This window comes from Pseudomonas sp. JDS28PS106, from assembly GCF_036706555.1.
Classification (GTDB): domain Bacteria; phylum Pseudomonadota; class Gammaproteobacteria; order Pseudomonadales; family Pseudomonadaceae; genus Aquipseudomonas.
This window is the reverse complement of record NZ_JBAJGT010000008.1, coordinates 115344-226987: the sequence shown is the minus strand read 5'-3', so window position 1 is coordinate 226987 and position 111644 is coordinate 115344. Positions and strand designations below refer to the sequence as shown.

115 protein-coding genes, 6 tRNA genes and 3 pseudogenes (2 of these 124 cut by a window edge) are annotated in these 111644 nt (G+C 60.2%); 66 read left to right on the top strand and 58 right to left on the bottom strand.

Going from position 1 to position 111644, the window contains the following annotated elements; all coding sequences use genetic code 11:
• Both TRP66_RS15525 and TRP66_RS15520 read right to left on the bottom strand, forming a co-directional pair.
• On the bottom strand, window positions 1-198 hold the beginning of the coding sequence (locus TRP66_RS15525; RefSeq protein WP_333404247.1) for a TIGR00730 family Rossman fold protein. It extends 927 nt beyond the left edge of the window; only the first 198 of its 1125 coding nucleotides appear in the window; the start codon lies at window positions 196-198; its stop codon lies off the left edge, out of view.
• Between the two features lie 151 nt (window positions 199-349).
• A complete protein-coding gene (locus TRP66_RS15520; RefSeq protein WP_333404245.1) occupies window positions 350-766 on the bottom strand; it encodes a quorum-sensing-regulated virulence factor family protein in 417 nt (138 codons plus the stop codon).
• Between the two features lie 212 nt (window positions 767-978).
• On the opposite strand from TRP66_RS15520, the gene TRP66_RS15515 reads away from it, so the two are divergent.
• The 3 genes from TRP66_RS15515 to TRP66_RS15505 all read left to right on the top strand — a co-directional run bounded on the left by TRP66_RS15515 (window position 979) and on the right by TRP66_RS15505 (window position 2968).
• Window positions 979-1689 (top strand): tRNA-uridine aminocarboxypropyltransferase, encoded by a 711-nt coding sequence (locus TRP66_RS15515; protein WP_333404243.1) that lies wholly within the window; start codon window positions 979-981, stop codon window positions 1687-1689.
• Between the two features lie 195 nt (window positions 1690-1884).
• On the top strand, window positions 1885-2532 hold the full coding sequence (gene erdR / locus TRP66_RS15510; protein WP_333404241.1) for a response regulator transcription factor ErdR: 648 nt from the start codon (window positions 1885-1887) through the stop codon (window positions 2530-2532).
• 70 nt (window positions 2533-2602) lie between these two features.
• The gene (locus tag TRP66_RS15505) at window positions 2603-2968 is read left to right on the top strand and encodes a diacylglycerol kinase (RefSeq protein WP_333404239.1); all 366 of its coding nucleotides are present in this window, start codon (window positions 2603-2605) and stop codon (window positions 2966-2968) included.
• On the opposite strand, the gene TRP66_RS15500 is transcribed toward TRP66_RS15505, so the two are convergent.
• Window positions 2969-3895: a LysR family transcriptional regulator gene (locus TRP66_RS15500; protein ID WP_333404237.1), complete on the bottom strand. Its 927-nt coding sequence runs from the start codon at window positions 3893-3895 to the stop codon at window positions 2969-2971.
• 122 nt (window positions 3896-4017) lie between these two features.
• Here TRP66_RS15500 and fpr point away from each other — a divergent pair, with 122 nt between their 5' ends.
• On the top strand, window positions 4018-4797 hold the full coding sequence (gene fpr, locus TRP66_RS15495) for a ferredoxin-NADP reductase (RefSeq protein ID WP_333404235.1): 780 nt from the start codon (window positions 4018-4020) through the stop codon (window positions 4795-4797).
• Window positions 4798-4867: 70 nt separating this feature from the next.
• Here fpr and tsaA read toward each other — a convergent pair whose 3' ends face one another.
• The 5 genes from tsaA to rimO all read right to left on the bottom strand — a co-directional run bounded on the left by tsaA (window position 4868) and on the right by rimO (window position 8829).
• Window positions 4868-5569 carry a tRNA (N6-threonylcarbamoyladenosine(37)-N6)-methyltransferase TrmO gene (tsaA, locus tag TRP66_RS15490; protein ID WP_333404233.1) on the bottom strand — a complete coding sequence of 234 codons (702 nt, stop codon included), beginning with the start codon at window positions 5567-5569 and terminating at the stop codon, window positions 4868-4870.
• Between the two features lie 12 nt (window positions 5570-5581).
• Window positions 5582-6043, bottom strand: coding sequence for a DUF1456 family protein (locus TRP66_RS15485; RefSeq protein ID WP_333404231.1), 462 nt, complete (start codon window positions 6041-6043; stop codon window positions 5582-5584).
• Window positions 6044-6107: 64 nt separating this feature from the next.
• Window positions 6108-6818 (bottom strand): rRNA pseudouridine synthase, encoded by a 711-nt coding sequence (locus TRP66_RS15480; protein WP_333404228.1) that lies wholly within the window; start codon window positions 6816-6818, stop codon window positions 6108-6110.
• Window positions 6819-6936: 118 nt separating this feature from the next.
• Complete coding sequence (locus TRP66_RS15475; protein ID WP_333404226.1) at window positions 6937-7380, bottom strand: GNAT family N-acetyltransferase; 444 nt, start codon at window positions 7378-7380, stop codon at window positions 6937-6939.
• Between the two features lie 105 nt (window positions 7381-7485).
• Entirely contained in the window at window positions 7486-8829 is a 1344-nt protein-coding gene (gene rimO, locus TRP66_RS15470; protein WP_333404224.1) for a 30S ribosomal protein S12 methylthiotransferase RimO, read from the bottom strand.
• A gap of 442 nt (window positions 8830-9271) precedes the next feature.
• Here rimO and TRP66_RS15465 point away from each other — a divergent pair, with 442 nt between their 5' ends.
• Window positions 9272-11167: a potassium transporter Kup gene (locus TRP66_RS15465; RefSeq protein WP_333404222.1), complete on the top strand. Its 1896-nt coding sequence runs from the start codon at window positions 9272-9274 to the stop codon at window positions 11165-11167.
• Window positions 11168-11242: 75 nt separating this feature from the next.
• Here the strand turns inward: TRP66_RS15465 and TRP66_RS15460 are convergent, their stop codons facing one another.
• The 4 genes from TRP66_RS15460 to TRP66_RS15445 form a co-directional block, all read right to left on the bottom strand.
• Window positions 11243-12574, bottom strand: coding sequence for a virulence factor family protein (locus TRP66_RS15460; RefSeq protein ID WP_333404220.1), 1332 nt, complete (start codon window positions 12572-12574; stop codon window positions 11243-11245).
• Complete coding sequence (gene mprF, locus TRP66_RS15455) at window positions 12574-15216, bottom strand: bifunctional lysylphosphatidylglycerol flippase/synthetase MprF (protein ID WP_333404218.1); 2643 nt, start codon at window positions 15214-15216, stop codon at window positions 12574-12576. Before mprF ends, TRP66_RS15460 begins: the two co-directional genes overlap by 1 nt.
• A 336-nt stretch (window positions 15217-15552) precedes the next feature.
• Window positions 15553-15629 (bottom strand) — tRNA-Met (locus TRP66_RS15450).
• A 212-nt stretch (window positions 15630-15841) separates the two neighbouring features.
• A tRNA-Met gene (locus TRP66_RS15445) sits at window positions 15842-15918 on the bottom strand.
• 255 nt (window positions 15919-16173) lie between these two features.
• Here TRP66_RS15445 and dinB point away from each other — a divergent pair.
• Window positions 16174-17232 (top strand): DNA polymerase IV, encoded by a 1059-nt coding sequence (gene dinB / locus TRP66_RS15440; RefSeq protein ID WP_333404216.1) that lies wholly within the window; start codon window positions 16174-16176, stop codon window positions 17230-17232.
• 172 nt (window positions 17233-17404) lie between these two features.
• On the opposite strand, the gene TRP66_RS15435 is transcribed toward dinB, so the two are convergent.
• From TRP66_RS15435 to TRP66_RS15425, 3 genes are all read right to left on the bottom strand, one after another.
• Entirely contained in the window at window positions 17405-18355 is a 951-nt protein-coding gene (locus TRP66_RS15435; protein WP_333404214.1) for a hypothetical protein, read from the bottom strand.
• Between the two features lie 63 nt (window positions 18356-18418).
• The gene (locus tag TRP66_RS15430) at window positions 18419-20134 is read right to left on the bottom strand and encodes a proline--tRNA ligase (RefSeq protein WP_333404212.1); all 1716 of its coding nucleotides are present in this window, start codon (window positions 20132-20134) and stop codon (window positions 18419-18421) included.
• A gap of 170 nt (window positions 20135-20304) precedes the next feature.
• The gene (locus tag TRP66_RS15425) at window positions 20305-21630 is read right to left on the bottom strand and encodes an OprD family porin (protein WP_333404210.1); all 1326 of its coding nucleotides are present in this window, start codon (window positions 21628-21630) and stop codon (window positions 20305-20307) included.
• Between the two features lie 835 nt (window positions 21631-22465).
• On the opposite strand from TRP66_RS15425, the gene TRP66_RS15420 reads away from it, so the two are divergent.
• The gene (locus TRP66_RS15420) at window positions 22466-22888 is read left to right on the top strand and encodes an HIT domain-containing protein (protein ID WP_333404208.1); all 423 of its coding nucleotides are present in this window, start codon (window positions 22466-22468) and stop codon (window positions 22886-22888) included.
• Between the two features lie 5 nt (window positions 22889-22893).
• Window positions 22894-23100 carry a SlyX family protein gene (locus TRP66_RS15415; RefSeq protein ID WP_333404206.1) on the top strand — a complete coding sequence of 69 codons (207 nt, stop codon included), beginning with the start codon at window positions 22894-22896 and terminating at the stop codon, window positions 23098-23100.
• Window positions 23101-23158: 58 nt separating this feature from the next.
• On the opposite strand, the gene TRP66_RS23630 is transcribed toward TRP66_RS15415, so the two are convergent.
• Both TRP66_RS23630 and TRP66_RS23625 read right to left on the bottom strand, forming a co-directional pair.
• Window positions 23159-23356, bottom strand: a complete 198-nt coding sequence (locus TRP66_RS23630; RefSeq protein WP_238591726.1) for a cold shock domain-containing protein — start codon at window positions 23354-23356, stop codon at window positions 23159-23161.
• Between the two features lie 132 nt (window positions 23357-23488).
• Window positions 23489-23764, bottom strand: a pseudogene (locus tag TRP66_RS23625) (cold shock domain-containing protein membrane protein); the annotation flags it as partial.
• A 381-nt stretch (window positions 23765-24145) separates the two neighbouring features.
• Between TRP66_RS23625 and TRP66_RS15405 the strand changes: the two are divergent.
• The 18 genes from TRP66_RS15405 (at window position 24146) to nadA (ending at window position 39303) form a co-directional block, all read left to right on the top strand.
• Window positions 24146-24619 (top strand): Dps family protein, encoded by a 474-nt coding sequence (locus TRP66_RS15405; RefSeq protein ID WP_333404202.1) that lies wholly within the window; start codon window positions 24146-24148, stop codon window positions 24617-24619.
• 294 nt (window positions 24620-24913) lie between these two features.
• Window positions 24914-25255, top strand: coding sequence for a ribbon-helix-helix domain-containing protein (locus tag TRP66_RS15400; protein WP_333404200.1), 342 nt, complete (start codon window positions 24914-24916; stop codon window positions 25253-25255).
• A gap of 425 nt (window positions 25256-25680) precedes the next feature.
• Complete coding sequence (gene aspS, locus TRP66_RS15395) at window positions 25681-27456, top strand: aspartate--tRNA ligase (RefSeq protein WP_333404198.1); 1776 nt, start codon at window positions 25681-25683, stop codon at window positions 27454-27456.
• A gap of 121 nt (window positions 27457-27577) precedes the next feature.
• Window positions 27578-28324, top strand: coding sequence for a YebC/PmpR family DNA-binding transcriptional regulator (locus TRP66_RS15390; protein WP_333404196.1), 747 nt, complete (start codon window positions 27578-27580; stop codon window positions 28322-28324).
• Window positions 28325-28451: 127 nt separating this feature from the next.
• Window positions 28452-28976 carry a crossover junction endodeoxyribonuclease RuvC gene (gene ruvC / locus TRP66_RS15385; RefSeq protein WP_333404193.1) on the top strand — a complete coding sequence of 175 codons (525 nt, stop codon included), beginning with the start codon at window positions 28452-28454 and terminating at the stop codon, window positions 28974-28976.
• 105 nt (window positions 28977-29081) lie between these two features.
• Window positions 29082-29690 carry a Holliday junction branch migration protein RuvA gene (ruvA, locus tag TRP66_RS15380; RefSeq protein ID WP_333404191.1) on the top strand — a complete coding sequence of 203 codons (609 nt, stop codon included), beginning with the start codon at window positions 29082-29084 and terminating at the stop codon, window positions 29688-29690.
• Complete coding sequence (ruvB, locus tag TRP66_RS15375; protein WP_333404189.1) at window positions 29691-30752, top strand: Holliday junction branch migration DNA helicase RuvB; 1062 nt, start codon at window positions 29691-29693, stop codon at window positions 30750-30752.
• 131 nt (window positions 30753-30883) lie between these two features.
• On the top strand, window positions 30884-31351 hold the full coding sequence (gene ybgC, locus TRP66_RS15370) for a tol-pal system-associated acyl-CoA thioesterase (RefSeq protein ID WP_333404187.1): 468 nt from the start codon (window positions 30884-30886) through the stop codon (window positions 31349-31351).
• Window positions 31341-32036 carry a protein TolQ gene (gene tolQ / locus TRP66_RS15365; RefSeq protein ID WP_333404185.1) on the top strand — a complete coding sequence of 232 codons (696 nt, stop codon included), beginning with the start codon at window positions 31341-31343 and terminating at the stop codon, window positions 32034-32036. Before ybgC ends, tolQ begins: the two co-directional genes overlap by 11 nt.
• Window positions 32037-32050: 14 nt before the next feature.
• Entirely contained in the window at window positions 32051-32515 is a 465-nt protein-coding gene (gene tolR / locus TRP66_RS15360; RefSeq protein WP_333404183.1) for a protein TolR, read from the top strand.
• Complete coding sequence (gene tolA, locus TRP66_RS15355; RefSeq protein WP_333404181.1) at window positions 32515-33618, top strand: cell envelope integrity protein TolA; 1104 nt, start codon at window positions 32515-32517, stop codon at window positions 33616-33618. Before tolR ends, tolA begins: the two co-directional genes overlap by 1 nt.
• 47 nt (window positions 33619-33665) lie before the next feature.
• Window positions 33666-34916 carry a Tol-Pal system beta propeller repeat protein TolB gene (tolB, locus tag TRP66_RS15350; RefSeq protein WP_333404179.1) on the top strand — a complete coding sequence of 417 codons (1251 nt, stop codon included), beginning with the start codon at window positions 33666-33668 and terminating at the stop codon, window positions 34914-34916.
• Window positions 34917-34967: 51 nt separating this feature from the next.
• On the top strand, window positions 34968-35465 hold the full coding sequence (pal, locus tag TRP66_RS15345) for a peptidoglycan-associated lipoprotein Pal (protein ID WP_025994450.1): 498 nt from the start codon (window positions 34968-34970) through the stop codon (window positions 35463-35465).
• Between the two features lie 6 nt (window positions 35466-35471).
• Window positions 35472-36287 (top strand): tol-pal system protein YbgF, encoded by an 816-nt coding sequence (gene ybgF / locus TRP66_RS15340; RefSeq protein ID WP_333404173.1) that lies wholly within the window; start codon window positions 35472-35474, stop codon window positions 36285-36287.
• Between the two features lie 173 nt (window positions 36288-36460).
• On the top strand, window positions 36461-37108 hold the full coding sequence (queE, locus tag TRP66_RS15335; RefSeq protein ID WP_333404171.1) for a 7-carboxy-7-deazaguanine synthase QueE: 648 nt from the start codon (window positions 36461-36463) through the stop codon (window positions 37106-37108).
• Between the two features lie 16 nt (window positions 37109-37124).
• Window positions 37125-37799, top strand: coding sequence for a 7-cyano-7-deazaguanine synthase QueC (gene queC, locus TRP66_RS15330; RefSeq protein ID WP_333404169.1), 675 nt, complete (start codon window positions 37125-37127; stop codon window positions 37797-37799).
• Window positions 37800-37862: 63 nt separating this feature from the next.
• A tRNA-Lys gene (locus TRP66_RS15325) sits at window positions 37863-37938 on the top strand.
• 306 nt (window positions 37939-38244) lie between these two features.
• Complete coding sequence (gene nadA, locus TRP66_RS15320; RefSeq protein WP_333404167.1) at window positions 38245-39303, top strand: quinolinate synthase NadA; 1059 nt, start codon at window positions 38245-38247, stop codon at window positions 39301-39303.
• Window positions 39304-39471: 168 nt separating this feature from the next.
• On the opposite strand, the gene TRP66_RS15315 is transcribed toward nadA, so the two are convergent.
• The gene (locus tag TRP66_RS15315) at window positions 39472-40905 is read right to left on the bottom strand and encodes a M48 family metalloprotease (protein ID WP_333404165.1); all 1434 of its coding nucleotides are present in this window, start codon (window positions 40903-40905) and stop codon (window positions 39472-39474) included.
• 159 nt (window positions 40906-41064) lie between these two features.
• Between TRP66_RS15315 and TRP66_RS15310 the strand changes: the two genes are divergently transcribed.
• Entirely contained in the window at window positions 41065-41316 is a 252-nt protein-coding gene (locus TRP66_RS15310; protein ID WP_333404163.1) for a sulfurtransferase TusA family protein, read from the top strand.
• Window positions 41317-41347: 31 nt separating this feature from the next.
• Window positions 41348-42418, top strand: a complete 1071-nt coding sequence (locus TRP66_RS15305) for an AI-2E family transporter (protein ID WP_333404161.1) — start codon at window positions 41348-41350, stop codon at window positions 42416-42418.
• Between the two features lie 54 nt (window positions 42419-42472).
• Here TRP66_RS15305 and TRP66_RS15300 read toward each other — a convergent pair whose 3' ends face one another.
• Together TRP66_RS15300 and TRP66_RS15295 are read right to left on the bottom strand one after the other, a co-directional pair.
• A complete protein-coding gene (locus TRP66_RS15300; RefSeq protein ID WP_333404159.1) occupies window positions 42473-42943 on the bottom strand; it encodes a peroxiredoxin in 471 nt (156 codons plus the stop codon).
• Between the two features lie 10 nt (window positions 42944-42953).
• A complete protein-coding gene (locus tag TRP66_RS15295; protein ID WP_333404157.1) occupies window positions 42954-43517 on the bottom strand; it encodes a glycine cleavage system protein R in 564 nt (187 codons plus the stop codon).
• A 325-nt stretch (window positions 43518-43842) separates the two neighbouring features.
• Between TRP66_RS15295 and dapA the strand changes: the two genes are divergently transcribed.
• From dapA to hepT, 7 genes and pseudogenes are all read left to right on the top strand, one after another.
• Complete coding sequence (gene dapA, locus TRP66_RS15290) at window positions 43843-44721, top strand: 4-hydroxy-tetrahydrodipicolinate synthase (RefSeq protein ID WP_333404155.1); 879 nt, start codon at window positions 43843-43845, stop codon at window positions 44719-44721.
• Window positions 44722-44739: 18 nt separating this feature from the next.
• On the top strand, window positions 44740-45858 hold the full coding sequence (gene bamC, locus TRP66_RS15285) for an outer membrane protein assembly factor BamC (RefSeq protein ID WP_333404153.1): 1119 nt from the start codon (window positions 44740-44742) through the stop codon (window positions 45856-45858).
• On the top strand, window positions 45859-46617 hold the full coding sequence (locus TRP66_RS15280; RefSeq protein ID WP_333404151.1) for an MBL fold metallo-hydrolase: 759 nt from the start codon (window positions 45859-45861) through the stop codon (window positions 46615-46617). It begins immediately after the preceding gene.
• Window positions 46618-46645: 28 nt separating this feature from the next.
• On the top strand, window positions 46646-47356 hold the full coding sequence (gene purC / locus TRP66_RS15275; protein WP_333404149.1) for a phosphoribosylaminoimidazolesuccinocarboxamide synthase: 711 nt from the start codon (window positions 46646-46648) through the stop codon (window positions 47354-47356).
• Between the two features lie 91 nt (window positions 47357-47447).
• Window positions 47448-47537 (top strand) — tRNA-Ser (locus TRP66_RS15270).
• A gap of 130 nt (window positions 47538-47667) precedes the next feature.
• A complete protein-coding gene (mntA, locus tag TRP66_RS15265) occupies window positions 47668-48057 on the top strand; it encodes a type VII toxin-antitoxin system MntA family adenylyltransferase antitoxin (RefSeq protein ID WP_333404147.1) in 390 nt (129 codons plus the stop codon).
• Window positions 48050-48470: pseudogene (hepT, locus tag TRP66_RS15260) on the top strand (type VII toxin-antitoxin system HepT family RNase toxin). Before mntA ends, hepT begins: the two are co-directional and overlap by 8 nt.
• A 90-nt stretch (window positions 48471-48560) precedes the next feature.
• On the opposite strand, the gene TRP66_RS15255 reads toward hepT, so the two are convergent.
• The 3 genes from TRP66_RS15255 to TRP66_RS15245 all read right to left on the bottom strand — a co-directional run bounded on the left by TRP66_RS15255 (window position 48561) and on the right by TRP66_RS15245 (window position 50305).
• Window positions 48561-48992 (bottom strand): hypothetical protein, encoded by a 432-nt coding sequence (locus tag TRP66_RS15255; protein ID WP_333404145.1) that lies wholly within the window; start codon window positions 48990-48992, stop codon window positions 48561-48563.
• Between the two features lie 291 nt (window positions 48993-49283).
• Window positions 49284-49565 carry a hypothetical protein gene (locus tag TRP66_RS15250; protein ID WP_333404143.1) on the bottom strand — a complete coding sequence of 94 codons (282 nt, stop codon included), beginning with the start codon at window positions 49563-49565 and terminating at the stop codon, window positions 49284-49286.
• Window positions 49566-49660: 95 nt separating this feature from the next.
• On the bottom strand, window positions 49661-50305 hold the full coding sequence (locus TRP66_RS15245) for an HAD-IA family hydrolase (protein WP_333404141.1): 645 nt from the start codon (window positions 50303-50305) through the stop codon (window positions 49661-49663).
• Window positions 50306-50590: 285 nt separating this feature from the next.
• Here TRP66_RS15245 and TRP66_RS15240 point away from each other — a divergent pair, with 285 nt between their 5' ends.
• The 4 genes from TRP66_RS15240 to TRP66_RS15225 all read left to right on the top strand — a co-directional run bounded on the left by TRP66_RS15240 (window position 50591) and on the right by TRP66_RS15225 (window position 54918).
• On the top strand, window positions 50591-52282 hold the full coding sequence (locus TRP66_RS15240) for an NAD-dependent malic enzyme (protein WP_333404139.1): 1692 nt from the start codon (window positions 50591-50593) through the stop codon (window positions 52280-52282).
• A 183-nt stretch (window positions 52283-52465) separates the two neighbouring features.
• Window positions 52466-53599: a ribonuclease D gene (gene rnd, locus TRP66_RS15235; RefSeq protein ID WP_333404137.1), complete on the top strand. Its 1134-nt coding sequence runs from the start codon at window positions 52466-52468 to the stop codon at window positions 53597-53599.
• Complete coding sequence (locus TRP66_RS15230) at window positions 53596-53889, top strand: YcgL domain-containing protein (RefSeq protein WP_333404135.1); 294 nt, start codon at window positions 53596-53598, stop codon at window positions 53887-53889. Before rnd ends, TRP66_RS15230 begins: the two co-directional genes overlap by 4 nt.
• 96 nt (window positions 53890-53985) lie before the next feature.
• Window positions 53986-54918, top strand: a complete 933-nt coding sequence (locus tag TRP66_RS15225) for a D-2-hydroxyacid dehydrogenase (RefSeq protein WP_333404133.1) — start codon at window positions 53986-53988, stop codon at window positions 54916-54918.
• A 120-nt stretch (window positions 54919-55038) separates the two neighbouring features.
• Here TRP66_RS15225 and TRP66_RS15220 read toward each other — a convergent pair whose 3' ends face one another.
• Window positions 55039-55632, bottom strand: a complete 594-nt coding sequence (locus TRP66_RS15220; protein WP_333404131.1) for a nitroreductase family protein — start codon at window positions 55630-55632, stop codon at window positions 55039-55041.
• A 207-nt stretch (window positions 55633-55839) separates the two neighbouring features.
• Here TRP66_RS15220 and TRP66_RS15215 point away from each other — a divergent pair, with 207 nt between their 5' ends.
• Window positions 55840-56289, top strand: a complete 450-nt coding sequence (locus tag TRP66_RS15215) for a YcgN family cysteine cluster protein (RefSeq protein WP_333404129.1) — start codon at window positions 55840-55842, stop codon at window positions 56287-56289.
• Window positions 56290-56294: 5 nt separating this feature from the next.
• On the opposite strand, the gene TRP66_RS15210 is transcribed toward TRP66_RS15215, so the two are convergent.
• The 5 genes from TRP66_RS15210 to TRP66_RS15190 all read right to left on the bottom strand — a co-directional run bounded on the left by TRP66_RS15210 (window position 56295) and on the right by TRP66_RS15190 (window position 60449).
• Window positions 56295-56675: a YgaP family membrane protein gene (locus TRP66_RS15210; RefSeq protein WP_333404127.1), complete on the bottom strand. Its 381-nt coding sequence runs from the start codon at window positions 56673-56675 to the stop codon at window positions 56295-56297.
• Window positions 56676-56752: 77 nt separating this feature from the next.
• On the bottom strand, window positions 56753-57253 hold the full coding sequence (locus TRP66_RS15205; protein WP_333404126.1) for an RNA methyltransferase: 501 nt from the start codon (window positions 57251-57253) through the stop codon (window positions 56753-56755).
• A gap of 136 nt (window positions 57254-57389) precedes the next feature.
• Complete coding sequence (locus TRP66_RS15200) at window positions 57390-57764, bottom strand: YajD family HNH nuclease (protein ID WP_333404124.1); 375 nt, start codon at window positions 57762-57764, stop codon at window positions 57390-57392.
• Between the two features lie 66 nt (window positions 57765-57830).
• The gene (locus TRP66_RS15195) at window positions 57831-58307 is read right to left on the bottom strand and encodes a cyclic nucleotide-binding domain-containing protein (protein WP_333404122.1); all 477 of its coding nucleotides are present in this window, start codon (window positions 58305-58307) and stop codon (window positions 57831-57833) included.
• An 81-nt stretch (window positions 58308-58388) separates the two neighbouring features.
• The gene (locus TRP66_RS15190; protein WP_333404120.1) at window positions 58389-60449 is read right to left on the bottom strand and encodes a S9 family peptidase; all 2061 of its coding nucleotides are present in this window, start codon (window positions 60447-60449) and stop codon (window positions 58389-58391) included.
• Window positions 60450-60582: 133 nt separating this feature from the next.
• Between TRP66_RS15190 and TRP66_RS15185 the strand changes: the two genes are divergently transcribed.
• The 3 genes from TRP66_RS15185 to TRP66_RS15175 all read left to right on the top strand — a co-directional run bounded on the left by TRP66_RS15185 (window position 60583) and on the right by TRP66_RS15175 (window position 62484).
• Window positions 60583-61059 carry an MFS transporter gene (locus TRP66_RS15185; protein WP_333404286.1) on the top strand — a complete coding sequence of 159 codons (477 nt, stop codon included), beginning with the start codon at window positions 60583-60585 and terminating at the stop codon, window positions 61057-61059.
• Window positions 61060-61130: 71 nt separating this feature from the next.
• Window positions 61131-61913 (top strand): class II glutamine amidotransferase, encoded by a 783-nt coding sequence (locus TRP66_RS15180; RefSeq protein ID WP_333404118.1) that lies wholly within the window; start codon window positions 61131-61133, stop codon window positions 61911-61913.
• A 46-nt stretch (window positions 61914-61959) separates the two neighbouring features.
• Complete coding sequence (locus TRP66_RS15175) at window positions 61960-62484, top strand: DUF2937 family protein (protein ID WP_333404116.1); 525 nt, start codon at window positions 61960-61962, stop codon at window positions 62482-62484.
• A gap of 21 nt (window positions 62485-62505) precedes the next feature.
• On the opposite strand, the gene TRP66_RS15170 is transcribed toward TRP66_RS15175, so the two are convergent.
• Window positions 62506-63222 (bottom strand): WbqC family protein, encoded by a 717-nt coding sequence (locus TRP66_RS15170; RefSeq protein WP_333404114.1) that lies wholly within the window; start codon window positions 63220-63222, stop codon window positions 62506-62508.
• A 301-nt stretch (window positions 63223-63523) separates the two neighbouring features.
• Between TRP66_RS15170 and TRP66_RS15165 the strand changes: the two genes are divergently transcribed.
• A complete protein-coding gene (locus tag TRP66_RS15165) occupies window positions 63524-64111 on the top strand; it encodes a hypothetical protein (protein ID WP_333404111.1) in 588 nt (195 codons plus the stop codon).
• A gap of 49 nt (window positions 64112-64160) precedes the next feature.
• On the opposite strand, the gene TRP66_RS15160 is transcribed toward TRP66_RS15165, so the two are convergent.
• The 3 genes from TRP66_RS15160 to TRP66_RS15150 all read right to left on the bottom strand — a co-directional run bounded on the left by TRP66_RS15160 (window position 64161) and on the right by TRP66_RS15150 (window position 67300).
• The gene (locus TRP66_RS15160) at window positions 64161-65024 is read right to left on the bottom strand and encodes a hypothetical protein (protein ID WP_333404109.1); all 864 of its coding nucleotides are present in this window, start codon (window positions 65022-65024) and stop codon (window positions 64161-64163) included.
• Between the two features lie 220 nt (window positions 65025-65244).
• Window positions 65245-66423, bottom strand: coding sequence for a vWA domain-containing protein (locus TRP66_RS15155; protein ID WP_333404107.1), 1179 nt, complete (start codon window positions 66421-66423; stop codon window positions 65245-65247).
• 31 nt (window positions 66424-66454) lie between these two features.
• A complete protein-coding gene (locus TRP66_RS15150) occupies window positions 66455-67300 on the bottom strand; it encodes an AAA family ATPase (protein WP_333404105.1) in 846 nt (281 codons plus the stop codon).
• Between the two features lie 106 nt (window positions 67301-67406).
• Here TRP66_RS15150 and TRP66_RS15145 point away from each other — a divergent pair, with 106 nt between their 5' ends.
• Window positions 67407-67607 (top strand): hypothetical protein, encoded by a 201-nt coding sequence (locus TRP66_RS15145; RefSeq protein ID WP_333404103.1) that lies wholly within the window; start codon window positions 67407-67409, stop codon window positions 67605-67607.
• Between the two features lie 33 nt (window positions 67608-67640).
• On the opposite strand, the gene TRP66_RS15140 is transcribed toward TRP66_RS15145, so the two are convergent.
• Window positions 67641-68711 (bottom strand): DUF748 domain-containing protein, encoded by a 1071-nt coding sequence (locus TRP66_RS15140; RefSeq protein ID WP_333404101.1) that lies wholly within the window; start codon window positions 68709-68711, stop codon window positions 67641-67643.
• Between the two features lie 125 nt (window positions 68712-68836).
• Between TRP66_RS15140 and cysK the strand changes: the two genes are divergently transcribed.
• Both cysK and TRP66_RS15130 read left to right on the top strand, forming a co-directional pair.
• A complete protein-coding gene (gene cysK / locus TRP66_RS15135; RefSeq protein ID WP_333404099.1) occupies window positions 68837-69811 on the top strand; it encodes a cysteine synthase A in 975 nt (324 codons plus the stop codon).
• A 162-nt stretch (window positions 69812-69973) separates the two neighbouring features.
• Window positions 69974-70912, top strand: coding sequence for an aspartyl/asparaginyl beta-hydroxylase domain-containing protein (locus TRP66_RS15130; protein ID WP_333404097.1), 939 nt, complete (start codon window positions 69974-69976; stop codon window positions 70910-70912).
• A gap of 27 nt (window positions 70913-70939) precedes the next feature.
• On the opposite strand, the gene TRP66_RS15125 is transcribed toward TRP66_RS15130, so the two are convergent.
• Window positions 70940-74413, bottom strand: coding sequence for a hybrid sensor histidine kinase/response regulator (locus TRP66_RS15125; protein WP_333404095.1), 3474 nt, complete (start codon window positions 74411-74413; stop codon window positions 70940-70942).
• A 327-nt stretch (window positions 74414-74740) separates the two neighbouring features.
• On the opposite strand from TRP66_RS15125, the gene TRP66_RS15120 reads away from it, so the two are divergent.
• Together TRP66_RS15120 and TRP66_RS15115 are read left to right on the top strand one after the other, a co-directional pair.
• The gene (locus tag TRP66_RS15120) at window positions 74741-76615 is read left to right on the top strand and encodes an MFS transporter (protein ID WP_333404093.1); all 1875 of its coding nucleotides are present in this window, start codon (window positions 74741-74743) and stop codon (window positions 76613-76615) included.
• 262 nt (window positions 76616-76877) lie between these two features.
• Complete coding sequence (locus TRP66_RS15115; RefSeq protein ID WP_333404091.1) at window positions 76878-77168, top strand: hypothetical protein; 291 nt, start codon at window positions 76878-76880, stop codon at window positions 77166-77168.
• Window positions 77169-77188: 20 nt separating this feature from the next.
• Here the strand turns inward: TRP66_RS15115 and TRP66_RS15110 are convergent, their stop codons facing one another.
• Together TRP66_RS15110 and rdgC are read right to left on the bottom strand one after the other, a co-directional pair.
• The gene (locus TRP66_RS15110; RefSeq protein ID WP_333404089.1) at window positions 77189-78154 is read right to left on the bottom strand and encodes a bile acid:sodium symporter family protein; all 966 of its coding nucleotides are present in this window, start codon (window positions 78152-78154) and stop codon (window positions 77189-77191) included.
• Window positions 78155-78260: 106 nt separating this feature from the next.
• Entirely contained in the window at window positions 78261-79181 is a 921-nt protein-coding gene (gene rdgC, locus TRP66_RS15105) for a recombination-associated protein RdgC (protein ID WP_333404088.1), read from the bottom strand.
• Window positions 79182-79342: 161 nt separating this feature from the next.
• Here rdgC and TRP66_RS15100 point away from each other — a divergent pair.
• The 7 genes and pseudogenes from TRP66_RS15100 (at window position 79343) to TRP66_RS15070 (ending at window position 83264) form a co-directional block, all read left to right on the top strand.
• Window positions 79343-79418 (top strand) — tRNA-Val (locus tag TRP66_RS15100).
• Between the two features lie 21 nt (window positions 79419-79439).
• Window positions 79440-79516: transfer RNA gene (locus TRP66_RS15095), tRNA-Asp, on the top strand.
• Window positions 79517-79696: 180 nt separating this feature from the next.
• Window positions 79697-80627: pseudogene (locus TRP66_RS15090) on the top strand (AEC family transporter).
• 175 nt (window positions 80628-80802) lie between these two features.
• Window positions 80803-81558: an FKBP-type peptidyl-prolyl cis-trans isomerase gene (locus TRP66_RS15085; protein ID WP_333404086.1), complete on the top strand. Its 756-nt coding sequence runs from the start codon at window positions 80803-80805 to the stop codon at window positions 81556-81558.
• Window positions 81559-81948: 390 nt separating this feature from the next.
• Window positions 81949-82398, top strand: coding sequence for a YkvA family protein (locus TRP66_RS15080; protein ID WP_333404084.1), 450 nt, complete (start codon window positions 81949-81951; stop codon window positions 82396-82398).
• A gap of 132 nt (window positions 82399-82530) precedes the next feature.
• Window positions 82531-82872 carry a helix-turn-helix domain-containing protein gene (locus TRP66_RS15075; RefSeq protein WP_333404082.1) on the top strand — a complete coding sequence of 114 codons (342 nt, stop codon included), beginning with the start codon at window positions 82531-82533 and terminating at the stop codon, window positions 82870-82872.
• A complete protein-coding gene (locus TRP66_RS15070; RefSeq protein WP_333404080.1) occupies window positions 82869-83264 on the top strand; it encodes a hypothetical protein in 396 nt (131 codons plus the stop codon). The genes TRP66_RS15075 and TRP66_RS15070 overlap by 4 nt, the downstream gene beginning before the upstream one ends.
• A 4-nt stretch (window positions 83265-83268) precedes the next feature.
• On the opposite strand, the gene TRP66_RS15065 is transcribed toward TRP66_RS15070, so the two are convergent.
• From TRP66_RS15065 to TRP66_RS15035, 7 genes are all read right to left on the bottom strand, one after another.
• A complete protein-coding gene (locus TRP66_RS15065; protein WP_333404077.1) occupies window positions 83269-85041 on the bottom strand; it encodes a bifunctional diguanylate cyclase/phosphodiesterase in 1773 nt (590 codons plus the stop codon).
• A 117-nt stretch (window positions 85042-85158) separates the two neighbouring features.
• Window positions 85159-87240, bottom strand: a complete 2082-nt coding sequence (locus TRP66_RS15060) for a carboxy terminal-processing peptidase (RefSeq protein ID WP_333404075.1) — start codon at window positions 87238-87240, stop codon at window positions 85159-85161.
• Between the two features lie 342 nt (window positions 87241-87582).
• Entirely contained in the window at window positions 87583-88236 is a 654-nt protein-coding gene (locus TRP66_RS15055) for an HAD family hydrolase (RefSeq protein WP_333404073.1), read from the bottom strand.
• A 28-nt stretch (window positions 88237-88264) separates the two neighbouring features.
• Complete coding sequence (locus tag TRP66_RS15050) at window positions 88265-89254, bottom strand: ABC transporter ATP-binding protein (RefSeq protein ID WP_333404072.1); 990 nt, start codon at window positions 89252-89254, stop codon at window positions 88265-88267.
• On the bottom strand, window positions 89251-90054 hold the full coding sequence (locus tag TRP66_RS15045) for an ABC transporter permease (RefSeq protein WP_333404070.1): 804 nt from the start codon (window positions 90052-90054) through the stop codon (window positions 89251-89253). Before TRP66_RS15045 ends, TRP66_RS15050 begins: the two co-directional genes overlap by 4 nt.
• Complete coding sequence (locus TRP66_RS15040) at window positions 90041-90883, bottom strand: ABC transporter permease (RefSeq protein ID WP_333404068.1); 843 nt, start codon at window positions 90881-90883, stop codon at window positions 90041-90043. The genes TRP66_RS15045 and TRP66_RS15040 overlap by 14 nt, the downstream gene beginning before the upstream one ends.
• 143 nt (window positions 90884-91026) lie before the next feature.
• Window positions 91027-92094 (bottom strand): ABC transporter substrate-binding protein, encoded by a 1068-nt coding sequence (locus TRP66_RS15035; protein ID WP_333404066.1) that lies wholly within the window; start codon window positions 92092-92094, stop codon window positions 91027-91029.
• 350 nt (window positions 92095-92444) lie between these two features.
• On the opposite strand from TRP66_RS15035, the gene TRP66_RS15030 reads away from it, so the two are divergent.
• Window positions 92445-93167: a UTRA domain-containing protein gene (locus TRP66_RS15030; protein WP_333404064.1), complete on the top strand. Its 723-nt coding sequence runs from the start codon at window positions 92445-92447 to the stop codon at window positions 93165-93167.
• A gap of 69 nt (window positions 93168-93236) precedes the next feature.
• On the opposite strand, the gene TRP66_RS15025 is transcribed toward TRP66_RS15030, so the two are convergent.
• The 6 genes from TRP66_RS15025 to minC form a co-directional block, all read right to left on the bottom strand.
• Window positions 93237-93578, bottom strand: coding sequence for a hypothetical protein (locus TRP66_RS15025; RefSeq protein ID WP_333404062.1), 342 nt, complete (start codon window positions 93576-93578; stop codon window positions 93237-93239).
• A gap of 274 nt (window positions 93579-93852) precedes the next feature.
• Window positions 93853-95142 (bottom strand): M18 family aminopeptidase, encoded by a 1290-nt coding sequence (locus TRP66_RS15020; RefSeq protein WP_333404060.1) that lies wholly within the window; start codon window positions 95140-95142, stop codon window positions 93853-93855.
• A 125-nt stretch (window positions 95143-95267) separates the two neighbouring features.
• Window positions 95268-95903: an RluA family pseudouridine synthase gene (locus tag TRP66_RS15015; RefSeq protein WP_333404058.1), complete on the bottom strand. Its 636-nt coding sequence runs from the start codon at window positions 95901-95903 to the stop codon at window positions 95268-95270.
• Window positions 95904-95992: 89 nt separating this feature from the next.
• Window positions 95993-96247, bottom strand: coding sequence for a cell division topological specificity factor MinE (gene minE / locus TRP66_RS15010; RefSeq protein WP_333404056.1), 255 nt, complete (start codon window positions 96245-96247; stop codon window positions 95993-95995).
• Window positions 96247-97059 (bottom strand): septum site-determining protein MinD, encoded by an 813-nt coding sequence (minD, locus tag TRP66_RS15005; RefSeq protein ID WP_333404054.1) that lies wholly within the window; start codon window positions 97057-97059, stop codon window positions 96247-96249. Before minD ends, minE begins: the two co-directional genes overlap by 1 nt.
• 224 nt (window positions 97060-97283) lie before the next feature.
• Window positions 97284-98024, bottom strand: coding sequence for a septum site-determining protein MinC (minC, locus tag TRP66_RS15000; RefSeq protein WP_333404052.1), 741 nt, complete (start codon window positions 98022-98024; stop codon window positions 97284-97286).
• Window positions 98025-98145: 121 nt separating this feature from the next.
• Here minC and TRP66_RS14995 point away from each other — a divergent pair, with 121 nt between their 5' ends.
• Window positions 98146-99075 (top strand): lipid A biosynthesis lauroyl acyltransferase, encoded by a 930-nt coding sequence (locus TRP66_RS14995; protein ID WP_333404050.1) that lies wholly within the window; start codon window positions 98146-98148, stop codon window positions 99073-99075.
• A gap of 225 nt (window positions 99076-99300) precedes the next feature.
• Here TRP66_RS14995 and TRP66_RS14990 read toward each other — a convergent pair whose 3' ends face one another.
• A complete protein-coding gene (locus TRP66_RS14990; protein ID WP_333404048.1) occupies window positions 99301-100155 on the bottom strand; it encodes a pirin family protein in 855 nt (284 codons plus the stop codon).
• A 296-nt stretch (window positions 100156-100451) separates the two neighbouring features.
• Between TRP66_RS14990 and TRP66_RS14985 the strand changes: the two genes are divergently transcribed.
• Complete coding sequence (locus TRP66_RS14985) at window positions 100452-100841, top strand: DUF805 domain-containing protein (RefSeq protein WP_333404046.1); 390 nt, start codon at window positions 100452-100454, stop codon at window positions 100839-100841.
• A 90-nt stretch (window positions 100842-100931) separates the two neighbouring features.
• On the opposite strand, the gene TRP66_RS14980 is transcribed toward TRP66_RS14985, so the two are convergent.
• The 3 genes from TRP66_RS14980 to TRP66_RS14970 form a co-directional block, all read right to left on the bottom strand.
• The gene (locus TRP66_RS14980; protein WP_333404044.1) at window positions 100932-101738 is read right to left on the bottom strand and encodes an MlaA family lipoprotein; all 807 of its coding nucleotides are present in this window, start codon (window positions 101736-101738) and stop codon (window positions 100932-100934) included.
• A complete protein-coding gene (locus TRP66_RS14975; RefSeq protein WP_333404042.1) occupies window positions 101731-103029 on the bottom strand; it encodes a serine/threonine protein kinase in 1299 nt (432 codons plus the stop codon). The genes TRP66_RS14980 and TRP66_RS14975 overlap by 8 nt, the downstream gene beginning before the upstream one ends.
• Before the next feature lie 356 nt (window positions 103030-103385).
• The gene (locus tag TRP66_RS14970; protein ID WP_333404040.1) at window positions 103386-103751 is read right to left on the bottom strand and encodes a hypothetical protein; all 366 of its coding nucleotides are present in this window, start codon (window positions 103749-103751) and stop codon (window positions 103386-103388) included.
• A gap of 276 nt (window positions 103752-104027) precedes the next feature.
• Here TRP66_RS14970 and TRP66_RS14965 point away from each other — a divergent pair, with 276 nt between their 5' ends.
• From TRP66_RS14965 to TRP66_RS14955, 3 genes are all read left to right on the top strand, one after another.
• Entirely contained in the window at window positions 104028-104882 is an 855-nt protein-coding gene (locus tag TRP66_RS14965) for a glycine betaine ABC transporter substrate-binding protein (RefSeq protein WP_333404038.1), read from the top strand.
• Between the two features lie 209 nt (window positions 104883-105091).
• Window positions 105092-105403, top strand: a complete 312-nt coding sequence (locus TRP66_RS14960; protein WP_333404036.1) for a DUF485 domain-containing protein — start codon at window positions 105092-105094, stop codon at window positions 105401-105403.
• Window positions 105400-107058: a cation acetate symporter gene (locus TRP66_RS14955; protein WP_333404034.1), complete on the top strand. Its 1659-nt coding sequence runs from the start codon at window positions 105400-105402 to the stop codon at window positions 107056-107058. The genes TRP66_RS14960 and TRP66_RS14955 overlap by 4 nt, the downstream gene beginning before the upstream one ends.
• A 61-nt stretch (window positions 107059-107119) precedes the next feature.
• Here TRP66_RS14955 and TRP66_RS14950 read toward each other — a convergent pair whose 3' ends face one another.
• The gene (locus TRP66_RS14950; RefSeq protein ID WP_333404032.1) at window positions 107120-107278 is read right to left on the bottom strand and encodes a DUF3309 family protein; all 159 of its coding nucleotides are present in this window, start codon (window positions 107276-107278) and stop codon (window positions 107120-107122) included.
• 312 nt (window positions 107279-107590) lie between these two features.
• Here TRP66_RS14950 and TRP66_RS14945 point away from each other — a divergent pair, with 312 nt between their 5' ends.
• From TRP66_RS14945 to csrA, 4 genes are all read left to right on the top strand, one after another.
• Entirely contained in the window at window positions 107591-108001 is a 411-nt protein-coding gene (locus TRP66_RS14945) for a DUF2784 domain-containing protein (RefSeq protein WP_333404030.1), read from the top strand.
• A 70-nt stretch (window positions 108002-108071) separates the two neighbouring features.
• Complete coding sequence (locus TRP66_RS14940; protein ID WP_333404028.1) at window positions 108072-108881, top strand: SDR family oxidoreductase; 810 nt, start codon at window positions 108072-108074, stop codon at window positions 108879-108881.
• A gap of 83 nt (window positions 108882-108964) precedes the next feature.
• Entirely contained in the window at window positions 108965-109297 is a 333-nt protein-coding gene (locus tag TRP66_RS14935) for a YnfA family protein (RefSeq protein WP_333404026.1), read from the top strand.
• A gap of 136 nt (window positions 109298-109433) precedes the next feature.
• A complete protein-coding gene (gene csrA / locus TRP66_RS14930) occupies window positions 109434-109631 on the top strand; it encodes a carbon storage regulator CsrA (protein ID WP_333404024.1) in 198 nt (65 codons plus the stop codon).
• A 3-nt stretch (window positions 109632-109634) separates the two neighbouring features.
• Here the strand turns inward: csrA and TRP66_RS14925 are convergent, their stop codons facing one another.
• The 3 genes from TRP66_RS14925 to ngg form a co-directional block, all read right to left on the bottom strand.
• The gene (locus tag TRP66_RS14925; protein ID WP_333404022.1) at window positions 109635-109862 is read right to left on the bottom strand and encodes a YheU family protein; all 228 of its coding nucleotides are present in this window, start codon (window positions 109860-109862) and stop codon (window positions 109635-109637) included.
• Window positions 109863-110099: 237 nt separating this feature from the next.
• Entirely contained in the window at window positions 110100-111299 is a 1200-nt protein-coding gene (locus tag TRP66_RS14920; protein ID WP_333404020.1) for an osmoprotectant NAGGN system M42 family peptidase, read from the bottom strand.
• A 113-nt stretch (window positions 111300-111412) separates the two neighbouring features.
• Window positions 111413-111644: the final stretch of an N-acetylglutaminylglutamine synthetase gene (gene ngg / locus TRP66_RS14915; RefSeq protein ID WP_333404018.1), read on the bottom strand. It continues 1517 nt past the right edge of the window; 232 of the gene's 1749 nt are visible here — the last part of the coding sequence; its start codon lies off the right edge, out of view — the gene reads right to left on this strand; the stop codon is at window positions 111413-111415.

Sequence of the window (111644 nt, the reverse complement as noted above, 5' to 3'; positions counted from 1 at the left end):
CTGCAGGGTGATCTTGGCGTTCCAGCGATTGCGGTCGTCCTGGGCCATGCGCAGCACGGTCAGGATCATGTCACGATACAGCGGAAGGTTCGGGCTGCCGGGCGCCACGAGATTGATGTGCTCTTCAATCTGGCTGGTCAGGTTCAGACCATTGCTTTGAAAGTGTCGAGACAGAACATCATTCGGCTGATAAGGCATTGGAAATAGCTCCTCCTGAGACAGTGCGATACGGACGATGATGGTCCGGTTTGTCGCAAAAGGCTACCCGGGCCGTCCCATGGAACGTGCTGAGCAAGGGAGGAAGAGCGCGAAGCGCGCCCGAGCAAGGCGCGCAGCGGGAGGGGGGCTGTTACTTCTTCGGACGGGCAGTGCAGTCCGACGCCTGGAAGGTCTGAGTGGCGATAGGGCGATTGGTCTTGTATTCGCTGAACTGGTACTTCAGGACTGCGCCCTTGGTCATCAGCTGGCGGAACCCGTTGTTGCGGCAGACGCTGGCACCAAGCTGGTTGCGCATCAGATCGGGGTTGGCACGCATCTGCTGGGCCTGGCCCTCACGGACGCTCAAGTGATTGATCAGCTCCTTGCCATTGACGGTGAAGCCCTGATCCAGAATGTCTTCGTTGATCGCCCGAGGGGTGCCGACGCTGCTTTCCTTCGCAACTTTCTCCAGCATCTTGCTGAGCTCGAACTCCTGCTTCGACGCTGCTTGTGCGGACAACGGGGCCGCGAGCAAAAGTGTAAGGGTAGGGACGATAAGGCGCAGCATCAAACTCTCCTGATTTAGTGGCTGGCGTTTGGACCAGCTACTTGAACATGCGTTCCGGCGGTCGGCGGATCGCCAGGCCTGCCGGCGTGCCAGTATAAGGCAGTAATGGCGGCGAAGCAGGTTAAACCGGCGCGTGTCTGATAAACTGCGCGCACTTTTTCCGCCTGGGTTTTCATGGTGTCGACGCACTCTTTCAACTGGCCGGTGATGCCATGAGCCACGCTGTTTCGCGTCTGCGGGACGAGCGTCTGGCGCGCAGCACCCGGCCTTTCATTGCCCGTGGTTCGCGCGCGCCGCGGTGCCCGGATTGCCGGGTGATATTCAGCTATTGTCTATGTGCCTGGCGGCCCAGCGTCGAAGCCGGCTCCGGCATGTGCCTGCTGATGTACGACACCGAACCCTTGAAACCCACCAACACCGGTTGGCTGATTGCCGACGTGATAGAGGACACGCATGCGTTCGGCTGGTCACGTATCGAGGTTGATGAACAACTGCTCCAATTGCTCGAAGATCCGCAGTGGCAGCCTTACATCGTGTTTCCGGGTGAGTTCGTGGCACCGGAGCGGGTCGTGACCAGCGTCAGCCCGGTCGAAGGCAAGCGGCCCCTGTTTATCCTGCTCGACGCAACCTGGACCGAGGCGCGCAAGATGTTTCGCAAGAGCCCGTATCTCGAACGCTTTCCCGTGCTGAGCCTGGAGCCGGAACAGATCTCGCGCTATCGCTTGCGTCGTTCCAGACGGGACGATCATTTCTGTACGGCCGAAGTCGCCGCGTTGTGCCTGGAGCTGGCCGGCGACCAGGAAGCCAGCAGTGTGCTGGATGCCTATCTGGATGTTTTCAGCGCGCATTATCTGGGTGCCAAGTTCCAGAATCCGGTCGATCCGGACGACGCGGCGCATAGCCTGCTCAAGGCGTATCTGTAGAAGAAGCGGGCGATCGAATACCGGCGGCGCCGGGGCGTTCCAGGCTTGACCGTCCGGGTCATGCTGGGCATCCTTGGCGCCGCTTGAACGCCGACGGCCACGGACGTGCCCTGTCGAAGCAGTGAATTCCGGGCATCCCGATGCCCTGCCGAGCTGTCGCTCACCCGACGCTCACTTTGAAAACAGGATCAAAAGATGACCTACGACATCCTGATCGCCGATGATCATCCGCTGTTTCGCAGCGCGCTGCATCAGGCGTTGAGCATCGGCCTGGGGCCTGATGCGCGACTGGTCGAGGCAGAAAGCATCGCGCAACTCGAATCGCGCCTTGAAGAGAAGGCTGACTGGGACCTGGTTCTGCTGGACCTGAACATGCCCGGCGCCTACGGTTTTTCAGGCCTGGTCCTGTTGCGCGGGCAGTATCCGCAGATTCCGGTGGTCATGATCTCCGCGCAGGAAGAGGCGTCCATCGTGGTCCGTTCCCGTGAGTTCGGGGCCAGTGGCTTCATTCCCAAGTCCAGCGGGCTGGAAGACATTCAGCAGGCGGTGCGCGCGGTTCTCGACGGCGACGTCTGGTGGCCGCCGCAGGTCAACGAGGTGGTCAGCGTGTCTGCCGAGGCCAAGGCGGCGAGCGAAGGACTCGCGAGCCTCACACCCCAGCAGTTTCGCGTGCTTACGATGGTCTGCGAAGGGTTGCTCAACAAGCAGATCGCCTACGAGCTGAGCGTGTCGGAGGCGACCATCAAGGCCCACGTGACAGCGATCTTCCGCAAGCTGGGCGTGCGCACCCGGACGCAGGCAGCGTTGTTGCTGCAGCAGCTGGAGTCCATCACGGCGAGCTGATACAGGTGTTCACGCTTTTTTGACCTGTCGTGCCGTAGCTTTCCTCATCTTTTTTACGCAGCAGCTTTCTATGTCGCCCTTCAAAGGCCAGACCGGCCTGAAACGTATCTTCAACGCAGCGGGTTACTCGCTCGATGGCCTGACCGCCGCGTTCAAGGGAGAGGCGGCTTTCCGCCAGCTGGTGCTGCTCAACGCAGTGCTGATCCCCCTGTCTTTCTTCGTGAGCGTCAGCCGGGGCGAGCAGGCGCTGCTGATCGCGGTCTGCCTGCTGGCGCTGATCGTCGAATTGCTGAACTCGGCGGTTGAAGCAGCGATCGATCGTATCTCGCTGGACCTGCACCCGCTGTCCAAGAACGCCAAGGACATGGGCAGTGCGGCGCAGCTGGTAGCGCTGACCATGATCGCATCGGTCTGGGGTGTAATCCTGCTCGGCTGATCAATAGAGGGTGGGCAGCACGATTTCGTCGCTGCGACGCACACCCGCGGTGAATGCCCGGCAAAGTTCCAGAAACTCGCGCATCGCCGAGGTCTGGTATTTCTGTTTATGCCAGATGAAATAGAACTGGCGCGACAGGTCCAGCTCAGGTGTTTCCAGCGCGACCAGGCTGCCGCGCCGGAATGCATCCCGCAGCGCCAGACGTGAAATGCAGCCGATGCCCAATCCAGACTCGACGGCACGCTTGATTGCCTCGGTGTGCTCAAGCTCCAGACGCACGTTCAGACCGTTTCGGTGGTGTCGCAGCGCCTGATCGAAGGTGAGTCGGGTGCCGGAGCCTTGTTCCCGCAAAATCCAGGCTTCACGAGTCAGCTCTTCAAGGCTGACCCGTGCCTGTTTGGCCAAGGGATGCTGGGGCGCGCAAAACACCACCAGCTCGTCCTCGACCCATGACTGAACCTCTATGTCCGGGTGGCTGCAATCGCCTTCGATCAGGCCCAGGTCAATCTCGTAATGCGCCACTTGCTGGACGATGTGCGCGGTATTCTGAACGTGCAGTTTGACCTGGCTTTCCGGATGACGCTGCATGAAACTGCCGATCAACAGCGTCGCCAGGTAATTGCCGATGGTCAAGGTAGCGCCCACCGCAAGAGAGCCGAAGCCGGACTTGCCGTTAAGCAGGTCCTCGATTTCCTTGGCCTGATCCAGCAGGGCAACGGCCTGGGGCAACAGCTGACGTCCCGTGGCGTTGAGACTGAGCCGCTTGCCTGCACGGTCGAACAGCTGAGTGCTGGACTGGCGCTCCAGTTCGGTGATCGATGTACTGGCGGCCGACTGGGACAGCGAAAGCAGCACGGCGGCGCGTGAGACGCTTTCCTGCTGGGCCACGGCGACGAAGACCTGAAGCTGACGAAGAGTGAATCTCATATCTATATAACCGATTACCCATATCTTGATAATTCATTTAACAGATATTGTCTCTGCCACTAGAATGTCGCGCAATAGCGCAACCCCCCTGTGCGCATGAAATCTCAGGAGTTTCCACGTACATGAGCAACATGAATCACGAGCGTGTCCTCAGCGTCCATCACTGGAACGACACTCTCTTCAGTTTCAAGTGCACCCGCGACCCGGGTCTGCGTTTCGAGAACGGTCAGTTCGTCATGATCGGTCTGCAGCAGCCTAACGGTCGCCCGCTCATGCGTGCGTACTCGATCGCCAGCCCGAACTGGGAAGAGCACCTGGAATTCTTCAGCATCAAGGTGCCGGACGGCCCGCTGACCTCCCAGCTGCAGCACCTCAAGGAAGGCGATGAAATCATCATCAGCAAAAAGCCTACCGGCACGCTGGTCCTCGACGACCTCAAGCCCGGCAAACACCTTTACCTGCTGAGCACCGGTACTGGCCTGGCGCCGTTCATGAGCGTCATTCAGGACCCTGAAACCTACGAGCGTTTCGAAAAGGTCATCCTGTGCCACGGCGTGCGCTACGTGAACGAAGTCGCCTACCGCGAGTTCATCACCGAGCACCTGCCGCAGAACGAATTCTTCGGCGAAGCGCTGCGTGACAAGCTGATCTACTACCCGACCGTTACCCGCGAGCCGTTCGAGAACCAGGGGCGTCTGACCGACCTGATGCGCAGCGGTAAGCTGTTCCGTGACATCGGTCTGCCGCCGATCAATCCGGAAGACGACCGCGCGATGCTGTGCGGCAGCCCGAGCATGCTGGACGAAACCAGCGAAGTGCTGAACAGCTTTGGTCTGACTGTCTCGCCGCGCATGCGTGAGCCGGGCGACTACCTGATCGAGCGTGCTTTCGTCGAGAAGTAAGCGTCGATGTAAAAAAGCCCGCCTCGCCGTGATCCGGCCAGGCGGGCTTTTTGTTGTCCGCCTTTTGCCGCTACAGGTTCGCGGCCCGGACCACTTCCAGCACAGTAATCGAGCCGGGGGAGGGGTAGTGCCAGCGCACATCCAGATCCCAGAATCGGGCGCCATAGCGCCGTTCAGGCGTCGGCACCTGATAAGCCGGGCGTGGGTCCTGCGCCAGACATTGTTCGACCAGTTCCACCAGCGGTTCCCCTAGCCGCAAAGCATGCTCACGCGCCTGGACGAGCGCCTGATCATGCCACTGCACCGGAATCAACACCGGCGCCGCGCTCGCCATCCCGTTGGACGCATCGCTGACCTGATCGGCATAGGGCACGTAGGGTTTGATGTCCAGTACCGGGGTACCATCGAGCAGATCGATGCCGGACAGCCACAGCCTGCCCGGCTCTACCTTGTCTAGCCTGACCACCGATTGCCCGATACCGTTGGGCCGATGCGTGGCCCGGGTCGCGAACACGCCGGTAGATTGGTTGCCGCCCAGGCGGGGCGGGCGGACTTTCAAACGCGGTTTGTCCTCCAGCGCCAGATGGAACAGAAACAGCAGCCACACGTGACTGACCTGTTCCAGTCCCTGAACCGCGTCGCCCTGATCAAACGGCGATACCAGTTCGAGCACGCCACGTGCGGCAGGCGCCAGCTGCGGTTGGCGCGGGATCGCGAATTTTTCCTTGAAGCAGGAGCGCACGTACCCGACCGGAGAAACCTGATAGCTCATGGATGCGCCCGGTCAGCCGCGCAAGCGCTGGGTCAGACCCTTGAGAAAGTTGCGCAGCAACTGGTCGCCGCATTCCCGGTAATTGTTATGGCCGACCTTGCGGAACAGCGCGCTCAGCTCCGGTTTGGACACCGGGAAATCCACCGACTTGAGGATGGCGTGCATGTCGTCTTCCTTGAGCTCGAAGGCCACCCGCAGCTTCTTGAGCACGACATTGTTGGTCACCGGCAGCTCGACCGGTTGCGGCGGGCGACTTTCATCCTTGCCACGCTTGAAGAACACCAGGCCATCGAGAAGATGCGCCATGACGTTATCGCCGCAGACCAGGTAGCCTTCCTCGTCTTCCTTTTTAGTGAAGGCGATTACGTCCGCTTTGGTGATTTCCAGTCCGCCCAATCCGGTGATCTCGACGATCTTGTTGTCGCTGATATCGAGCATGTAGCGCACGCTGCGCAGTACATCGTTGTTGGTCATGTCACGTAAATCCTGATAAACGCTGAGACGGCGCGCGTTGGACGTTGCGCGCCGATAAAGAGGGTTAGAACTTTTCCGCGGTCTTCATGTAACGCCACTGGCCTTCAGGCAACTTGCCCATCGAGACGCCACCCACGCGGATGCGGCGCACAGCAACAATCTTGAGGCCGACCGCTTCGCACAACTGGGCGATGACACCGGGCTGAGGATTTTTCATGGCAAAGCGCAGACGGTTCTCGTTCTGCCAGCTGGCTTTGACCGCCGGCAACTCCTTGCCTTTGTACATCAGGCCATGGTTGAGCCGGTTCAGGCCGTGGGCGACCATCTCGCCGGTCACTTCCACGACATACTCCTGCTCGATCTTGCTGCGATCGTCCGTCAGCTTGCGGATGATGCGCCAGTCCTGGCTGAACACCATCAGGCCGCTGGCGTTGGCCTGGAGCGAGGAGGCTGTGTCAAGGCGCAAGAAATGACCACGCAACGGACGTTTGCCGAAACGGTGCTCCTCGGACAGGCTGTCCGGTGTGATCATTTTCAGCGCGGTCTCGGGCGTGGCACCGGCCGGCGTGTGAAAAATGATGGTCACCGGCTCCGGCGCGACGGCTTTTGCGTCGGCATTGAGCTGAACCTTCTGGTCGGTGATCTTGAACTGGGGCTCGTCGATCACCTCACCATTCACGGTCACCCAGCCGCCTTCGATGTAGAGCTCGGCTTCGCGGCGCGAGCAGCCGGTCAACTCGATGAGACGTTTGGAAAGGCGAATGGGGTCTGTCATGACAAGGAGCCGTTATTACTGAAGGGAAAGGCGATAGTGTAACCGCCCCCGCCGGGTTAATCGCGGCATCATTGCAAATGCTGTACTCGCAGGCACTGCAGCGCGCGTGCCGGCTGCCTCATCCAGGCTGTCTGCGGCGCATTCTCAGCATCGGATACGGCTGACCCAGCCCGTCGACCTCCGACCGGCTGATGACCTTGAAGCCTTGCTTGAGGTAGAAGCCCAGCGCCTGGGGATTCTGCTCGTTGACGTCCAGTTCGCTGATCCCGTAATGCTCCACGGCGTGGTTCAGCAACTGCTTGCCCAGCCCCTGCCCTCGATAATCGGGGTCGATGAACAGCATGTCGAGTCGATTACGGCTGACGCCGGCAAAACCTGTTATCTCCAGATTGGCGTTGCGAGTACAGAACAGCGTGACGGTCTCCAGATACTGCATCAGCAGCAAGCCTTTGAGTGTCGAGATGTAGGCGTCGGGCAGAAAGTCGTGCGTGGCGCGTACCGAGCGCTCCCAGACCCGTGCCAGTTCGGGAAAGTCGCCTTTGTCCGGGCTGTGAATGTCCATTGTGCGTAGGCTCTTGCATAACCAATACCCCGACAGTCTAAGCCCAAAGAAAAAGCCCCGCCGGTTTACCCGGCGAGGCTCTGTCTGAAACGCATCGCAGTTCGATCAGATGGGTTCGGCCCACAGATCGTATTCATCGGCGTCGGTGACGCGGCACATGATCTTGTCGCCCGGTTTGACCGGGCTGTCGTCTTCAAGACCGATATACACGTTGCCGTCGATTTCCGGCGCATCGAAGAAGCAGCGGCCCACGGCGCCGCGCTCGTCGACTTCATCGATCAGCACTTCGATTTCCCGGCCGATCTTCAGTTGCAAACGCGCGGCGCTGATTGCCTGCTGATGCGCCATGAAGCGATCCCAGCGATCCTGCTTGACGTCGTCCGGGACGATTTCGGCATCCAGCAGATTGGCGGGTGCGCCTTCCACCGGCGAATACTGGAAGCAGCCGACGCGGTCGAGCTGGGCTTCGGTCAGCCAGTCGAGCAGGTACTGGAAGTCTTCCTCGGTTTCACCCGGGAAGCCGACGATGAAGGTCGAACGGATGATCAGGTCCGGGCATTGTTCACGCCAGTTCTTGATCCGCGCCAGGGTCTTGTCTTCGAACGCCGGACGCTTCATCAGCTTGAGTACGCGCGGGCTGGCGTGCTGGAAGGGGATGTCCAGATACGGCAGGATCTTGCCCGCCGCCATCAGTGGAATCAGCTCGTCGACGTGCGGATACGGGTAGACGTAGTGCAGACGCACCCAGACGCCCAGCGTGCTGAGCGCCTGGCACAGCTCGGTCATGCGGGTCTTGACCGGCTGGCCGTCCCAGAAACCGGTGCGGTACTTGACGTCGACGCCGTAGGCGCTGGTGTCCTGGGAAATCACCAGCAGCTCCTTCACTCCGGACTTAACCAGGCGCTTGGCCTCGTCCAGCACGTCGCCCACCGGACGACTGACCAGCTTGCCGCGCATCGACGGAATGATGCAGAAGCTGCAACTATGGTTGCAGCCTTCGGAGATTTTCAGATACGCGTAATGACGCGGCGTCAGCTTGATGCCCTGCGGCGGCACCAGATCAATGAGCGGATTGTGGTCCACCTTCGGTGGCACCACTTCGTGCACGGCATTCACCACCTGCTCGTACTGCTGCGGACCGGTGACGGACAGCACGCTAGGATGCACGTTGCGAATCACATTCTCGTCCACGCCCATGCAGCCGGTCACGATTACCTTGCCGTTTTCCGCGAGGGCCTCACCGATCACCTCAAGCGACTCGGCCTTGGCGGTGTCAATGAAACCACAGGTATTCACGACAACGACATCGGCGTCCTCGTAGGTCGGCACGACTTGATAACCTTCCATGCGCAGCTGAGTCAGGATGCGCTCGGAATCGACCAAAGCCTTCGGACATCCGAGACTGACAAATCCGACCTTGGGTGCGGACGGCGTGGTGACGGTGGACATGGCAAACCTCGGCGTAAAGGGCAGCCCGGCAACAACTCGCGCAGGCACCAACTGGGCGCTCGGGGCGCCTCTGATCAAAAAGTGCGCAATTCTAGCGGCGAGCGAGGGCGATGACCAGTGGTTGGTGGAGATTTACGACGGGTGTTGAACATGTTTTAAGAGCTTTACGCATACGCGGCGACATGAGGCGCAGTCTTGTTTGGACTGTACGCGTTGGCAGGAGCTTGGGTTATCGCCAGCAAGCTGGCTCCTACACCTCACACCCATTCGTAGGAGCCAGCGTGCTGGCGATGGCAGTCACTCGCCAACTGCGACCAAGATTTACCCGCAAGCCTGCGCTATGCTTCGCGCCGCCGGACCAGGGCTTGTCAATGCAAGTCTGGTCTGAATTTGTTACGCGGTATGAAGCTCAAAGCCTCAAGTCGGACTTCGGGAGTATCCAATGGGTCAAGCAGGCAGTCATGCCGAAAGCGGAGGCGCGGCCAGGCCGCTGGCCTTGCTGGTCGCCGCGGTGGGCGTGGTATACGGGGATATCGGCACCAGTCCGCTATATACGCTGAAGGAAGTCTTCCAGGGCGGTTACGGGGTTCAGGTTACTCATGACGCCATACTGGGTGTGTTGTCGCTGATCTTCTGGTCGCTGGTCTGGGTCGTGTCCTTCAAATACATGGTGTTCATTCTGCGCGCCGACAATCAGGGCGAAGGCGGGATCATGGCGCTGACCACCCTGGCGCGGCGCGCCACGGCACGCTTTCCCCGATTGCAGATGGTCATGGTGGTCTTCGGCCTGTTCGGCGCCGCGCTGTTCTACGGCGACAGCATGATCACGCCGGCGGTGTCCGTGCTGTCGGCCATGGAGGGCTTGGAGCTGGCGTTCGATGGTCTGGAGCATCTGATTGTGCCGATGGCGCTGGTGGTGCTGGTGGGACTTTTCCTGATCCAGAAGCACGGCACGGCGCGCATCGGCGTGCTGTTCGGGCCGGTCATGGTTATCTGGTTCGTGGTGCTCGGAGCCTTGGGCATCTACGGCATCATGCACACCCCCGAGGTATTGCACGCGGTCAACCCGGTCTGGGCGGTGCGCTTCTTCATCCTTCATCCGGGCATCGGCGTCGCCATTCTCGGTGCGGTGGTCCTGGCGCTGACCGGCGCCGAAGCGCTGTATGCCGACATGGGGCATTTCGGCCGCAAGCCGATTTCCCGCGCCTGGTTCATCCTGGTGTTGCCGGCGCTGCTGCTCAACTATTTCGGCCAGGGCGCGCTGGTGCTGGAGCATCCCGAGGCGGTGCGCAATCCGTTCTATCTGTTGGCGCCGGGCTGGGCGCTTCTGCCGTTGATCGGGCTGTCGACGCTGGCGACCATCATTGCTTCCCAGGCGGTGATTTCCGGTGCGTTCTCCATGACGCTCCAGGCTATCCAGCTTGGGTACATCCCGCGCATGTACATTCAGCACACCTCGAGCGACGCGCAAGGACAGATCTACATCGGGGCGGTGAACTGGGCACTGATGGCGGGCGTGATCCTGCTGGTGCTGGGCTTCGAGTCGTCCGGCGCGCTGGCTTCGGCGTACGGCGTGGCGGTGACCGGAACCATGTTGTGCACCACGATTCTGGTGTCGTCGGTCATGCTGCTGCTCTGGAAATGGCCGCCGCTGCTGGCGATTCCGCTGTTGCTGGGGTTGCTACTGGTTGATGGACTGTTCTTCGCCGCCAACGTGCCGAAAGTGGTGCAGGGCGGAGCCTTTCCGGTTCTGGCGGGCGCGGTCCTGTTCATTCTGATGACGACCTGGAAACGCGGCAAACAGCTGCTGGTCGAGCGGATCGATGAAGGCGGCCTGCCGCTACCGATCTTCATTGGCAGCATCCGCGTCCAGCCGCCGCATCGGGTGCAGGGCACGGCGGTCTTTCTGACTGCGCGCTCGGATGCCGTTCCCCATGCCTTGTTGCATAACATGCTGCACAACCAGGTCTTGCACGAGCAGGTCGTGCTGCTGACCGTGGTCTACGAAGACCGGCCACGGGTGCCAGTCGGCGAGCGGTTCGAGATCGAGTCCCATGGCGAAGGTTTCTATCGGGTCATCCTGCACTTTGGCTTCATCGACGAGCCGGACGTGCCTGCTGCGCTGAAGGACTGTCACCTTGCTGAACTGGATTTCAGCCCGATGCGCACCACTTATTTTCTGAGCCGCGAGACGGTGATTCCGTCGAATATGGAAGGCATGGCTCGCTGGCGGCGTGTGCTGTTCGCCTTCATGCTCAAGAACGCCAACGGCAATCTCAAGTTCTTCCGTCTGCCGTTCAATCGGGTCATCGAGCTGGGGACTCAGGTCGAAATGTAAGCCGGGTCCGTTTAGCGCCCATGAAAAATCCCGGTCACCTTTCGGTGCCGGGATTTTTCGTATCAGCGCGCGGGCTTATTCAGTAGCGGCTTTGGCCTGACGCTTGTCGATCGCATCGATCAGGCGCTTGGCGAGGGCAGGGTAGTCCTCGTCGAAATGATGACCGCCTGGAAGCTGAACCACTTCGCCCACGGCCGTGGAATCGGTACAGCCGCTGGTCTTCGCCTCTTCGATGCCGTAGACGCAGAACACCTTGGCCGGTGGCAGCTTGGCCATTTCCGGTCCGGTGGTGGCTTCCTCGCCCGCCTTGCCTAGCCAGCCGTCGACATGAATCTCGAAGCTGCCCGAACGGGCAAACGCCAGAAGAATGATGCCGTCGACACGGTTCTGGTCTTCGGCTGCCATGCGGTTGTAGACCGCGGGCATCACGTCGGCACCGAACGAGTAGCCCGCCAGGATGAAGCGCTTGGCACCCCATTTCTGCCGGTAGTGGTTCATGACATCGGTCAGGTCCACGGCGGTCTGCTCCGGCGTCTTGTGCTCCCAGTAGTAGCGCAGCACGTCGACGCCAACCACCGGGTAGCCCATCTTCGCCATGTCGCCGGCCACCACTTTATCCAGATCGCGCCAGCCGCCGTCACCGGAAAGGAACAGGGTGACGGTGTCGGATGGCTTGCTGGACGGCACTTCCACGACCGGCACGCCCAGCCCGCCGCCATCGTTCTCGCCCAGCAGCATGTGCCGCAGCTCGGTGTTCAGCACCTGCGGCAGCGGGATGTCGTAATCGCTGATGCTGGTTTCGGCATTGGTCTGGTCGCGCACAAAGGCCGCGCTCGGATCATCCGGTGCATCGTTCCACGCCGCCAGCCAGTGTCCGTGTGGCGCGTTCTGCGGTAATGGCACATCGCAGATCCGCGGTGGTGTTTCACCTTCTTCGAGCACCGGAGGCGGATTGGAGACATGCTCCAGCGCAAAGCCGACCGAAATCGCCTGGGCCTTGTCGTCTTTCTGTCCCGCCAGCCAGCGCCACGCCAGCGTCGCCCCCGGACCGATGCCGGCAACCAGCGATGCCGGGCCGTCGAGGGTTTCCAGAGCGGACTGGAAAATCTTCTGTTGGCGGACACAGTCGTCCTTCGGCAGCACCACTTGAACGATGCGGGCCGAGGCGTCCTTGCTGATCGCCAGCAATTGCTTGTCGCTAAGCATCTCGTCGGCGGTCACTGCCAGAGCGACGCGCGTCTTGGCCCGCGAGGCCGGCGTTACGCTGATCAGCTCCACCCCGTCCTCCACGGTCGAGCGCTCCAGGCTGGCGGGCGGCGCCGGACGGCTCCACCACCAGATACCCAGAGCGACCAGCAGCACGATTGCCAGTGCGATCAGCACATAGCGCCAGGAACGTCGAATCATCAGCGTTTCACCAATCCAGTCAGGCCGCCCGCGATCAGGGCGGCGGTGTCAGCCAGTGCGACGAGCGGATCGAGTCCGGCCGGCACGGCCATGTAACGGGGTTCCCAGTCAGGCTGGAACTTGTCCTTGAAGCGGCGCAGCCCCTGGAAGTTGTAGAGCTGCTCGCCACGCCGGAACACCATCGAGCCCAGACGCTGGGTCAGCGGCGCGCCGCGACGGGGTTGCAGGCCGGAGAGCGGGACCATGCCCAGACTGAAACGCGCGTAACCTTGCTGTTTGTAGTGCAGGATGAGCCCGACCATCATGAACTCCATGGTCAGCTTCGGCGCATCCGGATGCGCGCGCATCAGGTCCAGGCTCGCCAGTTCATGGCTCGCGGTTTCCAGCAGGTTGGCGAATGCCACGGGCTTACCCTGGAAGTGAACGATGGCGATCCGGAAATATTGCAGGTATTCCGGGCTGAAGCGCCCCAGCGAGAAGCCTTTCTCGCGGACATTCTTGCCCGTCAGCCAGGCGTCGGAAATCACCCTCAGCTCATCGAGCGGCGCCTGACCCGTTTCATAGATCTCCAGCGACAGACCATCGCGCCCACCACGGTTCCAGGTGTAGCGCAGGTCCTTCATCTCCTTGCCCTTGGCTTCGATATCGAAGCGTCGCAGGTCGACCCGGGCTTCTTCGCCCAGCTTGATCGCGGTCAGGCCAATGTCCATGTAATAGGGCAGGTTTTCCGCGCGCACCTGATAGAACACCGGACGAGCATGGTGGACGTCGCACAGGTCACGGAACTGCCAGATCAGCTCGGCGCGCTGCTGGGTCGGCCCGATAGGGTCGTAGAGCGCCACCAGACTGCGGCCCCGGTGGGAATACATCAGAAACGCATTGCCATCCGGATGAAACAGGATGGCTTTATCGCCGGTCAGCGCGAGTCCGCCATCCGGCTGGCTCGACGATTTGAGAATCTGCGCGGCTTTCTTCAGGTCTTCGCTGTCCGGCAGTTTGATCACCGGCCGTGCCGTGCGCAGCAGCCAGGTCAGCGACACCACGACCAGCAACACGGCGCTGCCCAGCGCTGAACGCAGGCCGCGCGGTGCATCCGCGTCCAGCGTGAACTGCCACCACAGCTGGTGGCTGTAGGGAACGTCCTGGTAGGCGAACAGCAGCAGCCAGATCGACGCGCCCACCACGCAGGCGCTGGCGATCAGATACAGCGGCGAAAAGGGCAGTTCCAGCAGGCGGCTAGGGCGATAGAAGGAGCGGCGGAAGGTCGCCAGCAACGCCGCGGTCAGTAGCAGCAGGCTGGCTTCCTCCCAGTCGAAGCCCTTGAGCATCGAGAAGACGGCGCCCGCCAGCAATAGAATCACGGTCAGCATCCAGGCCGCCGACAGACGACGACGCAGGCCTTGGGCCAGCAGCAGGCACAGCACGCCCACCAGGCTGGCACCGAAGTGCGAGGCATCGATCAGGCGATGGGGAATCATGAAACCAACGCTTTCAAGCCGGGTATCGATCTCAGGGGTGGAGCCAGAGAACAGCAGCACCACCCCCGACAAAAAAACCAGCAGTGCCAGAATCGGTGCCGCAAGGCCCGACGCCACCCGCATGGCTTGCCTGGTGGGCAGCAGGCGTTGAGCTTCGGTGAACAGCAGTGTCAGGCAAGCCAGCAGCAGCGGCAGGATCACGTAGATCAGGCGATAGAGAAGCAGGGCGGCCGCCAATGGTGCGGCGCCCAGCTCGTTGGCGAAAGCCGCCAGCAGAATCGCTTCGAACACGCCGACCCCGCCTGGCACATGGCTGAGGACCCCGGCGGCCAGCGCCAGCAGGTAAATCAGCATGAAGGCGCCGAGCGGTGGCGCCTGTGGCAACAGCAGGTAAAGCACCAGTGCGGCGGCGGCGACGTCCAGCGCCGTGATCACCAGCTGAACCAGACTCAGGCGCAGATCCGGCAGGCGCAAGGTGCGGCGCCCGGCGCGGACCAGGATGTTGTGGGGAATGTCCTGTTCCGGCATACGACGGCGATACACGGCGATTGCCAGCAATGCGCTGGCGATCAGCACGGCGATGGCAATTGCCGCGAGCAGATTGACCGGTAGTTTGAGTGCCAGGGACGCGCCGGGCAGGTTGCTGAGTGTTGCCAGCGCGGCCAGAGGTGGCAGCGCGCACCCCAGCGACAGGCTGGCGAAAACGGTCATGCGGGCGATTTCCATCGCGCCCACGCCATGGCGTGAGTACAGTCGATAGCGGACTGAGCCGCCGGACAGCATCGAAAGGCCCACGGCGTTACCGATGGCGAAGGAGGTGAAGCCGCCGAGAATCAGGGTGCGGGTCGGCAGGTTTACGTTGGCGTAGCGGCTGGCGGACAGCTCGTAACCCATCAGGATCACGTAGCCGATCACCGCGGCCAGCAACGCACCGCCCAGCGACGGCAGCGGAACCGCGAACAGGGCATCGCGCAAGGCATAGAAATCCATTTCGATCAGCATGTGCCGACAGGCGACCAGCGCCATGCCGAACAGCACCAGCATGATCGCCAGCCCGATCGGCTGTCGATACTTGCTCAGCACATCGAGCCAGCGCAGGCCCGCACCCGGGATCGGCGGGTTCGCAGCTTCTGCTTGATTGGAATCAGACGGGTTATCGCGCATCAATCACTCCTTGGATCGTGCGCGACAGGATGGAGGTATACAGCCAAGTTACCAATCCCTACGCAATAAATATTTCGAGATGTTAGCGTGTGTACGTCTAACGAGCGAATAGCCAGCTGAGCAAGCGAGCACTGTCGAGCCATGATTCAGCTGCGATTCAGTTTAGTAATCATCCTATCGGCAGAGCAGGAGAAAACTGTCGCGGCCAAGTGTTAGGCGCGATGATGAGCCAGGAGTTTCCGGCGGGGAAGGCGGGGTGGCGAAGCGTATGGGCAGCGAGAGGGATTTCGGCACAAACAAAAAAGGCCACTTTTTCAAGTGGCCTTTTTTGATGTTTGGTTGCGGGAGCCGGATTTGAACCGACGACCTTCGGGTTATGAGCCCGACGAGCTACCAGGCTGCTCCATCCCGCGTCTGTGAGGCGGCATTCTACAGAGCAATGCAACCCTGTCAACCATTAATAACAAAAAGCCGACAAATCTGTCGGGCCAGGCTGTCGGTCCATGCAAGTGACGGATAGCAAAGCCAAAGCTGTTTTCGGTGAGCACACAGGCCGTGAGCTCCAGGACGCAAAAAGCGACGCGCACAAAAAAGGCCACTCTTTCGAGTAGCCTCTTTTGATGTTTGGTTGCGGGAGCCGGATTTGAACCGACGACCTTCGGGTTATGAGCCCGACGAGCTACCAGGCTGCTCCATCCCGCGTCTGTGAGGCGGCATTCTACAGAAAGAATCGTGGCTGTCAACGTTTAACCGAATAAAAACGCTTTTTCTTCAATTGGTTAGCCTGAGTGCTCGACCGTCGTGGGGTTTACAGCATTTCCGGGCCGTCTGTATCGGGCTGTAGGGTATTTCCGCGTATGGCTATTTTCTGAGGATTTGTCCTGCTGGGTACGTGCCAGTCGGCCGGGTCGATGCGATACTGCGCGACCACCGTTTGCAAATCGCTCCAGGTCTTCGATGCAGCGCAAGATCATCCATATCGACTGTGACTGCTTTTACGCAGCCATCGAGATGCGGGACAACCCGAGCCTGGCCGGTCATCCGCTGGCAGTGGGCGGATCGGCCGATCGACGTGGCGTGGTTGCCACCTGCAATTATGAGGCGCGAGCGTATGGCGTACGTTCGGCAATGTCGTCTCATCATGCGTTGAAACTGTGCCCGGATCTGACCTTCGTCAAACCCCGCATGGATGCCTATAAGGAGGCGTCCAAGGAAATCCACGCGATTTTCCGGGATTACACCGATCTGATCGAGCCGTTATCTCTGGACGAGGCCTACCTGGACGTCTCGCAGGCCAGTCATTTCGCCGGCAGCGCAACCCGCATCGCGCAGGACATCCGACGCCGGGTGTCGAAACAGCTGCATATCACGGTGTCCGCCGGCGTCGCTCCGAACAAATTTCTCGCCAAGATCGCCAGCGACTGGAAAAAGCCCAACGGACTGTTCGTCATTACGCCCGATCAGGTCGAAGAATTCGTCGCTTTGCTGCCCGTCAGCAAGCTGCACGGCGTGGGCAAGGTCACCGCCGACAAGTTGAAGCGTATGGGTATCGAAACCTGCACGGATCTGCGCAGCCGAAACCGGTTAGCCCTGGTGCGCGAATTCGGCAGCTTCGGTGAGCGACTGTGGAATCTGGCTCATGGTATCGACGACCGCCCCGTGCACAACGACAGTCGGCGTCAGTCGGTTAGTGTGGAAAACACCTACGACAAGGATCTACCCGATCTGGCGAGCTGCCTGGCAAAACTGCCGGAGCTGATGGAAACCCTGGAAGCCCGGATAGCACGCATGGCCGGGCAATACCGGGCGGGCAAGCCCTTCGTCAAAGTGAAGTTTCACGATTTCACTCAGACGACTCTTGAACAGGCGGGTGCCGGGCGCGACCTCGCCAGTTACGAGCAATTGATGGCGCAGGCTTTTGCACGCGGCGACAAGCCGGTCCGCCTGCTGGGGATCGGCGTGCGCCTGCATGACTTGCGTGCGGCGCATGAGCAGCTGGAGCTGTTCGAGCGCTAGGCAAGGCCTCTGAGAGGGTGTTTACAAAATGGCTGCACTCGGCAATACGGCGTTGAAATCGGTCTCAAAATGCTCATTTACTCGATGTAAACTCCGCTTTTTCGTCCGATTTCGCCTTGTCTTGCCTTCGTTCGCCTATTTTGTAAACACCCTCTGACGACGAGACCCTGGATCATTGCGGGGAGGGCGCCACGAGGCGACCTGCGTCTCTGGCGAGCGCCTTGAGAAAATCGCGCTGCAGCTGCGGGTCGTTACGGGTGAGCTCGACGAGACTTTGCTCCAGTTCGCTGGCCTGTTCTTCCAGGCCCAGCTCCGACAGGCGCTTGACCCGATATACCCACTGGCCGACTTCGTCATCTTCCAGATCGTCGTAGATCAAGGCGTGGGCTTCGAGCAGCTTGCCACGCAACGAACGACTCACCGGCAGGCTGGCATCGGCCCGGGCATTGTCCTGCTCGTCTTCGACATTGATGTAGAGGCGCGTCACACGGCTCAGATCCTGCTCGGCGAACGGGCTGTCGAGCAGATTGACGCGCAGGACGCCATTGCGATCGGTGCTCAACTCGTGGGTTTCATCCCCGGCCCTGACCAGAACCGGCCGCTCGTTCCAGGGCAGTGTAGTGTTTTCGATCCGCTTGTCGGTCTGGACTTCGTCGATACCCGCAAGGTTTTGCTGAGCGCGGCCGTTCGAGGGTGCGTTCATGAACGGATTCAGGCCGGCAATGCCATAGCTGATCCAGTCATGGGTAACGTTGTCCGACAGATGCCCGAGGGCGAGGACATTCACGACGTTGGCGCCGATGCCGGCGACCACGGCGACCGCGCCCAGAGGAATTTCATAAACCTCGCGCCAGGGCTGATAGGGCGTGTAGCGGTCGTAATGACGGGTGACTTCGAAGTCGGTGACCTCAAAGGATTTGTATTCATGGATCCGCACGCGGCGTTGCGGAAGCTCCAGTGTCTTGGGCTCGCCAAGATCGATCTGCAATGTGTGTTCAAGCAGCTTTCGCTCGATGCGCTCCTCATGCTCGCTGCGTTGAGGCAAGTGATTGGCACAACCGCTGACCATGAAAGCGCCGCACAGGACGGCGCTGCCGAGGATTAAGGTGCTTGGTCTGAACATGGGATCTCTTGATGCGGATAAGGCTGGAAGAGCTGTGCACCCCGAGGCGGGGCGCACACTGGCTCAGCGTTTCACGCGGCTCTTGATGAACGACAGCACGTCGGCCACCGCAACGGCCTGAGGCTGCGACTCGGTACGGCTCTTGTATTCCAGATTGCCTTCGGCAAGGCCGCGGTCGCTGACGACGATGCGATGCGGAATACCGATCAGCTCCATGTCGGCGAACTTGATGCCCGGGCTGGTCTTCTTGTCGCGGTCGTCCAGCAACACTTCGAAGCCTGCTGCAGTCAGCTCGGCATACAGATTGTCGGTCGCTTCGCGCACCGCGTCGGTTTCGTAGCGCAGGGGCACCAGCGCGATCTGGAAAGGCGCAAGTGTATCGTTCCAGATGATGCCGTTCTCGTCGCTGTTCTGCTCGATGGCCGCGGCCACGACACGGGATACGCCGATACCGTAGCAACCCATGGCGAGGTTGACCGGCTTGCCGTTTTCGCCGAGTACCTGACACTTCATCGCGTCGCTGTACTTGGTGCCCAGCTGGAAGATATGACCGACTTCGATGCCGCGCTTGATTTCCAGCGTGCCCTTGCCATCCGGGCTAGGATCGCCGGCAACCACGTTGCGCAGATCCGCAACCATCGGAATCGGCAGGTCACGCTCCCAGTTGACGCCGAAGTAATGCTTGTCGTCGACGTTGGCGCCGACGCTGAAATCGCTCATCAGCTCGACGGAGCGGTCGATGATGCACGGGATCGGCAGGTTGATCGGACCCAGCGAGCCGGCACCGGCGCCGATGGCGTCGCGCAGTTCGGCGTCGGAAGCCATGACCAGCGGGCTGGCGACCTGCTCCAGCTTGGCAGCCTTGATTTCGTTCAGCTCATGATCGCCACGCACGATCAGTGCGATCAGCTTGCCTTCTTCGGCGGCGTGCACGATCAGGGTCTTGACGGTCTTCTCGATCGGCAGGTTGTAGCCTTCGACCAGTTGCGCAATGGTCTTGGCATCCGGGGTATCGACCAGACGAAGTTCTTCGGTCGGAGCCGGACGGGATTTCTCGCGCGGAACGGCCTCGGCCTTTTCGATGTTGGCGGCGTAATCGGAACCATCGCTGAACACGATGTCGTCTTCGCCGGAGTCGGCCAGTACGTGGAACTCATGTGAGCCGGCGCCACCGATGGAGCCGTTGTCGGCTTCGACGGGGCGGAATTTCAGGCCCAGGCGGGTGAAGACGTTGCTGTACGCCTGATGCATGCGGTCGTAGGTTTCCTGCAACGAAGCATGATCGGCGTGGAAGGAGTAGGCGTCCTTCATGACGAACTCGCGGCCGCGCATCAGACCGAAGCGTGGACGGATCTCGTCACGGAATTTTGTCTGGATCTGGTACATGTTGATCGGCAGCTGTTTGTAGCTGTTCAGCTCGTTACGTGCCAGATCGGTGATAACTTCCTCATGGGTCGGACCCAGGCAGAAGTCACGCTGGTGACGGTCGACCAGACGCATCAGCTCAGGACCGTACTGTTCCCAGCGACCGGATTCCTGCCACAGCTCGGCGGGCTGAATGCCCGGCATCAGAATTTCCAGCGCGCCCGCGGCGTCCATCTCCTGGCGCACGATGGCTTCTACCTTGCGCAGCACGCGCAGGCCCATCGGCAGCCAGGTGTAGAGGCCCGAAGCCAGCTTGCGGATCATGCCGGCGCGCAGCATCAGCTGATGGCTGACCACTACCGCATCGGAAGGAGTTTCTTTCTGTGTGGCGAGCAAAAATTGACTGGTGCGCATGGTTGGCCGTTGTCGGTTCTGAGACTGGAAATGACCCGGCATTGTACGGTGGTGTTCCGGTCGCGTACAGGGCGCAGGGCTGCGGTAGAACGTATGCAGGCGCTGCAATACCTGCAAGAAAAAGCCCGGCGCAAGGCCGGGCTTTTCGATACTGCGAGTCGCAGTGACGATTACAGGATCGAGATCGGGTAATCGACAATCAGACGGAACTCGTTGACATCGCCTTCGCGCTGGTCGGCGTTGGCGCGGTGCCAGGCCTGACGGATGCGGAAGGAAAGATCTTTAGCCGGGCCATTTTGCAACACGTACTTGGCTTCAAGGTTGGTTTCGAAGTGCTTCCCATCCTCTCCATACGCGCCAGCATAGCGGCTGCCGGTTGGGGTGTTGGTGCCGTCGATGTCAGTACCTTTGATGTAACGGGTCATGAAGCTCAGGCCCGGAACGCCGTAGGGCGCCATGTTCAGGTCGTAGCGAACCTGCCAGGACTTTTCGCCCGGACCGTTGAAGTCGGAGTACTGGATCGAGTTGTTCAGGAAGATCGAATCGCCGCCACGGTTGTTGTCGCCGATACCAATGTAGTCAAACGGAGTATCGCCGTGCACCTTCTGGTACGCCAGAGTTACAGTATGAGCCGCCGCGAACGAGTAGGCGACCGAGCCGGACCAAGTGGTGTTGCTGATCGAACCGGCGTCGGCGCTGCCTTCATCCATGGTGCGATAGATGTTGGCATCGAACGCCAGCGACTGGTCGTCGCTCAGCGGCAAGACGTAGTTCACGTTCCCATAGTACTGGTTCCAGATGTCTTCCAGCTTGGCGGCGTAGAACGCGACGCCCAGGCTGTCGTTGATGGCGTATTTGCCGCCGACGAAGTCAGCACTGTTGGCTTCGACGCCCGCGTAGTTGGCGAAGATGCCACCGCTGTGTGAGGTATCGTTTTGACTGGTACCGGAATAGAAGTGGCCGGCTTCGAGATCCAGACCGGCGATTTCACTGCTTTGCAAGCTCAGGCCGCTGGCAGTCTGAGGCAGGAGGCGCGAGCCGCCGACTGCAAAGACCGGAGCGGTGGGTTGCATGTCGCCGATTTTCAGTTCGGTTTTCGAGATGCGAAATTTCGCGGCAGCACCTGCTTTTGCAAGCGTATCTTCGTTTTCGCCCGTGGTGCGGTTGTACGCAAGGTTAGTAGAGCCTGAGTACCTGTCCGGCCCCCAGAGTTTCAGGCCAAAGTATCCAAATGCTTCGACACCTACCCCGACTGTGCCCTGGGTGTAGCCCGAGCTGAAGTTGCCCCACAGACCCTGAGTCCAGTCACGCAGGTCGGCGCTCCCGCCTTTGTTATCGCGGTTGAAATAGTAGTTGCGCACTTTCAGATCGAAAGCGCTGCCTTCCACGAAACCCTTGGCCTCGGCCTGATCGCTGACGAACGGCGCCGCCGTTGCCAGTTGGGCGCTTGCGGCCGTAACGGCCAATGCGATTGCGCTCCACTTCATCACTCTCATCGTGATTGCTCCTTTGGTTTTCGAGTTCTGCCGTCCCACCTGGTTTTTTTCTGGGCGGCAATTTTTCTTTTTGTGTCTGCGGAAAATCTATATCACGCTGACCTGGGTTGCGATTGTTACAGCCTTATCCTTGCGGAATCTTTACGGCGGTGACGCTGATGGTTGCGTCCAGGTCGCGGGATGTGCGCCTGCCTTTGTTCCGCCTGCCTGATTGATGACTCTGGCTCGAGTCCTGTTTTCCGCCAGGTGCCGAGCCAGCCTGTGGGTGATAAAGCAACAAGCGTGCTCAAAGTTCAGTCGATTCTCAAAAAAATGTGAAAATTAATGAGTCACTTTAATAGCTCTCGTCTAAAGCCCTGTTTTTGAGCAGGTTTTTATCTTGGAAGACATTGCTGCCTTGCCCGCTTGGGGCGAGACTGCCAGCGCCCTGTTTCTTGCAGTGTTACCGGCAGGCCGGAAAGTGAGTAGTTTTCGGATATCGGGCATGCGGCCACCGTACAGGTGTGGGTGATTTTGGTGCGCCTGTGTTCATGAGTGCCTGATCTTGAGACCTGCCCGTCTGTCAGCCTTCTGAAGCATGCGAAGCCATGCTTCATTTGTAGGCTCGAACGTTCCGCACCGCCCTCGTCAACGTCTGTCGGGCGACGGCCGGTCGAACTTCAGAGCTGTATCGTCACCCATTCGCGGGCCAAAACGGTGCAATATCTCCGAGAGTTTGATGCGGTGTGGTGCAAGTCGCGGGATCGAAGCCCGGGGCAATCCCGAGTATCCTTGAGGTCGTCTGCGGGCAGCATCGACGCAGACCGGTTCTTTTCTGGTGATCAGGAGTTTCAACGTGTTTGTTCTGGATTCGCGTCTCGTACAGGACACCCTTCCCATGGGTGACTTCCCGCTATGCCGGTTGCTTTTGTCCAATGACTCGAACTACCCATGGTTTATCCTGGTGCCACGCCGGGCCAGCATCAGCGAAGTGTTCGAACTCGAGCCGGTCGATCAGCTGAGGCTCTGGCAGGAAACCACCGTGCTGGCGGAGCGGCTCAAGGAAGTGTTCGAAGCTGACAAACTCAACGTCGCGGCCCTGGGCAACGTCGTCAGTCAATTGCACATGCACGTGATCGTCCGTCGTCGGAATGACGCCGCCTGGCCCGCTCCGGTGTGGGGCAGACATCCGGCGGTTCCCTATACTGAGGAACAGGTCGACGCCATTCGCGAGAAGTTGAAACAGGTACTGACCAACGACTTTCGGTTTGAGGGGTAATCGCCATGAGCCTTGAAGAACGAGTCATGGAGCTGGAAAGCCGCCTGGCTTTTCAGGACGATACGATTCAGGCGCTGAATGACGTGCTGGTCATTCAGCGTCGTGAGCTGGATCACTTGCACAAACAGATGGCAGCGATGCTGGAACGGCAGCAGGAGATGGGCAGCCAGTTCGAAGCGTTCCAGGAAGACGTTCCGCCGCCGCATTATTGATTCGCAGGCGAAAAAAACCGCGGCTCCGGGCCGCGGTGTTTTATGCGAGACGAAAGGATCAGCGACGGGGCAGGGCCGCGATCACGTCTTCGGCCTGCAGCCCCTTGTCCCGGTTCATCACGGAGAACTCGACGCGCTGGCCTTCGACCAGAACCCGGTGTCCTTCACCGCGAATGGCGCGGAAGTGCACGAAGATATCGTCGCCCGAGTCTCGGGAGATGAAACCGAAGCCCTTGGAGGTGTTGAACCACTTCACGGTCCCGGTATCGCGGGTGCCGAGGTCGTGGGGCTGGGTCGCGGCGGAAGGCCGGGCTTTATAGAAGCTGACGGCCAGATGCAGGGCCACGGCTACGACGGCCAGGAACAGACCGACCACGACCGCCGGTTGTCCGGCAACGTTTTCGACAGGTACGAGCAGCGTGAGGGTCTGGGCGACGACGGCGATGACCAGCAGCGCGCTGACGAGGTTCTGCAACTTGTAGCGTGGGCCGCGATGCCAGCGAGGCAGCACCGGAGCGATCAGCAGGTTGAGCAGGCCGAAGAAAGCAAGCGCCAGAGCATCGGGTTGTTGCAGGTAGGAAGTCATCGCTTCACTACGCAGGCTGGGTATGAAGGACAGCAGCAAGGCCGCTGCTCCCGTTACCAGGTGGACGATTTTCAACATTTTAAAAAGCTCACATTAAGAAGGTCACGAGAAAAAGCCGGGACCACCCGGTACGCTTCGAGAAAAATGAAGGCGCGATGCACGGGCGGACGATCAGCCTGCGCCGGATGGCAGGCCGGTCGCGGCACGCCGTGTATTTAACAGCAAAGCCTGATCCTACTCAAATCAAGTACATGCGGCGGCCTGCGCCCCGTTTTTCGAAGCGATAGAGCGTGATCGACGGGCCATCGCGCAACCCTCGGTTCAGAGCCTTCGGGGCCTTTTTGTCGCAATGTGCCGGGTTTTTTCCATGTGCGGCACGGACAGCTGCGTCCGGCGGGATCTCTTGATAGAGTAGGGGGCGTTACTGCTTTCCAATCCTCATCAAAAAGGGCAAGAAACATGGCAATCGATATCGGTATCAACGAAGAGGATCGCAAATCGATCGTAGACGGTCTGTCGCATCTGCTGTCGGATACTTATGTGCTTTACCTCAAGACTCACAACTTCCATTGGAACGTCAGCGGGCCCATGTTTCGCACGCTGCATCTGATGTTCGAAGAGCAGTACAACGAGCTGGCGCTGGCAGTCGACTCGATCGCAGAGCGTATCCGCGCCCTCGGTTTCCCGGCTCCAGGTACCTATTCGACATATGCCCGCCTGTCTTCGATCAAGGAAGAAGAGGGCGTTCCGAGCGCCGAAGACATGATCAAGAGTCTGGTCCAGGGCCAGGAAGCCGTGGTACGCACCGCGCGCGGCATCTTCCCGCTGCTGGACAAGGTCAGCGATGAGCCGACCGCCGACCTGCTGACCCAACGCATGCAGGTACATGAGAAGACCGCATGGATGCTGCGCTCGATGCTCGAGACCAAGTAATCCATTGAGGCGAGTGGCACCTGGTGTCGCTCTTCCAGGCCGGGCCTTGTGCCCGGCACTCGTTTTTCCGGCCGTGTCCGGTTTTAACCGCAACTAATAATCGCAGGTCAAGTGTCTGAAGTGCACTGCTAAATGGCCCGGTTAATATTCCTCGTTAATTTGTAGTTAAGTCCTACATCCTGGGCTTACATGTGCTTCTGGTGATGCGATTGATGTTCAGGCTAGATAGCAAAGCATTTATATATTTTTAAATGTTTCTTTCCGGTTGTCGTATTCATTTTCAGAGGTGTCATCATGGTTCGAGGTGTAGAACGTGAGGTAAGAGATTCAGACGACGAGGCGGGCGTGGCCGGCGACCCGTTCGTCGGCAGCTTCAACATGAACCTGGCCGAGCCCTGTTCGAAGTCCGTGCGGCTCAATGGTTTTTCGACTTGTCTGCGGCTGGAGAAGGTGTACTGGAATATCCTGTCGGCGATGGCGCGTTCCAACAACTGTTCGATCAATGCGGTCCTTTCGAATATCGATCGCGAAGTTCATCTTCGCTATGGCGGTGTGAAGAACTTCAGCGGGCTGATTCGGGTGGTCTGTGTTTCTCATCTGATCAAGGATGTGTATCCGCAGGCGACCGAGGCATAGCGACACTTTCCGGATTTCCGGGCCGGCCCTCAGAGGGTGTTTACAAAATAGGCGAGCGAAGGCAAGACAAGGCGAAATCGGTCGAAAAAGCGGAGTTTACAGGGAGTAAATGAGCATTTTGAGACCGATTTCAACGCCGTATTGCCGAGCGCAGCCATTTTGTAAACACCCTCTCAGGCGGGCCCGACTCTATGGCGGCCCCGACAGAACGTCCGGGCGCCGGGCCACGAGACGAACTTCTCCGCCGGACAGGTTCGTCCGGCTGCACGGCCGCGATTAACTCTATATAATCCTTCGCCTTGCTGATGGGCGTGACTCCGGGTGAGCGGACCTGCTTGAACTGTCTGCCGGTGCCTTGCACTATTGAGCACCCGGGAGCGAAAGCCCCACCGAATTTTCGAATTACGAGAAGTGAAAACACCATCATGATGCGCAGCCACTATTGCGGCCAACTGAACGAGAGTCTGGAAGGTCAGGAAATCACCCTTTGCGGATGGGTCCACCGTCGTCGTGACCACGGGGGCGTGATCTTCCTCGATATCCGCGACCGCGAGGGCATGGCCCAGGTGGTGTTCGATCCTGATCGTGCCGATACCTTCGCCGCCGCGGACCGCGTGCGCAGCGAGTACGTCGTCAAGGTGGTCGGCAAGGTTCGCGCGCGTCCCGCTGGCGCCGTCAACGCCAACATGGCGTCGGGCGCCATCGAAGTGCTGGGCTATGAGCTCGAAGTACTGAACGAGTCGGAAACCCCGCCGTTCCCGCTCAACGAATACTCCGACGTGGGCGAGGAGACTCGCCTGCGTTACCGCTTCATCGATCTGCGTCGCCCGGAAATGGCCGAGAAGCTGCGTCTGCGTTCGCGGATCACCACCAGCATCCGTCGCTACCTCGATGAAAACGGTTTCCTGGACGTGGAAACGCCGATCCTGACCCGTGCCACTCCCGAAGGTGCCCGCGACTATCTGGTTCCGAGCCGCACGCACCCCGGCAGCTTCTTCGCATTGCCGCAGTCGCCTCAGCTGTTCAAGCAGCTGCTGATGGTGGCCGGCTTCGACCGCTACTACCAGATCGCCAAGTGCTTCCGCGACGAAGACCTGCGCGCCGACCGTCAGCCTGAATTCACTCAGATCGACATCGAGACCAGCTTCCTGGGCGAAGAAGACATCATCGGTCTGACCGAGAAGATGGTTCGTCAGCTGTTCAAGGAAGTGCTGGACGTCGAGTTCGGCGATTTCCCGCACATGCCTTTCGAAGAAGCCATGCGCCGCTACGGTTCGGATAAGCCTGACCTGCGTATTCCGCTGGAACTGGTCGACGTTGCCGATCAGCTCACCGGCGTCGAGTTCAAGGTGTTCAGTGGTCCGGCCAACGATCCCAAAGGTCGTGTCGCCGCGTTGCGTGTACCGGGCGCCGCCAGCATGCCGCGCAGCCAGATCGACGACTACACCAAGTTCGTCGGCATCTATGGCGCCAAGGGCCTGGCCTACATCAAGGTCAACGAGCGTGCCAAGGGCATGGAAGGCCTGCAGTCGCCGATCGTCAAGTTCATCCCGGAGGACAACCTCGAAGTCATCCTCGATCGCGTAGGCGCGGTCGATGGCGACATCGTGTTCTTCGGTGCCGACAAGTTCAAGATCGTCAGCGAGGCCCTCGGCGCGCTGCGGATCAAGATCGGTAACGATCTCAAGCTGCACACCTGCGAGTGGGCACCGATGTGGGTCGTCGACTTCCCGATGTTCGAAGAGAACGACGACGGCAGCTTCACCGCGCTGCACCACCCGTTCACGGCGCCAAAATGCACCCCGGAGGAGCTGGAAGCCGATCCGGCCAAGGCGCTGTCGCGCGCTTACGACATGGTCCTCAACGGCACCGAGCTGGGCGGCGGTTCGATTCGTATACACCGCAAGGACATGCAGCAGGCCGTCTTCCGTCTGCTGGGTATCAATGAAGACGAGCAGCAGGAGAAGTTCGGCTTCCTTCTCGACGCGCTGAAGTACGGCGCGCCGCCGCACGGTGGTCTGGCGTTCGGTCTGGACCGTCTGGTCATGCTCATGACCGGCGCGCAGTCCATTCGCGAAGTGATTGCCTTCCCGAAAACCCAGAGCGCGGCGGATGTCATGACCCAGGCGCCTGGCGTGGTCGACGCCAAGGCATTGCGCGAACTGCATATCCGTCTGCGCGAGCAGCAGAAGGCGGAGTGATGCGCGGCAGGGCGCGTCATGTCGTGACGTGCCCTGACAGGATGACCGTTATCGAGTGAAGCCCTGGGCCCGACTTCGCGTGGGCAGAGGGTGATGGCGTTTAAAGAATCTGGAGCAAGCAATGGCAGGTCATTCTAAGTGGGCGAACATCAAGCACCGCAAAGAGCGTCAGGATGCCAAGAAAGGCAAGATCTTCACCAAGTGGATTCGTGAGCTGACCGTCGCCGCTCGTCAGGGCGGTGGCGATCCGGGTTCCAACCCACGGTTGCGTCTGGCGCTGGACAAGGCGCTGGGCGCCAACATGACGCGTGACACCATCGATCGCGCGATTGCGCGCGGTGTGGGCGCGGCGGACGGCGATGATGTCGTCGAACTGGGTTATGAGGGTTATGGTCCGGGCGGCGTGGCGGTCATGGTCGAAGCCATGACCGACAACCGTAATCGTACCGCGGCGGCCGTGCGTCATGCGTTCAGCAAGTGCGGCGGCAACCTGGGCACTGACGGGTCGGTGTCTTACCTGTTCGACCGCAAGGGGCAGATTTCCTTTGCCGCCGGCGTGGACGAGGACTCCCTGATGGAAGCTGCCATGGAGGCCGACGCGGACGATGTGGTCACCAACGAAGATGGCTCCATCGACGTGTTCACCTCGTTCGCAAGCTTCTATTCGGTACGCAACGCTCTGGAAGCGGCAGGGTTCGATGCCAATGACGCGGAAATCGTCATGCTGCCGTCGACCAGCGCCGTGCTCGATCTGGACACCGCGGAAAAAGTACTCAAGCTGATCGACATGCTGGAGGACCTGGACGACGTACAGAACGTCTATTCCAATGCGGAGATTCCGAACGAGGTCATGGAGCAGCTCGGCTGATCCGAGCCTGCAGGTTACATCGGGGGCCGGAGGCGCGAAGCGGTGAGCATTTCACCGCTATCGGCCTCCGGCTTCTGCCTTTATGCTGCGTTCACTGTCTACGATTTACCTTCAAGCTGCAGGCGTTATGACACTTATTCTTGGTATCGACCCCGGTTCGCGCATCACCGGTTATGGCGTGGTACGTGATACCGGGCGTGGTTGTGTGTATGTCGCTTCCGGCTGCATCAGGACCGGCAGCGGCGAGTTGCACGAAAGGCTGCAGGTCGTCTATCGCGGCGTGCGCGAGGTGATCGGCACCTACGGGCCTGTCACCATGGGCATCGAAAAGGTCTTCATGGCGCGCAATGCCGACTCGGCCCTCAAACTGGGGCAGGCACGAGGCGCGGCCATCGTGGCCGGCGCCGAAGAATCGCTGGAAATCGCCGAATACACGGCCACTCAGGTCAAGCAGGCAGTGGCCGGCACCGGGGGCGCGAACAAGGAGCAGGTGATGATGATGGTCATGCACCTGCTCAAATTGACCCAGAAACCGCAGATCGACGCTTCCGATGCCCTTGCGATTGCGTTGTGCCATGCCCACACCCGTTCCAGCCTCATCCCACATGGTCTGAACACGGCGCGCAGCCGGGGTGGACGCCTGCGGCTCTGACTGCATCATTCGCACGCATTTTTTTACTTGCAGGTCTGTCGTCTCCTGTAATGATTGTGCCCAGCCGTGCTTGCAAGCGGCGGGCGACACGAAAGGATCTGATACGTGATTGGACGTTTACGCGGCTCGCTGGCCGAAAAGCAGCCCCCGCATCTGGTGCTGGACGTCAATGGCGTCGGCTACGAGGTGGAAGTGCCGATGACCACGCTGTACCGGCTGCCGCATGTCGGAGAACCGGTGACCCTGTTCACGCATCTGGTGGTTCGCGAGGACGCGCACCTGCTGTACGGTTTCCACGAGAAACGTGACCGGGAGCTGTTCCGCGAACTGATCCGGCTCAACGGCGTAGGGCCCAAGCTGGCGCTGGCGCTGATGTCGAGTCTCGAGGTCGACGAGCTGGTGCGTTGCGTGCAGGCCCAGGATACCTCTGCGCTGACCCGGGTTCCCGGTGTCGGCAAGAAGACAGCCGAGCGTTTGCTGGTCGAACTCAAGGACCGCTTCAAGGCCTGGGAAGCGCTGCCCGGCACCTTCACATTGGTATCGAGCGGCCCGATTCCGCTGGAGCCGGTGGCTTCGGCCGAATCCGACGCCGTCAGTGCGCTCATCTCCCTGGGTTACAAACCTCAGGAAGCGAGCAAGGCCGTTTCGGCTATCAAAGAAAGAGACTTGAGCAGTGCCGACCTGATCCGGCGCGCACTGAAGGGGATGGCATAAGTGATTGAAGCCGACCGCCTGATCGCCGCCGGCAGCGGCCGTGATCGGGAAGAACAGATAGACCGGGCGATTCGTCCGCTCAACCTGGCTGACTATATAGGTCAGCCCACCGTGCGTGAGCAGATGGAGCTGTTCATCCAGGCCGCGCGAGCACGGAACGAGTCCTTGGACCACACCTTGATCTTCGGCCCGCCGGGGCTTGGCAAGACGACTCTGGCCAACATCATCGCCCAGGAAATGTCGGTCTCGATCAAGAGTACTTCGGGTCCGGTGCTGGAGCGGCCGGGCGATCTGGCGGCGATCCTGACCAACCTCGAACCCAACGATGTGCTGTTCATCGATGAGATCCATCGCCTGTCGCCCATCGTCGAGGAAGTGCTGTACCCGGCCATGGAAGACTTCCAGCTCGACATCATGATCGGCGAGGGACCCGCGGCGCGCTCCATCAAGCTTGATTTGCCGCCTTTCACCCTGGTCGGCGCCACGACCCGGGCCGGCATGCTCACCAACCCTTTGCGCGATCGCTTCGGTATCGTCCAGCGCCTTGAGTTCTACAGCATTGCCGACCTGTCGACGATCGTCTCGCGTTCGGCGGGAATCCTTGGCCTGGTCATCGAGCCGGAAGGCGCTTTCGAGATCGCCCGGCGCGCCCGCGGCACGCCGCGTATCGCCAACCGTCTGCTGCGTCGGGTGCGGGATTTCGCCGAGGTACGCGGTAACGGGCACATCACCCGGCAGATCGCCGACAAGGCCCTGAACCTGCTCGATGTGGATGAGCATGGCTTCGATCATCAGGACCGGCGTTTGCTGTTGACCATGATCGAAAAGTTCGACGGCGGGCCGGTGGGCGTGGACAGCCTTGCAGCGGCGATCAGCGAAGAACGGCATACGATCGAGGATGTTCTGGAGCCTTATCTGATCCAGCAGGGTTACATCATGCGCACTCCTCGCGGGCGCGTCGTGACCCGCCATGCCTATCTGCATTTCGGGCTCAACGTGCCGGGTCGGATGGGGGAGGCGCCAGTGCCGGACGAGTTCGTCGACAGTGCGCTCGATCAATAGGCGTCGATCGACCTATTCAGGGTTTGCGTGGTCAGAATGCAGTCTCGCCGACGAGACACTCGTACGGCTGTAAATCATTGAAAAAACAGTTGCCTCACCCGATTGGCAACCTGAGGAGTAAGCACTAGAGTATGCGCGCGCAAAACGGGGACTCGTCATTCACTCATCGCTGTCGCGTTTATTACGAAGACACTGATGCCGGCGGCATCGTTTACTACGTCAATTACCTGAAATTCATGGAGCGGGCTCGTACCGAGCGGCTGCGCGAGCTGGGGTTTTCCCAGTCGCAGCTGGCAATGGAGAACCTGCTGTTCGTCGTGCATTCCAGTGAGGCGCGCTACCACAAGCCGGCGCGGCTCGATGACGAGCTGCTGGTCAGCGCCGAAGTGACCGAATTGAACCGTGCCAGCCTGCGTTTCGTACAGCAGGTCAGGCGAGCGTCGGATGCGACATTGCTCTGCGAGGGGCAGTTTTTGGTGGCGTGTGTACGCGCCGATAGTTTTAAACCCCGGGCCATTCCCGAAGCCATGCGTGCGGCCTTTGCCGACGAAGGCGGTACGGGCACACTTTCAGAGCAGGAGATACAGCGTGGGAGCTAACGTCGTCGACCATTCCTCCATGTGGAGTCTGGTCAGCAATGCCAGCATTGTCGTTCAGTTGGTGATGCTGATTCTGGTGGCTGCCTCGGTCACCTCATGGATCATGATTTTTCAGCGCGGCAACATGCTGCGCGCCGGTCGGCGGGCACTGGACAGCTTCGAGGAGCGTTTCTGGTCCGGCATCGACCTGTCCAAGCTGTACCGCCAGGCGGGCAGCAACCCGGACCCCGATTCGGGCGTGGAGCAGATCTTTCGTGCCGGCTTCAAGGAATTCTCGCGCCTGCGTCAGCAGGCGGGCGTCGATCCTGATGCGGTGATGGAAGGTGTTGCGCGCGCCATGCGCGTAGCGATTTCCCGCGAGGAAGAAAAGCTGGAAACCGGCCTGCCGTTCCTGGCGACCGTGGGTTCCACCAGCCCTTACATCGGTCTGTTCGGTACCGTGTGGGGTATCATGAACTCGTTCCGCGGTCTGGCTACCGCGCAGCAGGCGACCCTGGCCACCGTGGCCCCGGGTATTGCCGAAGCGCTGATCGCCACCGCCATCGGCCTGTTCGCGGCGATTCCGGCGGTGATCTGCTACAACCGCTTCTCCGCTCGCAGCGAAACTCTGATCAGCCGCTACTACACCTTCGCTGAAGAGTTCCAGGCCATCCTGCACCGCAAAGTGCACACCAGCGAAGACTGAGCAGGTATTTCTCCATGGCTTTAATCGCTCCAGCTCGCCGCAAGAAACGCAAGCCGGTCGCCGAGATGAACGTGGTGCCCTACATCGACGTGATGTTGGTGCTGCTGGTCATCTTCATGGTCACCGCGCCGATGATCAACCAGGGCGTGAAGGTCGACCTGCCCAAGGTTTCCAGCGAAGCCTTGCCGCAGGACAACAACAATCAGGTCCTGACCATTTCGATCAAGGCTGACAAGACCTACTACTGGAACCTTGGCAGCGAAGTCGATACCGACAAGCAGATGGACAAGGCAATGACCCTGCCGCAACTGACTTCCGCGGTGACCAAGATCGTCGCCGCGGGTCGCGACGCGGGCAAGCAGACGCAGGTGTTCATTCGTGGTGACAAGAGCGTGGACTACGGCTCTGTCATGGGCACGATGGGCGGGTTGCAGAAAGCCGGGGTCGGCAATGTTGGTCTGATTACCGAGGCGCCCTGATGCAGCCGATTCGAGAGCCAGCCGCCTCGGAGAGCTATTTCTGGCCCAGCGTCTGGGCCGTGGCACTGCATATTCTGATTTTCGGCATGCTGTTCGTCAGTTTCGCCATGACTCCGGAGCTGCCGGAAGCCAAGCCGATCGTTCAGGCGACGCTGTATCAGCTCAAGTCGAAAAGTCAGGCCACCACCCAGACCAACCAGAAAATAGCCGGTGAGGCGAAGAAAACCGCTGCGCGTCAGACGGAAGTCGAGCAGCTCGAACAGAAGAAGATCGAGCAGGAAGCCGTAAAGGCAGCGGAACAAAAGAAAGAAGAAGCGGCTCAAAAGGCCGAAGAACAGAAAGCGGCCGCTGAAGCCAAGGCTGCGGCGGAGGCCAAGGCAGCCGACGAAGCCAAGAAGGCAGCGCAGAAAGCCGAGGAGGCCAAGAAGGCTGACGAGGCCAAGAAGGTCGCTGACGCGAAAAAGGCCGAAGAGAAACAACTGGCTGATATTGCCAAGAAGAAAGCCGAGGAAGAGGCCAAGAAAAAAGCCGAAGAGGACGCGAAGAAAGCCGCCGCCGAGGAAGCCAAGAAACAGGCTGCCGATGAGGCGAAGAAAAAAGCGGCCGAAGACGCGAAGAAAAAGGCTGCCGAGGACGCCAAGAAGAAAGCGGCCGAGGATGCGAAGAAAAAAGCTGCGGCCGATTCCGCCAAGAAGGCGCAGGAAGCTGCCCGCAAGGCTGCCGAGGACAAAAAAGCGCAGGCACTGGCTGATCTGCTCTCCGACAAGACGGAACGGCAACAGGCGTTGGCCGATGAACTGGGCGATGAAACCGCTGGCAGTTTCGATGACCTGATTCGTGTCAGGGCATCGGAGGGCTGGAGCCGTCCGCCGTCGGCACGCAACAACATGTCGGTCACGTTGCAGATCGGAATGTTGCCTGACGGTACGATCGCTTCGGTATCGGTTTCCAAGTCCAGTGGCGACGGACCGTTCGACAGTTCTGCGGTTGCAGCGGTGAAGAACATTGGACGTTTGACAGAAATGCAGGGTCTGAAGCCGGCTGAGTTCGCGCCCTACCGTTCATTCAAGATGACATTTACACCTGGAGATCTAGCGTTGTGATCAACCTTTTTCGAGGACTGCTGTTAGTTCTCTGCTGCGCCGCAGGTATGGCCTCCGCAGAAGAGAAGAACATTCTGGTCACCAGCGGCAGTGATCGCGCGACACCGATCGCCGTCGTGCCGTTCGGCTGGCAGGGCGGCAACGTGCTACCCGAAGATATGTCGGAAATCGTGGGCAACGACCTGCGCAATTCCGGCTACTACGCGCCCATCCCGCGGCAGAACATGATCAGCTTGCCGACCCAGGCCAGCGAAGTCATTTTCCGTGACTGGAAAGCTCTGGGCGCCCAGTACGTGATGGTCGGCAACATCGTACCGTCGGGTGGTCGCCTGCAGATTCAATACGCGTTGTTCAACGTAGCGACCGAACAGCAGGTGCTGACCGGCAGCGTATCGGGCACAACCGATCAACTGCGCGATATGGCGCACTACATCTCGGATCAGTCGTTCGAGAAGCTGACCGGCATCAAGGGCGCGTTTTCCACGCGGATGCTGTACGTGACGGCGGAGCGTTTTTCCGAAAACAATACGCGCTACACGCTGCAGCGTTCGGACTACGACGGTGCCCGTGCTGTGACCTTGCTGCAGTCTCGCGAGCCGATCCTGTCGCCGCGCTTCGCTCCGGACGGCAAGCGTATTGCCTACGTATCGTTCGAACAGAAGCGTCCGCGCATCTTCGTTCAGCATATCGATACCGGTCGCCGCGAGCAGATCACCAACTTCGAAGGTCTCAACGGTGCGCCAGCCTGGTCGCCTGATGGGTCGAAACTGGCATTCGTGCTGTCCAAGGACGGCAACCCGGAAGTTTATGTGATCAATCTGGCGAGTCGTCAGCTGAGTCGCGTCACTAATGACTCTTCCATCGATACCGAGCCTTTCTTCGGTAAAGACGGTTCGACGTTGTACTTCACGTCGGATCGCGGCGGCAAGCCACAGATTTACAAAACCAATATCAATGGCGGTGGTGCAGAGCGCGTCACATTCGTGGGCAACTACAACGCCAACCCGAAATTATCGGCTGATGAAAAGACGCTGGTAATGATTCACCGGCAGGAAGGCTTCACAAACTTCAAGGTTGCAGTTCAGGATCTGGCTCGCGGTAATGTAAAGATTCTAACGGACAGCAACCTTGATGAGTCGCCTACTGTTGCGCCCAATGGCACCATGGTAATCTACGCCACCCGCCAGCAGGGCCGGGGAGTCTTGATGCTCGTGTCCATTAATGGACGCGTAAGGCTCCCGCTTCCTACCGCTCAAGGCGAAGTCAGAGAACCGTCCTGGTCCCCTTACCTGAACTGACGCGGCGCTTCAAAATTTGCTTAACACACTGGGGTTCATTAGGAGTTTCAAATGGAAATGCTGAAGTTTGGTAAATTTGCTGCCCTGGCTCTGGCCATGGCTGTAGCTGTAGGTTGCTCGTCCAAAGGCGGCGATAACGCCGGCGCTGGCGCTGTAGATCCGAATGCTGGTTACGGTGCCAACACTGGCGCTGTCGATGGCAGCCTGAGCGAAGAAGCTGCTCTGCGCGCTATCACCACTTTCTACTTCGAATACGACAGCTCGGACCTGAAGCCAGAAGCCATGCGCTCCCTGGACGTTCACGCCAAAGACCTGAAATCCAACGGCGCTCGCGTCGTTCTGGAAGGCAACACCGACGAGCGCGGTACCCGCGAGTACAACATGGCTCTGGGCGAGCGTCGTGCGAAAGCCGTTCAGCGCTACCTGGTACTGCAAGGCGTTTCCCCAGCTCAGCTGGAACTGGTTTCCTACGGCGAAGAGCGTCCAGTTGCTACCGGCAACGACGAGCAGTCCTGGGCTCAGAACCGTCGCGTCGAACTGCGTAAGTAATTCGATATGCGAACTTGCCGACGTGCTCTAACCGTTATGGCTCTCGCCCTCCCGCTTGCAGCGTGGGGTGCGGTACCTGTGGTCGATGACAATTCTGGCTCTGGCAGCAGCAGTTATCCGCCAGCGGGTTATGGCACGTCCGGCGCCTATGCCGGGGGAGGGGTTACGGCCCCTGCCTCGGCACAGGGTCAGCTGTTCATGCAGCTGCAACAGATGCAGGAAGAAATCGCGCGCTTGCGCGGAATGCTCGAAGTCCAGCAGAACGATATCCAGCGCATGAAGCAGGAAGCTCTGGAGCGTTACCAGGAACTCGATCAACGCATAGTCAACGGCGCTGCCGCTTCGACTGGCAACAATTCCCAACCCGCTGGCGGCGCTGTAGATGCCGGCGGTACGCCTTCGGCCCCGGCGGCCCAGGCGCCGGCGGCAGGCACCGAGCCTGCCGATCCGGCCAAGGAAAAACTGTATTACGAAGCTGCCTTTGACCTGATCAAGGCCAAGGACTTCGACAAGGCGAGCCAGGCGTTCACCGCTTTCCTGCGCAAGTACCCGAACAGCTCCTACGCGGGCAACGCCCAGTATTGGCTGGGCGAAGTGAACCTTGCAAAGGGTGATCTCCAAGGCGCGGGTCAGGCGTTCGCCAAGGTCAGCCAGCAGTATCCCAAGCATGCCAAGGTGCCGGACTCGCTGTACAAGCTGGCGGATGTCGAACGTCGCCTGGGTCACAACGACAAGGTCAAAGGCATCCTGCAGCAGGTCGTCGCTCAATATCCGGGCACTTCGGCTGCGCAGCTGGCGCAACGAGATCTGCAGCGGTTGTGACCGCCAGGTTCGCTTACATCGAGAAAGCCGCGCTAGTCGCGGCTTTTTTCGTTAGTATTCGCCCCCCAAAATTCCGGTAACCATTACGCTCCCCTGGATTCTGCTAGTGCAGGGTGCCTGGGAGTGCCTGACGGAGGCGGACGGCCTGTTTAGCTGTTACGCCCGTGGCCCATATGCAGCAGACATTACGCATCACCGAAATATTTCACTCGTTGCAGGGTGAGACCCGCACCGCCGGCCTGCCCACGGTATTCGTCCGTCTTACCGGCTGCCCGTTGCGCTGCCAGTATTGCGATAGCGCCTACGCGTTCAGTGGCGGCACCATCCATACACTCGACGACATCATGGGGCAGGTCGCCGCTTACCGACCTCGCTACGTCTGCGTGACGGGAGGCGAGCCATTGGCGCAGCCCAACGTAATCCCTTTGCTCAAGGGGCTGTGCGACGCCGGCTATGAAGTGTCCCTGGAAACCAGTGGCGCGCTGGACATCTCGGCAGTGGACCAGCGTGTCAGTCGCGTCCTGGACCTCAAGACCCCAGGGTCCGAGGAGGTCTCGCGCAACCGCTATGAGAACATCGGACTGCTGACCCGCAACGATCAGGTCAAGTTCGTGATCTGTTCCCGCGAGGACTACGACTGGGCGGTTTCGAAGCTGATCCAGTACGGGCTCGACCGGCGAGCGGGCGAGGTGTTGTTCTCGGCCAGTCATCATCAATTGAAAGCCAGGGACCTGGCGGACTGGATCGTTGCAGACAATCTGCCTGTCCGCCTGCAAATGCAGTTGCACAAATATCTTTGGGATGACGAGCCAGGGCGCTGAAATGAGTGAATCGAACATGACTGAGAAAAAAGCTGTAATTCTGCTGTCCGGTGGGCTGGACTCCGCAACGGTCGTTGCCATGGCCCGCGCCGAAGGCTACGCCTGCTACACCATGAGCTTCGACTACGGGCAACGTCATCGGGTCGAGTTGCAGGCGGCCCAGCGCGTCGCCGACGACCTTGGTGTCGTCGAGCACAAGGTTATCGGTCTGAACCTCAATGGCATCGGCGGTTCGGCGCTGACCGACAGCTCCATTGCGGTGCCCGAAGCACCCACCGAGGGTATCCCTGTCACTTATGTGCCTGCGCGCAACACGGTGTTTTTGTCGCTGGCGCTGGGTTGGGCAGAGGTGCTCGAAGCGCAGGATATCTTCATCGGCGTCAACGCCGTGGATTACTCCGGCTACCCGGACTGCCGGCCTGAGTTCGTCGAGTCGTTCGAGCGCATGGCGAATCTCGCCACCAAGGCCGGCGTCGAAGGCCCGGGCTTCCGTATTCGCGCGCCTCTGCAGAATCTCAGCAAGGCGGACATCGTCAAGGCAGGTACTTCGCTGGGTGTGAACTACGCGCTGACCGTTTCCTGCTATCAGGCGGACGATCAAGGGCGTGCCTGTGGGAAATGTGACAGTTGCCGTCTGCGCGCCGAAGGCTTCGCTGCGGCCGGAATTCAGGACCCAACACCTTATTTTTAAAATAATTTGAAAAAGGTGTTGAATACCTCATAAAAATCAGTAATATACGCGCCACGCAACAGAGGGTCGTTAGCTCAGTTGGTAGAGCAGTTGGCTTTTAACCAATTGGTCGTAGGTTCGAATCCTACACGACCCACCATATTCGAAGCGGTTTTGAAAAAGCTGGAAGGCCCATGAAAATGAGGACTCCGGCTTTTTTTTGCTTTCGATTTTCCAGCTGGCTGATCTGCGAGCCTTTATCGAGAACCACTCTCATCGCTTGTTAGCGAGCTAAAAATTTGTGTGGAGGCCGACGGATTGGGGGTAAAATTCGCCCGCCTTTCTGTGCGTACCCAGCCCTCCTGGATTCATGGCCGTGGTGCGGTGCGTCGGATCAAGGCGCTTTGACGCCCGTCTCGCGGGTGTAAACTTGCCTTTCGCGCCAGCGCGCATTCAGGTCCCGAACATGACGCAGATTTCCGAACGCTTTCTGGTTCAAGCTCACCTCGACGCCAAGCAGTCCAAGCCGCTTAGCTCCCAGGAGCAGGCGTATTACCGCGCGGAAATAGCCGCCGAGCTCAAGCGTCAGGATGCGGTACTGGTGGCGCATTATTACTGCGATCCGGTGATCCAGGCGCTGGCCGAGGAAACCGGCGGCTGCGTTGCCGACTCGCTGGAGATGGCACGTTTCAGCAACAGTCACTCGGCCAGGACCGTTCTGGTAGCCGGCGTGCGATTCATGGGCGAGACCGCCAAGATCCTCAACCCCGAGAAGCGGGTGTTCATGCCCACCCTCGAAGCAACCTGCTCGCTGGACGTAGGTTGTCCGGTGGACGAATTCTCGGCGTTCTGCGACCAGCATCCGGAACGTACCGTCGTGGTCTATGCGAACACCTCGGCGGCGGTGAAGGCGCGTGCCGATTGGGTCGTTACTTCCGGTTGTGCATTGGAGATCGTCGAAAGCCTGATGGATAACGGCGAGAAGATCATCTGGGCGCCGGACAAGCATCTGGGCCGTTATATCCAGCGCCAGACCGGTGCCGACATGTTGCTGTGGGATGGTGCTTGCATCGTTCATGAAGAGTTCAAGTCCAAGCAGCTCGAAGACATGAAGGCCCTGTACCCGGAAGCGGCGGTACTGGTTCACCCCGAGTCGCCGGAATCGGTCATCGAGCTGGCGGACGCCGTGGGTTCGACCAGTCAGATGATCGCCGCTGCCCAGCGCTTGCCGAACAAGACGTTCATCGTGGCGACCGACCGTGGCATCTTCTACAAGATGCAGCAGATGTGTCCCGACAAGATCTTCATCGAAGCCCCAACCGCCGGCAACGGCGCGGCCTGCCGCAGTTGCGCGCATTGCCCGTGGATGGCGATGAATACCCTCGAGCGTACGCTGCAATGCCTCAAGGAAGGCACCAACGAAATATTTGTCGACCCTGCGCTGATTCCGCAGGCGGTGCGCCCGTTGCAGCGCATGCTCGATTTCACCCAGGCCGCGCGCCTGCGTCAGGCCGGTAACGCCTGAGCGGCTCATATCCTTCGCGGATGAATCCGCTCCTACCAAAGCAGTAGCGCCGCCGTGGGGACAGCGCGGCCCCGTAGGAGCGGATTCATCCGCGAAGCGTCAGGGCAGTCGACACATCTGTGTGATAGCGCCCACCGCATCGCGGATAAATCCGCTCCTACACGGCCGCTAGTTCATCAGGTCCTTGACCATGCGCTCCTGCTCGATCATGTCTTTCTGACGCGCATCGATTCTCGAAGCCAGCTGAAAGTTGTTGCTCGCTCGGCGCTTGGCGAAGTCCAGTTGCTGGATGGCTTGCCTGAAATCTCCGACCAGTGCGAAGTATTCGGCGCGGGCCTGGTGCAGGCCGATGGTATTGCCGTTCAGGCCGCGGGTTTCGGCAACCACGTACCAGATGTCCGGATCGTCGGGACGTGTCTTGAGCAGCGCGTCCAGGGCCTTTTCCGCTTCGGCGGTCCGGTTCTGCTTGAGCAGTACGTCGATGCGCATGTCATTGAGCGGATAATTCCCCGGATAAAGACTCAGCATGCGATCGACCCGCTGCTGGGCATCGCTCAGGCGGTTGTTGGTGATGTCCAGCTCGACCTGAGTGAGGTTATAGGTGATGTCGTTGGGAGCCTTGTCCAGCAGCGGCTTGAGGCTTTCCCGCGCTTCGTTGAGCTGACCACCCTTGATCTGGGCGATTGCCAGACCGTAACGTGCGGCATCCGACCTGGGGTTTTCGGTCAGCTGGGCGCGAAAGCGCTTGGCCGCGATGCCTGGCGTTTCTTCGTAGATCAAGGCCACTCTGGCGCGCATCAGCTGGTACAGCAGGCTGTCTTCCTTGCCGCCCGGCCTGGATTGTTCGGCGCGGTTACGGGTGTCGGCGATCCGCGATTCGCTGACCGGGTGAGTCAGCAGGAACTCGGGTGGACGCGCGTCGAAGCGGTACTGGCGCATCAGGCGTTCGAACATCGTCGGCATATTGCGCGGGTCGTAGCCGGCGCGCTCCAGGTTCTGAATGCCGATCCGGTCGGCCTCCTGCTCGTTCTGGCGGGAGAAACGGCGCTGCTCCTGGATGGCCGCGGCCTGCGAGCCGGCAATCGCGGCGATGCCCGCGTCACCCGCGCCGGCGGCGGCCATGACGATGCCCGCAAGCATGGCGGCCATTACCGGCATTTGCATGCGTTGCTGCGCTTCGATGCCTCGTGCGAAATGGCGCTGGGACAAGTGCGCCAGTTCGTGGGCCAGCACCGCGGCGTACTCGCCTTCGGTCTGGGCGCTGAGAAACAGTCCGCCGTTGACCCCGATGATGCCGCCCGGCGCCGCGAAAGCATTGAGCTGGGGGGTGTTGATCAGAATGAATTCGAGCCGGCGGTCCTGCACCTGGCTGGTTTCCGCCAGCCGATAGACCGAGGTCTCGACGAAGTCCTTGAGCTGAGGGTCGGAGAGCTGACTGACCTGACTGCGCAGCAGGCCCAGCCAGGCGCGTCCCAACTGGTGTTCCTGCTCCGGGGAGACAATGGCCGAGCTGGCGTCACCCAGTGAGGGGAGGTCGTCGGCCAGGGCAGGTGTGCCAAGCAGGCAGGCAAGCGTGAGCAGTGTAGGACGCAGAAGATTCATGCACGGGGCTCTGGGCTGTGAAGCGACTACTGTAGCCGCCCCGATGGCTTGCTGACCAGAGTGAGGTATCCTTGCCGTCCCTTCCGAAAGGTCCGATACGGGCTTTCAAACCTGGCGACGAATTCTCGGCGCCTGAATGTGTCTGGTTGGAGATTGATGATGTCTGACGCTGTAGCTCGCCCCGATATGTGCGACAAGGAGCTGGACGCCCGAGGCCTGAACTGCCCGTTGCCATTGCTCAAGGCCAAAATGGAACTCAACGGTCTGGCGAGTGGCGCGGTGCTCAAGGTGACTGCCACCGATGCCGGATCGCAGCGCGATTTCCGCACCTTCGCAAGGCTCGCCGGGCACGACCTGTTGCGCGAGGAAGTCGAAGCGGGCGTTTACACCTATTGGTTGCGCAAGGCCTGAGCCGGCGCCGTTTTTCCGAAAAGGATGGTCGATGTTCAACGTGCTTCGCAACTGGGTGCAGCGTTATTTCTCGGATGAAGAAGCAGTGGTGCTGGCGGTACTGCTGTTTCTGGCGTTCACCCTGGTGCTCACGCTCGGCGGGATGCTGGCTCCGGTACTGGCCGGGCTCGTGCTCGCTTATCTGATGCAAGGTGTCGTCAGCTTCCTGGAGCGTCTGCGCATGCCGGAAGGCGCCGCAGTCGCGGTGGTCTTCACCCTGTTCATCGGCGTATTGCTGCTGTTTCTGCTGGTATTGGTGCCTTTGCTGTGGCATCAGGTGATCACCTTGTTCAATGAGCTGCCCGGCATGCTCGCCCAGGGCCAGTCCCTGTTGTTGCTGCTGCCCGAACGCTATCCACATCTGGTATCGGACGAGCAGGTGCTGCAGGCCATCGAGGCAGCCCGTGGCGAGGTCGGCCGGGTCGGACAGCTGGCGCTGACCTTTTCGCTGTCGAGCCTGCCGCTGCTGGTCAATCTGATGATCTATCTGGTGCTGGTGCCGATCCTGGTGTTCTTTTTCCTCAAGGACCGGCGGATGATCGGACGCTGGGCGCGGGGTTATCTGCCCCGTGAACGGGCGCTTCTGACGCGGGTCGCGGAAATCATGAACCGGCAGATCGCCAACTATATTCGCGGCAAAGTCATCGAAATCCTGATCTGCGGTGGCGTGACCTACATCGCCTTCGTGGCGCTGGGACTGAACTACGCCGCGCTGCTGGCGATGCTGGTGGGAATTTCGGTGGTCGTGCCCTACGTCGGCGCTGTCGTGGTGACCGTGCCGGTGGCGCTCATCGGCCTGTTTCAGTGGGGCTGGGGCGACCAGTTCATCTATCTGATGGCAATCCACGGCATCATCCAGGCGCTGGATGGCAACGTGCTGGTTCCGCTGCTGTTTTCCGAGGCGGTGAATCTGCACCCGGTCGCCATCATCTGCGCGGTGCTGCTGTTCGGCGGGCTGTGGGGGTTCTGGGGGATATTCTTCGCGATTCCACTGGCGACCCTGTTCAAGGCCGTGCTGGACGCCTGGCCGCGCAGGGAGCCGAGCGTGGCGCCGCTTCTCTAGCGGAAGGGGAGCGGGCGGCTGCGACATGAAGGCTTGTCGCAGCGACCCTGGCGGTCAGGCGTTCAACGCCTCGGCCTTGGCGAGTACCTCGGCGACGTGGCCGGGGACCTTGACGCTGCGCCACTCGTGGCGAAGGATGCCATCCTTGTCGATCAGGAAGGTGCTGCGATCGACGCCCATGTATTCCTTGCCGTACAGCTTCTTGAGCTTGATGACGTCAAAAAGCTGGCAAAGCGCCTCTTCCTTGTCCGAAATCAGCTCGAAGTTGAAGGATTGCTTGGCCTTGAAGTTCTCATGGGTCTTGAGGCTGTCCCGCGACACACCGAACACCAGGGTATTGGCCGCTTCGAACTGCTCAAGGTGATCGCGGAATCCCTGGCCCTGTACGGTGCAGCCGGGCGTGTTGTCCTTCGGATAGAAATAGATCACGACCTGACGGCCCTTGAGTGCCGACAGACTGACGTCCAGTCCGTTGGTGGCCGCCGCCTGAAAGTCAGGGACAGCCTGGTTTACTGCTACAGCCATGCGGGTTTCCTTACATGGGGGCCTGTGGGCGCCAGGGTTCGATCAAGGCGTCGAGGTTGAGCGCGTCGGCGAAGTCCAGGAACTGGTCGCGCAACCAGCTGATCTGGGTGCCCGCCGGCAGCGTGACGGTAAAGGTCGCATTGAGCATGGTGCCGCCGGTCTGCGGAGCCAGATAGGTATCGCAGATCAGGTTCTCCAGCTCGACATTGTGATCGATGAAGAACTGGCACAGCTCGTTGATGATGTCAGGGCGGTAGGCCGAGCTGACGTAGGCCACGTAGGGCAGTGCTTCCGGGCGGCTTTCCAGCGTTGCGCTGCGCACCACGCTGATGGTGAAGGCATGTTTCTTGGCCAGGCCCGGCAGGCTGCTTTCCAGCCGCGCCAGGGCGTCCCAGCTGCCGGACAACTGAAGGATCAATGCGCTGCACTCGCCATGGCGGGTGAGGCGTGAGCTGACGACCGAGCAGCGGCTTTCGTGGCCGGCGCGGCACAGCACGTTGGTCAGCTCCATGGGGTTTGCGCCAAGGGCACTGATGACAAGGAATTGTTCGCGAACTGTGGGGGTGGACGACATGCAGCTTTCCTAGACGATGAGCGGTCGGTACTTATTCGGGCCGGCACGGGGTGATTCGGAGATCGAAAGCGGGCCGCATCCCTCCCGCTCGAACGCAAGGAGCCCGTACGGCAAGGCCGTGAAAGGGCTGAAACGCGCCGGGGCAGGGCTTCTGGCGACAGAAACGACCGAATGAACGAGATGCGCAGCAGGCCAGTACCGATCAAAGGAAGAAGGGTAGCGAAAACCGACGCCAAGTGGAATGCTCGCGGCGCGGTACTTTGCTTGTGCAAGGCCGGTAGCGCCAGTACCATTACGGCTCTCTTTTTCCGGCAGGAGCGGTTGCATGATTGCGGGCAGTATGGTGGCACTGGTCACACCAATGGATGCACAAGGCCGTCTGGATTGGGACAGCCTGAGCAAACTGGTGGACTTCCACTTGCAAGAGGGCACCAATGCCATCGTCGCCGTCGGTACGACGGGCGAATCGGCGACCCTGGACGTGAACGAACACATCGAGGTCATTCGTCGCGTCGTCGACCAGGTGGCGGGCCGGATTCCGGTGATCGCCGGCACGGGTGCCAACTCCACGCGCGAAGCGGTCGAGCTGACCAGCAATGCCAAGACCGCCGGCGCCGATGCCTGCCTGCTGGTCACGCCGTACTACAACAAGCCGACCCAGGAAGGCCTGTTCCAGCATTTCAGCCATATCGCCCAGGCCGTCGACATCCCGCAGATCCTGTACAACGTGCCGGGCCGCACCGCCTGCGACATGCTGGCCGATACCGTCATTCGCCTGTCGACCGTGCACAACATCATCGGCATCAAGGAAGCGACCGGCAACATGCAGCGGGCCAAGGACATCCTGGCCGGCGTGAGCAGCGACTTCCTGGTGTATTCCGGCGATGACGCGACCGCGGTCGAGCTGATGCTGCTGGGCGGCAAGGGCAACATTTCGGTCACGGCCAACGTCGCGCCTCGCGCCGTCAGCGAACTGTGCGCCGCCGCGATTCGTGGCGATGCCGACACCGCTCGCGCGATCCATGAAAAGCTGATGCCGCTCAACGACAAGCTGTTCATCGAATCCAACCCTATTCCCGTGAAATGGGCACTGCATGAAATGGGTATGATGCCGGACGGTATCCGTCTGCCGCTCACCTGGCTCAGCGAAGCCTGTCACGAACCGCTGCGACAGGCTCTGCGCCAGTCCGGCGTATTGGTTTAATTGAGGAAGCACTACGCAATGAAGCGATTGGCCGGACTTTCCGCACTTGCCTTGATTATCTCCAGCACCAGCGGTTGCGGTTGGCTGTGGGGTGAAGATGGTTACTTCCGTGATCGCGGCAGCGATTACCTGGAGGCAACCCAGACCCCACCGATGCAAATCCCGGGTGACATCTCCAGCAGCAAGCGCCTCGATCCGCTGCTGCCGATTCCGCGCAACGTCGCCGACAGCACCGCGAAGGGTGAATACGTCGTGCCGCGTCCGCAACCGTTGGGCACCAGCACTTCCCAGTCCAGCGACTTCAGCCTGCAGCAGAGCGGCGATGCTCGCTGGATTCTGGTCCAGCGCCCGCCCGCCGAAGTCTGGCCGATCGCGCACCAGTATTTCGAAGACAACGGTTTCCGCATCGCCGAAGAGCGCCCGCAGACCGGCGAGTTCAGCTCGACCTGGCAGCGTCTCGACGAGCTTTCCTCCTCGGTTGCCCAGCGCATGACCGCCAGCGGCACCGCGGCCGACGCCGAAACCCGCGTGCGGGTGCGCATCGAACCGGGGGTGCAACGCAATACCAGTGAAGTCTACGTGGTCAGCGTCGAGCGGCCGGCAGGCAGCACCGCCAATACCGACTTCCCGACCCGTACCACCAACGTGGGTCTGGACGCGGCACTCACCGACGATCTGCTGTCGAGCATGGATCGCAGCGCCGAGCAGGGCGGCTCGGTTTCGTTGCTGGCCGCTCGCGACTACGACACGCCGAGCCGAGTCGCGCTGAGCGAAGACGGCAGCGGCAACCCGATCCTGACCGTTGGCGCAGATCTGGACCGTGCCTGGTCCAGCGTCGGTCGGGCACTGGATCAGGGCGACTGGCGCGTGGAAGACATCAACCGCAGCCTGGGCCTGTACTACATCAACCTTGCCGAGAAGGCCGACACACCGGAAAACCGGCCGGGCTTCTTCAGCCGCGTATTTGGCAGCGACGCCACCAAGGAAGAAGTCGAGGCCCGCGCCGAGCGCTATCAGGTTCGCCTGAGCAAGGTCGGCGACAGCGTTCAGGTCACCGTCGAGAAGAACATCAATACCGTAGCGCCTGCAGATATCGCTCGCCGGGTATTGAGCGTGATTCAGGACAACCTGGGTTAAGTGCGTTTCGCGGTCCTTGGCAGCGGCAGCCGTGGCAACGGCACGCTGGTAGCGAGCAACGATACGTACGTGCTGGTGGATTGCGGCTTCTCGCTGCGCGAAACCGAGCGCCGCCTCGCTCGTCTGGGTGTCGGCGCCGAACAGCTGAGCGCGATTCTGGTGACCCACGAACATGCCGATCACGTGCATGGCGTGGGTCTGCTGTCGCGACGCTACAATCTGCCGGTGTACATGAGCAGCGGCACCCTGCGCGGGTTGCGCAAGCCGGTCGATGCGACGGGTGTCATCATCTGCGGCCAGGAACTGGAAATAGGGGACCTGCGCATCGATGTGGTGTCGGTGTCCCATGATGCGCTGGAACCGACCCAGTTCGTTTTCAGTGATGGTCGCCGGCGTTTTGGCGTGCTGACCGACCTGGGGTCGTACTGCTCGCGAATACTGGATCGTTACCAGGGCCTGGATGCCTTGATGATCGAATCCAACCACTGCCGCGACATGCTTGCCCGAGGCCATTACCCGGTCTTCCTCAAGCAGCGGGTCGGCGGTGACATTGGACATTTGAACAACCATCAGGCCGCTAGCCTGGTGAGCGAACTGGGGTGGCAGGATCTACAGCACCTGGTGCTGGCCCACCTTAGCAGCAAGAACAACCTGCCGCAGCTGGCCCGGCAATGTTTCGTCGACACCCTTGGGTGCGACCCGGACTGGCTGCAACTGGCCGATCAAGATTCAGGGCTCGACTGGCGACATATCGCCTAGCCCAACTACTTAGCAAGCGGAGCCCATCATGGAAAAACGTGAAGAACTCTACCGCGGCAAAGCCAAGTCGGTTTACAAGACCGATGACGCCGACCGCTTGATCCTGCTGTTCCGCAACGACACCTCGGCGTTCGATGGCAAGCGCATCGAACAGCTGGACCGCAAGGGTATGGTGAACAACAAGTTCAACGCCTTCATCATGCAGAAACTCGAAGAGGCCGGCGTGCCGACCCAGTTCGACAAACTGCTGGGCGACAACGAATGCCTGGTCAAGAAACTGGACATGATCCCGGTCGAGTGCGTCGTGCGTAACTACGCCGCCGGCAGCCTGGTCAAGCGCCTGGGCGTGGAAGAAGGCCAGAAGCTTAACCCTTACACCTTCGAGCTGTTCCTCAAGGACGACGCCAAGGGCGATCCGTTCATCAACGAATCCCACGTCGTCGCGTTCGGCTGGGGCACCGCCGAGCAACTGGCGCGCATGAAGGAGCTGTCGCTCAAGGTCAACGAAGTGCTGACCAGGCTGTTCGACGACGCCGGCCTGCTACTGGTCGACTTCAAGCTAGAATTCGGTGTATTCCATGGTGAAATCGTCCTGGGCGACGAATTCAGCCCCGACGGCTGCCGCCTGTGGGACAAGGACACCCGCAAGAAGATGGACAAGGACCGCTTCCGCCAGGGCCTCGGTGACGTCATCGAAGCCTACGAAGAAGTCGCCAACCGCCTGGGCGTGCCGCTTTAAGCCGGCAAACCACGCAAGCGCTTGATAGCATGAAAAAAATGTGCCGAAAGGCTTCGCCTTTTCGCAATGTCCTGTTATCATGCGCGCCGTTGGAGAGATGCCAGAGTGGCCGAATGGGACGGATTCGAAATCCGTTGTACCTTCACCGGTACCTAGGGTTCGAATCCCTATCTCTCCGCCATACATACGAAAGCCCCGGAAGTGATGCTTCCGGGGTTTTTTTGTGCCTGTGATTTGCGGTTGTCGGTATGATGCCTCGGGTACTCAAAGGCCGATCCCGGCTTCCTGTCGAACCTGCCAAGGTTGTCACCATGAACGTTGAGGCTCTGGTCACACATCTTCAAACACAGCTCCCGCACCTGCTGGCGGTATACATTTTCGGCAGTCAGGCAAGCGGAAATGCTGGCCCCGGAAGTGATCTGGACGTCGCTGTGCTGGTGGAAGGAACGGTGCCGCCGTTGCAGTTATGGCAGCTGTCCGGTGAACTGGTTGACATCGTGGGCATGCATGTAGATCTTCTTGATCTCCGGTCCGCCAGTACTGTCATGCAGTATCAGGTAATCCATGGCAAGCGAGTATGGACCAAGAATGTCCAGGCAGGGATTTATGAAAGTTTCATCCTCAGCGAAAAAACGGCCCTGGATACCGCAAGAGCCAGCTTGCTGAAAGAGATACAAGCAGAGGGAAGAGTCCATGGCTGATGATGTTTTGCTGAATAAAGCAGCTACGATCGAGCGCTGCGTTGCCAGAGCGCGCGAGGAATACGCGAAAAATCCAGCAACGTTTGCAGAGGATCTTACCCGTCAGGATGCTGCGATCCTGAATATCCAGCGAGCTTGCGAAGCAGCTCTGGACATGGCAACACTTGATTCGGCGAGATCGCCTGGGGATTCCCCAAAGCGCACGGGACGCGTTTGAACTGCTAGGCAGGGCTGGCTGGATAGAGCCACAGTTGCTCACGAGTCTTAAAAATATGGTGGGGTTCCGCAACATCGCAGTCCATGACTATCAGGTGCTGCAGTTGCCGATTACCGTGTCGATCATCATCCACCATCTAGGCGACTTTCTGTCCTATACGGCGGACATCATTGCTAAAGACGCCAAAAAAATTTAAAACCGTTTTAAGTCTCGCGCTCGAAATCTGTCTGGCCAGCACCCTTGCTCAAGCATAAAAAAGCCCACATAGCGCGGGCTTTTCGATCAATCACAGCGTGGCCGAATACTTGTCGTCGACTTTGCGTCGCTCGAGGGTGTAGCGCTTCATATCGATTTCATCCGCCGCCAGCTTCTCGTCCAGCTGATCCATCTCACGTCTTTTCAGGTTGTTGACGTGTGCTTTGGTGGCCTGATAGTTGATCGACTCGGCTGCGTCGTACCCGCTGACCGGGTCCCACAGGATCGACAGCGGCCAGAACAACAGATTGACTACGCCGAAACCGTAGGAACGGCCGTAGAACGAGCCGCCGCCAGGCAAAATGCCCAGTCCGGCCGCAAGGCCAGGGCTTTTTTCCTGGACGGCGAGGTTGTTGGCGCGATAGCGAGCGAGTTCGGCTTCCTGGACGGAGTTGAGGCCGGAGGCGCATCCGGCCGTCAGAGTGACGAGTGCGGCGGCGACAAGATTACGAATTTTCAACATCTGAATTTCCTTGAGTTCCTGCCATGGAGATCCTGCCATGGCTGCCGCTGGGGTCGAGCGGGCCGCGCATCCTACATGAGTGATGGCTTTTGTGCATCACTCATGTGCGGAGTGCGGGGATCAGAAATCAGGGAGAGTGGAGGCTGCCCCTGCCTGTTGAAAAACCACCGGACAAAGAAAAGCCCGCGATGGGGGAGCGGGCTTAAGGGGATTCACACTTGGGAGCGACTTCAAGATGCGCCACTCGCTGTGAAAACTTCGTGAATAATTCGTCGCGGTTTCAGATGACGATCATTTCTGTTCAGGTGTCTGAATCGAGGCAGGGCCGTCGGAGTCGGGAACGAAAGTCTTGTTCTCTTCGGCGCGGGCTTCGCGTGCTTCGGCGTGGTCTTCGTGAGCCTTGGCCGTTTCCTTGGCAGCCTCCTGCATGTGGTCTTGCGCGGTTTCGGTTTTCTGCTGCGCGTTCTCGGTGTGAGCCTGAGCGTCCTGGGCTTTCTGCTCGGATTTGCTGTCGCAGGCGGCAAGGCCGAGCGAGGCGGACAGTACGAGGGCGTAGGCGAGGACTCTGGACATGAAAGCTTCCTTGATAAAACGAATGTGTGGCTTTGAGCCAGTTCTTTCAGATGAAGTTCAGGTCTATCGCCGACTGCGACGATCCGCCGCGTCTATCAGGCCAGACTCAGTAGTGCGCCTTCGGCGACGACCTTGAGTCCGACGTAGCTTGCGAGGGTCACGTCGTCCGTCTCGAACGGATGCAAATGTGCTGCCGTCACGACCGCGACGCTGGCGCCTGCAGCCTTGGCCGCCGTGATCCCCGCAGGCGCGTCTTCGAACACCAGGCAGTCTTCGGCGGCAACGCCCAGTCTCTGTGCGGCGAGCAGGAAGCAGTCCGGGGCAGGTTTGCCCTGTTTGACGTCTTCTGCGGTGACCACCACATCCGGCAGTTCCAGCCCGGCGGCGCCCATTCGCGCGCGAGCCAGGGCAAGGGGAGCCGAGGTGACGACAGCCCAGCGGTCCTTAGGCAACGATGCGAGAAAGGCAGCGACCCCTTCAATGGCAACCACGCCTTCCACGTCCTCGATCTCGGCTTGAGACACTGCCGCGGCTTCTGCCTCGATGTCGATGTCTGGAAGATTCTGCCTGCGGACTGTGTCGATGCTTCGTACGCCATGGATGGTCGGCAGGAAGGTTTCTACATCCAGACCATGCTTGCGTGCCCAGTCCGCCCAGACGCGTTCGGCAGCGACCACCGAGTTGAGCAGCGTGCCATCCATATCGAACAGAAATGCGGCGAATCGTTTTTCCTTGAACATGCGGGCCTCGTGAAGGGGAAGGGAATGAAATTCGAGATGTGAGCGAGCTTCAAGGTCGTCGATCGATGCCTCCTGGCAACATCATTTTGCTATTCGAATGCGACAAATTGCCGCAATTCTTGTCGTCGCGGGTAATATGGACGCCCTGAACCAGAATGATGATGAATCCGAATAGGCCTGATACAGCGCTGGCGAACAGAAAAATCACAATAAACACCAAGCCAGGCTGCCCGCCCCGGTCGACGCACAGTATCAACGAGTAGACGAAAAAGGCGATTAGAAAAAATGACCATCAATTCGCGACCTTTATATATTTCCTACGCAGGGCCTTCGCTGCTGGAGATGCCCCTGTTGAACAAGGGCAGCGCGTTCACCCCGCAGGAACGTGTCGAATTCAACCTGATCGGGCTGCTGCCGCAGAACGTCGAGACCATCGAAGAACAAGTGACTCGCGTGTACAGCCAGTACAAGCAGTGCGCCAGCGACCTGGACAAGCACATCTACCTGCGCTCGATCCAGGACAACAACGAAACCCTGTTCTTCCGTCTGCTGGACTCGCATCTGGACGAGATGCTGCCGATCATCTACACCCCGACCGTCGGCCAGGCGTGTCAGGAGTTCTCCAAGATCTACCGGACTCATCGCGGTCTGTTCATTTCGTATCCCGAGCGTGACCGGATCGATGACATCCTGCGCAGCGCCACCAAAGACCGCATCAAGATCATCGTGGTCACCGACAGCGAACGCATTCTGGGCCTCGGCGACCAGGGCATCGGCGGCATGGGCATCCCGATCGGCAAGCTGTCGCTGTACACCGCCTGCGGTGGCATTAGTCCGGCCTACACCTTGCCGATCGTGCTGGACGTCGGCACCAACAACCGCGAGTTGCTGGACGATCCGATGTACATGGGCTGGCGGCACGAGCGGGTCACCGGCAAGGAATACGACGATTTCATCGCGCTGTTCATCGATGCCGTGCAGCGTCGCTGGCCTGATGTGCTGTTGCAGTTCGAGGACTTCGCCCAGTCCAACGCCATGCCGTTGCTGGACAAGTACCGCGACGAGCTATGCTGTTTCAACGACGATATCCAGGGCACCGCATCGGTGGCCGTCGGTACGCTGCTGGCGGCCTGCAAAGCCAAGGGCGAGACCCTGGCCCAGCAAAAGGTGGTTTTCGTCGGCGCCGGCTCCGCGGGCTGCGGTATCGCCGAGCACATCATCGCTGCGATGCAGATCGAAGGCCTGAGTGAAAGCGCGGCGCGGCAGCGAATCTTCATGGTCGACCGTTATGGTCTGCTGACCGACAGCATGGACAACCTGCTCGCCTTCCAGCGCCGTCTGGCACAGAAGGCCGAGAACGTAAACGGCTGGACAGCGGGCGACGACGCGTTCCCGCAGCTGCTCGACGTGGTCGCCAATGCCGGAGCCACGGTGCTGATCGGGGTGTCGGGGCAGCGCGGTCTGTTCACCGAGCAGGTGATTCGCGAACTGCACAAGCATTGTCCCAAACCTTTGGTCATGCCGCTCTCGAACCCGACGTCGAAGGTCGAGGCCACGCCGGAAGAGATCCTGCGCTGGACCGACGGCAACGCGCTGGTCGCGACCGGCAGCCCCTTCGCCCCGGTTGAAATCAACGGTCGCACGGTGCATATCGCGCAGTGCAACAACTCCTACATCTTCCCGGGCATCGGCCTGGGCGTCGTGGCCTGCAAGGCTTCGCGGATCACCGATCGGATGCTGATGGCCGCGTCGAACGCGCTGGCCGAGTGCTCACCGATGGTGACCGGGCAGGGCGACGCCGTGCTGCCGCCGCTCAAGGAAATCCAGCAGGTCAGCCGCAAGATCGCCCTGGCGGTCGCCAAGGAAGCGCAAGCCGAGGGGCTGGCGCTGGAAACCTCGGAAGAAGTACTGCTGGCCGCCATCGAGCGCAATTTCTGGACGCCTGATTACCGCACCTATCGCCGTCGTTCGGTCTGACAGGTCCGGCTCGATGAACCAACGCCTTCGCAGGTCCCGCCCGCGAAGGCGTTTTTGTATCCAACCTGAACGCAGGCTGAAGCGACAGCCCGGCGAAAGCCGGATCACGCACACTTGCATGACAGATGCGCGATAACCCTCAGTAGCGATATATACTGCGCGCCATTGTTAAGGGAGAGCCGTGTGGCCATCGATATTCACTGGATTCGCGACGACGACAGCCTCGCCCGCCATTGCGCCGAATGGCAGACCCTGCCTTTCGTAGCCCTCGACACCGAGTTCATGCGGGTCGATACCTTTTATCCCATCGCCGGCCTGCTGCAGATTGGCGACGGCGCCGATGCCTGGTTGATCGATCCGTTATCGATCAATGACTGGCGGCCTCTGGCGGCATTGCTGGAAAATTCCGACGTCATCAAGGTCCTGCATGCGTGCAGCGAAGACCTGGAAGTGCTCTTGCGCCTGACCGGCAGCCTGCCGGCGCCGCTGTTCGATACCCAGCTGGCCGCGGCCTACCTGAACATCGGCTTTTCCATGGGGTATTCGCGTCTGGTGCAGGAAGTGCTGCAGATCGAGCTGCCCAAGGGCGAGACCCGCTCGGACTGGCTGCAACGCCCTCTGTCGGACACGCAGATCAGCTACGCCGCGGAAGACGCCGTGCACTTGGCCGAGCTGTTCGAAGCATTGCGCCCCAGGCTGTCCGACGAAAAGTTCGCCTGGCTGTTGGAAGACGGCGCAGAACTGGTCGCCAACCTTCGCCGCGAAGTGGACCCGTATGAGGTCTACCGCGACGCCAAACTCGCCTGGAAACTTTCGCCGGCGCAGTTGGCGGTCCTGCGTGAGCTGTGTGCATGGCGCGAGGTTCAGGCCCGCAGCCGCAACGTCCCGCGCAACCGCATCGTGCGCGAGCATTCGCTCTGGCCGCTGGCCAAGACCCAGCCGGACAACCTCGGCGCGCTGTCGCGTATCGAGGACATGCATCCACGCACCGTCCGCCAGGATGGCGAGTTCCTGCTGGAGCTGATCAAGAAGGCCGGCAGCCTGCCGCCCGAGCGATGGCCGGCGGCCTTGCCCGAGCCTTTGCCGATCGATGCTGCCGGCATTCTCAAGCGCCTCAAAGCCATCGGCCAGGCTTACGCCGAGCAACTGGACATGGCGCCGGAACTGATGCTGCGCAAGAAGGCCCTCGAAGCCCTGCTCAAGAGCGGCTATCCCGATGGCCCCTACCAACTGCCTGAATCGCTGCGTGGCTGGCGTCGCGAATTGATGGGCCAGGCGCTGCTCGACAGTCTCGCCGGCCCTGGAGAACAGTCTTGAAACGTATTTGCTCCATCTACCGCAGCCCCAAGAAGAACGAAATGTACCTGTACGTGCTCAAGAGTGACGTGCTCAAACGCGTGCCGGTCGAACTGCTCGGCGCGTTCGGGACACCGCAGCACGCGTTCGACCTGGTGCTCACCCCCGAGCGGACCCTCGCTCGCGAGGACATCCACAAGGTGCTGGAAAATCTCGATACCCAGGGCTATCACTTGCAGATGCCACCTGCCGAAGAAGAGTACATCGAGCACCTGCCGGAAGAATTATTGCGCCGCAACGATCCGGTCTGATCCATTCCCCCAGCGCCGTCGCCGACTCGCTCTGCCAGCGGCGAGCGGGGCGGGCGTCCGCCTACGCTGTTCGTTCCTTTTATGGTTGTCTGAAGCATGCGCGTCCTGATTGCCGAGCACGATTACACGATCTACACCCAACTGCTGCGCAAGGCTGCGCCGGATATCGAAGTCATGAGCAGCGGCGACTCCGCCGTACTGTCGCGCATGGCGCCTGAGTGCCCGGTCTGGCTGGGACAGCCGGATCTGCTTGCCAATCTGCTGCGCCAGGGGCATTCGCCGAGCTGGCTGCAATCCACCTGGGCGGGCATCACGCCGCTGCTGGTCGAGGGGTTGACCCGCGATTATCGCCTGACCCGTGCGGTAGGCATCTTCGGCCAGGTCATGGCCGAATATCTGCTCACCTACATGCTGGGCCACGAACGCGAAGTGCTCGCCAGGCTGATGAGCCAGGTCGAGCGCCGCTGGGACAACCGGCCTGGTCAGAGTCTGGCCGGACGCAACGTGCTGATCGTCGGCGCGGGCGACATTGGCGAGCGCGTGGCGCAGTTCCTGGTGCCGTTCGGCGTGCACGTGTACGGCGTCGCGACCAGCGCGCGGGTGCAGGCGCCTTTCATCAGGGTGTCGGCATTGAGCGACCTGGAAGGGATCGTCGGTGACATGGATTACGTCATCAACCTGCTGCCCAATACGCCGTCGACTCACGATCTGTACGACGCGAAACTCTTTGCGCGATTCAAACCGACCGCGCTGTTCATCAACGTCGGGCGTGGCGTTGCGGTGGTCGACGCGGACTTGGTCGCGGCGCTGAAGGAAGGGCATCTGGCGGGGGCGATCATCGACGTCTGCCGTCAGGAGCCGTTGCCGCAACGTCACCCATTCTGGACGGCCTATGGCCTGCTGCTGACCGGACACAGCTCCGCGCCGACCTCGCCAGTGGCGATGACCGACCTGTTTGTCGAGAACTTCAGGGCGTATCAGGCCGGCGAGTCGCTACGCGGAGAAGTGGATTTCACCAAAGGTTATTGACGCCTCCGTGATACGGCATGAAACCGACGCATTTCTGTCGCCTATGCCACCGCTTCGCGGATGAATCCGCTCCCACAGGTGTAGGAGCGGATTCATCCGCGATCCGGGGCGACCCAGCGCCTAGAAGGTGAAATTACCTTCAGCCGCCAGTTCGCTCACTGGGCGGCGGGGGCTTGGGGTTTCGCGGCCTTGCAGGTATTCCGGCAGGGAGGATTTGTCACCCAGCTTGCCGATCGCCACGATCGCATGAATCGCGTATTCGTCAGGGATATTCAGCTCGGTGCGGGTCAGCTCATGATCGAAGCCGGCCATGCCGTGGCTGTGCCAGCCGCTGAGGCTGGCCTGCAACGCCATGTGCGCCCACGCCGAACCGGTGTCGAAGGTGTGCCACAACGCTGGACTCTCTTCGCTGGCGCCTGGGGCGGTGAAGGTGGTTTTCGAGACGATGACCACCAGCGCCGACGCGTGCTGCGCCCAGCTGCGGTTGAATTCGTTCAGCAGCCCCAGATAACGCTCCCAGTTCGGCGTGTCGCGACGTGCGTAGAGGAATCGCCACGGTTGCGAGTTGTAGGCCGAAGGCGCCCAGCGCGCCGCTTCGAAAAAGCTCAGCAGACTGGCTTCTGAGATCGGGGCGTCAGCGAATGCCCGGGGCGACCAGCGCGCGGTGAATTGCGGGTCGATGGCGTGATCGGCAATGCGAGTGTTGATGCTCATGGAAATCCTGTCGAGAAGGTCGAAAGAGAGCTTTGCGGGATGGGTCGTGGTCGGCAGGCATCGGCTGAAGCGGTGCAAGCGCTCCAACGCTACTGTTTTGCCTCTATGCTGACAAGCCTGTACTACCGACAGTCGCCAGTGCTTGGCCGGCAGGGCAAGTGCCACTAGACTGGCGGCCTTTTCACAACCGACACCCTTGCTCGAACCATGGCCGCTAAAGTTGAACCCTTCTGGATACGTAAAACACTCGACCAGCTCGACAACGCCGAGTGGGAGTCGCTCTGCGATGGTTGTGGACTGTGCTGCCTGCAAAAGCTGGAAGACGAGGAAGACAACAGCGTCTACTACACGCGAATCGCCTGCACCTTGCTGGATCTGAAAACCTGTCAGTGCTCGGACTACGCCAACCGTCGGACATCGGTTCCCGACTGCATTCAGCTGACGCCCGGCCAGGCCGATCAGTTCAAGTGGTTGCCGCCGACCTGCGGCTATCGGCTGGTGAGCGAGGGCAAGGACTTGCCGCTCTGGCATCATCTGGTGTGTGGTGACCGCGACGCGGTGCACCACGAACGCATCTCCCAGTCAGGCCGCATGCTCAGCGAGAACAGCGTGGCCGAGCAAGACTGGGAGGATCATCTGATCTTTCGCGCCGGCTGAGCGGCTTACAGGCCTGGCTTGGGTTCCTTCAGGGAATCAATGCCGTTGTTGACCGACGTCTTGGCCGCGGCGACAGCGTCGTCCTTGAGCTGGGTCAATTCGGCACCGGCGCGCTCGATATCGTTACGCACGGTGCGCAGATTGTGGCGGCCTTTTTCCAGCTTCGATTTGGCCGAGCAGTGACCAGTAATGCCGCGCGCCAGTGCCGCGCCGCCGATGGCCAGCTGCACCAGGCCGACGATGCCGCCACGACGCAGGCCCTTGCCCATCATCAGAACGCCGCCTGCCAGAGAGCCGATGCGCTCCCAGCCATGGACGTTCTGGACAGGTTGCGGGTGCAGGGTGTGCGGGGTGTCAATGCGCTCGATGATCGGGGTATCGCCCATGATTGCTCTCCATGAAGTGAGGGGTCGGTTCAAGAGAAACTGACTGCTCATCGGCGAAACTGTTCCATGCTTTCACATCAGCGGTCGCTGGAAGTCTCCATGCGCTCGCGTCCGAACAGCGGACCGGACCGGGTATTGTTGCCTTTGGCCATGCGGTCGTAGAGCACCACATTCACGGTTGCCGCCAGATTCATGCAGCCCTCGGTGGGGATGTACACCACGTCTTCGCACCAGTCGCGAATGTCCCTGTCCAGCGAGCCGTCTTCCGGACCGAAGATGTACAGCGCGCGATCGGGATGAGTGTATTCGGGCAGCGGGCGCGCGCCTTCGACCAGCTCCACCGCGACCGGAACACAGCCCAGCGGCAGAATGCTCTTGAGGTCTTCGATGCCGATCAGCGGAATGTCCTGATGGATCTTCTTGGTATCGGTGACGAAGTCCCGCGCGCGCTCATATCGCTTGCCGGTGTAGAACACTGAAGCGGCGCCATAGCAACCTGCCGCGCGCATCACCGAGCCGACGTTCTCCGGGGATTTTGGGTTGTACAGGCCGATGCAGGCGTAACGTTTGTTTGCCACGAAAGATGTGCTCTGGAAGGAAAGCGGGGGATTATACGGCAGGTGGCGTCGTCGCCTATCGCCAGCAAGGCCGATCGCCAGCAAGCTGGCTCCTACGCGCAACCGTAGGAGCCAGCTTGCTGGCGATAAATATGAACTACTCGTCCTTCTTCATCATCCCCGCCAGCGCCGCAAACGGGTTATGGGTCGCCTTGGCAACCTTGGGCGAGCCCAGCGAGCTGTCGGAGAAGTACTGCTGGTCGGTGTAACGCGAATGCTCGTTGTCGTGGCAGTACAGGCACAGCAGTTCCCAGTTCGAGCCGTCCTGCGGGTTGTTGTCGTGGTTGTGATCGCGGTGGTGCACGGTCAGCTCGCTCAGTCGCTTGCCGGAAAATTCCCGGGCGCAGCGGCCGCAGACATGCGGATACATGCGCAGCGCCTTGTCGCGATAGCCCATTTCGCGGTCGCGCTGGGCATCGGCCAGGATGCGGTCCAGCTTGGCGGTATGGGAAGGAGGGTTGCCCGTGCTCATGGTGTCACCTGTGTCGAATACGTGGGGTAAGCGGATACCCGGCAGTTTAGCGCTGCGCGGGCAAACTCACACCTGCTGCGCGAGCAGTTGACCGTCGACCATGCGCAGCCGCTTGGACAGCGACACAGCCAGCGCCCGAATGATCTTGGCGGCGATCTTCGGCGCTTCTTCGAGCATGCGGTCCAGCGAATCGCGTCCCAGGTTGAGCAACTGACAGCTGGTGGCGGCGACGCAACTGGCCGAGCGGCGCTCGCCGTCCAGGACCGCCATTTCGCCAAAGGACCGGCCGCGGCGCAGGGTGGCGATCTCGACCTGCTGCCCCTCGGGGTTGAGTTTCTGCACCGAGACCGTGCCGTGATGAATGATGCACATGAAGGTGCCGGCGTCGCCTTCGGCGAAAATGCTCTGGCCCTTTTCAATGTCGCTGATGCTGAAGTAGCCGGCGACGGTGAGGTAATCGCCGGGCAGCAGGGTATCGAACAGACCGCAGTCGAGCAGCATGTCGCGGATGGCGTTGTTCAGGTATGACGGTTGTTCAGCCATGATGAAGTCTTGTTATGGTCCGGTAAGTGGGAGCAGGTGACTGCTCCCGGATGCTACTAAGACAGGCGTTGCCGGCCAAGTTCATTGACCGATCCGCAATACCTTGAAGATGAAACCGTACTCCAGCGCGACATCGCGCAGCCCTTGGTAACGCCCGCTCATGCCGCCGTGGCCGGCGCCCAGTTCGGTCTTGAGCAGCAGCAGATTGTCGTCGGTCTTGCTCTCGCGCAGGCGCGCCACCCACTTGGCGGCTTCCCAATATTGCACGCGGCTGTCGTTGTAGCCCGCGATGACCAGCATGGCCGGATAGCTCTGGGCCTGGATGTTCTCGTAGGGCGCGTAGCCCTTGATGCGTTCATAGACTTCCGGCTGCTGTGGGTTGCCCCATTCGTCGTACTCGGTAACGGTCAGGGGCAACTCCGGATCGAGCATGGTATTGAGCACGTCCACGAACGGGACTTCGGCGATGGCGGCCTTGAACAGTTCGGGACGTTGATTGAGCACCGCGCCGATCAGCAGGCCGCCAGCGCTGCCACCGCTGATCACCAGGCGGTCGGCGTTGGTCAGCCCGGCGTCAATAAGATGCTCGGCACAGGCGATGAAATCGTCAAAAGTGTTCTGTTTGTGCTCCTGCTTGCCGTTGCGGTACCAGGCTTCGCCCAGTTCGCCGCCACCGCGTACATGGGCGATCGCGAACGCGACGCCCCGGTCCAGCAGGCTGAGGCGCGCGTGGGAAAACCACGGATCAAGACTTTCGCCATAGGCGCCGTAGCCGTACAGATAGAGCGGGGTGGCCTGGCCGGCCAGTTCACGCTTGACCACCAGACTGATCGGCACCTGAGTTCCGTCCGGCGCAGTCGCCCACAGGCGCTGGCTGACATAGGCGTCCGGGTCGAATTCGCCCAGCACCGGCGTTTCCTTGAGCACGACCTGATCGCCGCTGGCGAGCGTCAGCTGCCTGACTTGCGCGGGGCGGTTGAGCGACTGGTAGCGCAAGCGAATGCGGTCGCTCTCGAACTCCAGTGTGTCTTGCACGTAGAGGCTGTAGGCCGCGTCCGGTAGTTGAACGCGATAGGCCGGCAAGCCTTGCGGGCGCACTTCGACGATGGGCAGTCCGCCTTCGCGCAGGCTCAGGCTGATGCCGCGGGCATTGAGGCTCATGTCTTCGAGCATCACAGCGTCGTCATGCGCGATAAGGGTCTGCCAGGTTGCACGGGTCGGCACACCGCTGGCTTGCTGCGGGGCATGGTAGAGGGCGAAGTTGATGCCGCTCTGGTTGCTGCGAATGAACCAGGTCCAGACGCCGTCCAGCAGTCCGTGGTCGGGGAAGTATTCGTGGCCTTCGACCCGCGGCGCCAGGCATACGAAAGCCTGCTCGGGATGCTCGGCGTCCAGCACCCAGGCCTCGCTGGTGGTCTTGCTGTTGAGCACCAGAATCAGCTGGCGCTCGGAGCTGCTGCGAAAACAATGCAGAAAGAATCGTCCGTCCGGCTCGTTGAACACCAGGTCCGCCGTGCTTTCGCCGAGCTTGTGACGATAGAGCTTGTGCGGGCGATGGGTGTCGTCCAGTTCGCCGAAGAACAGCGTGCGGCTGTCATTGGCCCAGGTCATGCTGCCGTCGCAGTCCTCGAACGGCAGACCGACCACATCACCGCTGGCAAGCTCCTTGACGTAGAGCTGGTACACCTCGTCGCCGCTGGTGTCCAGGCTGTAGGCGAGGCGCTGGTGGTCCGGGCTGATGCTGAAGGCACCGAGGGAAAAGAAGCCGCCTGCCGCGAGCACGTTGGGATCGAGCAGCAGCTCCTCGCGACTCTCGTCGACGGTGTTGGAGTCGTCGGCCGGGCGCGGGCAGCGGTAGTGCCGCGCATATTCGTCGCCCTCGGTGGTGCGGGTGTAATAGAGATAAGGTCCCCACGGCGACGGCAGCGACAGGTCCGTTTCCAGAATGCGGCCCTTGATCTCGCGGAACAGGGTCTCACGCAGCGCGGCCTGATCGGCCAGTTGCTGCTCCTGATAGTCGTTTTCGGCCTTGAGGTAGTCGAGCACTTCATCGCTGTCGCGATTCTGCAGCCATGCATAAGGGTCGCGACCCTCGGCCTTGCGGGCGACGGGCGGAGTGGACTGGGCGTTCGAGAAGGACATGAAGGGTTCTCTCTGGAGGCATCGGATCATGAAAGGATCGGTATACGCTGAACCGATTGCTCAAGCCGGGCAAGCCTGGCCGGTGAAAAGCCGTTATCATAAGCGCCACTTTAGCTGGCTTACCACGGACGACATGACCGAGAACGACTATCTGACCGCGTGGGGCCTGTACCTCTTCGCTGCCCTGGGTTGCCTGCTGGTGTGGTATCTGATGACCCGCTGGATGTGGCGCTATCTCAAAGAGCCGCTGCTGGTACTGGTTGCCGTGCTGCTGTTCACGCCCACCACGGTGGACCCGGTCAAGGAAGCCCTTGCGCCGGCGGTCGCGATTACCGCGCTCGACCTGCTGTTCAAGGTGGGCAACAACGTGTTGACCGCAGTGTCGGACCTTGCGATGTACGGCATGTTCGCGTTCGCCGCCTACCTGCTGTTCGTGCTGATTCGCTGGCCGATCGAGAAAAGCAGCAGGGCGCGTCGGGCTCAGGCGAACGCTCAGCCGACCGAAGCCGAAACCCGCGACGATGACGACGTCTACGCCCGCGACGACCGAAACCCGCGTCAACCGGCACCATCGCTCAGCAGTCGCGCCCGGGTCGAGCCACGTCTGTAAAGGCCGCGCGCTGGTTGCATTCACGGGCGTGGCCGTCTGTCGTCGAACGTTTTCCAAGCGAGAAGCCGAGCATGTGTGAACTCCTGGGCATGAGTGCCAATGTCCCGACCGACATCGTTTTCAGCTTTACCGGCCTGATGCAGCGTGGCGGTCGCACCGGCCCCCACCGCGACGGCTGGGGAATCGCATTCTACGAGGGGCGGGGCCTGCGGCTGTTCCAGGACCCTACTGCCAGCAGCGAATCGGAAGTCGCGCAGCTGGTCCAGCGTTATCCGATCAAGAGTGAAGTGGTGATAGGCCACATCCGCCAGGCCAATGTCGGCAAGGTGTGCCTGTCCAATACCCATCCATTCGTGCGGGAACTGTGGGGCCGCAACTGGTGCTTTGCGCACAATGGCCAGTTGGCGGACTTCTCCGCGCTCGCGACCTTCTACCGGCCGGTGGGCGATACCGACAGCGAGGCATCCTTCTGCGATCTCCTCAACCGGGTGCGCGAAGCGTTTCCCGAGCCGGTGGACGTCGAGGAAATATTGCCGACCCTGATCCAGGCCTGCACCGATTACCGCACCAAGGGTGTGTTCAACTGTCTGCTCAGCGACGGCGACTGGCTGTTCAGTTTCTGTACCACCAAGCTGGTCCAGATCACCCGCCGGGCGCCGTTCGGGCCAGCGCGGTTGAAGGATGTCGACGTCATCGTCGATTTTCAGGCCGAAACCACGCCCCACGACGTGGTCACGGTCATCGCCACCGAGCCATTGACCGAAGACGAAGTCTGGCACCGTTACGAGCCTGGGCAGTGGAGCCTATGGCGCAAGGGCGAGTGCGTGGCGCAGGGAAGCACAGAACCGGCGTGACGCCGGAATCGTCCGTTGAAATCATTGCCGACAAAGAGGGATCTCCATGCTGCGAAGTTATCTGCGTCTCGTCCTGTTCACCGCAGGTCTGTTGTTAGGCGTACAAGTGCCGGGTTTCATCAGTGACTACAGCAAGCGGGTCGAGGCGCACCTGATCGAGGCGCAGCAGGCCATCAAGGGGTTCAATGCGACCGCCCAGCAGTTCTTCAAGGGCGATGTCCAGGCGCTGATCCAGCACTATCGCAGCAGCGAGGACCCGGTGTTCCGTCAGGATGCGACCAACATCGAGACGCTGCTGACCCGCACTCACGCTCTGGAACGTCAGTGGCTGAGCCTGCAGGGCCCTTGGTATGCACGGGCCTGGCATGTCGCCACTGCGGCGGACCCGGAGATTCGCCGCGAGACCTTCAACGGTTATACCTGGCAAGTCCTGCTGGCCCCCGAAGTGATCGCCTGGGGCATCGTCTGCGCTCTGCTGCTGGCACTGCTGATCGAAACCCTGTTCCTGACCCTGGCCTGGGTCATACATGGCGGACGCCGCAGGCCGCAGATCGAGCGGGACTGGCGTTGATTCAGCGCTGAGCAGCCTCGTTCAGGGCACGACGCGCGTATGCTCCTCGATGTAGCGGGATACGAGTTGCGGCGGGTTCCACATCAGTACATCGAGAATCGAGAGATTTTCCTCGAATGAATAAGCCGGCGTGGGATAGACGAACGAGCTGGGCGAAATGAACCTCAGCTCGATGCCCCGGCTGTCCCACTCCTGAGGCACGAAGATTTCCCTGCCGCCTGGAAGATTGACGTAACGCCGCGCACCCAGGCGGCTGCTGATTTCCAGCGCCCATTGCCCGGCGTGCTCGATGGGCGGAAGGTCCAGCTCCATCTGTGAGCAGGTCGACCAGTTGAAATCCAGATCCAGATACTCGCAGACCGCGCTGATTGAGCGCGTATTCAGATCGCCGATGCCCGGGGTGCGGGTCGAGGTGAACACCCCATCGACCAGCTGCATCACTTCTCTGTAGAACGGCGCCTTGTTGCGATAATGCTGCAACCGACCCTGAATCAGCCGCTGTGCGGCGACCGGATCGATCACCACCGCATCCTTGATCAGCGTACCCTCCGATGCCTTGACCGGTACGTTGATGTACTGCCATCCGCCGCTGGCGTTGAGGATACGATTGCGGTTCATCCAGCTTTTGCGTTTGTATTTGACGATGTCGAAGACGATTCCGGAATCCACCGAAGCAATAAGTTGAAAGTAACCGAGATAAGGAAAGAAATAAGGCTGCATGATACCGACCGTACTCATTTATAAAGCCCATCCATAGGCCCCGGCATAGGGGGCGGCAGTTAGTCTTACAGCGCCAAGCATTAATATGCCCAGATTGAGGTTAGGCGAAATTTATAGGTGCGTGGTTTTTTAGTCGGTTTCAGGTGAGGCCGAGGGTTATCTGCTTCCGATCAGATTAAGCGCTGTAGACCTGTAATCATAATAATCCACATAGTCAAATTCTCACGACCTTAACTGAAATGTCTTACGCTTTTCTCTGGTTATGGATTTTTAGGGGCGGACGACATCCTTTTCAGATAACCTCACAAGGGATGCCGGCATGAATATCACACTCATCGTCGATCAACGGTACTCGTACAAAGAGGCATTGAAGATCGCCTATGACAAGGCCAAACGGGAAGGTGAACTCGATCAGGCAACCGAGACATCCTGTCAAGTGGTCTTCAGTGATCCTGGACCAGCTGCGGTCTATCATGAGTCGGACATGATCTACACGGGAGATCAGCCTACCGACGGAGGCGTCTGTTACATGGCTTGGGGTCTTAGAGAAATCTACGAACAAGCGCGTATCAACGGGCGGCGCTGCATGGCAGAGGCGGTTGCAGACAAACTCAGCGATGCAGTGAGTCTTGCGACTGAGGCGCTCGAGGAGGTGACTGCTGGCTGGGACAGTCAGTCGGATTTTACTGTCGATGAAGCAGGAGTTCTTAAAGCTAACGCCGGAAAGGCGACCCTGACCGATATCCAGCAGAACCGCCTTACGAGGCTGCTTAACGATAATGAGGACATTCGGAGCCTGGCTCTGGCCTACGCCCGACTGGCCGCCAGCCTGGCAGGATGTACTCTAGCAGGATTGAAAGCCCCCTATGCCCGGTTCTACACAAGTTCTGAAGTCAAACCGGGATAGGGAGCAGAGCTTCTACGTGACAGCTGGCGGGCATAGTCAGATATATTGGCTAGCGGATCATGTGCTTGTTGCAAAGATTGACAAGCGACACTTTCTCGCCGTTCCTGCTCCCGACGCCGCCTGCTTCATTTGCGGTGGGAGACATGAACCAATAGCCGGTGTTGTAGGTGAGCATCCACTCACGTCTGACACCATTCTGCCATATCCAGAATGGTCCATGGGCGTACTGGCCCTGGCAGTCAGGCAAGGTGACTGTTTTCCAAATCATTCCCGACCGGTTGCTAGTGCCAGCGGAGACTATGTGACCCTGTCCAGACTCCTGGTCGGCATTGACTTCCAAAGCGACCGTGACGCCGGACAGGGGATGGCCTTTGGAGTCCTCTACCTGCGTTCGCCAATTGATGCTGCGGTACGCAATACTTTTGCCAAACTGAACCTGAAACTCGCCCGCGTCGCCAGAAACAACGCTGTTCTTGAGTTGCGGTGCCGAGCCAAACAATATCTCAAAACGGGAACCCGGCTGGATCACCTTGCCAGGGGATCTGGAAATTCTCAGCTCCACTGTTTGTCCAGTCGTTAAGTGGGGGCTAAGATACTCACTTGGCCCTGGCTTCGTTTGCCAGTCATTGTTCAATTTATACTCGATTACGTAAGGCCACTCCGTTGAGTAATTGATGGGCTTGATGATGACTCGTTGTCCGCGTACCGCAGTAAATGAGTAATGTTTTACATCTTGGGCAGATGCAAGTGTTCCGGATAAAGTGTTGAGTTGGTCAGCGAGCCGAATAGGTTGAGAGTCGTTGGCGGGTGCTTCGTTAGCATATGACTTTCCAATCCCTGAGCCGCCGAGGCCGATTGTTGTTAGTGAAAACAAAATTGCTGGAAGAAGATATTTGCAGTGAAGAGTTCTCAAGTTTAATTCCTTTTAAGAATAGCGTTTGCTGAATCAAATTCAGCGATTTTGCTGTTTGGATAACTGTTTGTTTGCATGTAAGTCATTACGCCTTAGTGTCAATTAGATTGACTGTTAAGACGTAATCAGCTGAAAGGGTTGCTGTCAATAGGTAGCGGTTTGTTATCAGTGCTCAGTCCGACCCATTCGTACGGGCGCTTCGAGAAAGGCGCCGGATTGCTTACTTCGCCAGGTGTTTCATCCCTTCTTCCAGTCCACTGAGCGTCAGCGGATACATCTGGTCTTCGATCAGGTCGCGAACGATATGCACGGACGTCGTGTAGTCCCATGTGTCTTTCGGGTAGGGATTGATCCAGATGATCTTCTTGAATTTGGCCTTGAAGCGCTGCATCCAGACGTAGCCGGCCTCTTCGTTCCAGTGCTCGACACTGCCGCCGGGCTGAGTGATTTCATAAGGCGCCATGGAGGCGTCGCCGATGAAGATCACTTTGTAATCGGCCCCGTACTTGTGCAACACGTCCAGAGTCGAAGTGCGTTCGGCATTGCGCCGCAAGTTGTTCTTCCACACCGATTCATAGATGAAATTGTGAAAGTAGAAATATTCCATGTGCTTGAACTCGGTCCGGCAGGCGGAGAACAGTTCTTCGCAGACTTTCACATGGGCATCCATCGAGCCGCCGATGTCGAAAAGCAGCAACAGTTTGACAGTATTGCGCCGTTCGGGGCGCATCTGGATATTGAGCAGTCCTGCGTCCCGTGCGGTGTGATCGATAGTGCCGTCGATGTCCAGTTCGTCCGCCGCGCCCTGGCGCGCGAACTTGCGCAGGCGGCGCAAGGCGACCTTGATATTGCGGGTGCCCAGTTCGACCTGATCGTCCAGGTTGCGGAATTCGCGCTGGTCCCAGACCTTGGCCGCTTTGCCACGACGTTCGCCCGCATCGCCGACGCGGATGCCTTCGGGGTTATACCCGCCTGAACCGAACGGACTGGTGCCGCCGGTACCGATCCACTTGTTGCCGCCGGCATGGCGGCCTTTCTGTTCTTCCAGGCGTTTCTTGAATGCCTCGATCAATTTGTCGAGGCCGCCCAGTGACTGGATCTGTGCGCGTTCTTCTTCAGTCAGCGAGCGCTCGAACTCCTTGCGTAACCACTCCTCCGGGATCAGGGCTTCCAGATGATCGTCCAGCTTGTCCAGGCCGTTGAAATAGGCGCCGAAGGCCCGGTCGAACTTGTCGAAGTGACGCTCGTCCTTGACCAGGATAGTGCGGGCCAGGAAGTAGAACTCGTCGATATCGGCGAACACGACCCGACGCTCGAGGGCATGGATCAGGTCCAGCAGCTCGCGCAGGGACACCGGGACCTTGGCGGCGCGCATTTCGTTGAACAGGTTCAGCAGCATGGCTTTTGCCTTTTCCGAAGGTGAAGCGCGGTCAGCGGCTGCCGCGGCGACTCATAAACGCCAGGCGTTCGAGCAACTGCACATCCTGCTCGTTCTTCACCAGCGCGCCGGCCAGGGGTGGAATCGCCTTGGTCGGATCGCGTTCACGCAGCACGGCTTCGCCAATGTCGTCGGCCATCAGCAGCTTGAGCCAGTCCACCAGTTCCGACGTCGACGGCTTCTTCTTCAGGCCGGGCACCTTGCGCACGTCGAAGAACACATCCAGCGCTTCGCTGACCAGATCCTTCTTGATGCCGGGGTAATGCACGTCGACGATCTTCTGCAGGGTAGGGCGGTCCGGGAACGCTATGTAATGGAAGAAACAGCGGCGCAGGAAAGCGTCCGGCAGCTCCTTTTCGTTGTTGGAGGTAATGATGATGATCGGACGATGCCGGGCCTTGATGGTTTCATCGGTCTCGTAAACGTAGAACTCCATCTTGTCGAGTTCCTGCAACAGGTCGTTGGGAAACTCGATGTCGGCCTTGTCTATCTCGTCGATCAGCAGAACGACCCTCTCCTCGGCTTCGAAAGCTTCCCAGAGTTTGCCTTTCTTGAGGTAATTGCGTACGTCGTGGACCTTGTCGACGCCCAGTTGCGAATCGCGCAGCCGGCTGACCGCATCGTATTCGTACAGACCTTGATGAGCTTTGGTGGTGGATTTGATATGCCAGGTAATCAGGCGCGCACCGAAAGACTGGGCCAGTTGTTCGGCCAACATCGTCTTGCCGGTGCCCGGCTCGCCCTTGACCAGCAGCGGCCGCTCCAGCGTGATGGCAGCATTGACCGCGAGCTTGAGATCGTCGGTGGCGACGTAGGCATGAGTACCTTCGAACTTCATTGATGAACCTCTGGCGCGAAATGGGTGGAAAAGGATGGTGCGAATATAGCCGGTAATGCGCTGGCGTTCCGCTGCCGTTATGCGTCAGTTCGCTGTAGGAGCCAGCTTGCTGGCGATGATCGCCAGCAAGACGGATTGCCGCCCGCTGGCTCCTACAAAATCGTGCGCCGACGTAGGAGCGGCTTCAGCCGCGATCTGTCGCGAAGCGGCAGCAAAACCGAGCAACGCGGTGTTTCGGGAAAACCGCATTATCGTTCATCGCCAGCAAGCTGGCTCCTACGGACGCGAGATCGCCGCAATCCTGTAGGAGCCAGCTTGCTGGCGATAGGGCCTTGTGCTCTCAGGAATCCCCACTCCCTTCATACCGCGTATTGAACGCCTGGATAAAGCCATTGCGCAGGATTTGCAGGAAGGCCTGCAGACCGCTGATGTCCTGTTGCTTGACGCTGCCGCTGAGGTCGACCCGGGTGGCGAACTGGTTTTGCTTCTGGTTCTTGAGCACGGTTTCGGTTCCGCCGACCACGGCTTCCCAGATCGAGCGGAAGAAGCCCTTGTCCTTGTTTTCCACGTCCTGTCCCCAGTTGAAGACGTCGACATTGCGCAGCAGCGGCTTGATGTAGCCGCTCAACCGGCCGCTGTCCGCCTTGGCTTCCACGACCAGATCGCCGCTGCCGGCATTGAAGTCGAATTTGCCGTAGGCCGACGCGAAGTCGTTGAGTCGGCGCAACTGAATGCCCGTCACCCGCAGGTTGAAGTCGAAATCCTGAAAATCGCTGAGCGGATCGAAGGTTGCGGCGGTTTCCAGATTGCCGTGTCCGAGCACTCGCGCCTTGCCCTCGAACCGCGCGTCGCGCTTGCCTTCCAGGTCTTCCACGTTGGTCAGGTTATAAAGGCTGGCGTTGACCCGGTCGGCCTCGATATTCACTTGCGGCTTGGAGTTGAAGTTGCGGAAGGTGATCCGACCATTGCTGATCCGCGCTTCGTTGAGGGTCATGGGCAAAAGCTTTTCCACCTGATCGCGCCAGTCGGTGCCCTGACCGGTCTGGGAAGCCTGCTTGTTGCTGCCGCCGTCGACGAAGTTCACCTCAGGCTCGATGAAGATCGCTTCGGCGACCACAGCATGGTCGTACCACAGCGCGTGCCAGCTCACCGACAGGTCGATCAGCGGCGCCTTGACGAAGGGCACCGGCACCTTGCCGTCCACTTTGACGATCTCCAGGCCTTTGATCTTGTACGCGCCGCGCCATAGCGCCAGGTCCACATCGGCGATATGTCCCCGGTAATCGCCCATGTCGGCAAGTTTGTCATTGAGGTAGTTGCGCACCACGTAGGGCAGCGCAATGTGGGCGGCGATGAGCAATACGACGAGAGTGGCCAGGGTCCAAAGTGGCCAACTGTAGCGACGTTTCATGGCGTGGGTCTCCAGTTCCAATGACAGGTTGACTGCACAGGTGCTGATCCGTTCGCTGCGACTGGACGCATGCGGGCCGGGGGCATAGGCTTGGCGTTTCAATGGATGTGGACAAGGACACGATCATGAGCCGTATATACGCAGATAACGCCCACTCCATCGGCAATACGCCGTTGGTGCAGATCAACCGTATCGCGCCCAGAGGCGTCACCATTCTGGCCAAGATCGAGGGGCGCAATCCGGGTTATTCGGTCAAATGCCGGATCGGTGCCAACATGATCTGGGACGCTGAAAGCAATGGCCGGCTCAAGCCGGGCATGACCATCGTCGAGCCGACCTCGGGCAATACCGGCATCGGGCTGGCCTTCGTCGCCGCCGCCCGTGGCTACAAACTGATGCTGACCATGCCCGCTTCGATGAGCATAGAACGACGCAAGGTGCTCAAGGCGCTGGGCGCGGAAATAGTACTCACCGAACCTGCCAAGGGCATGAAAGGTGCGATCGCCAGGGCTGAAGAACTGGTCGCGAGCAATCCCGAGCAATACTTCATGCCGGCGCAGTTCGGCAACCCGGCCAACCCGGCCATCCACGAAAAAACCACCGGCCCGGAAATCTGGTCCGACACCGACGGCGCTGTTGACGTGCTGGTCGCGGGCGTGGGCACCGGCGGCACCATCACCGGCGTTTCCCGCTATATCAAGAACACTGCCGGCAAGCCGATCCTGTCGGTGGCCGTGGAACCCGATGCATCGCCGATCATCAGTCAGGCGCTGGCGGGTGAAGAGATCAAGCCAAGCCCGCACAAGATCCAGGGCATCGGCGCCGGCTTCATTCCGGCCAACCTCGACCTGTCGCTGGTCGACCGCGTCGAGCGGGTCACCGACGATGAAGCCAAGGCCATGGCGCTGCGCCTGATGCAGGAAGAAGGCATTCTGTGCGGCATTTCCTGCGGCGCGGCGATGGCGGCGGCCGTTCGTCTGGCCGAGAAGCCCGAAATGCAGGGCAAGACCCTGGTCGTGATCCTGCCCGATTCGGGCGAGCGCTACCTGTCGAGCATGCTGTTCAGCGATCTGTTTACTGAACAGGAACTGCAGCAATAAGCCATCTTTGTGCGCGGACGCTTCTTGCGGGTCCGCCAAGGGTTTATGATGCGCTCTTCGTGATCCGCCGCGCGCCTGACACAGGCGCGCGGCGTTCTTCAGCCGTTGATCGTGACAGCGGGCGCGCGCCGTGCGCCATCTGTCCGTTCCAGGGAGAGTTGCATGTCCTTTTCATTTGCTGCCAAGGCATCAATCCTGATGATCTTCCTGGCCAGCACGCTTTATGTCCACTTGCGCGGCAAGGCCCGCTTGCCGCTGTTGCGTCAGTTCGTGAATCATTCGGCGCTGTTCGCGCCCTACAACGCCCTGATGTATCTGTTTTCCGGCGTGCCGTCACGGCCGTATCTGGATCGCAGCAAATTCCCTGAACTCGATGTGCTCAAGAACAACTGGGAAACCATTCGCGACGAGGCCATGCGCCTGTTCGACGAGGGCTACATCCGGGCCGCCGAGAAGAACAACGACGCTGGCTTCGGTTCGTTCTTCAAGAAAGGCTGGAAGCGCTTCTATCTGAAATGGTACGACAAGGCCTTGCCCTCGGCCGAAGCGCTGTGCCCGCGTACGGTCGAACTGGTCAACAGCATTCCCAACGTCAAGGGCGCGATGTTCGCGCTGCTGCCGGGCGACAGTCATCTCAACCCGCACCGCGATCCGTTCGCCGGCTCGCTGCGCTATCACCTGGGCCTGTCCACGCCGAACTCCGACAACTGCCGTATCTTCGTCGATGGTCAGGAATATGCCTGGCGTGATGGCGAGGATGTGATGTTCGACGAAACCTACGTGCACTGGGTCAAGAACGAAACCACCCAGACCCGGGTGATTCTGTTCTGCGACATCGAACGCCCGTTGAGCAGCCGCCTGATGACGCGCATCAACCGCAGCGTCAGCGCGTTCCTGGGCCGTGCCACGGCACCACAGAACCTCGATGACGAACGGGTCGGCGGCATCAACCGCGCCTACGCTGCCAGCAAGCGGTTCAGCGACACCTTCAGCGGCAAGGTCAAACAGTTCAAGCGCAGCAATCCCAAGGCCTATCGGGTGCTGCGCCCGGTGTTGGCCGTTGTCGTACTCACCTTGCTGGGTTACTGGCTGTTCGGCTGATTCTTTCTGGCGCCCACTCGTGCTCGGTCAGCTCAAGCTTACGTGGCGGCTGAGCAGGGCGCGCAGGGCGGCCGGCTTGACCGGTTTGGGCAGGTAATCCAGACCCGCGGCGTGGACCTGATCGATGAGGTCCTGTCGGCCATCGGCACTGATCAGCACGCCCGGTACCGGCTGGCCGAGGCGTTTGCGCAGCCAGACCATCAGTTCAGTACCGGTTTCACCCTCATCCAGGTGATAGTCCACCAGCGCGACCTGAGGACGCACGCCGTTATCGAGCAAGGCCGCACACTCTTCGCGGCTTCGCGCGGTCCAGACCTGGCAGCCCCAGCGGGACAGCAGACTGTTCATACCGATGAGGATGCTGTCTTCGTTGTCGATGCACAGCACCTGGGTGCCATTGAGCGCGGGTCGATTGATCTCCGTCGGCAGTTCTACCGGCACTGGCAGCGCCTTGGCCAGCGGAACGCGAACGCTGAACACGCTGCCCCGGCCGGGCCATGAACGCACTTCCAGAGGATGACCGAGCACCCGGCACAGACCATCGGCGATCGCCAATCCCAAGCCCATGCCCTTGATCGCATGGGTCTGGTGGCTGTCGAGGCGTTTGAACTCTTCGAAGATGACCTTGCGCTTGTCTTCCGGAATGCCGGGGCCGCGGTCCCAGACTTCCAGACTCAGCTCATCGCCGCGTCGCCGCACGCCGAGCAAGATCGGGCCTTTCGAGTAGCGAAAGGCGTTGGTAAGGAAGTTCTGCAGGACCCTGCGCAGCAATTTGATGTCGCTGTCGACGCGTAACGGACTGCCCTTGACCCGGAAATCCAGGCCCTGCTCCTGGGCTTGCGCCTTGAATTCCGCGCCCAGGGTGTCGAACAGCGCGCTGAGCGGGAAGGGCTGGCGCTCCGGGGTGATCTTGCCATTCTCCAGACGAGAGATGTCCAGCAAGTCGCTGATCAGGTCCTCGGCCGAGCGCAGCGAGCTGTCCAGGTGCTGCACCAGCTGCCGAGCCTCGTCGGACATGCCGTCTTCCTGATGTGACAAGGCCGCGGAAAACAGTCGGGCGGCATTGAGCGGCTGCATCAGGTCATGACTGACCGCGGCCAGAAAGCGGGTCTTGGATTCGCTGGCCGCTTCGGCGGTGCCCTTGGCTTCGGTCAACGCCTGATTGAGCTGCGACAGTTCGTGGGTACGCTCGGCGACCCGCTGTTCCAGGCTTTCATTGACGCCCTTGAGCGCCTGCTCGGCGGCGCGGAACGCGGTGATGTCGGTGAAACTCATGACGAAACCGCCGCCCGGCATCGGATTGCCGATCAGTTCGATCACCCGTCCGTTGGGGAACAGTCGCTCGGAGGTATGGGCGCGGCCCTGGCGCATCCAGTGCAGGCGGCGCGCCACATGGACCTCGGCTTCGCCCGGCCCGCACAGCCCGCGCTCGGCGTTATAGCGGATGATGTCGGCAATCGGCCGACCGACGCTGATCAGGCCTTCGGGATAGTTGAACAGCTCCAGATAGCGATGATTCCAGGCCACCAGCCGCAGGTTCTGGTCGACCACGCTGATGCCCTGGGTGATGTTTTCGATGGCGCCTTGCAGCAGCGCCCGGTTGAACTGCAACACCTCCGAGGCCTCGTCGGCGATGCGCACCACGTCTTCGAGCTGCATGTCGCGGCCTTCGATGGCCGCCTTGACCACCGCGCGGGTCGAGGAGGTGCCCAGTACGCCGGCCAGGAGGCGTTCGGTGTGGGCAATCCAGTCGCCGTTGGCGTTCTGGCTGGCGTTGAATTCCTTGCCCTGGCGATAGGCAAAACGCAGGAAGCTCTGCCGCGCCCGCTCTTCGCCCACGAATCGCGCGGCAAGGTTTAAAAGATCCTCGATCTGCACCGCCAGCATCGGCCGCGTCAGTCCCCAGTTATGCGTCTCCTGGCCGATGAAACGGCCGGCCTGCCAGTGTTCGGAAACCCGCGTGCGAGACAGCATCGACACCCAGACGAACAGGGTGCAGTTGCCGGCCATCGACAGCACCACGCCCTGGGTCATTGGCGTGATCGGCAGGTTGAATGGATTGCTGTGCAGCCAGGACAGCAGCGGGAAGTTGTCCAGCGACCAGCCCATGCCGGTGGCGGCCACCGGTAGCACCAGGGTGTAGAACCAGATGAAGATCCCCGCGGCCAGCCCTGCGAATACGCCCCGGCGGTTGGCGTGTTTCCAGTACAGCGCGCCGAACATGGCCGGTGCCAGTTGGGTGATTGCGGCGAATGCGATCTGGCCGATGGTCGCCAGGCTCGCGGTCGAACCGAGCATGCGGTAGCTGACGTAGGCCAACAGCAGGATCACCACGATGCTGACCCGGCGCACCGACAACATCCAGTGGCGGAATGCCTCGAACGGGCGCTCGGTGTTCTTGCGGCGCAGCAGCCAGGGCAGGAGCATGTCGTTGGAAATCATGGTCGACAGCGCCACGCAGGCCACGATCACCATGCCGGTGGCCGCCGAAGCGCCGCCGATGAATGCCAGCAGTGCCAGCGACGGATGCGCATGGGCCAGCGGCAGGCTGATGACGAAAGAGTCGGGCAGCATGCTGCCCGGCAACAGCATCTGGCCCGCCAGGGCGATGGGCACGACGAACAGTGCGGCCAGCGCCAGGTAGATCGGAAACACCCACTTGGCGAGGTTCAGGTCCTGCGGCTCGATATTCTCCACCACCGTCACGTGGAACTGCCGTGGCAGACACACGATGGCCATCATCGCCACGCCGGTCTGCACGATCATCGAGGGCCAGTTGATGGTTTCCTTCCAGTAGGCTTCGAGCCTCGGGGCGAGCATTGCCTGGTTGAACAGGTCATCGAAGCCGTCATACAGGCCGAATGTCACGAACACCCCGACCGCCATGAACGCCAGTAGCTTGACCAACGCTTCGAAGGCGATGGCCAGCACCATGCCGCGATGGTGTTCGGTGACATCCAGATTGCGCGCGCCGAAGACGATGGTGAACAGTGCGAGGACCACGGAAACCACCAGCGCCGTGTCCTGGGCGCGGGTGCCGGTCGAGTCCGCCAGCGCGCCGATCAGAATGTTGACCCCCAGCACGATGCCTTTGAGCTGCAGCGCGATATAGGGAAGCATGCCGATCAGGCAGATCAGCGCGACCATCACGGCCAGCGGCTGGGACTTGCCGTAGCGGGCAGCGATGAAGTCGGCGATGGAGGTGATGTTTTCCTGCTTGCTGATCAGCACCATTTTTTGCAGCACCCAGGGCGCCAACAACATCAGCACAATGGGACCCAGGTAAATAGGCAGGAACGACCAGAGCTGCTCGGCGGCCTGGCCGACCGCGCCGAAAAACGTCCAGCTGGTGCAGTACACCGCCAGCGACAGGCTGTACACCCACGCGCGCAGCGTCGGGCGCAGGTTGGCGCTGTAGCGGTCTCCATAGAAGGCGATGGCAAACATGATGGCCATATAGGCAAGGGCGACGGCAGCGATCAGCCCGCTGGACAGCGACATGGCAAATTCCGGAATTCTGAATAACGCGCAGTCTCGCACGCCGCCCGGCGTTCGTCTTTGTCGACCAAGGTCGAGCGTGGTGTTATGTCGCAGGCGGACAGCCTGTGGCCTGTTTGCAATCGATCCGGCTCTGTCGCGAGCAAGCTCCCTCCCACAGGAATGTATTCCATCGTCTGACCGCCGCGGTCTTCGTGGGAGGGAGCTTGCTCGCGACGAGGGCGGTGATGACCGACTCAAATACCTATCGACATCCACAGCGCTTGCGTCTTCAATGTGCGTCGAGCTGGCGCGCGGCCAGCTCGCCCCAGCCATTCAGGACCATGGACGATGAGCAATCAATCGCAGTTTTCATTGCTAGGAAAGCGCCGCTTCCTGCCGTTTTTCATCACTCAGTCGCTGGGCGCGTTCAACGACAACGTCTTCAAGCAATCCCTGATCCTGGCGATCCTTTACAAGCTGAACATCGACGGCGACCGCTCGGTTTACGTCAACCTGTGCGCCTTGCTGTTCATCCTGCCCTTCTTCCTGTTCTCGGCCCTGGCGGGCCAGTTCGGCGAGAAGTATCGCAAGGATTCGCTGATCCGCCTGATCAAACTGGGCGAAATCGTCATCATGGTGGTAGGCGCTGCGGGGTTTCTGTTCAATCACTTGGTACTGATGCTGGTAGCGCTGTTCGCCATGGGCACCCACTCGGCCCTGTTCGGCCCGGTGAAATACTCGATCCTGCCGCAACACCTGCGTGAAAACGAACTGGTGGGCGGCAACGCGCTGGTCGAAATGGGCACCTTTCTGGCGATCCTCGCCGGCACCATCGGCGCGGGCATGATGATGTCCTCGCCTTATTACCCATTCGTGGTGTCCGGTGCCATTGTGCTGATTGCCTCGCTGGGGTTCATCGCCAGTTTCGGTATTCCCCAGGCAGCGGCCGCCAACGCCGAGATGAAGATCGACTGGAACATCTTCAGCCAGTCCTGGGCCACCCTGCGCATGGGGCTCACCCAGACGCCGGCGGTGTCCCGCTCCATCGTGGGCAACTCGTGGTTCTGGTTCGTGGGGGCGATCTATCTGACCCAGATTCCCGCTTACGCGAAAGAATGGATGTACGGCGACGAAACGGTCGTGACTCTGATTCTGACCGTGTTCTCGGTCGGCATCGCGCTCGGCTCGTTACTGTGCGAGCGCCTGTCCGGCCACAAGGTGGAAATCGGCCTGGTGCCTTTCGGTTCGATGGGCATCACGCTGTTCGGGCTGCTGTTATGGTGGCACTCGGGCGGCTTCCCGCAGAACGTGCAAGCCAACGACTGGCTGGCTGTCCTGTCTGCCAGCGAAGGTATGTGGGTGCTGTTCGATATCCTCGGGATTGGCATTTTCGGCGGCTTCTACATCGTGCCGCTGTACGCCTTGATCCAGTCGCGCACCGCTGAAAAGGAGCGTTCGCGAGTCATCGCCGCCAACAACATCCTCAACGCCCTGTTCATGGTGGTTTCGGCGCTGGTCTCGATCCTGCTGCTCAGCATCGCCGGTCTCTCCATCCCCGAGCTGTTCCTGGCCGTGTCCTTGATGAACGTCGCGGTCAACGTGTACATCTTCAAGATCGTGCCGGAATTCACCATGCGGTTCCTGATCTGGCTGCTCGGCCATTCCATGTACCGGGTCGAGCATCGCAACCTGAACCTGATTCCGGAAGAGGGCGCGGCACTGCTGGTCTGCAATCACGTGTCCTACGTGGACGCGCTGCTGATCGCGGGCGCGGTGCGACGGCCGATTCGCTTCGTCATGTACTACAAGATCTACCGATTGCCCGTACTCAACTTCGTCTTCCGCACCGCCGGGACGATCCCCATCGCCGGACGCGACGAAGACCCCGAAGTCTACGACCGCTCCTTCCAGCGCATCGCCGAGTACCTGGCCGATGGCGAACTGGTGTGCATTTTTCCCGAGGGAAAGCTGACCCTGGACGGCGAGATCAGCGGCTTCAAGCGCGGCATGACCCGGATTCTGGAAGAAACCTCGGTGCCGGTGATTCCCCTGGCCTTGCAAGGATTGTGGGGCAGCTTCTTCAGCCGCGACCCGAACAAGGGACTGTTCCGCCGCTTCTGGTCACGTGTGGTGCTGGTGGCAGGCCCGGCCATCCCCGGCCCTGACGCCGCGCCGGTGGCCGTGCGTGAGCAGGTGAAGCTACTGCGTGGGGACGGGCGCTAGCCAAGGTTCATTGTCAGCCCTTTCTGAAAGGTAAGCGGGAAAAGTCTTGATCGAGGCTTATTGGCCTTGGGGGCGTCTGCTCTCGGATAGGCTTTCCCGCTTATTTCTATAAGGAAGCTGATCATTGAGTCGGTACAAAGCTAAGACGTGGTGGGGCCTTGTTCTTGCAGGTTGCATCCTCGGCGTTATATGGATCATCACGCGCACTCCCGCTCCAGTGTTGACGAAGATCCTCGCGACTTACCCGGTCGGGAGCCAAGGCATGTTGTATGCGGTGCTGAGTGACAGTGGAGGCGCGACAGTACCGATGACATACCGTTACTACGTACACAGGCGCATGGATAACCCATCAGAGGCACTAGAGTCGTTGCGAAATGAGGGGGCGGCATTTCTGGTAACCCGAGACGCCAGCGCGCGAGTCGAGGTTCAAGGAAACGTGGTGAAAATCGCAGTGAAGAAGGCGGTTTTCAGTTTCAACACGCCCACGCTGTTTCAGCATCAGGACGGCTATACGACTGTGGATGTCTGGCTGCAAGCGCAACCAGACGAGTGAGCAGCATGTGCTATTGCAGCTCAATCATGCGTTGTCGCTCGGGAATCGGCCGGGCCAGTTTCTTCCGGCATCTTGCGGAAATAGGTCGATAGCAGCGCCCCCGAAATATTGTGCCAGACGCTGAACAGCGCGCTGGGTACGGCGGCCAGCGGTGAGAAGTGCGCGCTGGCGAGGGCAGCACCTAGGCCTGAGTTCTGCATGCCGACTTCCAGCGCCAGCGACTTGCGCTGGGGCAGCGGCAGTTTGAACAGCTTGCCGGTGAAGTAGCCCAGCAGGAAGCCGAACGAGTTGTGCAGGATTACCACGGCCATGATCAGCAGGCCCGATTCGGCGATCTTGCTCTGGCTGGCGGCGACCACGGCGCAGACGATCATCACGATGCTGACCACCGACACCAGCGGCAGCACGTCCACCGCGTAGCTGACTTTCGCGCCCAGCACCCGCTGCGCCAGTACGCCGAGCACGATAGGCAACATGACCAGCTGCAGGATCGACCAGAACATGTCCATGAAGGACACCGGCAGCCAGGCGGAAGCCAGGAACCAGATCAGGGTCGGGGTCAGCAGCGGGGCGAGCAGGGTAGTAACGGCAGCGATTGCCACGGCCAGCGCCAGGTCACCTTTGGCCAGCCACGCCATCACGTTGGACGAGGTGCCGCTCGGGCAGCAGCCGACGAGGATCACGCCCACCGCGATTTCCGCCGGCAGATGAAACACCTGGCACAGCAACCAGGCCACGCCCGGCATGATCACAAAGTGCGCGACCACGCCCAGCGCCACGCGCCAGGGATTGCGTGCCACTTCCGAGAAGTCTTCAAGCTTGAGGGTCAGGCCCATGCCGAACATGACCAGCCCGAGCAGCGGGACGATCCAGCCTTTCAGACCGATGAACGCCTGCGGAAACAGGAACGCCAGAACGGCGAACAACAGTACCCAGTATGCGAAGGTGTTACCGACAAAACGACTCAGGGCCGCCAGTGCACGCATGGTGTGAAACCTTTCTTGTGTTTATTCAGTGGTGGGTGATCGCCAGCAAGCTGGCTCCTACACGGACCTGTAGGAGCCAGCTTGCTGGCGATAGGCATGAAACGAATCAGATCCCCTGCGGAATCTCTTCGCCACCCAGTGCGTCGAACAGCTCCGGCAGAAATTCGCCGAAGGTCAGCATCATCAGAGTGAAGCTGGCGTCCAGCTGGCCCAGGGCCTCGTCGCCGCCGTCTTCTTCGGCCTGATCCTGCAACAGCTCCTCGAACTTGAGGCGCTTGACGACCATCTTGTCGTCCAGCACGAACGACAGCTTGTCCTGCCAAGCCAGCGACAACTGGGTAACGACCTTGCCGGTGCTCAGGTGCAGCTGGATTTCGTCGCTGGTCAGGTCCTGACGCTTGCAGCGCACGATGCCGCCGTCTTCGTGGGTGTCACGCAGTTCGCATTCATCCAGCACGAAGAAGTTGTCGGCGGCTTTCTGCGAAGTGACCCATTCGGTCATGACCGCGGTCGGCGCGGTTTTCACGGTCAGCGGGCGAACCGGCAGGGTGCCGATGACTTCGCGCAAGGTAGAAAGCAGGTCTTCGGCACGCTTGGCGCTCGCCGAGTTGACCAGGATCAGGCCTTGCTTGGGCGCGATGGCGGCGTAGGTCTGCGACCGGCGGATGAAGGCGCGAGGCAGGAAAGCCTGGATGATCTCGTCCTTGATCTGGTCGCGTTCCTTCTTATAGACCTTGCGCATCTGCTCGGCTTCGATCTCTTCGACCTTTTCCTTGACCGCGTCACGCACGACGCTGCCGGGCAGAATGCGTTCTTCCTTGCGCGCGGCGACCAGCAGGAAATCTCCGCTGACGTGTACCAGCGGGGCGTCTTCGCCCTTGCCGAAAGGTGCCACGAAGCCGTAGGTGGTCAGCTCCTGGCTGGCGCAGGCTCGCGCCGGTTTGGTTGCCAATGCGGTTTCCAGTGCCTCTGCGTCAACGGGCAGATCCTGGGTCAGGCGATAGACAAGCAGATTTTTGAACCACATGAGGCGAATCTCTCTTTGTACAAAAAGGGGGGCATTATTCGCTTCTCCGGCTCCGCGGCCAACCCTGCGCTAAGCCTTTGGCAGGACTGTAAAAATTATTTGAAAAAGTGCTTGCCAGACTTCAGGTCGCTCCGTAGAATGCGCGCCACACCGAGAGTGAAGGGTGATTAGCTCAGCTGGGAGAGCAGCTGCCTTACAAGCAGCGGGTCGGCGGTTCGATCCCGTCATCACCCACCAAACTCACTTCAAGTGTTACGCGCAGCGGTAGTTCAGTCGGTTAGAATACCGGCCTGTCACGCCGGGGGTCGCGGGTTCGAGTCCCGTCCGCTGCGCCATATTCAGTATCGAGGCCCTTGAACTCCTCGATACGCACAGAAAAGCGACCTCAGGGTCGCTTTTCTGCTTTTTGCGTTCCGAAAATCCTGCCCTCGATCCTGTTTGCAAGGCTCTAGCCTTGGACTCTGCCGTCAGTCGGCCGTAAGCTTTGGCGTTTTCAAAGTCCCGGCCCGGCACCCATGCATACCGTCCTCGCTGTCGTTCTGCCTATCTTCGCGCTGATCCTGGTGGGGTTATATCTGCCGCAAGACCAACCGGCTGGGCGAGCGCGCCGCATCCGAGATCAACCGCATGGTCGTCTGGCTGTGCTTGCCGGCGCTGCTGTTCAAAGTCACAGCGACCACGACGCTGGAGCAGATCTGGCAACCCGGTTTCATCATCAGTTTCGGCGCCGGGACGCTGGCGGTGTTCGTTGCGACACTGGCGTGGCGCCTGGCCAGACGCCAGCCGCTGGTGGTCGCCAGCATGGACGGCCTGACCGCCGGCTACGCCAATACCGGTTACATCGGCATCCCGCTGTGCCTGCTGGTCTTCGGACAGGCGGGGCTGGAGCCGGCGCTGATTTCGTCGCTGATCGTGGTGTGCGTGCTGTTCGCCGTGGCCGTGGTCTGCATCGAGATCGGCCTGCAGCAGGAACGCCACATCGGGCGCGCGGTGGCGACAGTGCTCAAGGCGCTGGCGAAGAATCCGTTGGTCGTCACACCGATTCTGGGTGCCTGCTGGGCGGCAACGGGGCTGGGAATCGCTGAGCCGGTCATGCATTTTCTCGACATGCTGGCCGCCGCCACCACGCCCTGCGCGCTGATCTCGCTGGGGTTGTTCCTGGCACAGAAGCAGGCCGCACCGAAGCAGGGCGCATGGCCGCTGGTGGGCATCAAGCTGATCGGCCAGCCGCTGATCACCGCCGTCCTGGCATTCAAGGTGTTCAGCTTGCCGACGGTCTGGGCGCAGTCTGCGGTGCTGCTCAGCGCACTGCCCACCGGAACCGGGCCGTTCATGCTCGCCGAGTATTACCAGCGCGAGGCGGGCGTCATTTCGCGCGCGATCCTCTATTCCACGCTTGGCTCACTGGTGACCCTGGCAGGGCTGTTGTACTGGCTGGGGGTCTGACGCAGCGCAAACTGAACTCGGACTGAACGACCCCCATGTTGCGACGGAAAACCGTTGGGATACCTGAACTTATCGCCGTCATGCCCCTCTGATGCCGGTAGCCATTGATCGCGGCAGCCTGATAAGCTCGCGGCTTTACACGTTTGCCCTTTTGGCGCATGAACAAGGAATAAGCATGAAACAGCATCGGTTGGCAGCAGCGATTGCCCTGGTCGGTCTGGTCCTGGCAGGCTGTGACAAGCAAGCCAGCACCGTTGAGCTGAAAACTCCCGCCCAGAAAGCTTCCTACGGCATCGGCCTGAACATGGGCAAGAGCCTGGCTCAGGAAGGCATGGACGATCTCGACTCGAAAGCCGTTGCCCTGGGCATCGAAGATGCCGTCGGCAAGAAAGAGCAGAAGCTCAAGGACGAAGAACTGGTTGAAGCCTTCGCGGCGCTGCAGAAGCGTGCCGAAGAGCGTATGGCCAAGATGAGTGAAGAGTCGGCTGCGGCCGGCAAGAAATTCCTCGAAGAAAACGGCAAGAAGGAAGGCGTGGTCACCACCGCTTCCGGCCTGCAGTACCAGATCATCAAGAAAGCCGATGGCGCTCAGCCCAAGCCGTCCGATGTGGTGACCGTTCACTACGAAGGCAAGCTGATCGACGGCAAGGTGTTCGACAGCTCGGTAGAGCGTGGCAGCCCGATCGATCTGCCGGTTGGCGGTGTGATTCCAGGCTGGGTCGAAGGCCTGCAACTGATGCACGTCGGCGAGAAGATCAAGCTGTTCATCCCGAGCGATCTGGCGTACGGCGCACAGAGCCCAAGCCCGATGATCCCGGCCAACTCGGTACTGGTTTTCGATCTGGAACTGCTCGGCATCAAGGACCCCGCCGCAGCGGCTGCTCCGGAAGCCGAAGCGCCAGAGGCGGAACCGGCCAAGACGCAGAAGTAAGCGCGACTTGCTTGACCCGACGCCCTGTCCCTGGACAGGGCGTTTTTGCATCTGGAGCTTTTGGCGAACGCTTGGCACTCTCCACAGTCAACGTAGTGTCGGGCTTGCCCAGCGCGGCTGCGAGGCACTGAATGCTTCAGATAAATTGTCGGACAGTCCGGCAAGCCGCCTGACTTGTGAGAAACCGCGCTAAGTCAGCGATTTAGCGGGATTTTTCAGATGAGTAAAAAACGCGCGATCCGTCATCCGGCCGTATAAAACGGGCGGTTCCGGCCTTAAAGCTGCGGCTGTTCACAAGGTTATCCACAAAATATGTGGATAACCTTGCGCCACAGTTTCAGGCCGGATCAGAGGCAGCCATCAACGAACCTTCACCGAACGGGAGTGAACATGAAAGCACCATGGAATCTGATCCGCTATCTGCCCGGCGCCCGACGCGTGCTGGCGGCAGGGCGTCTGCCGGCGCTGTTGTTCGCGGTGGCTCGCAAAGGGTCCGCCGAAGGCAGTCGCCTGGGGCGCATAAAGGACGATCTGCGTCTGTTGCAGGCCTTGTGTCTGGCGTATTGGCGAGGCGAGTACCGGGACATCAGCGCCAAGTCGATCCTGTCGATCGTGGCCGGCCTGATGTATTTCCTGAGCCCGCTTGACGCCATCCCCGACTGGATTCCGGGGCTGGGCATGTTCGATGACATTGCCGTCCTTGCCTGGATCATGAAGCATCTGACCGACGAGCTCGATGCGTTCCGGGCCTGGCGTGAGCGTCAGCCGCCCGAGAAGCTGGTGGTCGTCGAACGTCTGCCGGACAGTCAGGCCCTGCTGGAGCAGGAAAAGGGTCAGTAATGAAACAGGTTTCCGACGTTTTACACAGTTCGTGTAAAACGGTTGTATGACTGTTGCCGCAAACTGCTGTTAATATGCCAGCATCTGGAGCAAACCTGTCTGAACAATCCATCTGCCAACAAGGGGAGAGGTATGGATCTTCAAGTGATCTCGCGTGATGGGGAACCGGAATATGCGGTATTGCGCTGGGCTCAATACCAGGCGCTCCTGAAAGCTGCGGGTCAGGCCGGATCGCTGGCTTCAACGCCGGATGCCTTGCCGTCCGCCGCGCCGGAAGGCGAGCGTCCCGGCCTGGATGAGCTGCGCGCATTGCGACTCGCCAAAGGTCTGGAAGTCGCCCAACTGGCCCGCACCGTGGGCATCAGTCCGTCCTATCTGGAATTGATCGAGAGCGGCAGTCGAAACCCCGATGCGGCGATCAAACGTAGCCTGGCCTGGGAACTGGGCGTGGCCGGCTGGCGGGGTGAGGCATGAGTGTGCGCATCAGCCGCCAGCACTGGGACGCGCTGTTGGGCGAGCTCGATCATGCACGCCGTCAACGTCATCTGGTGACTTACCGGGCGTTGCTGGAACGCCTGCAATTGCCGTCACCGGCCATGCAGACCCTGACCGCAGCGCTTGAGTACCTGGCGGCGATCGATGCCCGCGCCGAGCAACCCTTGCGCAGTTCGCTGGTCATCAGCCAGGGCGCGAGCCGTCTGCCGCGCACCGGATTCTTCGAATGCGCGGAGCGTCTGGGCCGTTTCTCGGGTCCCTCCGACGGCGTGGCCGCGGCCTCGTGGCACGCGTCGGAGGTGGTCCGGGTGTTCGAATACAGTTATCCGGAAAGCGAAGAGCGACAGGGTGTCGCGCCCCCTCGCGACTGATTTCTCAGGGCAGCGCGGTAACCTCCGGGCGCGGCACCTCCATGACGTGAATGCTGGCCCCTGTCACTTCCTTGGCGAAATGCTTGGCCTGGGAGGCCAGATCCGCCAGCCGGGCGGCATCCACCTGAGCGCAGCTCTCCTGACGCAAGTGCACCACTCCGATGGAAAGCGATAGCAGGGGAAACTCCTGGCGCTGACCTGATCGGTTCAAAGCCGTGAAACAGCCTGCCTCAAGATGTTCGGCGCGGTAGAAGCGGCGACATTGATTCTGGAAATCTTCAAGCAGATGGTGCAAACGTTTTTCCCAGCCCTCGATACCGAGCACCATCAGAAAATCGTCTCCGCCGATATGCCCGACGAAATCGCGACTGTGGTCGATCCGGTCATTCAGGCACTGCGCCAGGCACAGCAACACCTCATCGCCACGGGCATAGCCGTAGATATCGTTGAAAGGTTTGAAACTGTCGATGTCGACGTAACAGATCATCGATTCGCGGCCTTGTTGCAGCAGGCGGGTGAGACACTGCTGAATTGGCACGTTGCCGGGCAACAGCGTCAACGGGTTCGCGTGTCGCGCCTGCTGGATCTTCAGCTCGGTAATCAGCTTCAGCACGTCGATCACCCGCCCCAGACCCAGGTAGGCGCCGTCCTGGGTAATGATGAAATCCTCCTCGATACGCTGCCGCGCCCGGCTGGTCAGCAGGCGGCTGACTTGTTGCAATGACTGGCCCAGCTCGACGGCCAGGAAATCGTCGCTCATCAGACGGCTGATGGGCTTGCGGGCGAACAGCTCGGTGCCGAACGGCTTGAGAAGCGCTTCGGACAGGGAATGCCGATGCACGATGCCGCACGGCCGGTTCTCGTCGTCCAGTACCGCCAGCGAATTCAGATTGGCCTGCCTGCGAAAGGCTTCCAGGACTGCCGCGGTCGGTGTTGCATGGCTGACCGCGGTTTGCGGGTTGAGCAGGGCGCCCAGGTCAGTTGCCTCGTCATTGAGCGGCGCGCCGGGCTGATCGGCCTTGGGCAACAGCGTCTGCACCTCGTGGGCGGGACGCTCCTGAGGCCGGGCAAGCAGATAACCCTGCACCAGGTCGACACCCATGTCGGTCAGCGCACCCAGTTCCTCGGGCAACTCGATGCCTTCGGCAATCACCGTGGCGCGGGATGCCCGGGCCATTTGCAGCATGGAGCCGACAAACTCGCGCTTGACCGCGTCCTGGTGGATGCCGTCGATGAAGTGCCGGTCGATCTTCACGTAGTCAGGCCGCAACTCCGACCACAGCCGCAGGCTGGAATATCCCGCGCCCAGATCATCCAGGGCAATGGAAAAACCCATGTCCCGATAATGGTGAAGCGCGTTGTACAGCAACTCCACATCGTCGGTGGGCATCTGCTCGGTCAGTTCGATGACCACGTCGTTGGGAGCGATCCTGTAGCGACGCAGCATTTCCAGGGTGCGGCCCGGAGGGTGCGCCGCTTCAAGCAAGGATTCGGGCGAGACGTTGAGGAACAGCTTGCCTGGCAGCTTCTGCTCGCTGAAGCGGCAGCAGGCGCTGTCACGGCAGGCCAGTTCCAGTTCGCTCAAACGGCCTGCTTGCCGCGCGACCGCGAACAGATTGATAGGGGAGTGCAAAGCGCTGTTGGACGGACCACGGGTCAGGGCTTCGTAACCCAGAATGCGGCGTTCGGAAATCGATACGATCGGCTGAAAGAGGCTGTGCAACTCACCGCGTGACAGAATGGCGCTCAGACTGCTCAACTGCTCTTTCAACGTCATGACGATCTCGGTCGCAAAAAAAGGGGCTGGATGCATTTGCATCAGCCCCGTATTTCACGACGGTTTCATGACTGTTTGATGACATTTGCCATTAAAAAGCCAGTATTTACCGCGTTTTTACTTTTTTGCGACCGAGGCACTCAGGCCCAGGTAATCGATCAGGATCCGCCCGGTTTCAGCCAGATAGGCGTCATCCTCTGGCTTGGTCTTCTCATCTTCCACCGGCAAGGCGTCCTCGTCTTCCTTCTTCAGTTCCTTGAGCGGCTCTTCGCCTTTGGCTTTGCGGCGCGTGTTCTCCAAGGCCAACTGCTTGCTTTCGATGGATGCGTGCTCGGCGCGGCGGTCGGCTTCGTTCAGGCTGACCGTTTTCTCGCTCATCAGCTGCTTGGCAAGCGCCAGGCGATCTTCGATGAACACGAACTCGGCGTTCTTGGCGGTACGCGCGTCATGTCGGCTCTGCAACTGGGCCAGGAACGGTTTGAACGGGTCAACGGCAGGGCGGATCGCCGGACGAATACTGTCCCACGGCATGGCTTCGGGCAGCGCGCTCTCACCAATTTCCTTGGTATCGATCAGCGACGGATAAGTGATATCCGGCACTACGCCCTGATGCTGGGTGCTCTGGCCCGAGACGCGGTAAAACTTGGCAAGCGTCAGCTTCAATTCGCCGTGATTGAGCGGCTGAATGGTCTGCACGGTGCCCTTGCCGAAGGTCTGGCCGCCGATCACCAGCGCGCGGTGATAGTCCTGCATGGCACCGGCGAAAATTTCCGAGGCCGAGGCCGAGAGGCGGTTCACCAGCAATGCCATCGGACCTTTGTAGAAGGCGCCCTTGGCTTCATCTTCCAGCACGTCGACCTTGCCGTCGGCATTGCGCACCAGCACGGTCGGCCCTTTGTCGATGAACAGGCTGGTCAGCTCGGTGGCTTCCTGCAACGAGCCGCCACCGTTGTTGCGCAGATCCAGCACCACGCCGTCGACCTTTTCGGCCTGCAGTTCGGTCAGCAGTTTCTTTACGTCACGCGTGGTGCTCTTGTACTCCGGATCGCCAGCACGATACGCCTTGAAGTCCAGATAGAAAGCGGGAATGTCGATGACGCCCAGCTTGAAGTCGCGGCCGTCCTGGTTGATGTGCAAAATGGATTTCTTCGCAGCTTGCTCTTCGAGCTTCACCGCTTCACGGGTGATCGCGACTACTTTGCTGGTCTGGTCATTCGGCGCATTGCTGGCCGGGATGATTTCCAGACGAACCACAGACCCCTTGGGACCGCGGATCAGCTTGACCACTTCGTCCAGACGCCAGCCGATGACATCGACCATTTCTTTGTCGCCCTGGGCCACGCCGACGATCTTGTCCGCCGGCGCCACCTGCTTGGTCTTGGCCGCCGGACCTGCCGGCACCAGGCGCACGATCTTCACGTTGTCGTTATCGCTCTGCAACACCGCGCCAATGCCTTCCAGCGACAGGCTCATGTTGATGTCGAAGTTCTCCGCGCTGTCAGGCGACAGGTAATTGGTGTGCGGATCGTAGGACATGGCGAAGGTGTTGATGTACGCCTGGAAAATATCCTCGGCGCGGGTCTGGCTCAGGCGAGCCAGCTGATTCTTGTAACGCTTGACCAGGGTTTCCTGGATCTTGGCCGGATCCTTGCCCGCGATCTTCAAGCGCAGGACTTCGTCCTTGACGCGCTTGCGCCACAGGTCGTCCAGCTCGGCGGCGTTCTTCGGCCAGGCGGCATCCTTGCGGTCGACCAGCAGGGTTTCCTTGGCGTTGAAATCGAGCTTGTCGACCCCCTTGTTCAGTTCGGCAAGGGCAAAGTCGAGGCGGGACTTGATACGGTCCAGATAGCGCTTGTAGATGGTGAAGCCGGGATTCAGATCGCCGCTCTTGAGGAAGTCGTCGAACTGGGTCTGCCACTTGTCGAACTCGGCAATGTCGCTGGCCAGGAAATAACTGCGCGCCGGGTCCAGAAGCTTGAGGTAGCTCTGGTAGATGATGGCCGAGCGCTTGTCGTCCAGCGGCGGCTTGCTGTAGTGATGGCGCTTGAGCAGCTCGACCACGTTGAGGCTGGCGACCACTTCGTCGCGATCAGGCTGAAGATTATCCCAGCTATTGGCGGCAAAGGTGCTGGCCGACATCGGCAGTACGCCGAGGCCGACGATCAGAGCGAGGGCAGTGCTTGGGATCAGGTGCTTCATGCTGGTTCGACGCGGTGACAATTGATAACGCATATTAGGCCGTCTTTGAGGTCGCCGGTTCCATCGGTCCCGGCCGCATAATGCAAAAGCCCGAGGCAGCAGCCACGGGCTCAGTCTTGACTCACTATGGCGGCACCTTGCAGGCATTGCAAGGCGTCGAGACGCCCGTAGGCCGGCCGGAAAGGCCGCAGTGCGCCACGGATTGTCGAGAAGGCGCGCCAAGTGAAATCGGTTCAGCCGGGATTCAGCTGGCTCTCCGTCATCCCTATCGCCAGCAAGCTGGCTCCTACGGTCCAGTGTAGGAGCCAGCTTGCTGGCGATGGGATTGGCACGTCGGGCGGGTCAATCCCACCGATGCACCGGCCAGCCGGCCTTTTGCGCGTGCTCCAGCAACACCGGATCGGGATTGACCGCGTGGGGATGGTCCACGCGCAGCAGCAGTGGCAGGTCGTTGCGCGAATCGGAATAGAAACTGGCGCCTTCGAGGTTCTCGCCTTCGGCGTCCAGCCAGTCCAGCAGGCGCGTGACCTTGCCTTCCCGGTAGGTCAGCACGCCCCGCGTGGTACCGCTGTATACGCCGTGTTGAATGTCCAGCTCGATCGCCAGCACCTCGTCCACGCCCACCCGTTCGGCGATAGGCTTGACCAGATGCTCGCCCGACGCCGAGATGATCAGAATCCGGTCGCCGCGTGCCCGGTGCTCGGCAATGCGCTTGCAGGCATCGCTGTAGAGAATCGGCTCGATGACGTCTTCGACCCAGGGGCCGACCAGGTGATCGACCTCCTCGGGCGTGCGCCCGGCGATCGGCTCCAGGCTGAACGCCATGTAGTCTTCCATCGCCAGTTCGCCTGCGCTGTAGGCGGCCATCAACTCCCGGTCGCGCTTGAGGAAGGACTCGGCGTCCACCCAGCCCAGCCGCGCCATCTGCTCGCTCCAGAGACTGGCGCAGTCGCCGCCGATGAGGGTTTCGTCGAGATCGAAGATTGCCAGCGGCATTGCCCGCCTCCTTGTCTGGAAATTGCGCTCAGCCTACCGCGCGCAGTGCGGAGGCGTCGATGGTCAACGCCACGCGACGGCCGCTGGGGTGCAGATCGTCCGCCGAACGATTCAGCACATCGACCACCAGGTCAACGTCGCGTGCCCGGACCCGGTAGCGAATCACATTGCCCAGCAGGCTGTGGCCCAGCACTTCGCCGTCGAGCTCACCGCTCAGGCTCAACTGGATCGCTTCAGGACGAATGGCGATGCGACTGCCGACCGGCCGTTGCAGCAGGCGCGCCGCGGCCTCCGGTTCAAGCAGGTTGTAATTGCCGATGAAACCTGCGGCGAAGGCATCGACTGGCGCGGTGTAGAGCGTCTCGGCATCGCCGCTCTGGACGATGCGGCCCTGATTCATCAGAAAAATGCGGTCCGACATGGTCAGGGCTTCTTCCTGATCGTGGGTCACGAAGATCGTCGTAAGGTTCAACTCGCGCTGGATCGCCCGGATCTGCTCGCGCAGGTGTTTGCGAATCCGCGCGTCCAAGGCCGACAGCGGCTCGTCAAGCAGCAGCAGGCGCGGCCGGGTAACCAGCGAACGGGCCAGCGCCACGCGCTGACACTGACCGCCGGACATCTGGTGCGGGTAGCGACCGGCAAAGTCCTGCAGCTCGACCAGTTCCAGCACCTGCGCGACCCGGTCGCGGCTTTCCCTGGCGGCGATCTTCTGCATCTTCAGGCCGAACGCCACGTTCTGCTCGACCGTCATGTTGGGGAACAGCGCGTAGCTCTGGAACACCATGCCGATGTTGCGTTTCTGCGGGGTCATCGGCACCAGATCCTGGCCGTCGAGCAGGATCCTTCCGCCGTCGACCGGCGTCAGGCCCGCGATGCAGCGCAGCAGCGTGGACTTGCCGCAGCCGGACGGGCCGAGCAGGGTGACGAATTCACCTTGTTCGATCCGGCACTCGATGTCGCTGAACACCGCAGTGCCGGTATAACTCTTTCGCAGGTTTTCAATGCTGACGAAGCTCATCGGGCGTGTTTGTCCTTGTTCAGGCGGTTGGCGATCCAGGTCAGCACCAGCACGAAGAAGAAATAGGAAATCACCAGTGCGCTGTTGAAGTGGCCGCTGCTGTTGCGCATGTTGTTGAGGTACACCTGCAAGGTTTCGTAACGCGTTCCTACCAATAAGTTGGCGAAGACGAACTCTCCGAACAGGAACGAGAAGGACAGCAGCAGAGCCACCATCAGGCCTTTGCGCAGATTCGGCAGCACTACCAGAAACGCCGCCTGCCAGGTACTGGCGCCCAGCAGTTGCGCGGCGTCCATCAGGTCGCGCAGGTTGATGGCCTGCAAATTGTTGGTGATGGCCCGGTACATGAAGGGCAGGGCGACAGTGAAATAGCAGCCGATCAGAATCCAGGGCGTGCCCACCATCGGCAGCGGCCCCGAACCGTAGAGCTGCAACAGCCCGACGGAAGACACCACCGGCGGCACGGCGAACGGAAGCAGGATCAAGACGTTCATCAGCCCGTCCAGTCGCGGGAAGTGGTAATGCACCACGAACAGCAGCGGCAGGATGAGCACCACTGACAGCAGCAGAGCGCCCACGCAGATCAGCAGCGACTGCCCAAAGGCGGTCAGGAAACGCGGATCGCTCCACAACGCCACATACCATTTCAACGTCAGGCCGCTGGGCAGGATGCTGGCCGACCAGCTGGTCGAGATCGAATACACGAAAGTGCCCAGCAATGGCAGCAACAAAATCAGGAACACCCCGTAGACCACCACTCGGTGGTACAGGCCCGCAGGCTTGAAATCAGCGCGCGACATGGTAGCTCCTTCGCAGCAGCCATTGATGGACCAGCGTGACCAGCGTCATCAGCCCGACCAGGATCATCGCCAGCGCGCTGGCCATATTCGGGTCGAGCGTGATGTCGCCGGCCACCAGAGCCGCGATGCGGATCGGCAATACGTTGAAATTGCCGGTGGTCAGCGCGTAGACCGTGGCATAAGCGCCGAGCGCGTTCGCCAGCAGGATGACAAAGGTGCCCAGCAGGGCAGGCGTCAGCACCGGCAGGCCGACGTAGCGCCAGAACGCGAAGCCGCTGGCCCCCAGCAGGGCCGCTGACTCCTGCCAGTCCTCGCGCACCGCATCGAAGGCCGGGTACAGCAGCAGGATGCCCAGCGGAATCTGAAAATAGGTATAGAGAATGATCAGGCCGGTCTTCGAGTACAGATTGAAGTCGTCGATGATTCCGGACTGCTTGAGCATCAGCGTGATGGCGCCGTTGAACCCCAGCAGAATGATGAAGGCGAACGCCAGAGGCACGCCGGAAAAGTTGCTGGTCATGTTGGCGAACGCGTTCACGAAGTCCCGCAGCCGGGAGTCCACCTGGCGCAGCGACCAGGCCGCGAGGATCGCGATCGACAGGCCGGCGACGCTGGACCAGAAGCTGATCTCCAGACTGAATTGCATGGCCTGACGATAGAAGCGCGAATTGAACGCCTTGCTGAAATTGGCCCAGCCCCAGCCGCTGTCGGTCTGCAGACTGTGAACGGCGACCCAGGCCAGCGGCGCGATCTGGAACACAATGAAGAACAGAGCGAAGGGCAGCAGGCATAGCAAGGCCAGCTTTTTGCCGCGCGTCGATGCGTTCAAACCGGTAGCTCCCCACGATACCGCGGCCACGGGCCGCCATTCGACCACGCGTCGATGTTCACGATGCTATGCATGAGCTTGCCTGGGCAGGGAGTTTGCGGGATCGACTCGGACGAGGCGCTGCTCGCCCGAATCGGCACAGATTAGTTCATCTCGATGATGACCTGCTCGTTCCACTTCTGCGGCAGTGCCTTGGAGGTCTTTTCCCAGGCTTCGGCGTTCTTGATCGGCGTGACGTTCTTATACTGCTCGTTGGGCAGCAGGCTGGATTCGACCTCGGGCGGCAGTTTGACGTGCTCCGCGCGGATCGGCCGGGCATTGCCCTTGGCGAGATTGATCTGCCCGGCGTCGCTGAAGATGTATTCGCGGGTCAGCTTGGCGGCATTGGGGTGCTTGGCGTATTTGTTGATGATGGTGGTGTAGCCCGAAATCACCGAGCCATCGGACGGGATCAGCACCACATAATCTTCGGGCTTGGCCATCTTGGCCTTGTAGCTCAGGCCGTTGAAGTCCCAGACCACGCCGACTTCGACTTCGCCTTTTTCGATGGTCTGAATGGTCGGGTTAGCGAGCGACAGGCGCTTCTGTTGGGCCAGCTCGGTGAACAACTGCAGGCCGGGCTCGATATTGGTCTCATCGCCCTTCATGGCGTAGGCCGCGGCCAGAACGCCGTTGGCGGCCTGAGCCGCGGTGCCGACGTCGCCAATGGCAACCTTGTACTTGCCGGTTTTCAGATCGGCCCAGGTCTTGGGAATCTCGGAGCCGTGCAGCAGGTTCTTGTTGACGATAAAGGCGATTGTGCCGGTGTAGGCGAGTGCCCAGTGACCGTCGGTATCCTTGGCCCAGGCCGGAATCTGCTCCCAGGTGGTGGGTTTGTAGGGCTGGGTCACGCCCTTGGCCGCAGCGATAGGTCCGAAGGCGGCGCCTACATCGCCGATGTCGGCGCTGGCGTTGTCTTTTTCCGCGTCGAACTTGGCGACTTCCTGCGCCGAACTCATATCGGTGTCTGTGTGCTTCAGGCCGTATTTGGCTTGCAGGTCGGTCCAGGTGCCTTTCCAGTTGGCCCACTCGTCCGGCATGCCCACACTGTTGATCACCCCTTCGGTACGGGCCGCCGCTTCAAGGGTTTTCAGATCGGTTTCCGCGGCCATGGCCGCTGTGCTCAGGGCTATGGCCGAGCCGAGGAGTGATGCCAACAGAAGATGTTTCATTCGAAGCTCCTTGTGCAGGTCGATCGATTCAGGTCGTCGCGGAAGATTGGTCTAGGTCAGCAATGTCCGAGCCAAGTTAGGCTTGTTAAATGACACTTTAATGTCCGGTCCCGTTCCGCATGGCTGGCGCGAGCACCATACGTCGGTCGTGAGACAAGCGTAGACCATGGCTAACTGATTGATCTGCGGTTGTTTGCAAGACGCTTGCAGGCACTGAAGCAGCCGACCTAGCGGGTGCTGTCATGCGACAGTCATCTGGGATGCCTAGGCTCCAATCAGCAATGCAGCGATGCGAAGAACATTATCCGGAGCCGTTTAGCGGCACTGGTCTAGTCCAGAATGGAAAGCCGATGCGCCATGAAATGCCACGGGCGGTGAGCGTCATCTGCCAAGCTCTGCGCGAGCAGATCGGCCGCGGGCTGCTCAGGCCCGGCAGTCGGCTGCCGGCAGAGCGCCGGCTGAGCGAGCTGTTCGCAACGACCCGAATCACCCTGCGAGAAGCGCTGGCACAGCTCGAAGCCCAGGGTCTGATCTATCGTGAAGAACGACGTGGGTGGTTCATCTCTCCACCTCCGCTGGTTTACGACCTGATGAGCCGCGGCGAATTCGATGCCAGGGTTCGGGCACAGGGACGTGAGGCACAGACCCGGCTGATCAGCGCGCGCCTGCAGCCGGCGCCGGCCGATATGTGTGAGAGGCTGCAACTGCCAGCACTGTCGAGCGTCATCCAGATATGCCGTGCAAACTCGATCGACGGTCAATCGGTACTCTATGTAGAGCATTACCTGAAACCCGCGTTTTTCCCGGACATCCTGGAGTCTGACCTGACCTGCTCGCTTGGCGGGCTGTACGCCGACCGATACAGGCTGGAGGGCGAGGCGCATGTTGAAATAAGGCCCGTGGCATTGCGCGGCGAGGCGTGTGCCGCGTTGAAGGCGTCCGCTGGCAGCCCGGCGCTGTGTATCTCCAGAATCACCTTTGACAGACACGGCCATCCTGTTGCCTGTGACATGGAGTACTGGCGGCACCATGCAATCCGGGTCTGCGCTGTAATTGCCCCAGACGCAAGATGAAGGCCCGCCGGCGGACCTTCATGCTTATTGCGCCAGAAACGAGGCGACGACGTCGTTGAGGCTGGACATTTATTTCGAGATCAGCACTTCAACAGCTTCCGAGTCGCCTACACCGCTGACGTGATACCAGACTTTGAAGGTTTCCCAGCCGCTGTAAAAGTTATCGTGGGCAACTATATAAGTCTTGGGTTCGATCGGGCTGCTGATAGTTTCGATAACCGGGAAAGTAAGCACTGGACCTTCAGGCTTTCCTTCCCAGGGCACACTGATCCGATCGCCTTCTTTCATGGAGGGATAAACGGGGATGGTAACTATGACCCCGCGCCTGATGCTGTCCATGCTCAAAGTGCCGTCGGTGTTCAACTGCGGCAACGACGGGGCAGGCAGCAATGATCTGGATTCTTTATTCATGATGATTTCCTTATTCGCTCGATTTAGTGTGTATCCACACCCCGCAACATCCGGGTTCCCGGTATGTTCATGACAGGATGTAAGTTGGAGCGAACAGGATATCGGTATGTCCGTCAACAAGAATGCGTGACGAATCTGGAGTTTATTGGGTAGGAAATTACTGTAAGTTTTTGCGCTTGGAGACTTAAGAGGCCACTGCGCAGATTGGCTCACGAAAACTGAGCGCCGATAAGCGCGCCGGGGTCAGGGGCGCGCTCAATGTACGGCAGGGCGGTCAGGGCAGCTCGCGACTGGCGTAGAACGCCGAAAGCACCTTCACCAGATGTGCCAGGTCGTGGCTGCCCGCCAGCTCCCGGATAGAGTGCATGGCGAAGGTCGGCAGGCCGATGTCGACGGTGCGGATCCCCAGATGGCTGGCGGTGATCGGGCCGATCGTCGAGCCGCAGGACATGTCACTGCGAACCACGAAGCTTTGTACCGGCACTTCCTCGGCCATGCACAGATGACGGAAGAATCCGGCGGTTTCGCTGTTGGTCGCGTAGCGCTGGTTGTTGTTGACCTTGATCACCGGACCGGCATTGAGCTTTGGCCCGTGATTGCCGTCATGCTTGTCGGCGTAGTTGGGGTGCACGCCGTGAGCGTTGTCGGCCGAAATCAGCAGGGATTTCTGAATGGTGCGCACATAGTCTTCGCCGCTCGGCAGCAGGCGCTGGATGATCTGTTCCAGCATCGGGCCGTCCGCGCCGCAGGTCGACGACGAACCGACTTCTTCGTGGTCGGTGCAGACCAGCAGCACGGTTTCCTCGATGTCGCTGTTGAGCAGTGCCTGCAGGCCGGCGAAGCACGACAGCAGATTGTCGAGCCGGGCGCCGGCGAGGAAGTCGCCATGCAGTCCGACCACCGCCGCGCTCTGGGTGTCGTAGAAGCTGAGTTCGTAATCGAGCACCACGTCGGCGTTCAAGCCGTGCTCGCGTGCCAGCTGGTCGGTGAGCAGCGCACGGAAATCCGCGCGTTCGTCGCCGGCAACCTGGGCCAGGATCGGCGGCAGTTCGTTCTGTGGATTGATCGGCCAGCCATCGTTCGCGGCGCGGTTGAGGTGAATCGCCAGGTTCGGAATGATCGCGATGGGCAGCTTGAAATCGATCAGCTGGCTTTCGACCCGGCCGTCGCGCCGGAAGGTGACCCGGCCGGCCAGCGACAGATCGCGGTCGAACCAGGGGGCCAGCAGCGCACCGCCGTAGACTTCCACGCCCAGTTGCCAGAAGCCCTGGCGTTGCAGTTCGGGCTGCGGCTTGACCCGCAGGCACGGGCTGTCGGTATGGGCGCCCACCATGCGGATGCCGCCGATCAGCGGCGACTGCCGGCCCATGCGGAAGGCCACGATGGACGAATCATTGCGCGTGACGAAATAACGCCCGCCGGTTTCGACCGACCAAGTGTCACGTTCGTCCAGACGCTGGAAACCGGCGGCTTCCAGATGCTGAACCAACGTTGCGGTGGCGTGGAACGGGGTGGGAGAAGCCTTGAGAAAATCGATCAGGCCTTGGTTCAGCTCTTCGCGCATAGATAGCTCCAGACAGCAATGGCGCAAGTCTACCGTATTGGCCGGGTTGCGACACGGGATGAAAGGCGTGTCGGCCGGTTGCGTCAGCCCCTATCGCCAGCAAGCTGGCTCCTACAGGTTTGGCCTCAGAACGGCGCCGGGCACTCGAATCTCAGGCGCTCGCCGCTGACCGGGTGGGTGAAGCACAGCATGCTGGCATGCAGGCACAGCCGCGGGTACGCCGCCAGGGCTTCAGGGTGTGCATAGAGCCCGTCCCCCAGCAGTGGATGCCCGATGGACAACATATGCACGCGCAATTGATGGGAGCGGCCGGTGATCGGCGTCAGTTCGACGCGGCAATGAGTGTCATGACGCTCCATCACCTTCCAGAAGGTCAGCGCATGCTTGCCGGCCTCATGGTCCACGACATGGCGGGGTTTGGTCGGCGGGTCGTAGCGCAAGGGCAGGTCGATGCTGCCGCTGTCCAGCGTCGGTTGGCCCCAGCACAATGCGGTGTAGGCTTTTTCGGTTTCCCGATCATGAAATTGCCGTGACAGCTCGCGATGAGTATCAGGGTCGCGCGCCAGCAGAATGATGCCGGAAGTTTCCCAGTCAAGCCGGTGCACGATGCGGGCTTCGGGGTAGCCGTTTTCCTGCAGGCGGGTAATCAGGCAGTCCTTGTTGTCGTCGGCGCGGCCGGGCACGGAAAGCAGCAGGGTGGGCTTGTCGATCACCAGGATCGCGGCGTCCTGATGAATGATGCGAATGTTGGACAGCGGCATGCAACGGCCTCGAAGCACTTGAAACGACAACGGCGGCAAGCGCGTCATTCCGGAAGAATGACACGCTTGCCGCCGCAAGCGACTGCCGATCAGCGATCGGGCAGGGTGATGTTGAGTTCCAGAATCGAACAGCTGCCCTGGTTTTCCAGAGCGACCTGCACCTGATCGGACTCGATGGCGACGTACTTGCGGATCACTTCCACCAGCTCTTTCTGCAGGGCAGGGAGGTAATCCGGCGTGCTGCGCTGACCGCGTTCGTGCGCCACGATGATCTGTAGACGCTCTTTCGCGACCGAAGCCGTCGTCCCTTTCTTGCGATCGCGAAAGAAGTCAAAAATGTTCATTAATTACCCCCGAACAGGCGTTCAAAGAATCCTTTCTTCTGCACATCCAGGAACCGATGTTCCCGGTCTTTACCCAGCAGACGGTCTACGGCATCGCTGTAGGCCTGGCCGGCGTCGCTCTGGTCGTCCAGGATCACCGGGACACCCTGGTTGGAAGCCTTGAGCACCGCCTGGGATTCAGGAATTACGCCGAGCAGGGTCACGGCGAGAATTTCCTTGACGTCTTCGACGCCGAGCATTTCGCCCTTGCTGACGCGCTCAGGGTTATAGCGGGTCAACAGCAAGTGTTCCTTGATCGGGTCCTCGCCGTTCTCGGCGCGACGCGATTTGCTTGCCAGCAGGCCCAGCATGCGGTCGGAGTCACGAACCGACGAGACCTCCGGGTTGGTCACCACGATGGCTTCGTCGGCGAAATACATCGCCAGGTGCGCGCCGGTTTCGATACCGGCTGGCGAATCGCAAACGATGTACTCGAACGACTGCTTGAGTTCCATGAGGACTTTTTCGACGCCGTCCTTGGTCAGCGCTTCCTTGTCACGGGTCTGGCTGGCGGCCAGCACGTACAGGCCTTCGATCTTCTTGTCCTTGATCAGGGCCTGTTGCAGGTTGGCTTCGCCGTTGACGACGTTGACGAAGTCGTAAACCACGCGGCGCTCGCACCCCATGATCAGGTCCAGGTTACGCAGGCCGACGTCGAAGTCGACAATGACAGTCTTGTGGCCGCGCAATGCGAGGCCGGTACCGATGGCGGCGCTGGTGGTGGTCTTGCCCACACCACCCTTGCCGGATGTAACCACGAGAATCTTGGCCAAGGTGAATCACCCCTAGAGGAAAAGGACATGCAGTCCCTGAAGAGCATCCTTGACGCGGCGTTAAGCGAAGAGTGAAGGAATCGGGCAGTTTGCCCCGTCGACAGCGCGCTGCGCCGTCAACGGTTTGTGCATCAATGGAGAAAGTGCGTTTCTCCCATTCCCTACAGCCAATACAACGTTTTCGCGACGAATCAGAGATGCTTTGAAAATTGCGGCAGTATCCGTTAAAGCCGGATGATGTTCAACACGTCGCCGGACAGGCTGATCTGGACCGGCGAACCCCAGAGCGGGTCTCTGCGCAGGTCTTCCGAGACCTTGTATTGCCCGGCGATGGAAACCAGTTCCGCGCTCAGTTGCTGACAGAATATCCTGGCTTTGGAGTCGCCCTTGATGCCGGCCAGCGCTCGGCCGCGCATCGGGCCGTAAACATGGATGTTGCCATCGGCCAGAAGTTCCGCACCGGGGCTGACGGGAGCCACCACGACCAGGTCGCCGCCCTGGGCATAAATCTGCTGGCCGCCGCGCACCGGTGCCGTGATGATGCGGGTCGGCTTGACCACAGGCTCAGGCGGCTTTTCCGGAATCGGCTTGGGGGCAGGGGCCTCGACCGGCTCCAGCGGACGCTCGCGGGCGCCCGAGGGCGGCAGCACCGGCAGATCGACGGCGATCGCCGCGGCGATGTCCTCGATCCGGCTGGCGCGTATCGCCAGCGTGCGTAGTCCGTGCTGGCGACAGACGCGAACCAGACCGGGCAGATCCACCGAACCTTCGCCGGCAGCGAGCTTGTCCAGCGCTAGAATCAGAGGCGTGTTGCTGAAGAAGTTGGGGGCCTGTGCCACTTTCGCCGCCAGTTGCCGGTCCAGCGCATCCAGATCGGAGCGGGCCAGTTCCATCACCGTGATGGCGAGCATGCTGCCCTTGAGCTGAAATACGGGGTCCGGGTTTTGCGATTCAGTCTGGCTCATGGTCGGTATACACAACAGCTTGTCGCTAAAAGTGCCGAGACTTATAACGAGATCGCCCGCAGCCCGCAAGCCGCCTCGAACCGTTGTAGAATGCGCGGCCTTTGTTTTGACGGAAGCCCCAATGGATCGCCCGCGTTTTCAAGCCCGTTTTTTACACCCCCGTTTCTGGCTGCTGTGGCTGGGGTTGGGCCTGCTCTGGCTGATCGTGCAGTTGCCGTTTCGCGTCCTGTTGATGATCGGCCGCGGCCTGGGCGCGGTGATGTATCGGGTTGCCACTGATCGAAAACATATCGCCGCGCGCAATCTTGAACTGTGTTTCCCTCATCTCACCCAGGCTCAGCGCACGGCATTGCTCAAGGAAAACTTCGCGTCCACCGGTATCGCATTCTTCGAAATGGCCATGAGCTGGTGGTGGTCACGTCGTCGTCTGGAAAAGCTGGCTCATGTGGAAGGGCTTGAGCATCTGCGCAATGCTCAGCAAAAGGGCGAGGGTGTGATCCTGATGGCGATCCACTTCACCACGCTGGAGATCGGCGCCGCCTTGTTGGGACAGAAACACACCATTGACGGCATGTACCGTGAGCACCGCAACCCGTTGTTCGATTTCGTCCAGCGTCGCGGTCGCGAACGGCACAATCTCGATTCCCTGGCTGTGGAGCGCGAGGACGTGCGCGGCATGCTCAAGCTGCTGCGCGCCGGTCGCGCCATCTGGTACGCGCCGGATCAGGACTATGGCGCCAAACAGAGCATTTTCGTGCCGCTGTTCGGGATTTCCGCCGCCACCGTGACCGCGACCAGCAAATTTGCCAAGCTCGGTCGCGCCCAGGTGGTGCCCTTCACCCAGGAGCGCCTGGCCAATGGCACCGGTTATCGGTTGGTGATTCACCCGCCGTTGCAGGATTTTCCAGGTGAAAGCGATGAAGCGGACTGCCTGCGGATCAACCAGTGGGTAGAGCAGGCCATCACCGAATGCCCGTCGCAATATCTCTGGGCGCACCGACGTTTCAAAAGCCGTCCAGAGGGCGAGCCGGGGCTTTACGGCAAGGGCTGAATCGCCAGCAAGCTGGCTCCCACTCGCGGCTAAAGGCGCTCCTACCAGCGCAATACAGTCCGTAGGAGCGGATTCATCCGCGATCTGCCGCGAAGCGGCAGCCAATAAGACGACGCGGGGAATCAGGCAAACCGTGTCAGTGCCTATCGCCAGCAAGCTGGCTCCCACACAACCCGTGGGAGCCAGCTTGCTGGCGATGAACCAAAACGCTTCCGGCCAGACGCATCAAGCCGTCAACCGATCATCCCGGAAATCCCGCAGCGCCTGTTCGATCTCCTCGCGGGTGTTCATCACGAACGGGCCGTATTGCACGATAGGCTCACCCAGCGGCTTGCCGGCAATGAGCAGCACGCGGGCACCGGTCCGGGAAGACAGGCGCACGTCGCCATGCTCACCCAGCCGCGCCAGACGACTGGCTCCGACCGACTGCGGACAGCCTTCCAGCTCTACGGTCCCTTCATACACATACAGCAACACCCGATGACCGCCCGGCACGCGAGGGCTGATGGCACTGCCGGCCGGCAGGTGGAAATCGAAATACAGCGGCTGGGTATCCGGACGCTGGACCGCGCCGGCCTGACGAGACTGTCCGTCGTCGAACTCGCCGGCGATCACCACCACGTCGACGCCGTCGGCAGTGGTCAGGCGCGGAATGTGCTCAGGCTGGATATCCTGGTAACTGGCGTCGCCCAGCTTGTTCTTGCCCGGCAGGTTCAGCCAGAGCTGGAAGCCGCGCATCACGCCTTCTTCCTGCTCGGGCATCTCGCTATGAATAATGCCGCGCGCCGCAGTCATCCACTGCACGCCGCCGCCCTGCAGCAGACCGACATTGCCCATATGATCTTCGTGACGCATACGACCTTCGAGCATGTAGGTCACGGTCTCGAAGCCACGGTGCGGATGGGGCGGAAAGCCGGCGATGTAATCATCCGGCTTGTCGGAACCGAACTCGTCGAGCATCAGGAAGGGGTCGAACTGCTCGACGCCCGGGCCACCGAAAACACGGGTCAGGCGCACGCCGGCGCCATCGGAAGCGGGCTGGCCGGCTTGAATGGAGAGCACTTTACGAAACTGAGTCATCGCGTGGGACTCCTGAACAATGGGGGAATGGTCGTCATGATAGGCGCATGGATCCGAACGATGGTCTCGATTTTCTGGGTGGAATGATCGGCTTTCTGGATGCTTCCCGCGCCTCATCGGCTTAAAGCCCTCCTTAATGTGGAAAATTCCTTTCAAGGCAGTGAAGTTTCCTGCTTCCTAGGAAGGCTAGTTCCTACATCTACGAATTTTTATCTCTATATATTAGTTGCCTGCGTATCGCCAGGGTCTGCGACAGATCAAAATTGGTCGGTCATTATTGTTAATTTGGATATGGGGTGAAAGTGCGAATCATCTGGAATTTATACAAGCAGTCTTTTACATTGCAAGGACGCTCTTCGAGAAAAGAGTTCTGTGTCTTTTATCTCTTTACGACATTATTGCATATTAGTGCTGTGGCGCTTGATGTGCTGTATTTTGGCTTGGAATTCAAGGGCGAGTTTACGCCAACGCTTCTATTCAGCTTTCTGCTGACGATCCTGCCCCTTTTCTCGGTCAGCGTCCGTCGTCTTCACGATATAGGCCTCAACGGTTGGTATCTGCTGCTGCACCTGATTCCATTCGTGGGCTGGCTCATCACCTTGATGATACTTGTACGCAGCGGTACCGAAGGCGATAACGAATACGGTCCTCAGCCGGGAGCCAGCGCGATGCACTTGAAGATTTAGTGTTCAGACGAGAGTGCGCAATCAGCGCCTCAACCGATCACAAACGAAAAGGCCAGCCTCATCGGGCTGGCCTTTTCACTTGCAAGTGGATCATTCCGCAATCTGCAACTTGCGCGACTCGGTGTAAACGTAACGCACTTTCTCGTATTCGAACGGCGAGTTCAGCTGGCCATAGCGGAAGCTGGTGACGTAACGACGGTCGATGGCCCGCAGCAGCGTGATTTCCGGATGATCGTCGCTGACGTCAGCCACGTTCAGGAAGTTGATTTGTTGCTCGGCCGTGTAGTCGACCAGCAGCCCGCCGGTGTCACGCAGGTTCGATGGCCCGAACAGCGGCAGCACCAGATACGGGCCGGCCGGTACGCCATAGAAGCCCAGGGTCTGACCGAAGTCCTCGCTCTGGCGCGGCAGGCCCATCATGGTTGCCGGGTCCCAGAGGCCGGCGATGCCGATGGTGGTGTTGAGCAACAGACGACCGGTGGTCTGCAGAGAGCGCTGGCCCTTGAACTGGAACAGGCTGTTGAGCAGGTTGGGAACGTCGCCCAGGTTGCTGAAGAAATTGCTCACGCCCGAGCGGACAAAGCCTGGGGTAATGTAGCGATAGCCGTTGACGACGGGCAGGAATACCCACTCATCGAACCGGTAGTTGAAGTGATAGACGCGGCGGTTCCAGGATTCCAGCGGGTCGTAGACCTCAAGGGCGTTGATGGAAGCGCGCTCGAATTCGCGCTGGTCCAGCCCTGGGTTGAACTGCAGGGCCTTGAGAGGCTGGGTGAAACCGTCGGCATCGACCTGCCGGGTGACGGTCGCCGGATGTTCGGCGCGGTTGTCCGCATCATCGGCCTGAGCAGTTGCGGCGCAAAGCAGGGCAGCGAGAAGGAGAAGACGTTTAGCCACGGAAAAACTCCAGCATGGCGTCGCTGTTGACGCGGTAATTGATGTTGCCGCAATGGCCGCCGTACGGATAAACGGTCAGGCGATCGCCGAAAGTCTTGCGCAGAAAGCCCAGATCGCCGGAACCGAGGATCACGTCATCGGCGTTGTGCATGACCGCGATCTTGCTGCTGCCTTGCAGGTAATCCTTGAGCGCATACAGGCTGACTTGATCCACCAGTTGCAGCAGGCTGCCGCCGTCGGTGCGGGCGCGCCAGCTCGGGATCACTTGTTCGGTCAGGTAGCAGTCGAAGTCGCATTGCAGCGCGCGCTTGAGAAACGGCGACAGGCTGGTGCCTTCGGTGATCGGGAACTTGGGAGGGGTGATCAGGCCGCGGCGGTTGATCAGGTCGGAGGTGAACGCGATATCGGCGGAGGAGAAACGGAACGACGTACCGATCAGCATCGCCATCTGTTCGTTGGTCAGATGTTGCTTGGACTGCTGGAAGTCATACAGCAAGGCGTCGTTGAGGTCGATGTAACCCTTCTGCCGGAAGTAACGGGTCAACTTGGCGAGTACCAGCTCATAGAAGGTCGTGGTGTTGTTGATCCCGTTCACATGAGTCTGCACCAACTTGTCGAGGTTGCTGATCGAGGTGTAAAGGTTTACCGGCGGGTTGAGCAGCAGCACTTTCTTGAAGTTGAAACTGCGGCGCGTTTCATCCAGCTGGCTGACGAACGCGGCATTGAGCGCGCCCAGGCTGTAACCGGTCAGGTAAAAATCGGTGATCGGCAGGTCAACATGCTGTGCGCGGACCGCCTGCATCACCCGGTACAAGTCCTCGGCATCGTCCTTGGAAATGCCTGGCGTCGCATAGCGCGAAGCAGAGCTCATGAAGTCATAGCTGGTCGGCGAAGACAGCTGCACGACATGGTAGCCGGCGCCGTAGTACAGCTTCTTGAGGAATTCGTTGAGGGTGCTGTTATAGGGCGCGCCGGTTCCGGCGATCAGAAAGATCAGGGGGGCGGCATGATCCTGGCGCGCGAGACGGTAGTGCAGTTTCTTCACTGCCCAAAAGTTGTCCGGCAGGGTGAATTCGCGTTCCGGGCGCAGGTTGAGCGAGTACACGTCCTGATCGATATCATCCTCGGCAGGCAGCTTGGGACGCAGATCCGGAGGCGTGGTCGCGATGGTCGCTTCGAACGGGTTAGTCAGCGGATAACCATAGGTGGCGGCGTCGACATCGGTCGCCAGAGCGGACGCACTCATACAGAGGCCACCGATCACGGTAGCGAAGCGCAGAAAACGGAGCATGACTAAATCCCTTGGGAAAGAAGTGCTGATGAAATACGCAGCCTATGACCACAGGTGTAGTGCCAAAGTGCCGCATGCACAGGCAAACCTTTGGCGGCAGGGCAAGACGATACACGCTCTGTGAATCCTGCAATGCACGAATGTGATTTTTTTCGGAAGGGAGGGACGTCGGACACGGTGGCACCAGATAACACAAAGGAGAGCCAAGGCTCTCCTCCAATGTGTCGTTCGCATGCTCTTTTTATTCTTATAGGGCGGCCTGTTCTTGTTGTTGGCGGCGCATCCCTTTACTGCGTTGTTGTGCGGCCCCCATCCGGGGCCAAGAGCAAACGTATTTTTTTGAGCGCTGATTCACTTCAATCACGTGTCTGCACAACATCATGATCCAGCCGGTCCGGGAGCTGCCTTGAGGCAGTTTTATTGTTCTCTGTCCGGTTGCGGGCACCTGTGCCAGCGAGCCCTGTGAAGCTATCCACTCCAAAAAAATCTGTTAGCTGCGCCTCTGTCCGTGTTGTTCTTGTTATGTCAGAGCCGTACGTGTTGTTCTTATTGGTGTGCTGCACATTTGTTGTTTTTGTTGTGCCAGAGAGATAGCAGAAGCTGTGCCAACTTTTCAGATCCCTTTTAAAAACAACGGGTTGTCGGTTTTTCAGCATGGTCGTACCCATCGATAATGTGCCGATCTGTTCCCGTGCTACCCGTTCACCTGTGCGTTCGGACACGTTCGGTAACACCGAGTGTTTCCCATGCGCGCTGCCACGTGCGCTACGAGGGCGCGCCCCGCGTCCATGCCTTGATGTCGTTCACCATTGCATCGAGGTCGTAGCCAGACCATGCCGTTTCGCCACTCGGGTTGATGATCGGAGCGCAGCTTCCATGCTTGCTGCAACGACCAAAACGTGAAGGGCCGGGCCACCGCGACCGGCGGCGCCCAGGCGATGAAAACAACGTTAACCAGGCCCGACTCCGTCGGCACGTGACTTGTGGGGGAATCGATAATGAAGATCCGTAACATTCTGGGCGTGGGCGCCGCTCTGGTGCTGGGCGTCAGCTCCACGCTGGCCGTTGCTCAAAGCAAAACCGTGACCATCGGTTACGTCGAAGGCTGGTCCGACAGCGTCGCGACCACTTTCGTGGCATCCGAGGTGCTCAAGCAGAAACTGGGTTACGACGTCAAATTGCAGTCCGTGGCGGCGGGGATCATGTGGCAGGCGGTTGCCACCGACAAACTCGACCTTATTCTTTCGGCCTGGCTGCCGGCGACCCACGGTGAGTACTACAGCAAATACAAGGATCAGGTGGTCAATTACGGGCCCAACTTCAAAGACGCCAAGATTGGTCTGATCGTGCCTGAATACGTGAAGGCCAAGACCATCGAGGATCTCAAGACCGACGAGTCTTTCAAGAAGAAGATCACCGGCATCGACGCAGGCGCGGGTGTCATGATCAAGACCGACCAGGCCATCAAGGACTATGGGCTGGACGGTTACAAGCTGCAGGCCAGTTCCGGTGCCGGCATGATCGCCGAATTGACCCGGGCCGAAAAACGCAATGAATCCATCGCCGTGACCGGTTGGGTGCCGCACTGGATGTTCGCCAAATGGAAACTGCGCTTCCTTGAAGATCCGAAAGGCGTGTATGGCGCGGCTGAGACCGTGGATAACGTCGCCAGCCGTAACCTTGAGAAGAAAGCGCCAGAGGTGGCCGCTTTCCTGAAGAAGTTCCAGTGGGAATCCAAGGACGAAATCGGTGAGGTGATGCTCGCCATCCAGGACGGCGCCAAGCCGGAAGCCGCCGCCAAGGCGTGGGTCGTCAGCCATCCGGAGCGTGTGGCAGCCTGGACTTCCAACTGACCTGTCATCCCCTCTGTTCATCGACCGCCCGCGCCTGACCCGGGCGGTCTTCATCTCTGCGTGTCATGCTCGGCATGTTTTGCCGGCAGCCCGCCTGTCCATCGCCATGTGATCAATGTCGCTCTAATACTAAGGTCGTCTGGAGTGCCGCCCGCGCCCGACTAAAGTGGATTACGCGACATCTCATCTGTGCTGCGAGGACAAAAACAATGAACGACAGCATTTACCTTTCGATTCAAAACAGCCCGCGCTTCAAGGAGCTGGTATCAAAAAGAGAGCGGTTCGCCTGGATTCTTTCAGCGATCATGCTCGGGCTGTATGCGGCCTTCATCCTTCTGATCGCTTACGGCCCCCATATTCTGGGTGCCCGGATCAATCCGGAATCGACCACCACCTGGGGCATGCCCATTGGGGTCGGTCTGATCATTTCGGCCTTCGTGCTGACCGCCATCTACGTTCGTCGTGCCAACGGGGAATTCGATGAGCTGAACAACGCGATCCTCAAGGAGGCACAGCAATGATCCGGCGCCTATCAGCAGCATTCGGCCTGGCCGCGTTTGCTCCCACGTTGTGGGCAGCGGACGCGTTGACTGGAGCTGTGCAGAAACAACCGTTGAACATCTCGGCCATCGTCATGTTCGTCGCGTTTGTCGCCTTCACTCTCTACATCACTTACTGGGCTTCCAAAAAGAACAAGACCGCATCGGATTATTATTCGGCCGGGGGCAAGATCACCGGATTCCAGAACGGCCTGGCCATTGCCGGCGACTACATGTCGGCGGCGTCCTTCCTGGGTATCTCCGCGCTGGTATACACCTCGGGATATGACGGGCTGATCTACTCGATCGGCTTTCTGGTGGGCTGGCCGATCATTCTGTTCCTGATCGCCGAGCGCTTGCGCAACCTGGGCAAGTACACTTTCGCCGACGTGGCGTCCTATCGCCTTGGGCAGAAACAGATCCGGACACTGTCGGCATGCGGCTCGCTGGTGGTGGTGGCGTTCTACCTGATCGCGCAGATGGTCGGCGCCGGCAAGCTGATCCAGTTGCTGTTCGGCCTGGACTACACCGTAGCGGTGGTGCTGGTCGGTATCCTGATGTGTCTCTACGTGCTGTTCGGCGGCATGCTGGCGACCACCTGGGTGCAGATCATCAAGGCGGTGATGCTGCTGTCCGGCGCGTCCTTCATGGCACTGATGGTGATGAAGCACGTCGGCTTCGACTTCAACACGCTGTTCTCCGAGGCGGTCAAGGTTCACCCCAAAGGTGAAGCGATCATGAGCCCCGGCGGCCTGGTGAAAGACCCGATTTCCGCTTTCTCGCTGGGCCTGGCGCTGATGTTCGGTACTGCCGGCCTGCCGCACATCCTGATGCGCTTCTTCACGGTGAGCGATGCCAAGGAAGCCCGTAAATCGGTTCTGTATGCCACCGGCTTCATCGGCTACTTCTACATCCTGACCTTCATCATCGGTTTCGGCGCGATCCTGCTGGTCAGCACCAACCCGGCGTTCAAGGACGCGGCAGGCGCGTTGCTGGGCGGCAACAACATGGCGGCGGTGCATCTGGCCGACGCGGTGGGGGGCAGTCTGTTCCTGGGCTTCATCTCGGCCGTAGCCTTCGCAACCATCCTGGCAGTCGTCGCCGGTCTGACCCTGGCCGGTGCCTCGGCGGTGTCCCATGACCTCTATGCCAGCGTGATCAAGGCAGGCAAGGCCAACGAAAAGGACGAGATCCGTATCTCGAAGATCACCACCATCGCTCTGGCGGTCGTGGCCATCCTGCTGGGTATCGCCTTTGAAAGCCAGAACATTGCCTTCATGGTAGGCCTTGCCTTCTCCGTGGCGGCGAGCTGCAACTTCCCTGTTCTGCTGCTCTCCATGTACTGGAAGAATCTCACCACCCGCGGCGCCATGATCGGCGGCTGGATGGGCTTGATCAGCGCAGTCGTGCTGATGATCCTTGGCCCGACCATCTGGGTGCAGATTCTGCACAACCCTAAACCCATCTTCCCGTATGAGTATCCGGCGCTGTTCTCCATCATCATCGCCTTCGTCGGGATCTGGTTCTTCTCCATCACAGACAAGTCGAAAGCGGCGGAAGGCGAGCGTGCCTTGTTCTTCCCGCAGTTCGTCCGGTCGCAGACAGGCCTGGGCGCCAGTGGCGCGGTGTCACACTGATTGTTGCAGCCATGAAAAAAGCAGCCCTCGGGCTGCTTTTTTTATGCGACGTTCCAGATCGTCATATCCTGCCGAGCAATACCAGAATCAGCAGAATGATCAGGATGGTACCGATGATGCCGGACGGGCCGTAGCCCCAGCTGCGCGAGTGCGGGAAGACCGGCAGACCGCCGATCAGCAACACGATCAAGACGATGATCAGAATAGTACCGATACCCATGATGAGTTCCTTTTTAAAAGTTCTTCGGGCCAGCTGCAAGTCACCGCCAGTACTGAAAGAGTACGAGATCAAGTTGCCTTGCTTGTAATATCCGACTCTGGGCGGAGAGCAAAGGTTCTGGAAGGTCAGGTTATTTTTTTACAGTTTGAAATAACTCGTCGGTTGCGGTTGATGATTTTTTAAAACATTGGTAGCACTTCTAAACAGGCGCGCGGGCTGGGCTTTCTGCTGTCGGAAAGTTTGAACTTAACATTGCGTCTAGAGTCTTCCGCGCATACTTTCACGCCGCACCCCTCGTTTCTGGAAAGTGCAATGTTCTATCGCCTGGCAGCCGACACCGTCGTCCTTTTCCATCTGGCATTCATTGTCTTCGTGCTGGCGGGTGGTCTCTTGGTACTGCGCTGGAAATGGCTGGCGATAGTGCATGTGCCGTCGATGATCTGGGGCGCGGTGGTGGAGTTCTTTCACCTGTACTGCCCGCTGACTCCGCTGGAGAACCGTCTGCGAGCCTTGGCGGGCGAGCAGGGGTATGCCGGTGGATTCATCGAGCATTACGTCCTGGCGCTCATTTACCCCAGCGGGCTCACGCCACAGGTACAGCTCTGGCTTGGCAGTGTGGTCGTGCTGGTCAACGTGCTGGTCTATGGCATCTTGGCAGCGCGATTGTTTAGACTGCGCAGGTCATCGTCCGCCACGGTTTGCCCCAGGCATTCAGACAGGTGATGGTGCGTTGCGAGCTGGTTCCAGTGTTTACACTCGATGACAGTCACAGGCAGACGAGAGCGGGGTTGCAATGCACGATCGGATGATGATTACCGGCGCAGGCTCGGGGCTGGGCCGCGAGATTGCGCTGCGCTGGGCACGGGAAGGCTGGCGTCTCGCGCTTTCGGATATCAACGATGCCGGCCTGCTGGAAACCCTCAGCCTGGTTCGCTTGGAAGGCGGCGACGGGTTCACGCAGCGATGCGATGTGCGCGATTACAGCCAGTTGATGGCGCTGGCCCAGGCCTGTCAGGAGCGCTTGGGCGGTATCGACGTCATCGTCAATAACGCGGGTGTCGCTTCAGGCGGTTTCTTCAGCGAATTGTCTCTGGAAGACTGGGACTGGCAGATCGCGATCAACCTGATGGGCGTCGTGAAAGGCTGCAAGGCGTTCCTGCCGATGCTTGAAGCCAGCAAAGGGCGAATCATCAACATAGCCTCGATGGCCGCGCTCATGCAGGGGCCGGCGATGAGCAATTACAACGTCGCCAAGGCAGGCGTGGTCGCCCTGTCCGAAAGCCTGCTGGTCGAACTGCGCGAACTGGAAGTTGACGTGCATGTGGTCTGTCCTTCGTTCTTTCGCACCAATCTGCTGGATTCGTTTCGCGGTCCGACGCCAGCCATGAAGGCGGAAGTGGGCAAGTTGCTGGACGGCTCACCCATTTCCGCCAGTGAAATCGCCGATTACATCTACGAGCAAATTCAGCAGGGTCAATTCATGATTCTGCCCCACGAAGACGGGCGCGCGGCCTGGGAGCTCAAACGCCGGCATCCCCAGGCCCTGTACGACGAGATGAGCACCCTTTGCGCAAAGATGCACGCCAAGGCCAGGCGGGGATGAACCGGGAACAGCCGGCGCCTGTCTCGGCCGGACTTTTCTGCTAGGGTTGCGCGCATCATTGCCGTCCGAAGAGAAGTTTGCCGGTGCTCAACTATGTGTGGTTTTTCCTTGCGGCGCTGTTCGAGATATTTGGCTGCTACGCGTTCTGGCTCTGGTTGCGCCAAGGCAAGAGCGCGTTGTGGGTCATTCCCGCGCTGCTCAGCCTGACGCTGTTTGCCCTGTTGCTGACTCGCGTCGAAGCCGCATATGCCGGCCGCGCCTACGCAGCCTACGGCGGAATTTATATTGTGGCGTCGATTGCCTGGCTGGGACTGGTCGAAAAAGTCCGTCCGCTGAATTCCGATTGGCTGGGTGTCGCGCTGTGCGTGGCGGGGGCGACTGTCATTCTGCTGGGACCGCGCTGGTCGGCGTCCTGAATGACTGCAAAGTAGGAAATTTCGTTCGGTCGTGTCCGATACGCTTGAAGGGCATTACTGATTTGTCCGCGCCGCATTGAAGCGCTATCAGGTGCCATGCAACCTGTGCTCTTTCCGATAACAGGAGTGCAGAAAAATGCTGGTACTGACGCGGGATGTAGGCGAAACCTTTTCCATCGGTGAGGAAATCACCCTGCAGATTCTGGGCGTGAACGGCAACCAGGTCCGGCTGGGCATCGATGCACCCAAGAACATCAAGATCCATCGAGCTGAAGTGTTCAAGCGTATTGCCAACAAGCAGGCAGGGCACGAAGGGACTCGCGCTGGCGCTTGAAGATCAGTCGAAGTATTCCCTGGGGACGTCGTGCTTGAGCATCAACTGGCACTGCTGACTTTCAAGGTCGAAGAAGATCACGGCCTGACCCTTGCTCAGGGCATGGCGCACGCGCAGCACGCGGGTCTGCAGCGGAGTGTCGTCGCCATTGTCGGTCCCGTCGCGAGTCACGAAATCCTCGATCAGACGGGTGAGGGTGTCGGGTTCAAGCTGGTCGTGGGGAATGAGCATGAGGGTTCTCGGATGTTCAGCCCCGGCATGATAGTGCCGGGGTTGGCGTTGGTGCAATTTGTATGGATATACCAACCACTTTGTAGGAGCCAGCTTGCTGGCGATCTGCCGCAAAGCGGCAGTAAAACCGGGCGGCCCGATTTATCAGGCCAATCGCTTTATCGTTCCTTTACCAGCAAGACGAATCGCCAGCAAGCTGGCTCCTAGGCCCAATAAAGTGGTGGCGATCACACCACCTCAGGACCCCTCTTCGCGATGCTGTCCGATCAGGCTGTCCACCGGCGGTACGCGGGTGTCCGACTCCATCTGCGCATCGTGCTCCAGTTGATGGCTGAACCGCTCCAGAGAACCCTGGGCCGGTTTGGCATCGCTGGCGAAGACTGGCGGGCTGAGCATGTAGGCGCTCAGCAATTTGCTCAACGCGGCCAGACTGTCGATGTGCGTGCGCTCGTACCCGTGGGTCGCGTCGCAGCCGAAAGCCAGCAGCGCGGTGCGGATGTCGTTGCCGGAGGTCACGGCCGAGTGCGCGTCGCTGAAGTAGTAGCGAAACAGATCTCGACGCACCGGCAGCTCGCTTTCCCTGGCCAGACGCAACAGATGGCGTGACAGGTGATAGTCATAGGGGCCGCCGGAATCCTGCATCGCCACGCTCACCGCATGCTCGCTGGAATTCTGGCCGGGCGCGACCGGGGCGATATCGATGCCGACGAACTCGCTGACATCCCAATGCAACGCACCCGCCGCGCCAGTGCCGGTTTCCTCGGTGATGGTGAACAGGGGGTGGCAGTCGATCAAAGGTTCGACGCCGCTGTCCACGATCGCTTTCAGCGCGGCTAAAAGCGCCGCTACGCCAGCCTTGTCGTCCAGGTGGCGAGCACTGATATGGCCGCTTTCGGTGAACTCGGGCAGCGGATCGAACGCTACGAAATCACCGATGCCGACGCCCAGGGACTCGCAGTCGGCGCGGGTCGCGCAGTAGGCGTCCAGCCGCAGCTCGACGTGATCCCAACTGATGGGCATTTCATCGACGGCAGTATTGAAGGCATGCCCGGACGCCATCAGCGGCAGCACGCTGCCACGAATGATGCCGGTATCGGTGAAGACGCTGACGCGGCTGCCTTCGGCGAAGCGGCTGGACCAGGTGCCGACGGCGGCCAGCGACAGGCGGCCGTTGTCTTTGATTTCGCGCACGATGGCGCCAATGGTGTCCAGGTGCGCGGAGACGGCGCGGTCGGGGCTGTTCTGCCGACCCTTGAGCGTGGCGCGAATGGTGCCACGCCGGGTCATCTCGAACGGAATGTCCAGTTCTTCCAGGCGCTCGGCGACGTAGCGCACGATGGTGTCGGTAAAGCCGGTAGGGCTTGGGATCGCGAGCATCTCCAGCAGGACTTTCTGCAGGTAGTTCAGATCCGGATCGGGAATCTTCGTTTCGGACATGAAAAGCTCCTCTGGCTACGGCTTGGATTTAAGAGGGTGTTTACAAAAACCCCGAAACGCGAACCAGGGCCGATGCCCTGGTTCGCTGGGTAAAGCGCGTGATGAATGATGTATCAGGCGTGCACGGGCTGGCTGTGCGGAAACAACAGGTCGACGAAACGCTCGGCGGTGGGCTGCGGTTCATGGTTGGCAAGACCGACCCGTTCGTTGGCCTCGATGAATACGTACTCCGGTTGATCGGCGGCAGGCACCATCAGGTCCAGACCGACCACCGGGATATCCAGCGCACGCGCAGCGCGGATAGCCGCATCATGAAGCACCGGATGCAGGATCGCAGTGACGTCT

Coding starts and splice junctions, on each gene's coding strand:
- TRP66_RS15520 (WP_333404245.1), bottom strand. CDS start 766: ATGCTGCGCCTTATCGTCCCTACCCTTACACTTTTGCTCGCGGCCCCG.
- TRP66_RS15515 (WP_333404243.1), top strand. CDS start 979: ATGAGCCACGCTGTTTCGCGTCTGCGGGACGAGCGTCTGGCGCGCAGC.
- erdR (WP_333404241.1), top strand. CDS start 1,885: ATGACCTACGACATCCTGATCGCCGATGATCATCCGCTGTTTCGCAGC.
- TRP66_RS15505 (WP_333404239.1), top strand. CDS start 2,603: ATGTCGCCCTTCAAAGGCCAGACCGGCCTGAAACGTATCTTCAACGCA.
- TRP66_RS15500 (WP_333404237.1), bottom strand. CDS start 3,895: ATGAGATTCACTCTTCGTCAGCTTCAGGTCTTCGTCGCCGTGGCCCAG.
- fpr (WP_333404235.1), top strand. CDS start 4,018: ATGAGCAACATGAATCACGAGCGTGTCCTCAGCGTCCATCACTGGAAC.
- tsaA (WP_333404233.1), bottom strand. CDS start 5,569: ATGAGCTATCAGGTTTCTCCGGTCGGGTACGTGCGCTCCTGCTTCAAG.
- TRP66_RS15485 (WP_333404231.1), bottom strand. CDS start 6,043: ATGACCAACAACGATGTACTGCGCAGCGTGCGCTACATGCTCGATATC.
- TRP66_RS15480 (WP_333404228.1), bottom strand. CDS start 6,818: ATGACAGACCCCATTCGCCTTTCCAAACGTCTCATCGAGTTGACCGGC.
- TRP66_RS15475 (WP_333404226.1), bottom strand. CDS start 7,380: ATGGACATTCACAGCCCGGACAAAGGCGACTTTCCCGAACTGGCACGG.
- rimO (WP_333404224.1), bottom strand. CDS start 8,829: ATGTCCACCGTCACCACGCCGTCCGCACCCAAGGTCGGATTTGTCAGT.
- TRP66_RS15465 (WP_333404222.1), top strand. CDS start 9,272: ATGGGTCAAGCAGGCAGTCATGCCGAAAGCGGAGGCGCGGCCAGGCCG.
- TRP66_RS15460 (WP_333404220.1), bottom strand. CDS start 12,574: ATGATTCGACGTTCCTGGCGCTATGTGCTGATCGCACTGGCAATCGTG.
- mprF (WP_333404218.1), bottom strand. CDS start 15,216: ATGCGCGATAACCCGTCTGATTCCAATCAAGCAGAAGCTGCGAACCCG.
- dinB (WP_333404216.1), top strand. CDS start 16,174: ATGCAGCGCAAGATCATCCATATCGACTGTGACTGCTTTTACGCAGCC.
- TRP66_RS15435 (WP_333404214.1), bottom strand. CDS start 18,355: ATGTTCAGACCAAGCACCTTAATCCTCGGCAGCGCCGTCCTGTGCGGC.
- TRP66_RS15430 (WP_333404212.1), bottom strand. CDS start 20,134: ATGCGCACCAGTCAATTTTTGCTCGCCACACAGAAAGAAACTCCTTCC.
- TRP66_RS15425 (WP_333404210.1), bottom strand. CDS start 21,630: ATGAGAGTGATGAAGTGGAGCGCAATCGCATTGGCCGTTACGGCCGCA.
- TRP66_RS15415 (WP_333404206.1), top strand. CDS start 22,894: ATGAGCCTTGAAGAACGAGTCATGGAGCTGGAAAGCCGCCTGGCTTTT.
- TRP66_RS15405 (WP_333404202.1), top strand. CDS start 24,146: ATGGCAATCGATATCGGTATCAACGAAGAGGATCGCAAATCGATCGTA.
- TRP66_RS15400 (WP_333404200.1), top strand. CDS start 24,914: ATGGTTCGAGGTGTAGAACGTGAGGTAAGAGATTCAGACGACGAGGCG.
- aspS (WP_333404198.1), top strand. CDS start 25,681: ATGATGCGCAGCCACTATTGCGGCCAACTGAACGAGAGTCTGGAAGGT.
- TRP66_RS15390 (WP_333404196.1), top strand. CDS start 27,578: ATGGCAGGTCATTCTAAGTGGGCGAACATCAAGCACCGCAAAGAGCGT.
- ruvC (WP_333404193.1), top strand. CDS start 28,452: ATGACACTTATTCTTGGTATCGACCCCGGTTCGCGCATCACCGGTTAT.
- ybgC (WP_333404187.1), top strand. CDS start 30,884: ATGCGCGCGCAAAACGGGGACTCGTCATTCACTCATCGCTGTCGCGTT.
- tolR (WP_333404183.1), top strand. CDS start 32,051: ATGGCTTTAATCGCTCCAGCTCGCCGCAAGAAACGCAAGCCGGTCGCC.
- tolA (WP_333404181.1), top strand. CDS start 32,515: ATGCAGCCGATTCGAGAGCCAGCCGCCTCGGAGAGCTATTTCTGGCCC.
- tolB (WP_333404179.1), top strand. CDS start 33,666: ATGGCCTCCGCAGAAGAGAAGAACATTCTGGTCACCAGCGGCAGTGAT.
- pal (WP_025994450.1), top strand. CDS start 34,968: ATGGAAATGCTGAAGTTTGGTAAATTTGCTGCCCTGGCTCTGGCCATG.
- ybgF (WP_333404173.1), top strand. CDS start 35,472: ATGCGAACTTGCCGACGTGCTCTAACCGTTATGGCTCTCGCCCTCCCG.
- queE (WP_333404171.1), top strand. CDS start 36,461: ATGCAGCAGACATTACGCATCACCGAAATATTTCACTCGTTGCAGGGT.
- queC (WP_333404169.1), top strand. CDS start 37,125: ATGACTGAGAAAAAAGCTGTAATTCTGCTGTCCGGTGGGCTGGACTCC.
- nadA (WP_333404167.1), top strand. CDS start 38,245: ATGACGCAGATTTCCGAACGCTTTCTGGTTCAAGCTCACCTCGACGCC.
- TRP66_RS15315 (WP_333404165.1), bottom strand. CDS start 40,905: ATGAATCTTCTGCGTCCTACACTGCTCACGCTTGCCTGCCTGCTTGGC.
- TRP66_RS15310 (WP_333404163.1), top strand. CDS start 41,065: ATGTCTGACGCTGTAGCTCGCCCCGATATGTGCGACAAGGAGCTGGAC.
- TRP66_RS15305 (WP_333404161.1), top strand. CDS start 41,348: ATGTTCAACGTGCTTCGCAACTGGGTGCAGCGTTATTTCTCGGATGAA.
- TRP66_RS15300 (WP_333404159.1), bottom strand. CDS start 42,943: ATGGCTGTAGCAGTAAACCAGGCTGTCCCTGACTTTCAGGCGGCGGCC.
- TRP66_RS15295 (WP_333404157.1), bottom strand. CDS start 43,517: ATGTCGTCCACCCCCACAGTTCGCGAACAATTCCTTGTCATCAGTGCC.
- dapA (WP_333404155.1), top strand. CDS start 43,843: ATGATTGCGGGCAGTATGGTGGCACTGGTCACACCAATGGATGCACAA.
- bamC (WP_333404153.1), top strand. CDS start 44,740: ATGAAGCGATTGGCCGGACTTTCCGCACTTGCCTTGATTATCTCCAGC.
- purC (WP_333404149.1), top strand. CDS start 46,646: ATGGAAAAACGTGAAGAACTCTACCGCGGCAAAGCCAAGTCGGTTTAC.
- mntA (WP_333404147.1), top strand. CDS start 47,668: ATGAACGTTGAGGCTCTGGTCACACATCTTCAAACACAGCTCCCGCAC.
- TRP66_RS15255 (WP_333404145.1), bottom strand. CDS start 48,992: ATGTTGAAAATTCGTAATCTTGTCGCCGCCGCACTCGTCACTCTGACG.
- TRP66_RS15250 (WP_333404143.1), bottom strand. CDS start 49,565: ATGTCCAGAGTCCTCGCCTACGCCCTCGTACTGTCCGCCTCGCTCGGC.
- TRP66_RS15245 (WP_333404141.1), bottom strand. CDS start 50,305: ATGTTCAAGGAAAAACGATTCGCCGCATTTCTGTTCGATATGGATGGC.
- TRP66_RS15240 (WP_333404139.1), top strand. CDS start 50,591: ATGACCATCAATTCGCGACCTTTATATATTTCCTACGCAGGGCCTTCG.
- TRP66_RS15225 (WP_333404133.1), top strand. CDS start 53,986: ATGCGCGTCCTGATTGCCGAGCACGATTACACGATCTACACCCAACTG.
- TRP66_RS15220 (WP_333404131.1), bottom strand. CDS start 55,632: ATGAGCATCAACACTCGCATTGCCGATCACGCCATCGACCCGCAATTC.
- TRP66_RS15215 (WP_333404129.1), top strand. CDS start 55,840: ATGGCCGCTAAAGTTGAACCCTTCTGGATACGTAAAACACTCGACCAG.
- TRP66_RS15210 (WP_333404127.1), bottom strand. CDS start 56,675: ATGGGCGATACCCCGATCATCGAGCGCATTGACACCCCGCACACCCTG.
- TRP66_RS15200 (WP_333404124.1), bottom strand. CDS start 57,764: ATGAGCACGGGCAACCCTCCTTCCCATACCGCCAAGCTGGACCGCATC.
- TRP66_RS15195 (WP_333404122.1), bottom strand. CDS start 58,307: ATGGCTGAACAACCGTCATACCTGAACAACGCCATCCGCGACATGCTG.
- TRP66_RS15190 (WP_333404120.1), bottom strand. CDS start 60,449: ATGTCCTTCTCGAACGCCCAGTCCACTCCGCCCGTCGCCCGCAAGGCC.
- TRP66_RS15185 (WP_333404286.1), top strand. CDS start 60,583: ATGACCGAGAACGACTATCTGACCGCGTGGGGCCTGTACCTCTTCGCT.
- TRP66_RS15180 (WP_333404118.1), top strand. CDS start 61,131: ATGTGTGAACTCCTGGGCATGAGTGCCAATGTCCCGACCGACATCGTT.
- TRP66_RS15175 (WP_333404116.1), top strand. CDS start 61,960: ATGCTGCGAAGTTATCTGCGTCTCGTCCTGTTCACCGCAGGTCTGTTG.
- TRP66_RS15170 (WP_333404114.1), bottom strand. CDS start 63,222: ATGAGTACGGTCGGTATCATGCAGCCTTATTTCTTTCCTTATCTCGGT.
- TRP66_RS15165 (WP_333404111.1), top strand. CDS start 63,524: ATGAATATCACACTCATCGTCGATCAACGGTACTCGTACAAAGAGGCA.
- TRP66_RS15155 (WP_333404107.1), bottom strand. CDS start 66,423: ATGCTGCTGAACCTGTTCAACGAAATGCGCGCCGCCAAGGTCCCGGTG.
- TRP66_RS15150 (WP_333404105.1), bottom strand. CDS start 67,300: ATGAAGTTCGAAGGTACTCATGCCTACGTCGCCACCGACGATCTCAAG.
- TRP66_RS15140 (WP_333404101.1), bottom strand. CDS start 68,711: ATGAAACGTCGCTACAGTTGGCCACTTTGGACCCTGGCCACTCTCGTC.
- cysK (WP_333404099.1), top strand. CDS start 68,837: ATGAGCCGTATATACGCAGATAACGCCCACTCCATCGGCAATACGCCG.
- TRP66_RS15130 (WP_333404097.1), top strand. CDS start 69,974: ATGTCCTTTTCATTTGCTGCCAAGGCATCAATCCTGATGATCTTCCTG.
- TRP66_RS15125 (WP_333404095.1), bottom strand. CDS start 74,413: ATGTCGCTGTCCAGCGGGCTGATCGCTGCCGTCGCCCTTGCCTATATG.
- TRP66_RS15120 (WP_333404093.1), top strand. CDS start 74,741: ATGAGCAATCAATCGCAGTTTTCATTGCTAGGAAAGCGCCGCTTCCTG.
- TRP66_RS15115 (WP_333404091.1), top strand. CDS start 76,878: ATGTTGTATGCGGTGCTGAGTGACAGTGGAGGCGCGACAGTACCGATG.
- TRP66_RS15110 (WP_333404089.1), bottom strand. CDS start 78,154: ATGCGTGCACTGGCGGCCCTGAGTCGTTTTGTCGGTAACACCTTCGCA.
- rdgC (WP_333404088.1), bottom strand. CDS start 79,181: ATGTGGTTCAAAAATCTGCTTGTCTATCGCCTGACCCAGGATCTGCCC.
- TRP66_RS15085 (WP_333404086.1), top strand. CDS start 80,803: ATGAAACAGCATCGGTTGGCAGCAGCGATTGCCCTGGTCGGTCTGGTC.
- TRP66_RS15080 (WP_333404084.1), top strand. CDS start 81,949: ATGAAAGCACCATGGAATCTGATCCGCTATCTGCCCGGCGCCCGACGC.
- TRP66_RS15075 (WP_333404082.1), top strand. CDS start 82,531: ATGGATCTTCAAGTGATCTCGCGTGATGGGGAACCGGAATATGCGGTA.
- TRP66_RS15070 (WP_333404080.1), top strand. CDS start 82,869: ATGAGTGTGCGCATCAGCCGCCAGCACTGGGACGCGCTGTTGGGCGAG.
- TRP66_RS15065 (WP_333404077.1), bottom strand. CDS start 85,041: ATGACGTTGAAAGAGCAGTTGAGCAGTCTGAGCGCCATTCTGTCACGC.
- TRP66_RS15060 (WP_333404075.1), bottom strand. CDS start 87,240: ATGAAGCACCTGATCCCAAGCACTGCCCTCGCTCTGATCGTCGGCCTC.
- TRP66_RS15055 (WP_333404073.1), bottom strand. CDS start 88,236: ATGCCGCTGGCAATCTTCGATCTCGACGAAACCCTCATCGGCGGCGAC.
- TRP66_RS15050 (WP_333404072.1), bottom strand. CDS start 89,254: ATGAGCTTCGTCAGCATTGAAAACCTGCGAAAGAGTTATACCGGCACT.
- TRP66_RS15045 (WP_333404070.1), bottom strand. CDS start 90,054: ATGTCGCGCGCTGATTTCAAGCCTGCGGGCCTGTACCACCGAGTGGTG.
- TRP66_RS15035 (WP_333404066.1), bottom strand. CDS start 92,094: ATGAAACATCTTCTGTTGGCATCACTCCTCGGCTCGGCCATAGCCCTG.
- TRP66_RS15030 (WP_333404064.1), top strand. CDS start 92,445: ATGCGCCATGAAATGCCACGGGCGGTGAGCGTCATCTGCCAAGCTCTG.
- TRP66_RS15025 (WP_333404062.1), bottom strand. CDS start 93,578: ATGAATAAAGAATCCAGATCATTGCTGCCTGCCCCGTCGTTGCCGCAG.
- TRP66_RS15020 (WP_333404060.1), bottom strand. CDS start 95,142: ATGCGCGAAGAGCTGAACCAAGGCCTGATCGATTTTCTCAAGGCTTCT.
- TRP66_RS15015 (WP_333404058.1), bottom strand. CDS start 95,903: ATGCCGCTGTCCAACATTCGCATCATTCATCAGGACGCCGCGATCCTG.
- minE (WP_333404056.1), bottom strand. CDS start 96,247: ATGAACATTTTTGACTTCTTTCGCGATCGCAAGAAAGGGACGACGGCT.
- minC (WP_333404052.1), bottom strand. CDS start 98,024: ATGAGCCAGACTGAATCGCAAAACCCGGACCCCGTATTTCAGCTCAAG.
- TRP66_RS14995 (WP_333404050.1), top strand. CDS start 98,146: ATGGATCGCCCGCGTTTTCAAGCCCGTTTTTTACACCCCCGTTTCTGG.
- TRP66_RS14990 (WP_333404048.1), bottom strand. CDS start 100,155: ATGACTCAGTTTCGTAAAGTGCTCTCCATTCAAGCCGGCCAGCCCGCT.
- TRP66_RS14975 (WP_333404042.1), bottom strand. CDS start 103,029: ATGCTCCGTTTTCTGCGCTTCGCTACCGTGATCGGTGGCCTCTGTATG.
- TRP66_RS14965 (WP_333404038.1), top strand. CDS start 104,028: ATGAAGATCCGTAACATTCTGGGCGTGGGCGCCGCTCTGGTGCTGGGC.
- TRP66_RS14960 (WP_333404036.1), top strand. CDS start 105,092: ATGAACGACAGCATTTACCTTTCGATTCAAAACAGCCCGCGCTTCAAG.
- TRP66_RS14955 (WP_333404034.1), top strand. CDS start 105,400: ATGATCCGGCGCCTATCAGCAGCATTCGGCCTGGCCGCGTTTGCTCCC.
- TRP66_RS14950 (WP_333404032.1), bottom strand. CDS start 107,278: ATGGGTATCGGTACTATTCTGATCATCGTCTTGATCGTGTTGCTGATC.
- TRP66_RS14945 (WP_333404030.1), top strand. CDS start 107,591: ATGTTCTATCGCCTGGCAGCCGACACCGTCGTCCTTTTCCATCTGGCA.
- TRP66_RS14940 (WP_333404028.1), top strand. CDS start 108,072: ATGCACGATCGGATGATGATTACCGGCGCAGGCTCGGGGCTGGGCCGC.
- csrA (WP_333404024.1), top strand. CDS start 109,434: ATGCTGGTACTGACGCGGGATGTAGGCGAAACCTTTTCCATCGGTGAG.
- TRP66_RS14925 (WP_333404022.1), bottom strand. CDS start 109,862: ATGCTCATTCCCCACGACCAGCTTGAACCCGACACCCTCACCCGTCTG.
- TRP66_RS14920 (WP_333404020.1), bottom strand. CDS start 111,299: ATGTCCGAAACGAAGATTCCCGATCCGGATCTGAACTACCTGCAGAAA.